This is a genomic window from Patescibacteria group bacterium (assembly GCA_041661625.1).
Classification (GTDB): domain Bacteria; phylum Patescibacteriota; class Patescibacteriia; order JAHIZJ01; family JAHIZJ01; genus JBAZUB01.
In genome coordinates, this window is sequence record JBAZUB010000002.1 from 57,672 (window position 1) to 173,014 (window position 115,343).

Here is a 115,343-nt window from a genome sequence, read left to right on the forward strand (position 1 = left end):
AATACTTCAGGGTGCACCCCCGTACGGTTATGCGCTGGCTCAAACAGGGCAGTCTTAGGGGCTACAAATTAGGCACAGGTAAAACCGCCCTACTTCGCATATCCAAGTCCGAGATTGAAAGATTTATGGAAAAATCTAAGATCACAAAATGAACTCTACTGCTGACAAACAAGTTAAGCTGATCGCCACGTACGCGCGTGTTTCAACGTCTCATCAGGAGGAACAACAAACGATACAAAACCAGTTAACCGCACTGCGTGAGTTTGCCAATAAGAATAATTACACGATAGTCGAGGAATACACAGATGATGGCTGGAGCGGCGATATGCTGGCTAGGCCATCGCTTGATAAGCTTCGTCAGGATGTAAAGAACAAGATTTGGGAAGCGGTGCTTATTTATGACCCCGATCGTCTAGCTCGTCGTTACTCATATCAGGAGCTGGTAATGGATGAGTTGCGGGAAGCTGGAATTGAGGTAATGTTCATTACCGTTACTGCTCCCAAAAACGACGAAGATAAGATATTGCACGGAGTAAGGGGTTTGTTTGCCGAATACGAGCGGGCGAAAATATCGGAGCGTTTCCGTCTCGGTAAACTTCGCAAGGTCAAAGAGGGGCATATTTTGGTGAGCGAGCCACTGTATGGCTATAACTATATTCCCAAACAAGACGACCGGCACGGCTACTATAAGATCAACCCGGAGGAAGCGCGCGTTATCAAAATGATATTTTCGTGGGTAGCAGACGAAGGTTTGACCATTAGAGCGGTAATCAGAAGGCTACAGGAAATGGGAATAAAGCCGCGCAAGAGCAAACGAGGAGTTTGGAGCACCAGCACATTGAGCACGCTGTTACGCCACCGTGCGTATATCGGCGAGGAACACTGGGGGAGTTCCTACGCGGTGGTTCCAGACAATCCGCTCAAGCACGAAAAATATAAGAAGATGAAGAAAACTAGTCGTCGGAAAAAGCCTAAAGAGGAATGGTTTACTATACCTGTACCCGCAATTATAAAAGCAGAAGTGTTTGAGAAAGTAGGGCGGCAGCTACAAGCAAACTATACTTTTTGCCAGCGTAACAAGAAGAACGAATATTTACTGTCTGGTAAAATAGAGTGTGCTTGTGGGAGAAAACGGGCAGGAGAAGGCGCTTTGCAAGGTAAGCACCTATACTATCGTTGTGCTGACAGGGTTTACAGTTTTCCACTGCCTCATAAATGTAGAGAAAAAGGCATCAATGCCAGAATAGCTGACGATCTGGTATGGCAGAAAATAACAAAGCTAATGACTTCGCCGGAGCTACTTTCTCAGCAGGTCAGTCGCTGGTTTAAGAGTAGGCAGGATAAATCTCAAGCGGCATTCGTTGACGTTGATTCGCTTAAAGGGCAGGTTGAGAAGCTCAAGGGGCAGGAGGAGCGTTATAACAAAGCCTACGGCGCGGGAGTGTTCAATCTGGAACAGCTTAAGGAGTACACGTCTCCCATTAGGGAAAAGATCGGTCAGATCGGTAAACAGATAATTGGCGCTAACCGTGAAGCCAACAGAATACAGCTAGAAGTGCCCGATCAGACCGAGATGGTATCATTCACCCAGAAAGCAAGAACGACGTTACAGGACTTGAATTTTGAGGCAAAAAGGGCGATAATATTGAACACGGTCGAAAGAGTTGTAGGTACAAAGCAGAATTTACAAGTATTCGGATATATTCCAATCACTCAAAATGTCTCATTCAACACTATCGGTCGGTATAGTCGGGCTGCCAAATGTCGGGAAATCCACCCTCTTCCAGGCGCTGACCAAAAAACAAGTCGATACTTCAAACTACCCTTTTGCCACTATCGATCCGAACGTAGGCGTGGTAGCCGTGCCCGACGCACGGTTAGACGCATTGGCCAAGTTTAGTGATTCCAAGAAAACGGTACCGACAACGATCGAATTTACCGATATTGCCGGCCTGGTGAAGGGAGCCTCTCAAGGTGAGGGTCTGGGTAATAAATTTCTCAATAACATCCGCCAGGTAGACGCCATCTGTCACGTGGTGCGTTCGTTTAGCGACCCTAATGTGGTGCACGTGGCTGGAAAAGTCGATCCCGAATCGGATCAGCAGACGATTTTGTACGAATTAGCCATGGCCGATCTCGAGCAGGTTGCCCGAGCGATAGACCAAGCCAACGGCAAGGCCCGTTCGGGCGACAAAGACGCGATCAAACTTTTGGCTGTACTAGAAAAGATTAAGGCTGTGCTGGATCAAGGTCAACCCGCTGGAACGATTGATCTGGATGAAAGCGCGATTGAATTATTGAAACCGTTCAATCTGCTGACTATGAAGCCGATTCTGACAGTTCTTAATGTTGATGAAAACGACTATCAGCAAGTTGGCCACACATTAAAAATATCCGTGAAATTAGAGGCCGAGCTGGCCGGCTTCAGCCTCGAGGAAGCTAAAGAATATCTGGCTGGATTAGGTTGGGCGGAAAGTGGTCTCGATCGGTTGATTAGGGCCAGCTATGATCTGCTCGGTCTGATCACTTTTTTTACCACCGGCGAAAAAGAGTCGCGTGCATGGACTATTACAAAAGGTAACAAAGCGCCCCAAGCCGCCGGAGTGATTCACACTGATTTCGAAAAGGGCTTTATTCGCGCCGAAGTGATCAATTGGAAGGACTTGATCGATGCCGGCTCGGAAGCCAACGCCAAGGCTGAAGGCCTAATGCGCATGGAAGGTAAAGAATACGTGTTTCAGGATGGGGATACAACAGAGTTTCATTTTTCTGCTTGAAATCATATGGGTATCAATCGCACAATAGCAGCGTATGACAAATACGCTGAAATCTACGATCAGGAGACAATTGAATTTTGGGAAAAGTTCCCACGATCTGTAATTGCGGAATTCGTTAAATTATTACCAGGCAAGAGAGTGTTAAATCTCGGTAGCGGGCCCGGGCGGGACGCTTTACTTTTGCGTGAGGCCGGTTTGGATGTTCTATGCGTTGACGCATCCACCGAAATGGTGAGGAGAACCCAAGATCTGGGCTTCGAGTCGATATCGTCTGATATTACCGCACTAGATTATCCAGATGATGAATTCGATGGCATTTGGGCATACACCTCGCTGCTTCATGTGCCGACCGATAAAATGATAACTCTATTGCATCGGACGCGAAGCTGGTTGCGAATACACGGCGTGTTATTAATAGGTATGATAGAAGGAGAATTTCAAGGAGAAATAACCCGGGACAATATGCCAAACATGAAACGATATTTTAAATATTATCAAGAATCGGAATTAATCGAACTGATATCTCAAGCCGGATATGAACTACGTTATCAGGAGCGATATCAGCCGCACCGAAAAGTCTACCTAAATCAGATTTATATGAAGTCGGCTAAAGCACCCCACATATCGTTCCATAGCATATAACCTGGTTGAATTTGCCCACTTCACTCAGATTGATGTACACTAATAATGGACAGTATCGGAATGTCCACCTTCAAAATCAGGCGGCTCTCATGAGGAGGGGCGCTGTTTTGTTTGCACAGTAGCACGGGGGTACTGATGGCATTCAAACCGACCACGGTTCGAAAGTCCCAGCGGGCATTGGGACTACGGCAACGGCAATTCCGCACCAGGAAGGATCCTGGTCGGGAAGCGAGAAAACCGGGATACCGCCTACAGTTTGTGCAACACAATATCAGGCGGATGCGCCTGTCCGGCCCGCATCCAGCCTTGCAACGTCTCTAGCGGGATTCTCAACAGTCGGTGCTCCGATCGCCGACTTTTCTATTTGTGCAGAGTCATCACATAAATCTCGCGACCGACTCGTTGGCCGGGGCGGTGATAGAGCAATGGATTCTTACCCGCCCAAGCCGGGAATGGCAGTAACTCAAAACCCAGTCGCCGCATCGGTTCGTTCAACGGCAACCGTGTTACGGTTTGATTTTGAAACCAACATGGCACCACAAGGGCGATTCGTCCGCCCGCCCGGAGTACTTTTTGAAACTGTTCCAGCGTTCGGGTAAAAAGACCGGTAAGTTCCACGCGGACTTTTTCCAATGCGGCCCGATTATGCGATAGTCGGGTAGGACCCAAATAGGGTTCGGTGACAATCACATCAATCGTGTTTGGTGCCACATATTCGGACAGCTGGGTGGCGTCGTGCATTTCTATTCGAATGCCGACCGAATCTTTGGGTGATTGTTCTTGCAGCCAATGGATATTTTTGGTCGTGGCCTGGATGGCTTTAGAACTGGTATCAAAGCCGATCAGATTTTTTATGCCCAGCAAATAAGCTTCTTGCAAAACCGTACCGGACCCGCAAAATGGATCGAGTAAGGTAGCTATGCTGGGCGCCCGTGTCAGGTTAATCATTATTTGGGCCAGTTTGGGGGGCAGCATACCCTGAAGCATGTCGCGTCCCGGCCGTCCATAATCCCGTCGGCCGTATGCCTCAAAATCTTGGACCGCTTCAGTCCGGCCAACCAAAACATTTTGTCCGCGGATAATTAACACGATCTCGCCGCCATTCTCGACCAAATTATTCTTAGTGACGCTTACGGACGATAGGGTTGGTTCGTTGTGATTCGCAAACCGGCCGGCGTAACCTGCCATGCGCAGCTCCTTCTTCACTTCCATGCCTAATCGAACCACGGCTTGGCTATTGAATCCTTTTGTCTCGCCATAGACGCTAATACCAAACGTCACCTTATCGGACAAAACCAGCAAACCAGTGTCGAATATCCCTTTGGCCAGTGTCGCGGTTAATTGCTTGATGGTGGTTTTCAAAATAATCCGGCCCACTTTTATCGTACCGCCCAGCCGGTTCATGAGGTGATCCAGCTGGATCGCTCCAGAACCAGAAATAACCAGCGCCTGGCCGCATAGAGTCGGCGGTGTGTTTGGATCGATTTGGTCGTTCAAACAAACCGCGATTTCGGCGGCAGAAAGAGCGATTTCTCGGCCCAAAATAAAGAAATAATGGTACTGAGACGGCGGGTTTGGTTGAGCGGGTTGAGGGCTTGCCATGATTGTCTTATTATGATACAGTGGTTTGGCAATACAAAGGGTCATTTCTGACACGTTTTATTGTAACATTATTTAAACTATCTGTATCCAATCTCATGGCATCGCGTTACGAACTGTTCTATCTTGTTTCCGCTCAAGTAGCCGAAAATGATTTACCCCAGATCACCGGACGGGTGACCGAATTGATTACCAAGCTTGGTGGTCAAATCGTGAAGGACGAGCTTTGGGGAAAACGAAAATTGACTTATCAAATTGGCCGCGATAATAACGCATATTTCTGGCTGACTCAATATGACACGGTTGAGCCCATCAATGCCGCCTTAACAGAACAGCTAAATTTGCAGCCTGAAATAATTCGCGTGCTCGTGACTGATGCATTGCCCGATTCCGAAACTGTCCCGATGGAACAGGCTCGTCAGGAAGCAGCGGCTCGCCAAGAAGAGCGCACGGCCAAGATTGACGCCGACAAGGCGGCTGCCGTCGAGACCGCTCAGCCAGTCGAACCCGAGTTTATAACCGAATCCGAAGCTCTAACACCAGCCGTTAACACAACCAAATCGGCCGAGCCGTCCCGTGAAGAAAAGCGGGTTGACCTGGACGAGCTGGATCGTAAGTTGGATGAATTATTGGACGACAATATCAAGGATAAATAGGCCAATCACATGATGAACCTAAACAAAGTACTGTTGATTGGAAACCTAACCCGCGATCCGGAAACTCGCACCACGCCAGGTGGGCAGAGTGTCAGTTCGTTCGGGTTGGCGACTAACCGCAGCTGGCGCGACCAGCAGACTGGCGAACGAAAGACGGCCGTTGAATACCACAATATCGTAGCTTGGGGAAAGCTGGCCGACATTTGCACGCAGTATCTTCACAAAGGTAGCCGTATTTATACCGAAGGCCGTTTGCAAACCCGCAGTTGGGACGACCAGGCCGGCAATAAAAAATATCGTACCGAAATAGTTTTAGAAAATATGATAATGCTCGACCGCAAGGAAGACGGTAATCGTGGCTCCGACCATCCGGCCGTACCAGCCGCTGAAGAACCGACAACCCCGGCCAGCGAAGAGGAGATTAGCGTTGAAGACATTCCATTCTAGTTCAAGACACTCACAATCTGAGTTGGTTCAGAAAGAAAAATCCTGTGCTTTTTGCGCGCTCGATCGAAAAGAGATCGACTATAAGGACGTGACCACGTTGCAGCGATACATTTCTTCCTACGCGAAGATATTGCCCACCAAGCGCACCGGTACTTGTGCACGACATCAGCGCAAATTGGCTACCGCTATCAAGCGGGCCCGCCAGGTATCGCTCTTACCTACCGTTGGCCGATAGACTACCATGCTTTTCATGAACGACATCAAAATCGGGACGCTGTTCAAATACGATAACGCGCCTTATGTTGTGCTGAAAGCCGACCACGTCCAAATGGGCCGGGGCAGCGCAGTGCTGCGCACCAAGATTAAGAATGTTATTACTGGCCAAGTATTGGACCTAAGTTTGAAGAATGGTGATAAATTTGATGAGGCCCAGCTCGATCGGGCGAAGGCGACCTATCTTTATGCCGATGAGGCTGGCTTGAATCTGATGGATACGCAGTCATATGAACAGTTTACCTTGCCAGTCGAGGCAGCGGGTGACGCCAAACAATTTCTATGTGAGAATATGGACGTTGAGGTAATGAGCTTCGATGGTAAGCCGGTTACGGTTCAATTGCCTAAGGTGGTCGAGCTGGAAGTGGTAGAGACAGCACCGGGCGTACGCGGTGACACGGCCCAGGGGAGTGTATCCAAGCCCGCGGTGTTGGTTTCGGGTGCCACGGTTAACGTACCGTTGTTCGTAAAACAAGGTGATAAGATTCGGGTAAATACCGAGCGCGGGGAATACCTGGATAGAGCTTAGGGCAAGTAACATGTAATAAACAAAGAAGCTCCTAATACGGGAGTTTTTGAAATTTGAGTAATAAGATACACAACAAGCACGTAGGCGGGCAAACCCCCTACCGATTCTGGTACGGGGCCGCCTACGGATGTTGTATTGCGTACGGCTAACTTTATTTTACGTCCACTGTTGTGGGAAGCACTTCCTTGGCTTTTAGAATAACCGCGTTTTGGATCTCATCCATCAGCTTTGGGTCATTCTTGATTGTCTGTCGGGCAGTTTCGTGGCCAACACCCAGCTTGGTTTCACCAAAGGCGTAGGAATTACCATTCTTGGCAATGACATTCAGTCTGATGCCGGTGTCGAGAATATCACCCGATCGTGAAATGCCCTCATTGTACATGATATCAAATTCGGTGGTACGGAATGGCGGAGCCACCTTGTTTTTTACCACCTTGGCTTTGACGCGGTTTCCGACCACCTCTTCATTTTGCTTAAGCTGGGCGGCGCGTCGAACCTCAACGCGGATTGAAGAGTAAAACTTCAATGCGTTGCCACCGGGTGTGGTTTCTGGGTTGCCAAACATGACGCCGATTTTCATCCGGATCTGATTGATGAAAATCACGATGGTATTTGACTTGCTCATGATGCCAGCCAGCTTGCGCAATGCCTGGCTCATCAGACGCGCCTGAAGACCCATGTGAGAAGCACCCATCTCCCCTTCAATTTCCGCCTTTGGAGTCAACGCAGCGACTGAATCAATCACGATGATATCGAGCGAATTGGAGCGTACCAATGTCTCGACAATTTCCAACGCCTGTTCGCCGTTGTCCGGTTGTGAAATTAACAGTTGGTCGATGTTTACACCCAAGCGCTTGGCGTAATCGGGATCTAAGGCATGTTCAGCGTCGACGAATGCCGCAACGCCCCCCAATCGCTGAGCTTCGGCGATAGCGTGCAAAGTCAGGGTGGTTTTTCCGGACGATTCCGGTCCATAAACCTCAATGACCCGGCCGCGCGGGAATCCGCCCACACCTAAAGCTAAATCGAGCGATAGACACCCGGATGAAATTGCCTCAACGTTCATCTTTTTTGCCTCGCCCAGGCGCATAATCGCGCCATCGCCGAACCGTTCCTTGATCTGGTCAACGGCTGATTGGGCTGATTTGATTTTGTTGTAGGTTTCTGTAGGCTTCTTTGGCATAGTTGTTTTTCCTTGGCTATTATATCTCCTGCCGAGCTAATTAATTTTAAGGTTATTTGGCAATTCTGTCCAGGCCATTAATTGGTATATCAAGTGACTGCCAGATCAGCCACCGCTCCCGGCGCCGTACTGTCGCACTCGGCTGATTCCACCGGCCGCCCGGCGTCGGTACCGCAATTGTTATCATCATGGCAGGAGCGGGTTTGAACCGAATCGGCGCAAACGGACCAATCGGAACAATCCCAACTGGGAGTGCAGCCGGTTGTGCCAGCGAAGGTGATGGGATAACCGGTGGTATTTACTACACCACTGGCATCAACAACATAGAGATAGGCCGGGTCGCCATTATTGAAAGTGCCTTGGTTAACCGTAAACTGGATTTGATCATCAACCCAGGTGGTGTGGGGGATTTGAATTTCACGGTGGGTGTTCGCTTCCCAGGTCGACGCGTTTCCGATTTCTATCCGAGCTTGAGTATAGTCAACATACATTTCGCTGACATACTGCCTCATTGTTGCTCCGCCATCAGTGCGAAAGAAGTGGCCGAACAGATACTCGTCAAATATTTGGCTGTCGATCAATAGTGGACCATGTCCAACAGAAGTCGAAATTGACGCGATTCTTTCAAAATCCTGGTCGATCCAACTTACCGCATCGTAACCATTAACGGAGCCGGCATCCAAATATCTTTCGATTCTAACCCAGCGTCCAAGCGCAGAACTAAATATTGCAGATGCGTCAACACTGCCATGATCGGGGGCATACGGGGGCAAACATCTACCATCTACATTACACATATAGAGATGTCCACCCCCCACATTTGGATAAATATCCACCCGGCATTGCGGAAAGAGATTTCCTTCGTTACGTGAAAAGTTTCCATACAGTTTCGCATTATCACTTAAAAGCGCATTTCCGTTATAATCGTCCCGGAATACCCACTGGCTGGCGTAGAATCGGTGGATTGGTATATTTGTCAAACCAATCGTCTGATTATAAAAACCGTCTGGAGGTAAGCCATAGCGCTGTTCGGCAACTTGTTCACCCGAGATGCGTTGTCGAAAAGTTGAATATCGGGGGTAGACGCCATTTGCTCCCACTGTTGTCCATCCTGTTTCTTCGGTTTGGCTTGCCAGCCTATCTCCTAATACCCCAGATTCAAAATCGTCGTATCGTAAGGGTTCCACCGGATCCTTTATCCCAAACCCGTTTCCATTAATCGTGATGCTTTGGCCATTCTGTATAGTGCCGGGGGCGTAGTTGATTTCTGGGATCGTATCAGCCATAGCCGGCACTGGGCGGTTAACTAAAAAAACCACACAAAATACAGCCAGAGCTTGGATAGCGATAAATACTTTATTGCGAATTATCGTACTGAAAATTTTCATAGCAAGTTGTGGAAAGAGTTCGTCTCGATGTTACCCTGCTACACGTCGTTAGTCTATTTGAGTATTCGGCGTCACTTGTTCAACAGCACCTTTCGGTATATAATCGTGGGCTTACTCCGCTTCTTGACCGCTTCCAACGTGATAATATTCAATCCCTCTTGCAAAGTTACGGTATCATGGAAAGCGCCGTTTTGGTCGCTGACCACCTCCCGGCCGTTTATCTGCAGCTGGGATTCTGGTTCGACGTGACCCGAAATATCAAGCACAGACTGGGTGGTGATTAGATTATCGGTCGGTGTATCGATCGTCAGCAAGGGCGGCGATATTGATTTATATATGACATAACCTAAATAGGCAAAACAAGCCAAGATCACCAGCGCGATAGCTAGCCGGCGTACGATTTTTGGCGTAATGGCCAAAGAGTGAGCCGAAATGCGCTGCGGTAACAAAGGGGTGTTGCTTGGCTGACGCTGGGATCGATCCACTTGGCGCTCCTTTTCATACAATCTAAAAACGGAGGCTGGGTTTAACTCCAGATACTCCGCGTAACTTTTTAAAAAATTACGGGCATACATTTCACCGGGCAGGCGGTCATAGCGGCCCTCTTCCAATGCTGCGAGATATGATTTTTGAATCCCGGTGGCGCTTGAAGCATCAGCCAGCTCGATTCCTGCCTCGGTCCGAATGGCACGCAAACGCTCACCCAGCGTCTTGATGGAACGAATATCTTTGGCCGTAAATTCAGCCATAGGCTAGGTTTCAGTTTCGTCCGCGTCTAAGCCTTCTTCGGCTGCTGATTCCGTTTCGACGTCAGCAGCCAGTGAGCGTTGCACTAATATCTCTCGAGGCTTGGCTCCATCGCCCGGACCGATGATTCCTTCTTGCTCCAAAAGATCCAGCAACCGGGCCGCTCGGGCATAGCCGATGCGCAGCCGACGCTGCAGCAACGAAGCCGATGCTTTATTGGCCTGCCAGATTACTTCTTTGGCGCTGGCCAGCAGCTCGTCATCTTCCAGCGATTCCAGACTGCCGGATATGGCACTGGTGGGTTTATCGGTTACCTCATTGACATAGTTTGGCTCGGATTGCTTCTTGAGATAATTTGTTACTCGTTCAATTTCCTCCTCGGTGACCAGCGCGCCCTGAATACGTCGAGGTTTCGATAGCTCGGAAGAGATATATAGCATATCGCCGCGACCTAATAGTTTTTCGGCGCCAGAATAGTCGAGAATGGTACGGCTGTCCATCAGCGATGCCACGCTGAAAGCGATGCGTGAAGTAATGTTAGCCTTGATCAGGCCGGTAATGACATCAACTGATGGGCGTTGCGTGGAAACAATTAAATGGATGCCTACTGCGCGAGCCATTTGAGCCAGTCGAATGATAATGCTCTCAACGTCCTGGGCGGCCAATTGCATCAAGTCGGCTAATTCATCGATGATCACCACTATATAGGGGAGCTGGTTCACCAGCACGCTGCTGTTATATTGGGCAATATTCTTTTTGCTAGATTCGGCCAGTAGCCGGTAGCGACGATCCATTTCTCCCACCAGCCATTTGAGCGCGTTGATGGTTTTGTCCACCTCGGTGATTACCGGGGTCAGCAAATGCGGAACATCATTGTAGGATATTAATTCAACTTTTTTCGGGTCGACCAGAATAAACTGCAGCGTATCAGGGCTGTTCTGGTAGAGCAAACTGACAATCACCGAGTGAATGCAGACGCTCTTACCCGAACCCGTAGCGCCGGCGATTAGCATATGAGGCATCTTGTCGAGCTGGACGACGATTGGATTTCCGGCCACGTCGCGACCCAGCACGATACTGAGATTGCTGGTGCGCTTCTTGAACTCATCTGATTCCAATATGCCGCGCAAACCGACGGTAGCGATGCGCTGATTAGGCACTTCCAGCCCGACCAGGGACTTCCCAGGGATGGGAGCCTCGATTCTGATGGGGTGCGCGGCCAAGGCTAACGCCAGATCATTGCTTAAACCCGTAATCGATGAGAGCTTGACGCCATCAGCCGGCCGCAGCGTATACTGAGTCACGGTCGGACCAACTTTCACCTCGCCCATCTCGACGTTAATACCAAAGCTTTCGAGAGTTTTTCGAATCTTTTCCAGATTGCCATTAATATCTCCACTGGTCGGCTGAGCCGTCTTAGTTTCCAGGAGGTCAAGCGGCAAGTCGGGTTTGCGTCGGCGTTTAATCTGGGGAATGGCATCAGCCGCCGGCATATTGTCACTTCCTGGCTTGGCCGGGTCATACTGTGTCTGCTTGATGGCAAACTCAGCCGGACGATCCTCTTCGGATGATTCGTCGCCGTCAATCGGCTCGGTTTGATCCGTTGTCGACTCATCGCTAGTTTGATTAAATCCAGGTATTTTGGCCAGCGCATCGGTCAATGCCGGCGGCCGTCGTCGAAGCAAGCCTTCCAGGGAGGTATTTAGCATGATTAAAACTGAAATCAGGCACAGGGCCAGGATAACGATTAGAGATGCGCCGAATCCCATCATACTTCGGAATGGGGCGCTCAATATGTAACCCAGGTAACCACCGCCCTGTCCTTGCGCGATGGCGGTGAGCGAATCCTCGGCGGAAATAAAAATATGCATCAAGGCCGAGAAAGATAGGACGAAGATTATTCCTCCCAGGTAATTAGCTGTCGAGATGACATATTTTTTGGGACGAACCAGCACATAGCCCCAGCCGAACAGAAGAACTGGCACAGCAAACCTTCCCCAGCCAAACATTTGACGTAATACAGTGTTCAATATGTGCCCGACCGATCCAGCTCGATCAAATAACCCAAAAACTGCCAAAGCGGCAAAGGCAAATACTAGGACAATGCCGATGCCGCGCTGTGTTTCGGGATGCAGACTCACGCTCGGGCCGGTCGTTGCCCGGATCTCGTCATCGGTTTGAGAGCGGCGTTTTCTACGGTATCTTTGAGCCATAAAAGTGGTAAGTAACGTATGATATTGTACCATGTTTAGGCAAAATCGTAAACCCCAATTTGATAATATGAATAGCAAAAAAAGCGCGCCATAGGAGCTAATCTGAATAGTGAGCAGCTAAAGAATAACGCACCCCAATAACCAGTCAAACAACAGAGCGGTCTATTCAAAAACTATCGTACTTAACACGGTTGTTAATAGAAATTCGCAGGTAGTTGATTCAATTTTACCGCAAAACAAACCCGGATCATTGGTCTGGGTGATCAGGGCGGTGGCGGTGTAGTAAGAATCATCTTTATTTAAATGAGCAGTAATAATATCTAACTTTTGGTCTCGATAGCTTCGTACTAGGAACATATTATTACGAGCCATTTCATCAACGGTGAAAGTTTGTTTTGTTGTTGGAGTAAAGAATTCTGGCGTAGTTCGGATTAAAAAGCGTTTTGGATTTATAGTGAATTGTTTGTTGCTGACGGAGTCATCGGCTAGCTTACTTACATTGAGGGAGAGTTTATTTTCTCCCGACACAAAAGAAATAAAACCATCAGGAGCCTCATTATTAAACGACCACGTGGTCGGCATTTGTAACGAAAAATAAGCCGGCGATGTTGTCGTGGCCGTTGAGGGATAATGATATGTTACCCAGCCGGTAGTCGGTGTGGTACCCAAAGGACCGGCATATTTGTTGTAGTATCGCATCGGATTGAGGAATATAAGCCAACCCAAGGCCGCAATAGCGCTTATTACGACAACAATTATGCTGATAGCTAACAACAATCTTTTGTGTGCTGACATGTATAGATCAAATATATATTCTATACGAAAAGATTATCACAATATAACCAATTAGACAAAACACCCCGGCGTATTTCGTCGGGGTGTTTCTATCAGAGAGAAGAGAGAGTTTTATTCTATCTTAGGAGCTTGTCTGAAAGCGGTTCCAGCCGGGATTAATTTACCGATGATGACATTTTCTTTCAAACCGCGCAGCCGGTCGACTTTTCCAGAGACAGCCGCTTCAATCAACACCCGAGCGGTTTCTTGGAATGAAGCCGCAGACAGGAAGCTGTCGGTCGAAAGCGAGGCCTTGGTGATACCGAGCAGCAGGTCTTCGCTAACAGCCCGTTTATCGCTGACCTTGAGTTTCCGATTGGCTTCGGCCAGCTCGCTCAAAGTGACAATTTCACCGGCCAGCAGATCGGTATCGCCGGCGTCTTTAATATAAACGCGGGAAAACATCTGCTTTACGATTACTTCAACGTGCTTATCGTTCAATTTTTGTCCCTGCGATGAGTAGATGAATCTAATTTCCCGGATGACATATTTTTGAGCCGCTTCTTTACCCTTCAGTTTGTATAATTGATGCAAATCAAGGCTGCCGTCGGACAATTGCTGGCCCTTAGCGACCAGATCATCATCTTTGACCCAGAGTGAGTAGCCAACCGGTACAGGATATTCCCGTTCCTGCTGGCCGGTAGTGGTTACCCGGATCTCGTCATCAACTATGTTGGCGATACCATCATCATGCGTAATCGCCTTGTCTTTTCCCATGGCCCAAAGCAGGTCGCCTTTTTTTACCGATTGGCCGTTTTTGACCATGACTTTTAGTTCTGGCGAGGTTTTGGGATCATCGGGCAAAGGATATGTTTCGGTGATCGGTTCGTTGGAGGTCAGCTTGAGAGTAATCTGTTTGGCTTGTTTAAGCAGGCTGACTTTGCCGCCGACTTCGGCAATCAGAGCCGGTTTCTTGATTGGCCGAGCCTCAAATAATTCTTCCACGCGGGGCAAACCTTGGGTAATATCCAGACCAGCGACACCGCCAGTGTGGAAGGTACGCATGGTCAGCTGGGTGCCCGGTTCACCGATGCTTTGAGCGGCAATGATACCAACGGCGGTGCCGATCGCTACGGGCTTATTATAGCCCAGATCGTGGCCGTAGCATTTTTGGCAGACGCCGCGAATAGTCTGGCAGTTCATAACCGATCGAATTTGAACCTCTGAGATTTCCAGCCCCTTCAGTTTTCCGATTAGTTCTTTGGTAACCAATGCCCCGGCGGAAATAAGCACCTTGCCGGTTTTGGGATGTTTGACATCGGAGATCGTATAGCGGCCGTAGATGCGGTCGGTCAGCTCCTCGCCCATGTCCTTGCATTCCGCTTGGGTAATGGTGAGGCCAATGTTATCGCCGCAATCTTCTTCAACCACCACCACGTCCTGTGAGACATCAACCAGGCGGCGGGTCAGGTAGCCGGCGTTAGCGGTTCTCAAGGCAGTATCTGATAAGCCTTTGCGGGCGCCGTGTGTCGAGATAAAGTATTCCAGCACGTCGAAACCTTCTTTGAAATTTCCCTTCACCGGCAGCTCGATAATATCGCCAGCCGGGTTGGTGACCAAGCCTTTCATGCCCATCATTTGGGTAGCTTGGGCCCAGGTGCCGCGAGCGCCGGATTCAATCATGGCAAATACCGGACCCTTAGGATCGAGCGCTTGGCTGCTTTCTTTGGTCACTAGCTCTTTGGCGTGATCCCAGGTTTCGATAATTTTATTATGACGCTCTTCGTCGGTCAGTAAGCCCGATTGATAATGAGATTCGATTTCGTCGGCTACTTTTTCAGCGTCTGATATGATCTCATATTTACGTTTCGGTATTGGCAAGTCATGCATACCCCAGCTCATACCAGATTGGGTGACATATTTGAAGCTAAGTGCCATGACCGCGTCCAGATATTTTACAGTCATGTCCGATCCAAACTCTTCCAGGATGTGGCTGGTCAAGATCCGCAATTCTTTTTTATCCAGTGTCTTGTTTACAAACTCCAAATCCTTGGGCAGAATCTGATTGAAAATAATCCGACCGGCGCTGGTCACGATTATCTTATTGTCTATTTTGACTCGAATCAGCTCCTGCAGTTTGATGTATTCGAGGCTATAAGATAGTATCGCTTCGTCGGAATGGCAGAACGACTTGATATGGGTCGTGTCGATATTAGCCTCATCGTGAATATAGGTCAGATAAAAACAGCCCAAAACGATATCTTGGTTTGGCATCACGATTGGCTCGCCGGTAGCAGGCTTGAGTAGGTTCTTATCGGCGCGCATTAACTCGGCCGCTTCCTCTTTAGCCTTGACGGTCAGGGGAACGTGTACGGCCATTTGGTCGCCATCAAAGTCTGCGTTGAAAGCGGTACAAACCAACGGATGAATCTGAATGGCCTTGCCTTCGATCAAGACCGGTTGAAAGGCCTGAATACCCAGCCGGTGCAAGGTGGGGGCGCGATTGAGCAGCACATTCGAATTCTTGGTGATCTCTTCCAGGATATCCCAGACCTCGGCGCGGTTGGATTCGATAAACCGGCTGGCCGAGCGGACGTTGTGAACATATTCGCGCAGAATCAACTGGCTGATCACGAAGGGCTTGAATAATTCCAAAGCCATGCGCTTGGGCAGGCCGCATTGATGCAGGTGCAAGCGGGGACCGACCACGATGACAGAACGACCGGAATAGTCAACGCGTTTACCGAGTAGGTTTTGCCGGAAACGGCCCTGTTTGCCCTTGAGAATATCGGCAATCGATTTCAGCATGCGTTTCTGGCCGGTGGAGGCGGTGACAGTCTTGCCATGACGGGCGCTGTTGTCAATTAAAGCATCGACGGCTTCCTGGAGCATGCGTTTCTCATTGCGGCAGATGACCTCGGGAGCATTCAATTCCAGCAGCCGCTTCAAACGATTGTTGCGATTGATTACGCGCCGATATAGATCGTTGAGATCGGACGCCGCAAACCGTCCGCCATCCAGTTGCACCATTGGTCGCAGGTCAGGCGGTATCACCGGTAAAGCAGTCAGAATCATCCATTCCGGTCGGATATTATTCTTCTTCAAATTGTGCACCAACTTCAATCGGCGCACCAGCTTGCGTTTGCGGTTTAAGGACGCGGTACGCATCTCGGTCTCGAGCTCGGAAATCAGCCCATCCATATCAATCACGTCGAGCAGGTGACGGACCGCTTCGGCGCCGATGCTAGCCTCGAAGACATGGCCGTACTTGAGCGATAAGTCTTGATAAGTGCTTTCCGAGATTATTTGCAATCGTTTCAGGCTGCGCAGTTCCTTGCGGGCCAATTCAACTAAGGCGTCCAACTCCTTGATCTGTTCGTCTTTGAGCTTGGCATTGGCGGCCAATTCATCGGCCAGCATCTTCTCGTCGGGTTTGCTGGCATGGCGCTGGCGGGTTTCGTTGGCCAGGCGATTGAAGTTATTCTCAATCTGTTTTTTCTTCGATTGGCCCTCGCCGTCGATTTGCTTCAGGCTTTCCTGGCGCAGGTCCTCGTCGACCTTGGTAATAATAAAATTGGCGAAGTAGATAACCTTCTCAAGCTCCTGGGCGGATAGATCAAGCACTAGGCCGATCTTGGATGGCACGCCGCGGAGAAACCAGATGTGTGAAACCGGCGCGGCCAGATCGATATGACCCATGCGCTCACGGCGGACGATACTGCGGGTCACTTCCACGCCGCATTTGTCGCAAATAATGCCCTTGTAGCGAATCCGCTTGTATTTGCCGCAGTAACATTCCCAATCCTTAGATGGGCCAAAAATCTCTTCGGCAAACAAGCCGTCTTTTTCCGGTTTCTGAGTGCGGTAGTTGATGGTTTCCGGTTTGGTTACCTCGCCGTACGACCATTTGTGGATGTCGTCAGGAGAAGCCACCTTTAACCGGATGGCCCGGAAGTCCGGACTCTTCGATTCGTCTTGGTGGGGCATATAGTATGTTACTTCTTGTTCTTGGACTCTCGTTTTTTAGGCTCAGGTTCAGGCGGCGTTTCAACCGGCGCCTCGATATCGGCCGACGTTTCAATTTTTTCCTGAATCGGCTGACCGTCGGAACCGAGCAGCTCAACGTCCAGCGCTAAACCTTTTAACTCCCGGACCAAGACATTGAAAGATTCCGGGATGTTGATTTTATTGATTGGTTCGCCTTTGATAATCGCTTCATAAGCCTTGGAACGGCCGGGGACATCGTCGGACTTGATGGTCAGCATTTCTTGCAGAGTGTGCGCGGCACCATAGGCCTCGAGCGCCCAGACTTCCATTTCACCGAACCGCTGTCCGCCGAACTGGGCTTTACCACCGAGCGGCTGCTGGGTGACTAATGAGTATGGACCGATCGAACGCTGGTGAATCTTGTCTTCCACCAAGTGATTCAGTTTGAGCATATAAATGTAGCCGACGGTAACTTTTTGATCGAACGGCCGACCGGTTCGCCCGTCGTAGACTGAAACCTTGCCATCTTCGGGCAAACCCGCTTTTTTCAATTCTTCCCGAATTTGAACGTCGGACATGCCATCGAGTGTCGGGGTGGCGACTTTATAGCCCAGCTGATGGGCGGCAAAACCGATATGCGTTTCCAAAATTTGACCCAGGTTCATACGGGAGACGACGCCCAATGGGTTGAGTATAATATCGACCGGGCGGCCATCCTCGAGGAAGGGGAGATCTTCAGTGGCAACGATGCGGGAAATAACACCCTTATTACCATGGCGGCCGGCCAGTTTGTCGCCTACCTGGACCTTGCGCAATTGAGCCACCGACACTTGGATGGTCTTAATCACGCCGGCGGGCAGTTTGTCGCCAGTTTCCTTGGAAAATATCTTAATATCAACGACTTTGCCGTGTTCGCCATGTTCGAGATAAAGCGAGCTGTCTTTGACGTCTTTGGCTTTTTCACCAAAGATGGCGCGCAATAACTTTTCTTCGGCGGACAGTTCGGTTTCACCTTTGGGAGTTATTTTACCGACTAGAATGTCGCCAGATGAAACCTCGGCGCCGATTCGAACCACGCCCTCTTCATCCAGGTCTTTTAGTTTCTCTTCGCTGACATTCGGTATGTCGCGGGTAACTACCTCCGGACCTAATTTAGTATCGCGTACGTCTACCGAGTAGTCTTCAATGTGTATGGAACTAAAGACATCGTTCTGAACCAAACGTTCCGACAGCAGAATCGCGTCCTCATAGTTGCCGCCGTCCCAGGGGATGAAGGCTACCAGCACATTTTGACCTAGTGCTAACTCGCCGTTTTCGGTCGAAGCGCCGTCGGCAATGACATCGCCAGCCTGTAATTTTTGGCCGACATCAACCAGTACGTGTTGATTCATGCAGGTGGCCGCGTTGGACCGGACAAAGTTGCCCATCGGATAGACTTGAGTCGTGCCATCATCGGCCAACACCTGGACTTCCGAGGCCTGGCACTTGATCACGCGGCCGGGCTTGGTGTTCAGCACCACATGACCGGAATCCCGGGCGGCGCGCGCTTCCACGCCGGTGCCGACGATCGGCGCCTGGGGACGGATGCAGGAAACAGCCTGACGTTGCATATTGGTACCCATCAAGGCGCGGGTAGCGTCATCATTTTCCACAAACGGGATCAGGGAAGTGGCCACGCTAATGATCTGATTCGGGGCGACGGCCATTAAATTGATTTGTTCGGTGGGGACTATGGCCGGCTCGCCGTGTTTGCGGGCTTCGGCGCGGTCAAAGGCGAGGTTGTTATATTCGTCGACCGGCGTGGTGGCGGCGGTGGAGATGTATCGCTCTTCTTCAAAAGCGTCCAGATACACCAGCTCATCGGAAACGTGCGGCCGAATAGCGATCATGGACTGGCCATTGCTGGCGATATGCTCAGCCACCTCTTTGGTAATCAGTTCGCCCGCCTTAGTAATTACCTTACCTTGGGCATCGGTAATATTTTCCCGGGCGATACGATTGACGGTTTTGGACGGTTTATTCTCAATTTCGTTGTAGATTTTGCAATACGGTGTTTCGATAAAACCAAAGTCATTCACCCGCGCGTAGGTGGTCAAGTGGCCTACCAAGCCGATATTCGGACCTTCGGGAGTGGCGATCGGACAGATACGGCCATAGTGCGTGCGATGCACATCGCGGACGTCGAAACCGGCTCGTTCGCGCGATAACCCGCCGGGACCCATGGCGGACAAGCGGCGCTTGTGTTCCAATTCCGCCAGGGGATTGGTCTGATCCATGAACTGGGACAGCTGCGAAGACATGAAGAATTCCTTGACCGAACCCATCACCGGACGGGCATTGATCAATTGGCTTGGCGTCAGGGTATTCACGTCCATCGTACTCATGCGGTCGCGGATAATGCGTTCCATGCGGGACAGTCCGACGCGGAATTTGTTCTGGACCAATTCACCGATGGCGCGGACGCGGCGGTTGCCCAAGTGGTCGATATCATCGGCTTCCCGCTGGGTATTGTTCAAATCGATGATTTCTTTGATAATTGAAACCAAATCATCAATCCGTAAGATGCGCGTCTCTTTATTATTGGGGATATCAAAACCGAAGCGCTGGTTGATCTTGTAGCGTCCCACTCGGCCGAAGTCATAGCGGTCAAAAGAGAAGAACATCTTGAAAATCAGCTCGCGGGCATTGTCGACCGTAGCTAAATCGCCCGGGCGGATGCGTTTGTAGACTTCCTTTAAGCCTTCGGCTTCCGAACGAGCCGCGTCCTTTTCGATCGTCTTCGTAATATACTGGACATCGGGGTTGGCGTCGGCGCCTTCAAACAGTTTCTTGAGCTCCTCGTCGCTCCCGACCCCAAAAGCGCGCAGCAAACTAGTGATCGGTACCTTCCGTTTGCGATCGATCTTAACAATTATTACGTTGTTGTAATCGGTCTCTAGTTCAAGCCAGGCGCCGCGGTTGGGGATGATCTTGGCGCCGTAGTAACGGCGGCCGCGATAGAGCTCCGAAGTAAAAAACACTCCGGCTGATCGGATCAGCTGGGATACTACGACGCGCTCAATGCCATTGATAATGAAGGTGCCGCGGTCAGTCATCAACGGAAAGTCGCCCAAATAGACCTCTTGTTCCTTGATTTCACCGGTTTTCTTGTTGACCAGTCGGCAATTGACCCGGAGAGCGGCCTCATAGGTCAGATTCTTGGCTTTGGCCGTATTTTCGTCGAATCTGGGCTCATCCAGGTAGTAATTCTCGAAGTATAACTCAAGATTCCGGCCAATATACTCTTGGACGGGTGAAATCTCTTCAAATAGCTCTTTTAACCCCTCACGAAAAAACCAGTCATACGACTTGCGCTGGATTTCGATCAGATTGGGTAACGATATTGCTTCGCGCAGGGGCTTAAAGTACTTGCGCTCCTGCCTTTTAGTATGCAATTGAGACATAAAACTCCACCCTCTCCCGTGTCGCCAGCCAGGAGACGGGGTATGAATCTATAAAATTGGCTCAATTTCGCCTGAAAAACCCTATATTTACGCCTAACATGTAAATTGATGATAACACAAAAAACCAAGTTGTCAACATATACGGTTCAGGGTGTCAAAAACGTACTAAAAAAACCTAATATTAGCCAATTAGTTGAAATTTTTGGCTAACGGTAAATAAAATGAACACTTTATTGTGCACAGTCAATAGACAAGTTATCCACAGTTATTATTTAGAAAATGAAACCAGGCTCATATGTGAGCCTGGAGACATATTTTCTAGCAGATATTGCAGCAAATACTAACGCAATTCGTATTTCATGTAATAGGCCGATACGATCTTCTGCTTGATCAGACGCCCCGAAAGGTTAAGACAGGGCATATATGCGTAACACGTACCCCGATATTTATCACCACTGGCGCAGATATTAACATATGTATTATCAATACAAACCTGGCTTGGCGTGTCGCTATAGGGGTAATCCGGGTCTACCAGATAGGCCGCTCCGGTGCAGGATCCATTAAGATAGTAATTGGTGCCATACGCATCAGCCGAAACCTCGGTAGAATTGGGCGGACAAATCAATCCACCGGCTGCATATGCCAAACTGCTAGAAATGGCGGAGCCGGTATCGTACCAGAATTTAACGCCGGTTGCCGTGTTGTCTCTGGTGGTGCCGGTGGTATAGATATAACGCCCGAGGCAGACATCGGTACCGATTTCGCAGACACTTATCGAAACCGGCTTATCGCGACCTTGAAGTATCAGGTGGTTAGGAATACCGACCTTGCCGGAAAAAGTCGCTGCCCATCCGGTGCCGTCCTGTTGAGCGTACAGGGCCGAGCCCGACGCATTATTGGCATATATGCCCAACCCATCATTAGCATTGCCCGTGTTTGATGATCCAGCATTGATAGTTAACTTGGCATTGGGTCCGGTTTGTCCAATGCCGACCTTGCCGGTTCCGGTTATGTTTAGATCGCTTCGACCCTGTGTTCCGAGCGACAGTATTTTATTTTCGTAGGAACCCACGTAGGCTTCTCCGGTGCCCGCTATGGAAATTTCCAGCCCGTCCCCGGCCGTTTGTCCGGTGTTCGTATTTTGCAGCAGCAGTACCGTGGGTGAGGCCGTGTCTTTGTACATATTCAGGAGAGACCTAGGAGTTGTTGTGCCCACGCCAACATTACCGCCCGTGAGAATAGTGATTCGGTCTTCGTTGCCACTACCATTTGCTAAGCGCAGGTCATTGCCGGCAGTGTACACACTGGCATAACCGGCCGCCGGCTTGAACTTCAATAAACTGCCGGTGGTGCTAAACTGTATGTTGCCGGCAACGGTAAGTTTCTCGGTCAGGGTAGCGGTGCCAATGCCTACGTTGGTTCCATTATCAAATATTTGGGAGTCGCCCAGTGTGGTGCCGGCCGTGAATTTTGGTAAATAGTTGATTGTGCCCGAACCACCAATTCCGCCGCCACCCAGGTCGTCAGTTTCGCATGTCACCGACCCGTCAGCCGCGATTGCTCTAATCGAACTGCCGGCCGCGCAATCGGAAAAATATTTGGTCGTGCCATCCAGCTTGTATATGCTGCTCGCTATCGCTAAGCCGCCGCTATTGTTCAAGCGCAGATACTCGACACCGCCCTTGTAGAATCTAATCCCCTCCTTGCCTTCGATGGTCAGCGCTTGATTTGGCGTAAGATTGCTGGCGACTCCAATTAGACCGATTCGATCAGTTGTCATGCCGCCAATGATGAGCGCGTCAGCATCAGATCGCGCGCTGACTTGGCCCGAGAAGTACCCCGCATAACCAGCCGCGTTAGTCTGCTCACCGTAGATGGCCGCGTTAGCCGAATTGTTTTTTACCGATAGTTGCGTTGAATCACCAATATTATTATGCCCAATTGCCACCTTGTCAGTCGCCTCATTGTTGGGATTGATAGTGTTGGCGCTGGCACCGGCTTCCCAGAGGCTAGACCCTCCAGCTATGGCCCAAGAGAGATTGCCCGAGCCATCGTTCTTTAAATAGGTACCTACACCACCCTGCGCATTTGGCCAAGAGTAGGTAATGTTTCGTAATTTAATGATATTGCCCGTGGAGTCGACCTGGAACTGGTGGCTGCTGCCGACCGTGAGAAGGGAAGTGGGGGCGGTATCACCAATGCCAACATTGCCGCCGGTCAAAATAGTGATACGGTCTTCGTTGCCATTACCATTAGCTAGGCGCAGATCAGTGCCGGTGGTATATATGCTGGCGAAACCGGCGGTCGGTTTAAATTTCAGTAAACCGCCGGTTGTACTTAGTTGAATGTTGCCTGCTATGGTAAGCTTTTCAGTCATCGTGGTGGTTCCAATGCCAACATTGCCATTCATCAAGGCGGTTCGCCCCGAGAAGTAACCGGCGAACCCCGCGGCGTTCAGCTGTTCAGCATAAATTGCCGAATTAACAGAATTATTATAGGTGGCGAAAGCGGTCAGATCACCCTCGGTTGCTTGACCTACCCGGACCTTGTCATCGATCTCGGCCGGATAAACACTGTTAACGCCATTATGCGTCCAGAGAGTGTTGATCTGCAATCGATGATTCCCGCCCCCGACATTAATTTCCTGAGTCCAGATGCCGGTGCCGTTAACTAATTCGCTGCCGAGATATTCTGGAGTAGCATCTGCCGCGCTAGTCATGACCATGAAAGTGTCAGAACCAGCCGCACCGAAATCGTCGAATTCACAGGTTACGGTGCCATCAGCCGCGATGGCTCGGATAGAATTGCCAGCCGCACAGTCCGCAAAAAACTTGGTTGTGCCGTTCAGCTTGTACAGTCCACCCGACATAGCCAAGTCGCCGTCGATACCCAGCTCTTGATTTGGGCTGACGGTATTGATACCCATCCGGCCTCCCATAACAACGGTTTTACCAGAAAAATATCCTGCATACCCATTGGCGTTAGCTTGTTCGAAATATCCTGCGGCATTCAATGAGCCGTTCTTCACGGATAATTGCGTCGAATCACCAATATTATTGTGCCCAATTGCCACCTTGTCGGTCGTCTCGTTAATCGGATTGATCGTGTTCGCGGTCGCGCCGGCTTCCCAGAGGCTGGCGCCCGCACCCTGATCGACGCCACAGAAAAGATTGCCATTGGCGTCGACGTCGACCGTGTTATTTCCGGTGCAGCCTGTGAGGCCGGGGATTCTGATGGTGCCATCTCCGAGTATGCGCATTCGCTCAGCAAAAGCGCCGGTGTTCGTAGTGAAGAAAATCATGTCAAAGGTGTTGGATCCGAGTTGCCGCTCGACCGCAATCCGGCCGTTCGAACCATCCGGCCCCCAGGGGAATCCCGCCGAACCGCCAAAGCGCCAGTCGATACCCATGGCGTTCGAACCGTTGTTATCCAAACTATCGATGGTAAACATAGACTTGTAGCCGACCACGCTCGCTCCAACGGCCAGTGGCGCGCTGGGATTGTTTGTGCCAATGCCGACATTCCAGCTCAAGTTGGTGGGATACAGATTCGCGCCAACCTGGGTCCAAAAACCGCCACCTCCGCCACCCCCGCAACCCAACGTTCCCTCGTTGTCCGTGCTGACACCGCCGCAACCGGCACCGCCATTGATCAGATTCTGCACGGATAGTTGGCCCACATTCGCTCCAGCCTGAGAGATTTTTACTTTACCTTGCAGTTCAATGTGATCACCTATGTCGCCGGGTGAAACATAGAGCGTGTTGGCGCCGAAGTTAATATGCGGTTTGGCCAAGTCGGCGCCATTAAACCAAAAAATACCAGTATTGTCGTACGGTATGTACAGGCTACCGGATGAAACGCTCAGGAATTCCCCCGCCACGGTCAATGAGCCATTCTTTGTTTGAGGTGAAGACGAGGTATTGATCGGCGCGGCGACATTGCCCCCCGGCGGTGCACTTTCGGGAGGAGACCAAGCCGCTAGCGCTTGGCCAACCGGTGCCGATAATGCCACGCACAAGAGCACCGGCATGACCATTAGGTACACCAGCTTTGAGCCACGGAATAGATTTGATTTCATATGGGAGTATTTTATATTAACCGGCTGATATTATACCATAAATAATCCCGCCGACACAATGTGGTGCATGCAGCCATAACAAACCAGACCCATAAATGGGTCTGGTTATTCTATTTCGGTTTTAGTTTATTTCTGATTGTTGGCCTGGATGAATCAGGCTGGTTATTTGACCTTTTGCTCCAGTCGATCGAGGCGGGCGGTGAGTTCATCGATCGTATGGCTCTGCTTATCGATAATCTGACTCTGTTCCTGGATCGCCTTGACCATTGGGGCCATCAAGTCGTTGTAACGAAGATTTCTGGTCTTTTCGGCATCGTTATCTATCAATAGCATGTTGTATTCATCGGGCGACACGAGCTTCTCAATATCCTGGGCGATGAAGCCGAAGTCAGTCTTGCCGTTGCCGTTCTTCATATTGTACTGCACCGGGCGCAAGCTGTTTATGAAACCCAGCCCGAGCGAACTATCCTTGATGTTCTCTTTCAACCTGACATCCGAAGGGGAGGAGAATGCAACCTGGATAGTGGCCGATGAAATACTGGCGTTACCAATCCGGACTGAATTAGATGCGCTCGTGGTCGCCCCATATCCGATATTGATGGTGTTCTCCAGTGCTCCCGAGGTTGGCCCAGATCCGCGTCCAATGCCCACATTGAAATTTCCGGAGGTAACATTCTCGAGCGCCAGGTAGCCAGCGGACACATTGTATCCGCCGGATACATTGTTGAGCTGACTTCGAGTTCCGATCGCGACGTTACCGGCGGCCGTCGTAAGGGCTGTTAGAGCTGATCTACCCACAGCTACGTTGGATGAACTAGTGGTAGATTTCAGTGCTTGAAAGCCAACCGCCGTGTTTTCGAATGTGTTGGTAATACTAGACAGGGCCTGATAACCGATGGCGGTTTGCTGCGTAGCAGTCGTAATGCTAGCGCCAGCGCCGTTGCCAAATATAGTGTTACCATCAACATTGCCCGAACCGCGCCCAGCCCGCAGACCATTGATTGTGATATCACCGTCGAAATATCCGGCCCACTCACCTGCGCCGGTGTTCCCGCCTACCGAGCCATAGACGCCCGCGCAGGTGCCGGTGCAATTCGACCCCGCCACTAATTCGCCATAGACACCGCTGCCATTTACTCCGGAACCACTGTTGCCTTTGTAGCCGGATACTGCGTTGTAGTTCGAACTGGAATTGTTATAGGCTGAAACGGTGTTATTTACTGTGTAACCACTCGCGCCGGTTGCGGAAACGGTTAACAACGACGCGGGACTAGTGTTGCCGATACCGACCTGACCACCGTTCAACATATACATCACATTGGTCGAAGAGTTATTCCGGATATTCCATCCACCGCTGCCGAAATTGGTATACATGACATTATCAGTCCAGCGCGGCCACATCCAGGCATTCCATGCGCCGGCGCTGTCTTTGGCTTCCATAATTTGTCCATTGCCTTGCCCGATCGTGCCGTTAACATGAAGAGTCCGCTCGGGAGTTATAGTATTAATGCCAACATTGCCGCCGGTTAAAATGGTAATACGGTCTTCGTTGCCACTGCCGTTAGCCAGTCGCAGGTCGGTGCCGGCGGTATATATACTGGCAAAACCGGCGGTTGGTTTTAGTTTCAGCTGGCCTCCCGCCGTGCTTAGTTGAACATTGCCCGCGATCGTAAGTTTTTCGGTAGGTGTTGTCATGCCGATGCCGACGCTACCCGCCCCAGTGATGCTTAGATCGTTTCGGCCCTGGGTGCCGAGAGATAAAGATCTATTTTCATATGAACCAACATAGGCGTCGCCCAACGCTGCGACCGAAACTTCCAGACCATCACCGTTGGTATTGCCAGTGGTCGCGTTTTGCACTAATAGAACCGAGCTCCCTCCAATTGGGTTATATAAATCCAGCCGGGAGGCAGGTGTGCTTGTGCCGATACCGACATTACCGGACGTATCAACAAACAAGCCTTCATTACCGCCATCATTCGAAACCCAATAGCCGCTCATTCTTAAGTTGGCTCTGGCAATATGATCGCCCAGGTTATCTCCCACGGCTCCGCCATCGTCAGTCTCGCAAGTCACAGTACCGTCAGCAGCGATAGTTTTGATCGACAGATTTGCACCGCTGCAGGTATCGGCAAAAAACTTTGTTGCGCCGTCCAGTTTATAGATGCCGCCGGACATTGCCAGGTCGCCACTTAGTCCAAGTTCCTGGTTCGGTGTGGCGGTGCCAACGCCGAGGCGGCCGCCCATTACCACGGTTTTGCCTGATAGGTAAGCGGCATATCCCGCGGCATTGGCTTGTTCAAAGTAGGCCGCGGAGTTAGCTGAATTATTTTTTACCGACAACTGGGTTAAATCGCCGATGTTGTTATGCCCAATCGCCACCTTATCCGTCGCCTCGTTTATCGGATTGATCGTGTTCGCGCTCGCGCCTACCTCCCACAAATTGGAACCGCCGGCGGGCAACCAGGTTAAATTGCCCGAGCCGTTATTGGTGAGCACAGTACCGGCTCCGCCTTGGCCAACAGGCCAAGAGTAGGTTACGTTTCTAATTCGGATGGGATTGCCATTAGAATCAACTTGAAACAGGTCGCCGCTACCGACCGTCAAAAGGGAGGCGGGGGTGGTATCGCTAATGCCAACATTGCCACCGGTTAAAATGGTAATACGGTCTTCGTTGCCATTGCCGTTAGCCAGCCGCAGGTCGGAACCAGTGGTATACAAACTGGCAAAACCAGCTGACGGTTTTAATTTCAACAAACTACCAACCGTACTGAACTGAATGTTACCAGCAATCGTTAGTTTTTCAGTCAGGGTAGTGGTCCCAATGCCGACATCGCCGTCCATCATCGCGGTTTTACCGGAAAAATAGGCGGCATAACCGGAGGCGTAGGCCTGCTCAAAGTAGGCCGCTGAGTTAACTGAACTATTTTTTACTGACAACTGCGTTGAATCGCCGATAACATTGTGTCCAATGGCCACCTTATCGCTGGCTTCATTTACTGGATTGATCGTATTCGCGGTCACACCGACTTCCCAGAGACCACTGCCACCCGAGGACGCGATTTGGATCTGTTCATTGCCGCCGGCATTTAGTTTTGTCAGAGTAATATTCGAACCGGCCGATAATTTATCCTGGAGGTAACTAGCGATCGAATCCGTGGCCGATGCCTTAACCAATTCATCGGTACCGCCCAGGCCACCCGTTAGGTCAGTGGCGCAGATTAACTGCCCGTTGTTGTCCGCTTTTACCGTGTTGGCGCCAAGACAAGCGCCGCCAGCCAAGCTAGCTATTCGGGCGCTGCCCACGACGTCGAGTTGATAACTTGGATCGGTCGTTCCAATGCCGACGAAACCGCCGAAGATAGAGAAGTCATAATTGTTCGACAGTATTAAGTCAAAATGTCGCGGGCTGTTTTTTGATCCCAAGCCAAGCTTGGCTGCGGTTAGGCCATTGTTTAGCCACCAAATATATGGATTTTCGGCTATCGTCGGGTTTTCTTCATTAAGCATCAGCGTGTTTTGGTCGAAAGTCAGCGTGCCCCAGTTTGTGTCCCAAGGTTTGTTTTCAGAGACTCTGAAACCACCAGAAAAGTAGCCGGCATAACCGAATTGGCTATTCTGTTCTGCGTAGATGGTCGAATTGATGGAATTATTAATAACCGACAACTGGGTGGAATCACCGATATTATTGTGCCCAATGGCCACCTTATCGGTCGTCTCGTTTATCGGGTTGATCGTGTTGGCACTCGCGCCAGCTTCCCACAGGCTAGAGCCACCACCCGAAGCGGCGATCTGAATCTGCTCGTTACCGCCCGGATTTATGGTGGTTAAAGTTACGTTCGCGCCGGCCGACAATTTATTAATCAGATAATCCGCCGTCGTATCGAGGTTGGATATTTTTACCAATTTATCATCGCCGCCTGGTCCGACGCCCACCTCATCTGTCGTACATACCAGTTTGCCAGCCAGGTCGGTTTTTAGAGTATTTACACCCGTGCATCCAGCCACATTCGGGAATGTTAGATCGCCCTGTAGTTCAATATGATTGTTAATCAAGTCACCCGGAGAAATATATAGCGTATTGGTTAGAAAATTTATATGCGGTTGTTCCAAATGGGGCAGGTCGGTCTCGTCGGACCAAAAAATACCCTTTTCACTACCCGGAATGTACAAATCCCCAGTTGCTAATTTCAGAAAATTGCCGGCCACGGTCAGATCGCCCTGCTTGGTCTGGGGTGTGGCTGATGTATTGATCGGCGCGGCTACGTTGCCTCCCGGCGGGATGGTTGTCGGGACGGTCCAGGACGCGAACGCCTGCCCGGCAAGTGTAAATAGTGCCACGCATAATAACACCGGCATAGCCACTGGGTACATCAGCTTGAAGCCTCTAAATAGGTTGGGTTTCATATGTAAAATATTTTATATAAACCAACTTTATTATACTAAGATTGATATAATGAAGCAAGGCGCAAAGAAACAGCGACCACAATCCGATCGCCGTTTCTTTCGTTACTATTCTGTTTGCTATCTAGGTCGATCCACTATGGATACGGGAAAGCACCCATGTCGGTGCCGGCACCAAAGGCCGGGTTGCCCGTATTAATGCACGGTGATCCAGCCAACAGGTGATAGTCATTAGCGGCTGAGTTGATAAACCTTGGATCGGCATTAATATTGTTTGACCCGAAGCCCGACCAGCCGCCTTGAATGTCGGAGTATTGAACCTTGGCACATAGCGGCCAGGGATTAGACATCTGCCCGATGCTGGGACTAATTGGCGCGGTATTGGCCCAAACGATACTGCTGTCAAATACCGGATTTTGAGCCAAGCAGGCGCCGAGGTTAGTGGAATTATTAACGAATACGCCGCCGCCTTCACCCGAGGTCGTGTTATACGCTACGGTGTTATTCCTGACATTTATCAGATTGCCCGGAGCATCGTACAATACAGTCAACAACATGCCTCCACCATAACCGTAAGTCGGTAAAATTGTGTTTCTGAACACTGCATTCTTTTCAATCAATGCGCCTCCCCCGCCGGCGAAAGCTATTCCAGCTCCCCCAGATTCGGTCGGCCCGATAGTGTTATTTGAAATAGTATTATTCGAGATATTGGCATATCCGCCCCAGTGGTTGATACCGCCGCCGGAATATTTTACAGCATTGTTGCTAATAGTATTGTTGGTAATTGTGGTCGATGTACTAGCGTTGCCACCCGACGAGATACCGCCACCATAGCTACCGCTGGTACCGGAGGTATTCTGCGTGATGGTGTTGCCGGTAATAGTGAAAGTACCGCCGTTATATGTCGCCGAAACACCAGCGCCGGCACCGTCAGTAACGTTGCTGGTGACAGTATTGCCGGAAAAAGTTACGGTTCCGCCTATGTCCGCACCACCACCACCACCGCGATTACTTACGCCAGTTCCAAGGGCGGTATTTCCAGTCAGCGTATTATTGGAAACGGTTCCACTGCCGCGGAAGTAAATACCCCCGCCAAACTTACCGTCATTACTGGTGATTGAGTTACTACTGATATTAGCCGTGCCAGCCTGACAGTTAACGCCCCCACCGTTTGATCCGCTGCCGCCACCGTGGTGGTTGATGTTGTTATTTTGAATCGTGGCCGAAACGGTACCCGCCAGACACATAATACCGGGGCCGCCAGCAGTACAGTTCATAGTGCCAGACATGCCATCTCTAATAGTGTTCCAGGTGATAGTCGCCGATCCGCCCCACACATAGACGCCGCGGCAATTGCCATAAATTAAGTTATCGTTAATCGTGGCATTGCTGCCTGTTTCAACTTTTACACCCGCGGTCACGCAATTGTATATTTCATTATTTCGGACCGTGGCGGTAGCGTTGCCATTGACGGTCACACAGTATGGTTCGACCGGATCGCCCCAGGGGTTATTGAACCCCACGATATAGAAACCCTCCAGAATCGAACCGGTGCCGCCGTTGAAAACAACATGCGGAATTTCATTATTCTGTGGAATCATGTCCTGACTTTTTAGAGTAATTGATTTGCCCTGGAAGTCGATTATACCCTCATTCCAGAAATACCAGCCACCAGTAGAGTCAGTCACAAGTACATTACCAGCGACCGTGTCAGTGTCGTTGATGGCGGCGGTAATGGTGGCATAGTTTTCCACTTCGGTCATATTGGCGGCGCTGATGTAGCGTCTGACCCGGCGCGGACAGGCGCCACAGTCGGCAGCACAGCTCGAACACGTTTCTGGCGCTATGCACTGTCCATTACCGCAACAGCTGCCGCAATCTCCCGGACAGGTCGAACAGGTTTCACCATTGTTGCACACGGTGTCACCACAGAAGCACGCGCCACAATCTCCCGGACAAGAAGTACAATTCTCGCCAAAATTACAGCTACCATCCCCACAGCAGTTGCCGCAATCAGCCGAGCAATTCGAACAATTTTCCGGTGCCACGCAGGCGCCGTTGCCGCAACAAGCACCACAATCGGCTGGACAGGTTGAACAGGTTTCACCGTTATTACATTGTGTGTCGGGACAATTGGGGACATCGGCAATAGTAATGGTAATCGATTCCGTATCGGTGGCGCTGGCCGTATCGGTAGCGGTGAAGACAATATTGGGATAACTGCCCGATTGGGTATAGCTTGGAGTCCAAGTAAAGGTAGCCTCAAACTTTCCCAGTCCGGCGTTATAGGAAGTGTTGCTTAGGTTTGAACCAGATGGTTTATTAGCTACGCTGATGGTCACCGTGTCACCCGGTGAGTCTGGGTCGGCCGCACGCACCACAAATGACATAGCGACTCCTTCAGAGCCGTTTTTATTGCCGATCGGATCCAGTACGGGAGGTTGGTTGGTGTTGGCAATAGTGATAGTAATTGATTCCGTATCGGTGGCGCTGGCCGTATCGGTAGCGGTGAAGACAATATTGGGATAACTGCCCGATTGGGTATAGCTTGGAGTCCATGTGAAGGTAGCCTCAAATTTACCGGTGCCAGCGTTGTAGGTCGTGTTGCCCAAGCTGGAGCCAGATGGCAGATTAGCGGCGGTTATTGTAACACTATCGCCGGTAGCTTGATCTGGGTCGCTCGCGCTGATCGTGAAAGACATGGCCGTGCCCTCGGCGCCGTTCTTGTTTCCGATCGGATCGAGCACGGGGGGTTGGTTCACCGGAGCGGCACCGAACTTCTTCAATGCTTTAATGCCATTATTGGTGTTTATTCTGACCCTAGTGGCGTTAGGATCGCCCGGCGGTACCAGCACTATACTGTATGTTGAGCCATTTTGTTTGACGCGTAATTCGGAAGTTGTCGGACCGGCGGGCACGCAGGCAAAATGAAGTGTTTGGATTCCGTCATATACTCGGAGGCCGCAGTCGGTTTCGCCGGGAAGTGGGGTGGTTCCCCAAGCCAAGTCAAAAGCTGCCCCATTGTTGGTAAACACGGAGCTACCCAGACCCGTCCAAGTGGTTCCGTTCGTTGAAGTCGCGAAAGTGTTGGTGACATTATTTCCAGCCGCAATCCACTTACCATCGCCCCAGGCCACAGATGTACCACCACCACCGGGGGGACTAAAAATATCAAGACCACCCAACCCAACCCAATTGATGCCATCTATGGATGTGGCAATAACGTTGATATCCGTGCCGACATTATATGTATGCGCAACCGCAACCCACCTGCTGCCATTCCAGGCCAAGTCCATACCACCATAACCATCAGCATTAGTAAATATTGAATTGCCCAAACCTGTCCAATTAATACCGTCATAAGAGTACGCGATGGTGTTGGCTCCATATCCTACCGCTACCCACATTGTTTCATTCCAGGCAATACCAACGCCGGTATTAGAAAATATTCCTTTACCCAAGCCAGTCCATGAGATGCCGTCATATGAATAGGCGATAGTATTGTTGCCTCCTCCCACCGCAACCCACATTGTTCCGTTCCAAGCAACGTCTAAACCGCTCTCGCCTGGATTAGAACCGAATATATTTACACCACCACGGCCAACCCAATTAATACCATCGGCTGATGTAGCAAAATTATTAGGAGCATTTCCTACTGCTACCCATTTGTTATCGCCCCAAGCCACGCCATATCCACCGCCTTGTTGGGTCCATTGATTATAATCAAAAATCGAATCACCTAGTCCCGTCCAGTCGACACCATTCGTAGAATGGGCAACGGTGTTTTCACCCACCCCTACTGCGACCCACATGCTTCCGTTCCAGGCTACACCTTGACCCCATTGGGAAAATATTGCTTTGCCTTGGCTGGTCCAATTAGTGCCATCCAGGGAAGTGGCCATGGTGGCGTCGTCGCCACGTCCGACTGCTATCCATCGGCCAGCGGCCACCACTGGTTGGTTCATCATTCCAATTCCTGTCAGCGAGAAAACAAATACCGCGCAGAGGCGGATCAGCCACCATTGGCGACTCTGATGTGCGAGTATAGTTGTTAGCTCGGACTTCGGGTTCATGGCCGACCTTTTGTTTTTAGTTCAATACCAGCCACATCTGTCCGACCGCGGGACTGGCGGGATCGCCTTGGGCCGCGGTGCGAACCTGAATAACTAAGCCGTCAGTGGCCTTTATCGTACCACCCTGAACTTCGAGTTTAGTGCCGGCTGCCGGGTTCTCCACCCCAATACCCACCGCGCCATTCATGATGACAGTTTTGCCGGAAAAGTATCCGGCAAAACCCTGGCCGCCGGTGATCTCGGCGTATAGAGTCTTGTCATTGGCAGCCGTGGCCGCATTGGTCACTGACAAACGAGTATTGTCACTAATGTCCAGTCGGCCAATTGCCACCTTATCAGTAGTTTCGTTAGTTGGCGCAATGGTGTCTGCAGTCGAACCAGCCTTCCAAATGCCACCGCCAGCCGCAACAACAGCCCAGGAAAGATTGCCGCTGCCGTCGTTCTTTAAGTATGCGTCATTATCCGCCCCTAGGTTATTATTCGGCCAATTGTAAGTGACGCCCTTGATCCGGATGATATTACCCGTGGCGTCGACCATGAATTTGTCGCCATTGCCGACGGTGAGAGGCGATAGAGGGGTGATATCGCCAATGCCAACATTCGCGGTTGGGTTAGTCGGGTAAAGATCGTTCACGTCCTGGGTCCAGAAGCCACCACCAGCCGCGCCGCCGCAGGTTATTGTGCCATCGGCATCGGTGCTAAGACCGCCGCAACTGACCATATTGGGATTCTGGATACTTAGCGTGGCTAGATTAGTCGGACTGGCCGCGGTGATCTTTACGGCGCCTTGCAGCTCAATATGATCGCCCGTTTCGCCAGGGGAAAGATATAGTGAGTTAGCTCCAAAGTTTATGTGGGGCTTAGCCGTGTCTGACACGTTGGACCAAAAAACACCCCGGTCCGCCGTGGAAATAAAGAGATCGCCAGTAGCTACCCGGAGATAATTACCAGCTATAGTCAGGTCGCCATTTTTGGTTTGAGGGGTGGCCGAAGTATTGATTGGCGCAGCCACATTGCCGCCCGGCGGAGCAGTGTCAGGAGCGGTCCAGGATGCCAGCGCCCGGCCGGCCAGAGTTGAAAATGCCAAGCATAAAAGCACTGGCATAACCGTAAGGTACATCAGCTTTGAGCCTCGAAATAGATTTGATTTCATATGGGATTATTTTATGTTAGCTGCCATGTATTATACTAAAAAGAGCGTCAATGCGCAAATACTTGATTATCAACAGCACAAGGAAGAATTTTATTGAATCGTTATCTAGCCAGTTGAGCAGCCAGTTCCCGAATAACTACCCGATCGTCCCAGGCGATTTTTTGACCATGTGGCCCCATAATCCATTGCTCGGAGGCCTTGCCGGTGATCACCACAAGGTCACCTGATTTAGCTAATCTAAGAGCTTTATCTATGGCAGTTCGGCGATCAAGCACCTTCTCAACCTGGGCTTTCTTCGGCACGGCGACGTTAGCACCGGCTATGATCTGATCGATAATCTGCTCCGGCGGTTCATCGTAAGGGTCTTCGTTGGTCACGATAGCAATGTCGGCTCGTTCAGCGATAAACTTTCCCAACACAGGGCGTCGGGATTTATCGCGGCCACCGCCGGCTGATCCAAACACATGGATGATTCGATTTACCTTTAATTTTGGCAAAATAGTATACAACGCCGCCATTGAGGCCGGTTCCGGGGCGTAGTCAACCAGTATTTGGAAGGGCAACCCTAGTGATAAAAATTCCATCCGCCCGGGTATGGCTTTTATTTCGGCCAGGTGGGGCAGAATGTCAGACAATTTCCAACCCAGCTGTTCAACTACGGCCACGGCTTCCAGCGCGTTCATAACGTTAAAACGGCCGATTAGTGGCAAGTGAGTCGTCTGATCGTCAATAGTAAATTCACTGCCCGACAGGTCACTTTTGGAAATTTTACCAATAAGCTGTTTGGTGTCAGTAGGGAAATCGTTTGAGGCTGGGTTGGCCAAAGAACAAGCGATACGCTGATCAGCCGCGTAGGCTAAAAATCTTGGAGCCGACTTATCATCACCATTGACAATAATAAAGGAGGGTGAGTTTTGTGCGCGACGGACTTTTTTGAACAGCCGCTCTTTAGCTAGGGTGTATTTTTCAAACGAGCCGTGGGACTCGATGTGCTCGGGGGTTAGATTTGTGAAGACAGTGCCGCGTATCGGAATGCCGTTAAGTCGGCCTTGAGCCAATCCTTCGGAAGAGGCTTCGATGATAGCGTACTTACAGCCAGCGCGAACCATACGCCTCAAAGTAGCTTGAAGGTATTTCGGACTGGCCGTAGTCAGCTTGGTTTTATTAAGCTGTTCCTCGCCCTTGATGGAAATTGTCGCGGTTGAAATCCAGCCGACCGGTTGTCCGAGTAATTGCAACAACTGTCCGATCATCGAGACAACCGTGGTCTTGCCATTCGTGCCGGTCACGCCAACGACAATCAAATGGCGTGCCGGGAAACGAAACATCCAGGCAGTCAGCCAAGCTCGGATATGGTGATAAATATTTAATAGCGACTTAGGTAACAGACGGCGGATAAACGCTTTCATTGGCTCGTCAATTAATGGCCAGGGTCATTCCACCCCGGAACGCGGTCGGGAACGCGAGTTGTTCTCGAAGCATCTTTTTACCATTACCGGAAAAGTACCGCAAGAGCGCGTTGCCTCCGCTACGAACGCCGGCGACAATTTCTTGAATGCCATCTCCGTCCAAGTCAGTCGCCGTAATCACAATTCCGCCCCGGAAATCTCCGGCAAAAGCCATAAAACCCGGATTAATCAGACCAATGATTCCATTGCTTTTACGGCCAAAAACCCTTACCTGTGGACCGCCACCACCAGCTATACCGGTTATAATTTCATCTAAGCCGTCACCGTTGATATCGCCGGTTCCCAAGGTCACTCCGCCGCGAAACGAATCCGCGTAGGCCATCAAGCCCTGAATTACGGGGCGGAACGATCCATTGCGATAACCGAACACGCGCAGCTGTGGTCCGCCGGCGCTCAACGGGGCGGTGATAATTTCAGCCTTACCATCACCGTCCAGATCGCCGGTAGTGACTGAAACACCACCGCGAAACGTAGTCGCGTAAGCCATGAAATTTTGGGTGGTCGGCTGGTAGGAGCCATTACGGTATCCGAAAATTCTTACGTTAGGTCCACCGCCACTTTCGGGAACCACGACAATCTCGTCCACATTGTCACCGTCGAGATCATCGACGGCTAGATTGACACCACCGCGAAATGTCGCGCCGTAAGTTAAAAATTCTTTTTTCAATTTACCATTTAGATCAAACACCCGGATCATAGGAGTCATGCCTGGACCGGGCGCGGTGACGATTTCTTCTTGGAGGTCTCCATCAACGTCACCGGACGCAACCTTGATACCGCCCCGAAACGAGGCGTCATAAGCCAAAAAGTTTTTCAAGTTCTTGCCAGACGAGGAAAAAAACCTGACCTGTGGGCCGCCGCCCGGACCGGCTCCGACCAACAGGGTATTTTGCGGGCGATAGTAGAGCGTGAGCGATTGGGTAGTGGCCAAACCAGCTTGGTTAACCGTGGCGAGATTGATGATGTTCTTTCCCGAATGCAGGCGGAGCGTATAGGAAAAGCGTCCGTCCGCATCCGACAAGAGCGCGTGATTATTAGCCGTGATGCCGGTTACCGGAGATATTGTATCAGTTGCCCGGCCGGTAATGGTATATTTTCGATCGGTTACGATTGTTTCTGAAGCGGGCGAAAAGTCGATCAGATCGGGGCCGGTAATATCGACTTGAATAATCAGGCTTTGGGCGATTTCGGCGTTACCAGCCTGATCGGTAGCATGATAGTACAGCGTGTGCACGCCTTCAGGCGCGGCCATAGGGCCGGCGTAGGTGGTATCGGGTTCCGCGTCCCAGTGATAGGAAATAGTTATCGGCAAGGTTCGATTATCCTGCGCGGACAAAGTGACGGCGGGCGTAGTGGTGTAATAGCCATTGGTGGTCGCGGTCGGTGATAACGAGACTGAACTAATCGGAGCGGTCGTGTCCGTAACTACGCGATATAGCGCGGCGGCGACATCCAATAATCCGAATCCGGTTTCGGTGTCATATCCGGTCGTGCCAAGATCGAGGGCGGTTTCGGTCAAAACCGTTTTGACTGTGGCTGGGTCGGCACCGGCCGCGATTAGCAAGGCGGCCGCGCCTGATACGTGAGCCGTCGCCGATGACGTGCCTTGCGCCCAAGAGTTACTGAATTGAGTATAGTTGACGGCGGTATTCGTAAAACTTTCCTGAAGAATGCCATCGATGAAGCCATCGCTGTTTTGGTCGTACCTGGTATCCCCACCCGGAGCCATGATTTGCAAACCGGTGCCATAGTTAGAAAAATATGAGCGCGTCGCGTCGTAGCGAACGGCGCCGACGCTGATCACGCCCGGATAGGCGGCTGGGTAATCAACGTTGCCCTCACCATCATTACCGGCCGCGGCTACTATTACAACGTGGCTAGCCAGGGCGGCATCAATCGATGCTTTGAAAATTGGGTCATCGGTTGTGGCCGTGAGACTAAGATTGATAACCTTGGCTCCTTGGGCGACGGCGAAGTCTATTCCTTGAGAGACGGTTTCGGTCGTACCACTGCCGGTATGATCCATGACTTTAACTGGCATGATAGTGCTGTTGAACGCGATCCCGGCTTCGTCGTGTTCATTATTGGTCGTCTGGGCGATCGTTCCGGTCATATGGGTGCCGTGACCTTGGTCATCGTTGGCGTGCGCGTCATCATTGATAAAGTCATAACCAGCGACAAAACTGGTTCCGGACAAGTCGGGCGCTTGGCCGTACACCCCATAATTTTCATAAGCCACTCCGGTGTCGACTACCGCCACAATAACACCCGGGTCGCCACCGTAAGCCGGTTCGGTCTGATCGGTGTCCCAGGCGGTTGGCATATTTATCTGAGCTAGATTCCATTGAAAAGAATACAACCCGTCATTGGGGGTAAACGCGATCTGATAGCGATAGTTGGGTTGGGCAATGGCGACTAGTGAATCACCGTAAAGCCGTTGGATGGCATCCTCAATATTGTCACCCGAACTAAGTTTCATTTTGATTATCTTAGTTGTGGGAATATTTGGCATCGACAATTCGGCGGCTTGGAAACGCGACCTCAAATTGGGTAAATCCGATTGGGCGACCGAGTCTTTGAGACGAACAATCACCTCGTCAGATGGGGGTGGAGCGATCGCATACGCGGGTTGGCTCAACCAACTAAAACAGCCGATTAGAATGCCGACGGCGAGACATCTGAGAGTAATAGATTTTAGCTGGTTTGTTTTCATGTGGGTATTAAATATAACTAGATATATTGTACCATTGTCTACCCCAAAACAGAAACGCGCCGTCAATGAAACGTTTAGGGTAGAAAATTATAGTCTTTCGAAACGTATCTTAGCGCAAATATTCCCGAACTAGCTTATTGGTCGCTTCCAGGTCGGGAATCCAGTAATATAGGTTAGCTTTATATTCGGGAGTGTAAACAGTATCTCCCTTACCGGGGATGAAATCAGTGTGGGTGTTGGCAAAATCAAATTTACCACCACGTCGTAAGGCGGCCATGGCACCGAATTGCCAGGTTGGTACCGTGTCATATTGCAATCGGGTTTGATCTTGCTGTTGAATGTAGCTGTAAAAACGTTTCAACTCGGATGGATCTTGCAGACGTTGGGCCAGGCTTAAAAATATGTTGCGTTGATCGCGGGTGCGGGCAAAATCACCACCTTCGCGGTAACGATTGCGCACGATTTTTAAGGCCTCGGTGCCGTCGACGTGTCCGTCGGGCGTTTCGACCCCGCCGGCAAAGTCCACCATGCCTTTAAAGCTCTCGAAAGTAAACTCCGCCGTGGCATGAATCGAGATACCAAGAAATTGTTCCACCGTCTTTTTGGTCAGATCAATATTGCCTAAATCCTTATCGCCCGTGCGGTCGCCGAACGCGTAGGCGTGGGTGATTTTCTGCGTCCCAAAACCGTCCACCTCGACGCGAGTGTCGCGCGGGATGGTGATTAGGCTGAGTGACTGGCTAGGTGATTTGGGTACCGAAAACACCATCAGTACATCGGAACGAGCTCGTTCGGTACCGCGCTGATCAGAGCCGACAATCAGAATATTAAAACGCGCCGGCGTCGCGGCGTACGCCATTAAGATCCCGAGCGCCGCGATCACGATTAGGCTTAGGGCGGTAATTAGAAATATTTTGATACCTTTGGGCATGATAAAACAGTATACCGAATCAGCGGCTTAATTTGTTACAGGTTGGCCGAGCTGTCATTATCTCCTGCCGAATTATCAATCAGATCCTGGGAGAACTTTTTCTTGATGATTTCAACCTTGTTCTCAATTTCAACTAACTTAGCTTTAAGCGATTGAGCCAACGCCAAGCCGTGTTGAAATTTGGCTAAACCATCTTCGAGCTGAACATCGTTTGATTCCAGTTCTTGGACCAGTTTTTCCAACTCTTTAAATTCCTGTTCGAAACTGGCGGTGCTGCGTTTGGTCATATGATTAGGGTTTAATGGTTTTAGACTTTAATTGGCCTTGAGCTAGTTTGGTGGTGATGATTTCGTCAGCCGGCACGGCTTCGGCCGAGGTAATGATCTGACCGGCGGCATTGAGAGTGACGCTATATCCGCGTTTGAGAATGCGTTCGGGATTGAGGGATGATAATAGTTCGGTTTGATGTTTAATCCGATCGCGAGACTGGCGCAGGAGAATCTCAATCCGGTTGGTCAGCTGATCGTGTCGATGCTTCAGGGTCGTTTGGGAGGAATGTATGCGCTCGAGCATAATTGAAAAGTGGCGGAGCAATGATCCGGTTAATTCTTGGTAGCGCTGTCTCTGCAAACGAAACACATCTTCGAGCCGGACGATCAAGTCGGTCACGGCCGAATTTTGGTCGCGCATTCGACGTTCCAGGCTATGACCCGCCTGTTCGGTTAAGGTAGCGATTTCAAACAACACCTGTTTGCGATTAGGCACGACTCGTTCGGCGGCGTTTGATGGCGTCGAAGCGCGCACGTCGGCCACATAGTCGGCAATAGTGACATCTCGTTCGTGGCCGACCCCGCAGACAATTGGTATTCGGGAGGCGTAAATAGCGCGTGCCACTGCTTCGGAATTGAACGCTTGGAGATCTTCCAGTGAGCCGCCGCCGCGGGTGAGTATGATCACGTCCGGTTTCACCACTCGGTTCTGATAAGCGATCGCCCCGACAATCTGACTGACCGCGTCTTGGCTCTGAACGCCGACGGGCGTAAGATGGATGGTTAATCCGCCCCAGCGGTTATTGAGAATTTGTAACACGTCGGTGTAGGCGGCGGCATCCGGTGAGGTGACTAGGCCGATGCGAGCCGGGAAGCGCGGCAGGAGTCGTTTGCGTTCGGTGGCGAACAAGCCTTCGGCGGTTAATTTCTTTTTCAAGAGCTCAAACGCCTGCTGGAGCGCGCCGGCGCCGACCGGTTCGATAGATTGAACCCGGAAATGGAAACTGCCCGCCTTCTGGAACATCGACGGATAGCCGGTCACCTTTACTTCCATGCCATCAGTGATCGGCACGGTTTGTTCAAACCGCATCATAAAACAAACAATGCGCGATTCTTTGTCTTTCAGTTCAAAAAATACCAAGGTTTCCCGATTCACTTTATAACCGGAGACTTCGCCCTGTACCGTCACGGTACCAACCGCGGTCTGGAGATGCATCCGGACGATTTTAATAAACTCGCTGACCGACAGCGCTTTAGATAGTGTAGGTTGAAGGGGTAGTCGAGTCATGTAGAGTTACTGTAACAAATATAATTCAAAATTCAAAATGTAAAATTCAAAAGAATGTTATTAAGCGCCCGTCATTGCGAGCAAGTTCGCGAGTGTGGCAATCCCATTGCTATATAGCGGATTATTGTTGTTTCCTATTTCATTGGGATTGCCACCCCTGCCGTTCGTAAACAGCGGGGTTGCAATGACGAGTAGTATATTACAGAGGCGATTAAGTTTCGCTGCAAGTTGGCTCAATGGGCGGATTTCGGGGAGGGAAAATATCTGGCATTGACAAAATTATAAAAGAGCGCATACTGGTGGCGCTTTCGAGACACTACGATGTGGTCGCATCAAACGGAGGGTCTATGCGAATCGGGAGAATCCTACGAGGCGTAGCGGCGGCGGTTGGTATTGCAGCGGCTGCCATAGTTATCTTACTTGTGGCCGTCCTCTTGCCAGGAGAAATCAGGCATCGCCACCGACTGGCCGGCGTCCCGGTGGTCGAGAAGCAAGCGGCCGAGAATGGCCGGATCGTGGCGGAGCGGTTTCGGGTGTGGATCGCCGAACATCGGGAATGTCCCAATAGCGACAGCTTGTGTCAGGCGATTGCGTTCGGGCCGGGCGAAGTAGCGAATCCGCTGCGTGGCAATCAACCGGTTCGGTATCAGAACTGGGCTTATGTTTTAGGACCCGGCGACCTGTACCGGCAAGACACGCATCAGGACAAGAAGCGCGGCCAGTCATTCACGCTGGCCTGTGATACCGGCAGTATGTGCGTCGATTACATGATCTCGGTCCGGAATCCAAGGAAGGTGCACATTCGCAGATACACGAATTCGGAAGACTGAAGCCGGATGTGGACAGGCAATCGGAATCCCCAGCTTGATACGTTCAGGCTGGTTTTTTTATGAAATTCAAAATTCACAAGTGAAAATGTAAAAGCGGTGGCCATATAATGTATTTTTTGTAACTTGTAATTTGAAACTTGTCACTATTTAGCGTAAGCTAAACATATGTACATCGGCATTGTCGGAATAATAGGAGTGGGCAAATCAGTGCTGACCCGGAAACTGTCGGAGCGCTTGGGCTATCGAGCTTATTACGAACCGGTCAAAGAAAATCCGTATTTGGATGACTACTATAACAATAAAGAACGCTACGTCTGCATTATGCAGTTTTTTATGCTGACGCATCGGTTCCGGCAGCACTTGGAAATCCAAAAACTTTACGGCCAAAACGTTGGCATCGTTCAAGACCAGATTATTTTCGGTGACATATTGTATGCTACCATGACCCACGATCTAGGATTCATGAACGATCGTGATTTCGACACCTATCTGCAGCACTTTCGAGCCCTGGAACCATTGTTACGTTTACCGGACGTGCTTATTCACCTAGACACTTCCATTGAGACAGCGCTGGAACGAATTAAACAACGCGGTCGAACCAGTGAAGCGGCGATAGATGCCGGCTATTTATCGGCTTTATACAAACGCTTTTCCGATTGGACCGATTCAGTACAGGACAGAACCAACGTCTTCCGACTCGATTGGAACTCCTTCCGATCGGTCGATGAAGTCGTTAAAGAAATTGAATCGAAACTTCAGACCCAGTTGGAGTTGCCAACTACCTAGGTAAAAAGAAAAGCCGCGATTGCTCACGGCGTGCGGTTAGTGCCTGATTTCCAGCGGTGAAATTGCTACGGCCATATCGATGGTGGACTTGAGCTCTCCTTCCAGGCGCTGTAGCCAATCTAGCTGCGCCTGGCGATGCTCAATCCACTTGTTCACAGTTCGCCACAGGCTGTCAAGGATCGACGAGGGATGAACCGCCAACGTCGATAGTAGCGTCTGGGCGGATACTTCGCCGGAACTTACCTCTGTGGCTTGACGGCGGCCGTCATATTCCGTTTGGAAATGCACCGTGATCAGCCACCAAGATCCGGATCGGCACAATCCCCAGGCGCGGGTAGAACCGCCGATCTCTCGTGGCGACAGGCCACCTCGTTGGTCGAAGTCATCGGCCTTTTCCAGCTGTGCTTCTTTGATGCCTTCGGTGCCGAAGATACCCTGGGTAGCCAGTGGGGCATTGATGTCGTTGGGGCTGTCGTCTATCAAACGACGCGAGCCCGCCAGTTCATGGAAACACACCAAACTACCCAGCGTTGCCAGCGTAGTCTTATTAAGGAACGGAACAATCCGTCGCTGGGTGTCTTCGAGCAGCGCGGCCCACTCCTCGACGGAAAGAGGCTCTTTCCGCAGAAGTGTCTGCAAACAAATGTCAGAGGGCATACCCTCCTCCTTTCGTGATGGCTAGGGCGTACCCCAAGCCAGCACCAGTTTGTCATTGTGGGCGTGGTTTGTCAATACCTAATAGGCTGTGCCTAACGTTTCTCGACCGTATATTTACCGTTGTGGTGCCCTAGGGCGTAGTTGACGTACTTGATCTCAAATTCGGCTGGGCCATGATCCCGGGCGTGGCGGAAGAGCACGTCGGCTTCTTCGTTGTCGAGCCGGATCAAATAACGCAAGGGTTCCATCTCACCTTCGACGCTGTGGCCATGGACGTCTAGTTTTGGCATTTCAATCTAATTAATATTATGTATCTTAATCGTACCACTCAAGGCTGAAAAATCAAAAAGGCTCCGAATGGGAGCCTTTTTGCTAGAAATGCTTGTGTCCTACCGATCACACTGTACGCTGCCAGAGTTATAAATACATGGATTGGTGTATAGGAATGTATAATCATACCCAGTCCCACAGCCACGCATAAATTGTGAACAGGCATCACGATACTTAAAAAAACCATACTCGACGCCGAACTTAATTAGTTCGGTTTTTAATCGAGCTGGTGCGTTTATATCGGTGGCTCCGGTTTTCCAAACCGTATCGACTTGGGTTTTATACGGGCCATCAGAATACTTCAAGGGTGCGATTTCAGGATAAGCGGCAAAGAACTCGTTTGAAAGCTGAATGTTAATCGGTTTCAAGTCTGCGCTGACAAAACCCCAGGCCATTTGAGTCGGCCAGTCGTATACTCGTTGACGTTTGCCATTGATCAAACGCCACGTTTTTGCATCGCCATAAGTTCCTTGGGCGTGTGTTTTTACGAGGCCATCATAAGTGTGATCTTTGAAGCGCTGAATCTCGACTTTGGATAGCCAGCTGCTCAGTTTAATAATAGTAGTGTTGTGTTCAATATGATACTGTACCTCGTCACACCGCGGAGCGCGGTTCCACCACTCTAGATATGCCGACTCGATCTTTCGAGCCATATCAATGTTCAGGGTGTACACGGTGGTGGCATTTTTCTGAGCGGGGTCGGGTGTCAATACACACTTTGAGAAATACAAGGAAATGGGTTCACGGGTGATCGGGTCTGTATACACCGCCTGACTGGGTTTAACTAAGCCAACCAGGCCGACCAGCACGGTGAAGAGTACAAGTAATTTTTTCATAGTGAATTATCAATGATTAGTATGTCTGCATTATACCACCCTTTTATCGTTTGGTCGCTGGCCGGTGTTACAGCGTGGTAAATGTTGACATAATACCTGATTGCTGTTATTATCTTCTAGTTAGTAGTTGCGCCTCACCGGCGTTTTTTTCGACTGGGACTTTCGCACCGCTTTCTATTGAGCCAGGCGAAGCCTGTCTCTCAAGAAAGCGTTGGTCAAATTCTTCGTTGCTGCCTCCGGAATGACCTCAACGTAACTAAAAGTACGTCTCGGCCATGTCCTCGGCAGCGCCTCGAATTTGACCAACGCTAGCAGTCCCAATAATATCTTATCCTATGGACATCAGAAATATCGCCATCATCGCTCATGTGGACCACGGCAAAACGACTCTCGTCGATGCCCTGCTTCGCCAAACCAAGACCCATCTCAACAAGGAAACCGTGGGGACAGATTTGATTATGGACTCGAATGATCTCGAGCGTGAGCGCGGCATTACGATTTTTTCCAAGAATGCTTCGGTAGTCTGGAACGATGTGAAGATTAATATTATCGATACCCCCGGTCACGCCGATTTTGGCGGCGAAGTGGAGCGGGTTTTGAACATGGCTGACGGTTGTCTGCTATTAGTAGACGCCAAAGAAGGACCCATGCCGCAGACCCGGTTTGTGCTGAAAAAAGCTTTGGCAATGGGATTGCGAATCATCGTGGTGGTTAACAAAATCGACAAGCCTGATGCCCGACCCGAGGAAGTGCTCGATCGGACCTTTGATTTGTTTGTCGAGCTGGGCGCCGATGATCGCACTTTAGACTTTTTAGTTATTTACGCTTCATCCAAGCTGGGCAAAGCCGGTTTAACAGCCGACCTGAATGCCATGACCGACATTAAGCCCATCTTTGAAGCCATACTGGACCAGGTGCCGCCGTTCACCGGCGACCCCGCCAAGCCATTGCAACTTTTGGTTACCGCGATCAGTGCCGACACATTCAAAGGCCGTCTGGTCACCGGACGAATCGCCAACGGTAAAATATTAGCCGGACAGAAAGTGATGCACATTGATCGTTCGGGCGTAATGCATCCGGCTAAAATAATTTCATTGATGACTTACGAAGGTTTGGAACGCAAGGAAGCATCGGAAGCAATCGCCGGAGACATCGTGGCGCTAGCCGGAATTCCCGAAGCCACCATCGGTGAAACGATCGCCGACCCGGAACAGCCGAGCGCTTTACCGCTGTTGGATATTGAACAGCCGACCGTCAAAATGACTTTTAGCATCAATGATTCACCTCTGGCTGGACGCGAGGGTCAATACTCGACTTCCCGTCAGATTCGAGAACGCCTGGCCAAAGAACTGGAAACGGACTTGGCATTGCGCGTGGAGGAAAATCCCAACGGCGGCTGGATCGTATCGGGTCGCGGGGAACTACACCTGGCAATTTTGATCGAACGGCTGCGCCGCGAGGGTTTCGAATTCCAGGTTTCACGACCGCAGGTTATTTTGAAAGAAATTGACGGCAAGACGCATACCCCATTTGAGCGCGTGTTTATTGAAGTACCGGAAGCGCATTCGGGTGTGGTGATCCAGAAGCTGGGTTTGCGCGGGGGCTTGATGCATGACATGCAGACGCGCGAGGGAATTTGCTTCTTAGAATTTGTGATTCCTACCCGCGGGCTATTCGGGTTTCGCACGGAATTCTTGACCGACACGCGCGGCTTAGGAATTGTTAATACATCTTTTGAAGGTTATTTTCCCGACCCAGGCAATTGGCACGAACGAGATCAGGGTTCGCTGGTGGCATACGAGAGCGGCGTTTCAAATCTGTATGGTTTGTTGAATGTTCAAAGCCGCGGCGTATTTTTTATCGGGCCGGCCGTGGAAGTCTACAAAGGCCAAGTGGTGGGACAGAACGCGCGCGGCGAAGATATCCGGGTGAATGTTTGCCGAACCAAGCAGCTGTCGAACATGCGCTCGAAAGGTGATGGTTCAGCCGAGCACTTCAACGCGCCGAAAGAAATGGGGCTCGAAGACGCACTGGAATATATCAGCGATGATGAATTGGTTGAGGTGACACCGAAGTCGATCCGCATCCGCAAGCGCGTGCTCGATGAAGCACTGGCGAAGAAGAACGCGAGGGAAGGTAAAAGTTAAATAGTTGATTGGTTGATTAGTTAATTAGAGCAGCTCGCGCTAGTTAACCAAATAGAAAAACCCGACGGGAGATATCTCATCGGGTGGTTGTGGTTCAGGTCCTGCATTTTGTGGAAGCAGGAACCATGTGTTCGTGGGGCTGACCACTAGCATCAATCGTCCAAGTGGATTGTAAGCCTATGATTTTTCGTCGCAGCGCTTTCAGGCCTTCCGCGCAAGCCGTTCCCAAGAGTACGAAACCAACGCAACTAGTCGTTGTCAGCCAGGGGAGTTCGCGAAAGCCAGTGGCTGGATGATCCCAGCGCTGTTGCCATGAGGGTGTAAGAAACAAGAATACACCAAAGGAAGTAAATCCCCACTGTATCGACAGAATGAGTATTAACATCCAGCGGGGAAGCGCTGCCTTCACAAACATCTCGCATGCGTGGCAACGCCGCTCTGGACGCGCCCAGATGGCGAAAATGTGCTCATGTGGCTGTCCCTCAGGATCCGTGAATTTACCCGTGGTCACGATCTGGCGCCAGGTGAAGTACAGAAATGACAGCACCAAAATGCCAGCGACGCACCCAACAATCGCATTCCACACAAGCACGCAAACGATGAGTCCAAAATTACCGAGCACCAACGGAACAGCCAGGTGGTTTTGGCACTGATCACACTCGGCACAAGTCTGAAGATTCATCGTCGCCTCCTTTCAGTGTCGAAGAGACCAGATGCTCGTACCCGCACACAGCTGAATCAGTACGGTCCCGCGCCGAAACTCCTCACATCGGCAATCGTGTCGTGCGCCGTGTTCTCCCCGATGGTCAAATAGGCAGGAAGGCGTGACGAGTCCATACCCAGCAATTTGGCTCACCTGGTGTATGCGATACGGGTGCGCACACTCGGAGCAATGATCATCTGGCTGAGGTTTTTGTGTTGAATCCCAACCACATGCAGTACAGCGCCAGCCCCCTTCTTGTTGTTCAACCGACAGCAAACGACATCGCGGGCACGCTTTGTGGGCGCTCCAGCCACAGCAGGCACAACGGAGGACTTTCCCATCCTGAATAACAGAAAGGAATCGACAGTACGGACAACGCTGGTTCATGAGTATTCCCTCCTCTTGTAAAACAACCATCAGATAGTGAATGGGGGAGCATATACTAGCAGGTGAGATATGTCAATAGTAATTGACAAATATTGTCGGTAACAATTTGATAATTACATAATATGCAGTTGACAAAGGTAATATAATGGTATATACTGTTGTCAGTATTTACGACAAAATATTATGACCATCGAAAATTTACTCAAACAATTTGGATTTACGGTCAAAGAAACACGGGTGTATCTCACTTCTCTTGGACTTGGTACGGCTTCGGTACAGCGAATTGCCCAAAAAGCCGGGGTAAAAAGAACTACCGTTTATGCCATTTTGGAAAACCTACTGGAACGGGGAATTATCGGTAAGGCTAAAGTTGGCAAGAAAACCCATTATTTAGCCGAACCGCCGGAAAAGCTATTCTCTATAGTAAGTAACTTGCGTGACAATATGAAAACAGCCTTGCCGCAGTTTAATGCGCTGTATAGCAAGGGGGAAACCAAACCCAAGATCACTTTCTTTGAGGGGAAAGAGGCAATTCAAAATGTGTATGACGACACACTAAGAGAAAAACCAACCGAAATATTTGAATGGAACACCAACGCGTACTTTCAACAGTTCCCGAAAGATCATGATTATCTGGCGAAGCGCGTTGCTTTGAACATCCATGCTAAACGATTGGCGGGTAGCGGTTCGGTTTGGCAAACGGTGCACAAGAGACGCGACGCTGAACAGCTTTCTGAGACTCTCATTGTACCCAAGGAATATTTCTGGCCCGAGATCGAAGTGAATATCTACAATAATAAAGTGGCGTTCATGAACTATGCCGAACAGATGTCGGTGATCATCGAGAGCCAGGCGATTGCGGACGCGATGCGACAGGTATACGACTTGTCTTGGAGGGGTGCGAAAACACTACAGGATAAATAGTAAATTGTGAAAATACAAAAAACAATGGATGAGTTCCGTGGCGAAAACCTCCCCCATACTAAGAAGTAATAACACATTTCTAGGTTAGCAAATACTACAACCGGTCCCCTCCTTAGCTAAGGAGGGGACAGTTTGGATGTATCAACGCACAGCTACATTTAAAAAAAAGCTCTAAAGAATCGGGGGGAGGTTTGGTTAAGATGCAAAAAAACACCGGATGAGCTCCGGTGGTTTTTTATTATCATCTAGCCATTATATATGGGTACAGGCATCTCGCTCTCTATCGCTGGGTTCATTACCCTTGTCTCTCATCTCGACAACGCAGAAACTTTTAAGTTCAACCTCAGGATGATCATTGCGACCGTCTATAAGGCCGAGTTGAAAGTTACTAACATTACTGTTCGTTTGGTTTGTCTGTGAGATTGTCCAACTTGGCATGGGTCCTAGATCAAATTGCAATCCAGTGCTAGCGTCTAGTACGAGTAGCTCTGCCTTTACATGCTTTATGACTCCACCCGCTGGTGAATTTATCACAAGACATGAAATAATATCCTGTTTCAAAGGTAGGAGGTTGTCTAAGCGATAACGGCCAAGATTATCGATTCGATTTATGCCATCGACCGAGGGATCTGGAGCGAGATAATCATTATTCGGGTTATCCAATATTAACTTCAGACCAATTGTGCGATTATCTCCATCACCCTGAATGATTTGAAATTTGTTGTTAACACGAAAGGAGTAATCAATTGCTTGTGTATGAGCGTAAAATTTACTGCACGCAAAAACATTTTCCGGCATAGAAACCGGAACTTGAATGTATCCTTGTGGGTCCATTCCGCGCATTCCGCGTGTTCGCTGCCTATAGGCCACTTGCTTCAAACTAAGTAGGCCATCGTTTTCCTCGAGATCGTTTACTGGATTGGGATGATCCCATTCTGTGAAAATTGCAGAGCTATATTTGTTAATGTCTTGTAATGATTGCTCCTTTTTTTGAGGTTGACGCGGAGCAAAGTATTCCAAAGCAGCAATCACCGAATTTGGTATTTGAATTATTAAAGCGATTATAGCTATTATGACGCCAAATTTTCCCCAGTTTCGTTTGCGACTTAGTGAACGATTGGATTTTGGTTTCCTGTAATCCATTTCATTAATCATGAATGCCGTGTGCGTATATCGTTAGAATATCTAGTGTGTTGGTTCATGCGAAGCTAATTCAATGACGTACAGTGTGCCAAGTGTTGGATCTTCGTAGACCTTTGCTTGATATTTGCCGCTAACCCTATTTGTGTCGATATGATTGGATTTGAAAAACGATCGCGCTGAGATGGTTGCACCCTCTGGGTTGGCGCTGTAATTAACCTTGTACGAATCAGCGACTTTTTCTTTGTGAAACCTAACCGCAATCGCATTTTTTTCATTATCAAAGAATAGTTCAGCATGAGTTAATTCTTTTACGCCATACGTCTGACAGAAAACGCGAGGGAACCCGATAAACTGCGATTTTGTGATACTTATGCGATCTTCGTATTTATTTCCAACACCCTCAAACTTAGTGAAATTGTACTCGGGCATGTATATGAGGCTAATAATAAGACGATAATATGATACCATAACGATATATATTATGCAAGAGTTATGCGTTAGCTGTAGTGTCACCATATATACCAAAGTCATATAATTGGCTAATAATAGCCATAATATATAATATAAGCATAATAACCAGATGTTTTGTATAGTATTTCATTTAGGGTATATAAAAAAACACCGGATGAGCTCCAGTGGTTTTATTCACTACTTCGTGTTTTTACTTTTGTGGTTAGCAGTCTATATTACTCGGCCAAACAAACCCATTTTAAACAAACTGTTCCGGCAAGTTGTATTATATTAGTTATTTGTACAAAGAGCGATCCTTCATCACTGTAGTTCGCCGAGGGATAGAGTTGTCCATGGGCCAACTTATTTCGCAACTGATAAATTGCCGCGATTAAAATGTGAGCATTATTTTGACAACCATTTGTGATAAAATCCGAAGGGAAAGTTAATAAATCAAAACCAGCGGCCGTTTGAAGCTGAATATAATTATTTTGAATACCTCTAAGTTCATTCTTTATTGTAGGCCACACCGCGCTACCTAGATTAACAAAAGTATTATCGAGGTTTGCGGTATGATTTTGTAATTCTCGCGTCTTCACAAAGTTTCCTGCGAATGCTTTAGCCTCAAAAATTGACCAAACTGCTAAAAACCAAACCGGGGCTTCGTTAGACTCGAGCTTGGTTTGGCAGTGTTCTATGATGTATTTGGTTGGATTCACGGAATTATTTAATGTCTGATAATATTTTAGCCATTGGTTGTATCACGCCGAGGTTTTCATACTCGCCCTCGGCAACCCACGTAGGTATTCCGACAATACAAATGCTATTATCTATTTTTGATATGGCTAATCCACCAGAATTACCCGCATCAATTTTAGCTGTCGTAAAATAGTTATCTTCACTTTTACCACTGATAATTCCTTCCGTTACAATAATATTACTCACTCCCAATACCGTTGTTTTAACATTAAAAGCTGCTGCTGGATATCCGAATATATACACCTTTTTCCCAGGTTGAACTTGGTTGCAAATGCTATAATTTGGTAATATCCTGTTTTTTAAAGGTTCCACGATCTGTTGACGACGTATGTATAATCCAAGAATAGAATAGTCAAAGCTATCATTATATTGACGATGCCAGTTTCCCAAAAAAGACTCAATAGCCAAATCATTATCCTTTAGTAATTCACGAATTGATTGATACCCATCTATATCTGGAAATTCTATCCAGCATTTGCCACTAGTTTGGTTATTGTATGAATACGTTTGTGCAACATGAGCATTTGAAATCACCGCACTAATAGCTTCACCCTGATTGGTTGGAGTATAAATACGATTCTTATCATTTACATCGGTGTCGTTGACCGGCCTCATCTTTTCTGACCACGGGAAGTTCATATAGATGCCCGATCCCCGAACAGAATAACTCGGTAATAAATCACCAGGTTGGTAGTCTGCACAATTCAGAGTCACAACAGACTTAGAAATAGTTTTAATTTCCTGATCAGTTAACTCGTCACTAATTTGAGGTAGTGAGCCAACGGCTTGTTTATCTGCCTTGTCGGGCCATCTATAAGTATGATCCACATTTTGTATAATAACCCAACCCAAAACGCACAAAACAAGTAAAACAAGAAACGTAATCCCGCCCCTTTTAGAAATCTCAAGTTGTAATTTCATAATATATTAGTTATTATATGTTGCTGTGACTCTCGGGGACGAATTAAGCACATAGGTTTCCTGTGTTGGTCGGACTCCCAGTCCCAGGCGGAGTCTTTCGCCCAAGGTGTAAAACATCGATTACTAGACACTAATGGTGTAACAAGTTTTCGAAACAGCGTCAACTATAAAATCGAGCCGAGATGCTTGGCGTCACAGAGTTATTACTTCTATTCTTGGTTAAACCGCCTCTTGCCTTTGCCCTCGGCAGCCCCGCCCCGAGTTTATCGAGGTGGTGGGTCTACGCTTCGGCTCGCTAGCAAGCCTTCGCTCCGAGAATCGAACCTATTTGCACCCGGAGGGATTCGAGGTCTGGGCAGCGACGACCTGCCACCGGCAGCTCGTCGGACGCTCGTCTGTCGCTCCGCTCCGACTCGCTCCTGCCCTTCGAATCCAGTGAAAATATTTACTCACACTAATATTTAAAAGCTTTATTTTACTTAATTGCACCCGGAGGGATTCGAACCCCCGGCCTTGTGGACCGGAACCACACGCTCTATCCAGCTGAGCTACGGGTGCACGTTGTGATGAACTGCTTCTAACCTTTAAATAATAACACTTTTTCATGCTGAGCCCAGACGTCCCGCCTGGGCGGGAGTCGGGATCCCGATCGGCTTACGCCGCATCGGGACTACGGGTGCATGTAAAAGAAACTATTAAGCCGGTGGCTGATATTCTTCCTTGATGAACTTTTCGAACACTTCGATATCTTCCGGCCGGCCGAAATCCTGCCAATAATCGCGCAGCCGGTGCAGACGGACTTTGCCCTGGGCGGCCAGTTGATTGATCGCATCGGTGATTTCGTATTCGTGCCGCGGTGAGGGCGTTAGATTTTTGACAATGGGGAAAATGTCGGGGGTGAACTTGTACAAACCGGTATTGATCAGGTTGCTGGCCGGGTCGCTGGGTTTCTCTACGATTCGCTCCACCAGGCCGTCGTCATTCTTTATAATAACACCAAACCGTTCCGGATGCTCGTGTTCCATGCCGGCTACATATATATAGCCATCATCATTGAACAGGCGTTTCAAGTCCGGCACGGAATAAAGATTGTCGCCATTAACCGAGATGAAACTTTCTTTACCGATCAATGGTTCGACGGCTTCGATCGGACAGGCGGTGCCGTATTTTTCACCCAGCGCGACGGACTGATCCACGATCGTGATTTCAAACGGCAACGAAGACAAGAATTTCGTCCAAGCCTCTTTTTTGTGCCCGACTACGAGAATAATTTGTTCAGCTCCGGCGTGCACCAGATTATCCAAAAGATAGCTGATGAACGGTCGTCCGGCCACTTCGATCAATTGTTTGGGTTGGTCGGCAGCTAGTTCGCCCATTCGCTCACCTTTGCCGCCGGCCGATATTACTACTTTGCTGATCATATTTTTGGGTAATAAAAAACGCAAAATGTTGCCATTGCACTGTAGCTTATTTCAGGATTTTTTTCAAGAGGCCGTAACCGGCATACCACACCGGCTGGTAGACAGCGTCGGCGACAGCGGCGTAGGTAACTATGCGGCCGCCGAAGCCTTTTTTGAATCGGGTGATGCCGGCCCAGGCGTGGCGTGGATCGTCATTCTCGGCGATACCCCAGAAATCGTATTGGATGGCACCGTCGCGTTTGGCGTCATGGATTGTTTGCCATTGGAGCAAGTGCGGCGCCATCAGGTTGCGGCCTTCGTTGCCGGAAGCGCCGTGCAGGTACACCACGGTCTGGTCATAACGCAGCACCAAATTGGCCGCCAATATATTTCCGTTCTGTTCGGCCAGATAGAGACGCGCCGGACACAGTTTCGAGTCCTTCAGTGTCCGCAACAGGTTGTGATAATACTTCTGAGTATGTTGGGTGATTTTATTGCGTTCGGCCGTGGCTTGCATCAAGCGCCAAAATGCTTCGAAAGATTTGTCATCGGTGGCGGTTCGAATGGTCACGCCTTTTTTCTCCGCCAGACGAATATTGTAGCGGGTCTTTGAGTGCATCCCAGTCAGTATTTCTTCTTCGCTCAACTTCAAGTCCAGTATCAATGTCACACCCGGTTGAACGGTCTTGGGTAAAACTTTGATTGGAATTCTAGTGGGCAGATCAGCCAGACTTATCGCGCCATCGTCACGCGCCCATCCGGGTTCGAGCCGAGTAAAGACTAGCCGCCGCCCGGTATGCTCGGCGTGCAGACCTTCAATAATGGTTTTTAGCACATCGGGCCACTCGGTGCGCGACAGATCACGATGCCACACTGGACCGCGCGGTATATACCAGTAGGTGCACCCGGCCGGTAGCGGCATGGCAATGGCCTGGACCGACGCAACATTATTATTTGACTCATCGGATATAAAAAAGCGGCGCACAACACGGTTGGCGGCGGATTGGAATTCACCCCAGTCCCAGCTTTGTAAAAATTGATCGGTCGACTGTTCGGCCAGGAAGGCGGTAAAGGCGGCGGCGTCTTGAGTTAGTTGAAGTTTAAACGTGGCCATTAGTGTTTGCCCAGTATTTTCAAAGCTTGTTTGAGCCGGTCTTGGGCGTTCAATGATCGATCCGTTACTTTGCGCAGCGCATTGCGCGCTTCCGGCCGCGCGTAACCCAGCTGAACTAAAGCTTCCAGCGCGTCCACGAAAGTCTGATCCATCGAGTCGCCTACCAAGCCGGTCTTCTCCAGCTTTTCACGCAGCTCGACGATAATGCGCTCGGCGGTTTTTCGGCCGATGCCGGACACGCTAATTAGCAAAGTCGGATCGTTCTGTACAATGGCTTGCTGGATGTCGCGCACCGGCGCGCTGGACAGCACGCCCAGGGCGGAACGGGGACCGACGCCGGAGATGCTCAACAGCCGTTCGAAAAAATCCATATCCTCGAGCGTCACAAAACCGTACAGCTCGGCGCTGTTTTCGGTTTGATGATGATAGGTGTGCAATTCAATCTCACTGCCCGACTCGGCCATTTCCACCACCTGCGGCAACACAAAAACTCGGTAGCCGACATCGTGCACGCGCACGACCAGATAGCGTTCAGTTTTGACCAGGACGGTTCCTTTCAGATGGGCAATCATAGGGACATTATAGTAAGAATAGTTACAAATTACAAGTTACAATTTTAGGAAGGGACTTTTAGAATTTATCAAGAATGCCGGCAAACAATTCTGATTATTGGAAATTTTGGCTTTCTCCTATTTTTGTAACTTGTCCCGCTTCAGAGCGGGATACCGCCTTCTCCGAAATAATGATTTAAAGTGGCGGGATAACTAGCTACTTGTAACTATTATGAGGGAGGTTCGGGTTGATCCGGTTATTTGTTAGCCGCGACTCATTACGACTCTCACAGCGCGCGGACGGAGGTCAACCCCGTCAGTCGCGACTGACGGGGTTGACCCAGTACCAGACTCGGTACTGGGTTGACAAATCACCCGTTTAGTATTAACATCGGCTATTAGTTCTTTGCCAATTAGCAATGCAACAATTCGTCCCGGCAGCCAGGTGCGTGGAATCATTCTGCGTAGTTGGCTGTCGAGACGATAGTCGCCTGGAAATACCTCCAAGCGCTTCCCAATACGGGAGGAATTATGTATCAGAAACTTTTCGATCTGATTCAGCCCGACACACCGGTCGCGGTGGCGGAGTGGGCGATCGCTGAAGCGCGCGAATTCTATGGTTTGGAAAGCGCAGGACTGCTTGTACTCGAAGGCGAGAACATCTTTGGTGAACAGAGCACCATTCAGTTCATTCACTTTCGGTCACGTAAGTCGGCGGCGGGAAGCCTGAGTGGACGAGTGGTGGTTCGATGGGATGATTCGGCTCAACGGTGGGTTGCTGTCGTGGTTGACATCGACTCCGACCGAGCAGTCGGGTTTGGCCACTGGTATGAGGGGAACTGTTTCTGGGTGTGTATGAAGGCCGTGACGCCCAGGAGTAAGCTGAGTCAGCCTGATTCTGCTGCGGTCGAAGCTGGGCATGAGAGGGCACTCGTATGACATTCACACTCCCGAGTGTGTCTGGTGGGATGGCAGTGGTTGGTTCGTTCATAATGCTTTACGCCCTGTACTGCCAGATTCGACTCAACCATCGTCGGGGAAAAGTCGAGGGATTGTCTCCGGTGATGATCTTCGGAGCTCTCTATACGTACACCTGCTGGACCATCCACGGCTGGTCGAAGCCAAACTGGTTTCTGGCGGTTGCTCAGACCCCCGGGGTTGTTCTCACGCTGATCTTGATGATCCAGTGGTGGCGCGATCCAGCGAGATCGAAGAGGAGGCCATGATGCCAAACATAAGTGAGGCTCTGCCAATGCTAACCTGGGCGGTTGACATGGCGGCGCCCTTTGCCCTTGGGACTTCATTCCAGTACTCCATAAAGTCCGATGCCCAGCCGATTGGCAACCCGCTGAATGGCGAGGTTTGGTTCGGGGAGTTTACAAGTCTTTCGGCTGGAAAGCTCATCACTGGCACGGCCGCTGTGATCTATAACGAAGCCGGCGGATGCTGGTTGCCGCTGAGTGTCGCTTTTCGCTACGGCGAGAACAGTTACGACGTGCAGTTCACTTGCGTTCTCAGGGTGGGGCGCATAATGCTGGTTACGCTCGAGCTGAGCGAGGAAACAAAGGAGGAGACATAATCAATACAACCGCCCCGGCTCCCTCGAGCCCCGGCGGTTTTTCTTTTTGGGTAACGCTTGACGATAACGGCTCGGTTGGGTAAGATGCGGGCGGTGTTCCGGAGGGTACTAGACACATGGCAATGGAGGCAGGATGATCAAGCGGATTCCTGATGGTTTGATGGGCTGGCCGGTGATGGGTCCCTACTCGCCAGCTCTGGAGGTGTCACCTGGACACTTCGTGTTCTCCGGTATCATCACCGATCTTGATGCAAAAAAGCAACCGATTGTGACCGATCGGAATGAGCAGATCATCCTCGTGCTGTTGAAGTGCCTGAAGGCGCTCGACGCGTGCGGATTGGGTGTTCGTGACCTGATCCGGTTCCATGCCAGGTTCGCGGGCAGCATGGAAGGCTATGCCTATCTGGGTCAACTCATGAAGAAACACTGCGGCAGTGACCTGCCGTTTCCGGCGCGGGACGCTTACGCGGTGGCCGAGCTGCCGGGCGGGAAGTACGTTCACATCGAGATCATCATGGAGGCAATCCGGCAGGAGGAGTAACCGGTCTACGCCCCAGCAGTACACACCGTCTTGGCAAAATTCGCCCCGGCGGTTTTTCTTTTTTGACATGAGTATTATAGAGAGCTAATATGTAGACAACGGCAGGACTGGAAACAATATGCCGGTTTTGTTTAATCTGCGAAATCACAAATCAAAGCGCAAGGCGTTACGAAACCGAAGCACTTTCGCAGAGTGGAGGTTATGGGAGTGTTTGCGACACAGTCAGTTTTGTGGTTATAAATTTCGTAGACAACAAGGAATCGGAAAGTATGTTGTAGACTTTTATTGTCCAAAACTTAAGTTGGTAGTTGAAGTTGATGGGGCGACACATAGTACACTGCAGGAAATAGAGTATGATGGGAAAAGACAGCGATGGCTTGAATCATTAGGTCTTCTGGTTATTCGTTTTACAAACGAAGATGTGTTCGAAGGTCTGGACAATGTGTTAATAAGATTAAAAGAGGTTTGCGTTGTGAGAGAACGGCTCCTCAACCACCCCTAAGCCCCTCCTTGGTAAAGGAGGGGAACGCCCTACAATGTTCTGAGCGAAGGCGAAGAACTTCCGTATATATCCCCTCCTCTCGGAGGAGGGGGTGGGGGTGGTCGTGTGGTTGGTGAGTTATGGTCACAACACTCAAAATCTGCTATACTCCCTCCCTATGGAACGAAAATTCGAACTAAAAGCACCATTTAAACCCACAGGGGACCAGCCACAGGCAATCGAAAAGCTGGTCAAAGGTTTGAGTTTGGGTTACCGAGACCAGACCCTTTTGGGCGTAACCGGCTCGGGCAAAACATTTACCATGGCCAACGTGATCGCCCGCACCCAGCGGCCCACGCTGGTGATTTCGCATAACAAAACTCTGGCCGCTCAAGTGGCCGCCGAGTTCCAGGAATATTTTCCCAATAACGCGGTGCACTATTTCGTCAGTTACTACGACTATTACCAGCCGGAAGCGTACATGCCGACGACCGATACTTACATTGAAAAAGAAACGGATATCAATGAAGAGATTGATCGATTGCGCCACAGTGCTACGGCCGCTCTGATGACTCGCCGCGATGTCATTATCGTGGCATCGGTGTCGTGCATCTACGGTTTGGGTTCGCCGGCGCAATACAAAGATGTTTCGATCGCGCTGCATTCCAGTCAGCGGATCAAGCGCGATCAGGTCTTGAAACAGCTGGTCCGATTGAAATACGATCGCAACGATATTGATTTTCATCGCGGCACTTTCCGGGTCAAGGGCGAGACGCTTGATATTTTCCCCAGCATGTCATCGGAAACAGCCTTGCGTTTGGAATTCTTCGGTGATGTGATTGAGCGGATTGTGGAGTTCGATCCATTGACCGGCGAAACCATCACGCTGCAATCTGACATTGTGATATTTCCAGCCAAGCACTACGTCTCTCCGCCGGAAAAAACCGAGGAAGTAATGCGCGAGATTCGCAACGATTTGAAAGCTCGTCTAGAGGTGTTGAATCGAATGAATAAATTAGTTGAAGCCCAACGATTGGAGCAGCGCGTGCGCTTTGATTTAGAAATGATAGCCAACACTGGTTATTGCACCGGTGTCGAGAATTACTCGCGTTACTTTGATGGACGGAAAGCCGGTGATCCGTCATTTACCCTAATAGATTATTTCCCGAAAGATCTACTGATGTTCATTGACGAGTCGCATATTACACTACCGCAGATCGGGGGAATGTACTTTGGCGATCGGGCGCGCAAGGATATGTTGGTCGAGTATGGTTTTCGATTGCCGGCTGCGTATGACAATCGGCCCCTGAAGGCAACGGAGTTTGAGAAGAAGATTAAGCAAGTTATATACACGTCTGCCACGCCCAAGGACGAAGAGCTTAATCGCAGCAAGCAGGTGGTGGAACAGCTGATTCGTCCGACCGGTTTGTTGGATCCGATAATAGACGTGCGTACTACTCTGCACCAGGTCGATGATTTGATCAAAGAGATCAACGAGACAGTCAAAAAAGGCGAACGGGTACTGGTGACCACATTGACCAAGCGGATGTCGGAAGATCTGACCGACTACTTGAAAGAAATCGGTATCAAGGTGCAATATCTCCATTCTGAAGTCGATACCATGGAACGGTTAGAAATACTGCGCGACCTTCGACTGGGGAAATACGACGTGGTGGTAGGTATTAACCTACTGCGTGAAGGATTGGATTTGCCCGAGGTATCCTTGGTGGCTATTTTAGACGCCGATAAAGAAGGTTTTCTACGCTCGGCGACCGCCTTGATTCAGACCATGGGTCGAGCGGCTCGGCACGAGCATGGCCGGGTGATTATGTATGCCGACAACATGACCGGTTCGATGAAGCGGGCGATCGATGAGACTACCCGCCGCCGGAAAGTCCAGGAAGCGTATAACAAAAAACATGGCATTGTGCCAAAGGGCATTAAGAAAGAGGTGCGATCGGGTCGTTTGTCAGGTCTCAAGGTGATGCCGGCCATGCCGCCCGAACAAGCCCTGAAAGCGCTGTCCAGCCAGCGCCTGGATGAGTTGATTCATGAGCTGGAAGAAAAGATGAACCTGGCTGCTCGCAATATGGAATTTGAAGACGCGGCCAATTTGCGCGACCAGATCGCGGAATTGAAGCGGGTGCGGAAGTAACCATTACTGCAGCCGGTGATATACACCCCCAGACTGAGGGCTTGACATTTTCTAATTGATATATAAGATAGTGTCAGGTCACCATTTCGCTATCTGATGATAGAGCGGCGCTCTACCGCAACGGAGGCAGAAACTATGTGGATGCAAGCCTTTAGTCACGAGCTCGCACTCGTGGTGGTGGTTCTGGTTGGTGCCACGCTCCTTTTCCGGCTCCTGCTAAAGTTCGAGGTGGCTTGGTTAGTGGCTCTCTCAGCTGAGGTGATCATCTCCGCCATCGAGAGCCTTCGCCGGGTGTCCCTGGTCGGAGACTGGTGGTCGGGTAGCCACGTTTACATCGGCCAGCGTTGGGCGACCATCGGCTTGTTCGTCGTCCTGACTATTCTGTATCCCTTCGTCAAACGGCGCGATGACGAGCCACGCAAGGCCACACGTCAGTGAGTTCTCGTTCTATTACGGGAACTCATTTCTTTTTATCCCAAGCCGTTCTTAACAGTGCGTCGTAGTTGAACCATTGCGCCACCCTTGCATATATTATCAATCTTTAGTATAGTGACAGGGATTTTCGGGGCCAAGTCATGTTGCCCCACAGAACTGAATAATTTTCCATATAACACATGCCAGTCAAGAAAGCAGCCTGGAAGGCGCTCCGACAAAGCAAAAAACGTCATGCTCGCAACATCGCTACCAAGGTGAATGTGCGCGCGGTTGTAAAAAAGACCCGACAAGCCATCGCCGGTAATGCCAAGGACGAAGCCGCCAAAGCTCTCAAAGAGGCTTTGAAAGCGCTCGATAAAGCGGTCCAAAAAGGCGTTATCAAAAAAAACACGGCGGCTCGGAAAAAATCGCGGCTGACGCTACAGTACAACAAACTGGCGAAGCAAGCCGCATAGACGCCCAGTATTGGCAACAACGATATTCAGACAATTAATGTCTGATGGTTATTGTTTTTCTGGCTGGGCTCAATTCCAAATATCAAAACACAAAACTATAAATAATATTAAAACTTAAAACCCCCCCAATGTTAAAACATTCGGGAATTGATAATTGGAATTTGTCTTGTGTTTAGATACTAATGCTTAGGATTTACTCATGGCTTCTACCGTAAAGACATCGAATAGCACCCGCGGATCAATCGCGGTGGATTTTGTGCGTTGATCGAGACGAGCCAGGCGGGAATAAATGTGTTTCAATTCCGCCAGCGAGAACCGGCGCGCCTGCTCGGCTGATTTTCGAGCCACGAACGGATGCAGCTCCAGCTCGGTAGCCAGTCGGCCAGGAGCATTACCAGCGTCAAGATAATCTTTAACCTGTAGGAGTATTCGGAATTGACGTGCCAGCATGGTGAGCAGATATGGTACTGGCAACCCGCCGCCGACCTCTTCTTCCATCAGCCACAGAGCTTCGTTGGTCTGGCGTCCGGCCAGTGCGTCGGTCAGCCGGAAGATGTCGCTATCAAATTTTGATTTGACCATCAGCTCAACGTCGGCCGTGGTGATTGGGCGGCCTTTTGTATAACTGGTCAGTTTATCGATTTCGGAATTAGCCTCCCAGAGATCATTGCCGACTAGACTGATTAGCAAACGTTCGGCTTCGGTTTCGATCATTCCACCACGCCGAGCCACCTCTTTTTTAACCCACTGGGCCGCCTGCGTACCGGACAGTAAAGGAAAATCTTCAGTTAGCACATCTTTGCCTTGACCGACATTCAAACCGGCGCTTTTTTTCTTGCGGCTCTTAGACGGTATCGTACCTTCCCAAAGCACCAACACGGTATCGTCATTGTTCCAGTGCTGCAGCAGCTTTTGGATTGCCTCTACCGTTTTGGGACTCTTGTGCTGGCTTAAGTTTTCAATGATCACCATCCGCTTGGATGATAGAAATCCCCGGGTTGACATGGCATTGTTAACTTCGTCTACGGTCAACGTCGGCCCGTCCAATCGGACAATATTAATGCCGGTGGCGTCGTGCTTAGTTTGAAAAGCGTCGCGCAGCACCTTGAGGCGTTGGCGGGAACGAAATGTATCGGGACCTTGGAGCAGTATGATCATGGTGTGGTTATTCTTGACAGCCGGTTAATTATACAGTAGGTTTGCTGTGGAGCCAAACTGTTATAATGCTTAGTTAGGGCGTTGGTCCGGAGGGACATCATGTGCTGCATTTGTTCTGACCCCGGAATCACAAGAATTCCCGTTCGGTTTGAGGGAACCGTGGTCGGCGACTGCGCGGTCCAGAGCTGTAGCGGCTCGGTGCGGCGTGCTACGTCTCTACCGATCCAGGTCTGCGATACGCCTGGTTGTGGCTGTGGTTTCACCATTGCCACCGATGGAGAGAGGCGAGCATTGGCCGAACGGGTCGGTTACTTGCTCGATAAGGGCGGTTTTCCGGAATCAGCAGCCGTGGCTGGAACATCCTAGTGATGGGCCAGCCTTTCTATTTTACCTCACTCAATTCCCCCCAGTTTGGACCGGCATCGATCTCAACCTTGATCGGGACTTTTAACGTATAGATATTCTCCATAGCATCCTGGATGTATCGCGCGACTTTCTTTGTTTCGTCTTGGGGAACCTCGAAGACCAATTCATCGTGTACCTGGAGGATCATCTTGGTCTTTGGGCTGATCGCGGGCAGCTCCCGGTGAATCTTAATCATGGCCATTTTCAATAGATCGGCGGCGGTGCCTTGAATCGGCATATTGATGGCCATGCGTTCGGCGCCGGTTCTGATTTGACGGTTGCTGGATTGAATCTCCGGCAGATAGCGGCGTCGGCCGAACAACGTTTCGACATAACCCAAGCGGCGGGCCAGCGCTTTGGTTTCCTCGATGTACTCTTTGATGCCTTGGTGATGTTCGAAATAGGTTTCAATGTAATCGGAAGCCTCGTCGACATCCAGGTTAGTACCCCGCGCCAGGCCGTACACGCCCATGCCGTAAAGGATGCCAAAGTTAATCGCTTTAGCCGCTCGGCGCATCTCGGGTGTGACATCTTCCGGTTGAACGCCGTTAATTTCAGCTGCGGTCCGGGTATGAATGTCCTCATTATTACGAAAAGCTTCCAGCATCGATCGGTCATAGGCGATAGCCGCCGCAATGCGCAGCTCAATCTGGGAATAGTCAGCCGATACAATCACCGATCCCGGAGAAGCGATAAAGGCCTTTCGAATTTGCTTGCCCAGCTCGGTGCGTATGGGGATGTTTTGCAGATTAGGATTGGAGGAGGAAAGCCGGCCAGTGGATGTAACGGCTTGATTGAAGCTGGTGTGCACCCGTCCGGTCTGGGGATTGATCAGTTCCGGTAGGGCATCGATGTAGGTGGAGATCAGCTTAGCCAGTTCGCGGTATTCGATGATCATCGGCACGATCGGATGTGCGTCGTGCAGCTTGTCCAGCTCCGAAGCGGCGGTAGAGTAGCCGGTCTTGGTTGAGCCAATGCCTTCGGTATCAAGGTCGAGCTTGTCGAAGAAGATCCGCTTGAGTTGCAAAGGCGAATTGATATTAAATTCCTCGCCAGCCGCTTTATGTATCCGTTTTTCTAGTACGGCGATCTGTTTGGTTAGCTGATCGGACATCTGGTTCAGAAATTTAGTATCAATCAACACGCCCAACGTTTCAATTTTGGCCAGTACAGGCACCAGCGGCATCTCAATTTCCAGGAAAAGATTCTCAAGCACCGCCTTTCGGAGTTTTTGCCGCAACGGTGCGACTAAACGTAAAGTATAATCGGCGTCTTCGCAGGAATAATTAGCCAGCTCTTCCAGCGGGACGTTCTCCATTGGTTTTTGCATTTTGCCTTTCCCGATCAGCTGTTCGATCGGAATCATTTCGTGGCCCAGCTCGGAAAAAACCACTGCATCCAAACCATGTTGCCGGCTCGATGGGTCGATCAGATATGACGCAATCATGGTGTCAAAACCAGGATTGGTTAGCTCAATCCCGGCCCTGGCCAAAACCATGATATCAAACTTCATATTATGACCGGCTTTTTCAATGCTGCTATCCTCGAGGAATATCTTCAGATCGTCCAGCAACTTATCGCGCTCGGCCGTACCTGGTTGAACATTGATATAATACGCGACGCCGTTTTGCCAGCTCAAACTGACGCCCAGCAAGTCGGCCGTGAGTGGATCGAGTCCGTTGGTTTCGGTATCTACGGCAACGAGCTTGCTTTGTTTGGCTTGATTGAGAATCGGCTTCAAATCTTTAACTGATTGAATCAGGTGATAGTTTTTTGACAGTCGAACCGGTTCGGCGGTTCGTGGAGCCGAATCGGAAAGCAGTGAACCTTGAGTCTGCATTTCGGGCAATCTGGCCAGCAGGCTTTTGAATTCCAGTTCTTGAAAAAGCTTTATGGCGGCCATTCGGTCGTACATGCCGTGTCGGCAATCGGCCAACTTGAAATCAATCGGGATGTCGCAAACGATGGTGGCTAATTTCTTGCTAAGAAAAGCGTCGGACTCATATTTTTTTAACAAATCAATAATACGCGGTTTAGCCTCGATTAGTTTTTCGTTTTTCTTTAACGCGGAATATAGATCTTCGACGGTATCAAATTGTTTGAGCAGGTTTATGGCGGTTACCTGTCCGACACCTTTGACGCCCGGAATGTTGTCGGACGCGTCACCAGCCAAGGCCTTATAATCCGGCACCTGAGCGGGCGTAATGTCAAACTTTTTCCGTACCGTATCGGCGTCGTAGAGCAATGTATCACTCATGCCCTTCTGTAATCGGTAAACCTTGGTATTTCCATCGACCAATTGCAGTTCATCCATATCGCCGGTCACGATGATTGACTCGACGTTGGGTTGGTCAACTTCTTGGCGAATGGTAAGCGTGCCGATCACGTCATCCGCTTCGTAGCCGGGCAGTTCGTAAATCTTAATATTGAGCGTACGCAGCACCTCTTTTACTATCGGGATTTGATCATACAGTTCTTGAGGGGCTTTGACTCGCGTAGCTTTGTATTCGGCGTACTCCTCGTGACGGAATGTCTTTTTAGCCACGTCAAAGGCGGCCGCGATGAATTGCGGTTTGAATTCTTTGATGACTTTTAACAACACGGACGTAAATCCATAGGCGGCATTCACCAAGCGGCCATCTTTTGTGGTCAGCGGCGGCAGGGCATGAAACGCCCGATGAATCAGGGCATTGGAATCGATTATGACGAACTTGGTTTTTGTGGGCATGGTTTCATTGTACACTAGACAGGCCACTCTGAAAACCGAAGTAACGGGAATATTTTCATTGACAGAGCGGAATGGTAAATGTCATAATTTGCCCATGGGCAAAACTTTTTCCGAGAAAATTAGACCACCAGAATCAACTCCCGCGACAACCGCACCGGCATCTCCAGAGACGGGGCGTCTTAAGATAATTGCCGGTCAGGATGTCGAAACAGTACTGCGCGAGGCTCAATCCGATCGCCAAGGATTATCTGATAGTGAAGTCCGGCGCCGGCAAGCGGAGTATGGTTTGAATGAAATCGCTTCGCAGCGACCGAAACAATGGTGGCAGAACCTGCTCCAAAATTTTAAAGATCCTTTGAGCCTGTTGTTACTGGCGCTGGGATTGATTTCTTATTTTACCGGTGACGCCAAGGCGACTATTATTATCGGTGTTATGCTACTGCTTAGCGTGTTCTTGCGGTTTTTCCAGGAGTTACGGGCCAATAAAGCCGCGGTTAAGTTGCAGGCAATGGTTCATACGACGGTGACTGTGTTGCGGAATAATCATCCATGCGAACTGCCGTTAAGCGCGCTGGTGCCAGGCGATATCGTTCAATTATCGGCTGGAAACATGATACCGGCCGATTTGCGTTTAATTGAATCAAAGGACCTGTTTGTCAATCAAGCCACCATGACCGGCGAAGCCATGCCGGCCGAAAAACATGCCCCGGCCGTCAGCCATACTCAGGATGGCGAGCTTGAGTTGGCTAATATGTGTTTCATGGGTACAAACGTCGAAAGCGGAATTGCCACGGCCATGGTGGTGGCCACGGGCAGCCGAACCCGGTTTGGCGCGCTGGCAAAGTCGGTCAGCCGCGATCGTGAGATCACCAGTTTTGATCTAGGGGTAGGCCGTTTTACTTGGTTGATGATTCGGTTTATCGCCGTGATGGTACCGTTGGTTTTCTTGATCAACGGTTTGAGCAAACATGATTGGCTGCAAGCTTTTCTATTTGCTATGGCGGTAGCCGTGGGTCTGACGCCGGAATTATTACCGATGATTGTGACCGTTAATTTATCCAAAGGTGCTATGGCGCTGTCCCGAAAAAAAGTCATCGTTAAACGGCTTAACTCAATTCAGAATTTAGGCGCGATGGATATTCTGTGCACGGACAAAACGGGCACCTTGACCCAGGGTCGAGTGGTGCTGTTGCGGCATGTCGATATCGCCGGTCAGGAGAATACCAAGATACGCGACTACGGCTGGCTCAATAGCTACCATCAGACCGGCTTAAAAAACCTAATGGATGAAGCAGTGCTCAAGCACGATAGCGAGCAAACCGGAGAGTTGATCCATCAGTATCGCAAGATTGATGAAATCCCGTTCGATTTCAAACGCCGCCGGATGTCAGTGGTAGTTGAAGACAATACCAGCCAGCATCTGCTGATCTGCAAAGGTGCCGTTGAGGAGGTGCTGGCCCACACTCGCTGGGTGGAGGTGGGCGGCAAAGTCATGCCGCTCAAAGAATATCATCACGCCCACAAAGATAAATTAGTCCAAGAACTTGGCACCGAGGGGTTTCGGCTGATCGCGCTAGCGTATCGTAATCTGCCTCTGACCAAACACGTTTACGGGGTGACCGACGAAGAGGAACTGACCTTGCTGGGTTTTCTGGCTTTCTTAGATCCGCCCAAAACCAGCGCGGCGACGGCTATCAAAGAGCTGGAAAGATATGGTGTTGTGGTGAAAATATTAACCGGTGATAACGAGCTAGTTACTCGCAAAATATGCCACGATGTCAATCTGACGATCCAGCGCATATTACTTGGCACGGAAATTGAACAGCTAAACGATACACAACTAGCTGAAGCGGCCGAGCAGGCGACCGTATTTGATAAGCTTGATCCTAACCAAAAAGAGCGGATCATCCAAGCCTTACAAAGCCGAGGACACGTCGTTGGCTTTCTCGGCGACGGTATTAATGACGCGCCGGCATTGAAAGCGGCTGATGTGGGCATTTCCGTCGATAGCGCGGTTGATATCGCTAAGGAATCATCCGACATTATTTTGTTGGAAAAGAGTCTGATGGTCTTGAAAGACGGCGTGCGCGAAGGCCGAAAAATATTCGGCAATATCACCAAGTATATCAAAATGACAGCCAGCTCGAATTTCGGCAATATGTTCAGCGTGGCCGGCGGTAGCGTGTTTCTGCCATTTTTGCCTATGCTGCCGCTACAGGTGATCGTGAATAATTTGATGTATGATATGTCGCAGATTACCATACCGACCGACGGGGTGGATGAAGAATATCTGATCAGGCCGCGTCAATGGAAAATCAACCTGATCCAAAAGTTTATTCTTTGGATCGGGCCAGTCAGTTCGCTGTTTGACTACGCAACTTATTTTCTAATGTTGTATGCTTTTCATGCCTGGGGGAATCCAGCCCTGTTCCACACCGGCTGGTTTGTCGAGTCACTGATGACTCAGACGCTGATCATCCATATTATTCGAACCCGCAAAATCCCATTCTTCCAAAGCCGAGCCAGTTGGCCGCTGACCCTAACTTCATTCGCGGTCGTGGCGATTGGCGCCTGGCTGCCATTTTCACCCCTAGCCGACGCTTTGGGGTTTGTGCCATTGCCACCCATGTACTGGCTCTATCTGTTGGGCTTCTTGATAATATATTTCACGCTAACCCAGTTGGTTAAGTCGTGGTTTATAAAACGCTACGGGTGGGAATAGCCCGAAGGTTAGATCTGAAATAGCAGGCAAACAAAAACGCCCCCCACCTTTCTCGACGACGGTTTGCGATAATTGATGACGTAAGGCGAAGCCGCCAAATGGCTAGCGCAACAGTTGATCAATAGACATCGCTTAGAAAGGTGGGGGGCTGTTTTGACTTTGTTTGACTTAGTAGACGTTGGCGAAAAGAGCGATGGCCAGCAAGGTGCCGGCTAATGAAATGCCGATTATTCCCATGCCCATTAAGGTGTTAACCTTTTTCATTAATGGGTTGGTTTTTTTGACGTCTGTGTCGGTCGGCGTCTCGGCGACCGGCTCGGTTGGAGCCGGTTGCGCTTCCGCTACCGGCTGGCTTGGTGCCGATGGGGGAGGCGTTTGCGGCTGGGGAGCCGCTGGTGTGTCCTCGTTCATTTTTGTTTTTTGTTTTACTGATTACTTAAATAAAATACAACACTGGTTGTGTTGCGGATTATAAATGATATAGCTTTGGGTTCATTTTGATTTGGTTGTGTTTTTGTTTTCCCCCGAACCACTCGCAAATGCTCGGGTGCGGGGATTCAACTAATGTAATTGTATCACAGTTTTGCGATGTTGTCAACTATTATTAATAAAAAAAGCTGTTTACGTTACCCGGCGGTAAAGGTAAACAGCAATGGTTGGGATCTATGCGAGCTTCGGCACCCGCTCCCAATCCTCCTGGAACTTGGCGATCCCGGCATCGGTCAGGTGGTGCCGAGTCATCTGCATTATGACTTTGAACGGCACGGTCGCCACGTGTGCGCCAGCCTGGGCAGCCTGAATGACGTGCAGTGGATTGCGTATCGAGGCTGCAATCACTTCGGTGCTCAACCCGAGGCTGCGTAGGTGTGCAACGATTACTCGTACAGCGGCAGAGCCATCCTCGCCGATGTCGTCCAATCGGCCGACAAAGGCGCTGACATAGGTCGCCCCGGCCAAGGCGGCCAGATGCGCCTGGTTAGGGTTGAACACCAGCGTCATGTTGACCTTCACCTTCCGCGCTGAAAGTACACGACACGCCGCCAGCCCCGGTGGATTCATTGGGAGCTTGATGGCGATATTCTTCTGGTCGATCGCGACCAGTTTTTCGGCTTCGGCCAGCATGCCATCGCCATCTTTGGCTAGCACTTCCGCCGAAACCGGACCATTAGCCAGGGAGCAGATCTCACGGAGCAGAGCGTGAAAATCACCTCCCTCCTGGGCCGCCAGCGAGGGGTTTGTGGTCACTCCACAAACCACACCCATTGCGACCGCTTGCCGGACTTCTTCCACGTTTGCGGTGTCGACGAACAGTTTCATCATCCCTCCTCGCCCTAAATTGGGCTCCTCTGTGGTGGCGTTATAGGGTTACCTGCCCGCCAACATTAAATTATTTATCATCTTTAGTCAAATTGGCTTAGGTAGTTCTACTTGAAGCTATCCATATTTTGTTTCAGCATTCGGCGACGCCGAAGAACCATATATATTGCCACGCCAAAGCCGAGAATTGCCATACTCGATAGTGTGATTACGCTGGAGATTGAATTTTGAGTCGGAGTTACTACGTTGTTAGTGTTACTCATATTACCATCATCAGTGCTAGCGCCCTTTACCTCGGCTGTTTTTATATCGTCACTGGTGCGGGGCAGGATCGCCACGCCATTTGTGCCATTAGTTAATAAGCCAGTGACGCTAATTGCTTGGCCGGGTTGGGAATCCGGTACCTCGAGTTTCGCGGTCTTTTTGAACAACACTGTAAATACTTGTTCGCCGCTTTTCACTACCATTCCTGTGGTTTCTTGTGATATTAGCGATCCGGTGATACTGACCAGGCGATTGTATTGATCTTCCGTTGGAGCTTGAGTCAGTTCGATCGGCTGAAGCGGCGTATCTTTTGATACTACTGTGAGCTGGTCGGCGGTCTTTATTGCCAGGCGATGTTCACCCTGGCTGATTGAGACAGTTCCGCTGGCCCGCACGCTATCACCGATCGCCAAAGAAAGATCAAACGATGTCGGCCAAGTGATTTGAATCCCACCCGAAGTGTCTTCGAGGTAAGCGGTGCGTTTTCCGAGCGTGTCGGCCGCTACGGTAATGACGCCTTCTATGGTGACGGCTGTCCGGCTGGGCAAGGTTTTGAATTCGGCTACGGTGATTGTTCGTGCAACCACCTCTTTGGAAGATTTTGTGCTGGATGAGCTTTGGGCTTTTTCAGCGGTATCGTTTTCGACTACGACAATCTCGTTTGTATCGCCGGGAGTTGATTCGGCGGACCACGCCCAGCGTACGGTCGGTCCGACCCGGCTCCATGATAAGTCTTCGGGTGCCTTACTATAAGTTACGCCGTTAACTATTTTACCGTTCGGTGCGACCAGAAATATCTGTTCAGTAGAATTGTTCAATGAGATCTTTGATTCCGGCCGATAGATCGCCAAAGAGTCAAGTGGGGCAATAACAACGGCCTTTTTCCAAACAAATGTAGTGGTTTGGTCGGTTAGCTTCCAGCCTAGTAGGTTAATTGGCCTGGTATCAAAGTTGGTTATTTCAATATATTCATTTTCGGTATCGGAGCCGGATGGGTTGGGAAGAAGTTCGGTTAGCCAGACACGATTAGAAACATCGCCCGAGGCTGTTTTTGTGGTAGAGGCTTCCTTTTTCGTGGTGATTGGAACCGTATCGCTTTTACTTGGAGTGCTCGGTGTAAGATCGGTAGCGTCTAGTTCGTCGGATCCAGCCGTCGTGTTGGCTAGGCCAGGTGTCGGCGTTGGACACCATTGCCAATCGGTATTTATCCGGCCATAGGACTGTCCCTCGGGAGCCGGGACTGGATATGTGATCTCATTAATCAGCGTGTCGTCGGGGGTAAACAATCGGACCGTTTCAGTAGTGGTATTATTAAGCGCGATGCCGGACACGCGTCGTGGCACGACGAAGTAACCATTTGGTTCAACAACGGTTGAGTCCAAGCCATTACCGATCGTGTAGCTTTTACCGGTGTCGCTTAGTTTCCAACCGGCCAAATCCACTCGATCGGCTGCATTATTATATAGCTCGATAAATTCTTCAGCCAGATCATCGCCAGTCGGATTGGGCAGCACCTCATTAATGATAATGGAACGAGAATACACTTTAATCTGGATAGGCGCGGATGATGGTGCTGGAGCAGGCGGTTCGAGTGTTGGCGCTGATGTTATCACCACGCTGATTTGCGATTCGGCTTGGTCGCGCCCATCAAAGACCGACAATTTCACGTTAAATGCGCCGGCTGAGGCAAATGAATGGGTCGGTGTTTCCAACGTGGAAGAATTGCCGTCGCCAAAATCCCAATTGAACTGCAGCGGGTCGCCATCAACATCAGACGACTCCGATCCGTCGAAGTTTAATGATTCGTTTACCACGCCGCTGGTCGGCCCGCTCAATTTTACAGTCGGTGGTGTATTAGGATCTGAATTCGGCGCCCCGGGTGTGCCCAGCTCAGGTTTGCCAGCGTCGAAGTTTATCGAAGCATCGGCCGTATGCCAGCTAGTCGAGAGAGTTCCATCCGCGACTTGGACGTCCCGCTCCATCGATTTCCACACCGAACCGCTGGTATAGGCTCCGGTCAATGGCACGCCGCTGCCGTCATCGGCGGTATCAATCAGTTCGTTCGTAGCGGTGTAGAGCTTAATTTGCAGATCGCTATTAACCAGTGACACGGCCGTGTTAACAACGTCGGGTGCTATTCCTAAAGTGGATTGGGCGGAATCACCTGAGAAATTGCTAATCAAAAAGAATCCATTGGCCGATATCGATATTCCGGTTGGTATAGCCAGCATGGCAGTGTCCTGGCCGCCACTTTTTCGAGTCAGCCGCCAGTTCGACAGATCCACCGGCTGGTCGGTCAGATTGCGCAGCTCAATCCACTCATCCGAGCTGGAAGCGGATGAGCCCATCCACATCAGTTCATTGATAACTACGCTAGGTGCGCTATCGGCTTTCACAATCCGGGGAACAAAAAGCCCAGCCTGCCCGATCAGCAGCCAGATTATGATAATGGAACATTTAACTCGTTTCATGCGGGAAGCCCTTTGGCGTCTCCCTGGTCTGATAAGAACAATATAACTGATGCACAAAATGCGTCAACTCAAAGATGTCCACACCCAACAGGTTGGGGCAAAAACACTACATCGTCGCGATGCCGTCCGGGGTGGCTTCGTGATCTCCCGAAATAACATCACCCGAACCAGCTTCGAGATTGTAGTACAAGCTATAATAGGTATACGGTTCGGAGCCAATTGGCGTGTAATCATAGGCCAGACCACCGGGGGTCGGGTTTTCTGGGATATTGGGTAAGTACTGCGGTACCAGCGAACTTAGCTCGGTGGGGTAGTTGCCCTTGTCGCCACGGTAAGCTTCCAGAGCCGATGATATAGCGCGGACGTCGCTTAGACGCTTGGCGTCGCGTGAACGGGCTAATTCCAGCATCGGGCCGGTTAGCTGGGTGCTGGGCATGATGTCGTTGTTAGCGTTTTCGTTGGTATTACTACTATTAACGTTGGCACTCCAATCGTCCGAGGCTGTTTGATCGGCGTCTTTATCCGATTGAGAGCGGGAATAGTAATACAATCCGATGCCTCCACCGATGATGATTATGGCAATAACGATGATTAAGATGATGCGTTTGGTATTCATAACTACATTATATATATGTATGTGACTTTTGACAAAAGCGTCCAGGCTAAGTAATGTGATATAGTTACGATATATCGTGAGCCCAGGTGGCTCCGAACTACTCACTTCGTTCGAATTCGGGGTAAACTCCGCTGGTATATTTTTAGGCAGGCAGACGCGTCCCGCATCTGTGGTGGGCGAGTGGCGAAATTGGTATACGCACTAGGTTTAGGACCTAGCGCCGCAAGGCATGAGGGTTCGAGTCCCTCCTCGCCCACCACTAGTGCGGGATCCTCGCAAGAGGTTGGAGGTTCGAGTCCTCTCCTGGGTACCAAATAATAGGAGTTATTATGGTCAGCATTGTTCCATCCAACATTCCCGACGCAGAATATCTCACGGACATGGTCAAGCATATGCGCCACAAGTTTGAGCGGCATAACGGCGCGCTCGAACAGCTATTGGTTTATACGGGCGCGTTACTGAATTGGGTAGGCGACTTCATGACAGATCCTAACGTAAGTTGGACAAAGGAGGACGTTGAAGTCGAGAAACTATATCTAACCGGCATGGGTCCAGATGAGAACGCTTTTATTATCGATCAAGCCAAACGTTCACCAAGACAACTCCAAGTCATATTACACAACAATCATGAAGCGCAAGCGCTCTTCGCAAAACATACTTTTGATCCGCTGCCAATATTAGTTCGTCTCGATGAAGACAAGATAAAAGTAATAGATGGCATGCACCGGGTAATTGGAGCTATCAAGGAAGACCAAATAACTATTACCGCGTACTTCGCGCGCCAAACCGGGATACCACAGCCGCATTGCGAACCGCACGTGATTTATGATTTGCTGCGGGCATACGAGCGCGGTATTAATAAGGACACAGCTGGTTTGATCACGGCGTTGCGATTCCTACGCCAGAGTTATTTCAATGTGGAGCAATTATTACGAGAAAGATTTAATGAGGGTTGGATAAACAATCCCGAGACGCGAGAGATTATTCGTCAGGTATTAAATGACTAGATAATCCTGTTATTAACCATATTAACATCAGTCGGAACGGCTCCCAATGCGTGGAGCTGTTTCAAATTAGCGCCACAGGAATAAAAACCCCACTTTAGTATTTACGAATTTAATAAACATAATTATTAACGTAGAAAATTATTCACACCAATAATATATAAAATATTATCGCATGGAATAAATATTCCGCGAATACAAAACAGTTTTCGTAATAAGTTATGCACATTATTATGTTGAATACTATTGCGTAAGCGAAAAATATGCTCTATACTTATCCACAGGAGCACATTTATAACTTCTATGCCAAATAATATTCCATAACAACAAAACAACAAAAATATTTTGTTGCAAAAAAATTCTGATGGGAGGAGGTGAAAAGAAAAATGGCAAAAAAGAAGAAAGCAAAGAAGAAGGTCGCTAAAAAGACGACCAAACGAAAAGTTGCAAAAAAAGCGAAACGCCGGAAATAGTCCGACACGCTAAAGAAAAATCCGCTCCAAAAATAAAAATAGGCGGATTTTTCATTTGATAATACGAAATGATATATGCTAATGTTGGCGTGAAAGTAAAAACAAAATTCGAATTAGCAAAATATATATATTAATTTGTAATGAGCGAATAACACGTCACATAAAAACTTTATCCGGTGTGCCACGTTGTGTTGTTCAAAAGTCCCCCAGCTTGTTCCTGCAGACATACTAGACGGGCGGTAAATAATGTTGTCTGTTGGGATAGTCCCGGTCTAGCAGCGCACTAGGTGCACAGTATTGGTTCATTCCCCTAATAATAGCTAAATTTATAATAAAAACTGCTAAATTAGCCTAGATTCGCCAAAAGATGGCATAACTATTGACACGTATAAACTATCTTGATACACTATTAGTACCAAAAACACACAGTTTATCCACAAAGCGTAAGCGTATGATGAATCAGATCCTAACTCTCAATACATCAGGCGGTTAGCCGGTATTCTTACGTTCTGCTAAACATACCGCCGCCTGAAGGCGGATTTTTTATATCAAACTAGGTCGCTCTTTCCGGAATAAAACTTTGAGCATCGAAGCTGGTTGAAAACAGTTTTTCCCTCGGCTTTGGTCCTTATATATAGAAGTCGAATGCTGATGAGGCGACCCGTGCTTGTTAGGTGCCGAGGGGTTTTCTCTGATGCGTTCGTGGACGCTCTGCCCAAAGGAATTAGCTTGGCTTGCCAGGTTGAAAGGCCGAGGCGGAGCGTCCTGCATGCACGGGCGCGGTCGTGCCTACCCCCTCGAGTCACCCGGCGACTCATGGGCACGACTCGCGCCCCCTATGTTGCGCCCCAGTGTTTGAGAGTCTTGAGGGTTGGTGACACATTCCTCCGGGGCTTCCTTCACTGCGGTGCGCTCCTTTCATCAGTACATTGACATCCGACGTTCTGGACTAAGTTCCAGCGGGGGACGATAGTTGTGAGGACTCAGCCGACACAGCCGAGATTCCTGACGCTACAGTCCGATGTCGGATGTCAACTTCTCTCTTTGAACTGATACGGGAATGAATGGCTCCTAATCGAGTCGATTTGTTCCCGCGTCCGTTCAAGATAATATCTACGGGCGTTGGGGCGCTTAGCGTTTGGTCAAGATCGAGGCGCCGCCGAGCACTCGACTGAGACGTGCTAATGTACGTCGAAGAAGAGGCGGAGGCGGTAACGATGAGATTGACCGAAAGCTTCTTAGGCGGACGGGCTTAGCCCGGCCGATAAGAAGCGGCGCAAGCGACCCTCGAACTTTGACAATTGAATACGAAGAGAAGTAAAGGGTAACAAATTGCAATTGAGCATAGTCTCAGTCAGCAAGTAAGCATAGTAGTATACGTACATTGTGCGTACGTTTGTGATTAGTCCAAGTAAATCGGGACAACACAAGAGCATATGGTGGATGCCTAGACACTAAAAGACGATGAAGGACGTCGCAGCCTGCGATAAGCCTCGGGGAGGTGGCAAGCAACCTATGATCCGGGGATTTCCGAATGGGGTAACCCGTCCGTTGTAAACAACGAGACATATCATACTGAATACATAGGTATGATAAGACGACCCAGCGAATTGAAACATCTTAGTAGCTGGAGGAAAAGAAACGAAGTTCCTTTGTTAATATTTCGACCCGCCCAGCCGCCTATTTAATAGGTAGTTGGGAAGCGGAATTTTAGCAGAGGCTATTCCCTTAGTAGTGGCGAGCGAACAGGGATGAGCCCAAACCATTAGTGCCGTTCCGCGCAAGCGGAGCAAGGGTACAAGCCTTAATGCATTAGTGGCGTTGTGAGTGATTACGTCTGGAGCTTGTGCTACCAGGATGAAGCGATACGAAAGAGATCTTTCCTAGAAGAATCCGCTGGAAAGCGGGGCCGAAGAAGGTGATAGCCCTGTAATCGAAAGGAGGTTTCTGCTTCATGGTAATTTTACTCGAGTACCACAGGACACGAGAAATCCTGTGGGAATCCGGGACGACTATAAAAGTCTTGTCGCTTATGCGTTGCGCAAGCAACGTATGGGTGGCGAGATGTCCCAAGGCTAAATACTTTTAGTGATCGATAGTGAACAAGTACCGTGAGGGAAAGGTGAAAAGCACCCCGGTGAGGGGAATGAAATAGTATCTGAAACCATATGCTTACAAGGAGTCGGAGCCCGCTTTCGCTTTCCGCTGCGCTTCAAGCTACAGCGGGCAGGCCCGTTTTCATGAATAATGAAGATGGGGCTTGCCCACCGAAGCTCAAGCGAAGCGTAGAGCGAAGGTGGGTGACGGCGTGCCTATTGAAGAATGAACCAACGAGTTAATTGGGTGCAGTCTGGTTAAGCCCGTTAGGGCGCAGCCACAGTGAAAGCGAGCATGAATAATGCGCATGAGGCTGATTCGGCGGCCGTCGGCAACGGCGACTGGCGATTCATTTCTCAAGATTGTACTCATTAGACCCGAAACCGGGTGATCTATCCATGGCCAGGTTGAAGGTGGGGTTACACCCACTGGAGGACCGAACCCACTAGCCGTGCAACACTAGGGGATGAGTTGTGGATAGCGGAGAAATTCCAATCGAACCCGGCAATAGCTGGTTCTCCTCGAAATAGCTTTAGGGCTAGCCTAGTAAACATCTAATCTGAGGTAGAGCACTGAATGAGCGTGGATGGCTTTTGCCTACTACGTTCAACCAAACTCCGAATGCGGATGATGATAATTACTGGAGTCAGACCGTGGGGTCTAAGCTTCACAGGTCGAAAGGGAAACAGCCCAGATCGCAGTCTAAGGTCCCTAAATCTCGATTCAGTGTTAAAGGTGGTGGAACGACTTATACAACTAGGAGGTTGGCTTAGAAGCAGCCATCCTTTAAAGAAAGCGTAATAGCTCACTAGTCAAGTTATTCTGCGCCGAAAATTAACGGGGCTTAAATCGAGTACCGAAGACGCGAACTCGTTCTGCTTTTGCAGGACGTTTGGTAGAGGAGCGTTTTGTATCCGCTGAAGTCGTTTCGCGAGGAACGGTGGAGGATACAGAAGTGAGAATGTTGGTATGAGTAGCACAAATCCGGGTGAGAACCCCGGACACCGAAAGCTCAAGGTTTCCTGGGCAACGCAAATCGTCTCAGGGTTAGGCGGTCCTAAGTCCAAGCCGAAAGGCGTAAGCGATGGACAGCTGGTTAATATTCCAGCCCTTCCTAGCGGTTATCTTCTTCTGACACATCTGGAACGTTCCGGCGGGCTATTGGTTATGCCCGTCCCCCCATCTTCGCTTTTCATTTCACGAAAAGCTACGATGGACAGGCTGTAATGGCTTGCCCACCGAAGCTCAAGTGGAACGCAGAGCGAAGGTGGGTGGAAAGAGAAAGCTACGGCTGACTCGATCAGAGTAGACTGGGTGTCAAGAAAAGGAAGAAGGTGTGCACCGTGAGGAATCCGTACCGCAAACCGACACAGGTGAGCAGCCACACTGGAGTGGTAAGGTGAACGAGAGAACCCTCGTTAAGGAACTCGGCAAAATAACGGCCGTAACTTCGGGATAAGGCCTCCCGGTACCAGGCGCGCAAGCGCTTCGGTACGGGGCTCAGTTAATGAACTCAAGCGACTGTTTAACAAAAACACAGGTCCCTGCAAAACCGTAAGGTGACGTATAGGGGCTGATGCCTGGCCAGTGTCAGAACGTTAAGCCAAGGGGTGAGAGCCTCGAGGCCAAGCGCTGATGAACGCCGGCGGTAACTATAACCGTCCTAAGGTTAGCCGAATCATGAAAATGGTGCGGCTAAGGACTGGGACGGTTAAAAAACCGAGTTAACAGTTATGTGCAGTAAAGAAAAGTAACTGCCTCATTCCGCAGTAATGCGGGATTGGTCCATAAACACTTGACTATATCGGTGAAACTCCGGTCGGATGACCGGACAATACCGAGGGAAGTCTTTCGAAGTTGAGAGAAGGAACACAAGAGTGGGAATGTGTAGAGCAATTAGCATCGTCAGTCGGGCGATGTGCTCTCTATAGCCAAAGTACACGGCTATTGTGCTGGCATAGACAAGCGGGATACGTGGTAAAGAGCGGATTCTTAGTCCGAAAACCTACCAACACCATCAGCGCATACGCCAGCAATGGAGGTTTCAATCCTCCCATTCCTCACTATCCTTTGGGAAGCCACTAGTGCTTCCCACTTTCTCCCAACTTCGGAATGACCCCGTAGAGACTAAACGTCGGGCATCCATTTAATAATATGGATGAAGATATAGTCCAATCTCACTGGTAACAGCGAGCGCTCTTCCAGCAAGTGTCGTCAAGGAGGACAAGCGTCGAATTAATTTCGCGCGCAGTCTGACGCCGACGACACCATAAAGGGAAAGGGGGAGCATCGGAGGGGGAAACCGTAGGTTTCCCACCCGAGTAATGAGCGAAATTCCTTGTCGGGTAAGTTCCGACCTGCACGAATGGCATAACGACTTGAGAACTCTCTCAACGAGGGACTCGGCGAAATTGCAAGACCGGTAAAGATGCCGGTTACCCACGGCTAGACGAAAAGACCCCGTGAAGCTTTACTACACCTTGATATTGACCTAAGGTTTATTCTATTTGAGCATAGGTGGGAGACTTTGAAGTATCGACGCCAGTCGGTATGGAGTCACCAGTGAGATACCACCTTGAATGAGTTTTATGTCTCACCCCTCGCCTTTACAGAGGCTGGGGGACAGTGTCTGGCGGGTAGTTTGACTGGGGCGGTCGCCTCCTAAAAGGTAACGGAGGCGTTTACAAAGGTTGGCTAAGTCCCGATGGAAACGGGACGCGTCGCGCAAAGGCACAAGCCAGCTTTACTGCAAGGGCGGCAACCCGAGCAGTTGCGAAAGCAGAACTTAGTGATCCGACCGTACGTAATAGGACGGCGGAAGCTCAACGGATAAAAGCTACTCCGGGGATAACAGGCTTATCGCGCCCAAGCGTCCACAGCGACGGCGCGGTTTGGCACCTCGATGTCGGCTCATCGCATCCTGGGGGTGAAGAAGCTCCCAAGGGTTTGGCTGTTCGCCAATTAAAGCGGTACGCGAGCTGGGTTCAGAACGTCGTGAGACAGTTCGGTCTCCTATCTGTCGTGGGCGTTGGATGTTTGAAAGAAGACTCTTCTCTAGTACGAGAGGACCGAGAAGAACGAACCTCTGGTGAGTGAGCTGTCCTACCAAGGGCATGAGCTCAGTAGCTATGTTCGGCCAGGATAAACGCTGAAAGCATCTAAGCGTGAAACCTTCTTCAAGATGAGACATCCTTTAAGATTCCAAGGAGATGACTTGGTTGATAGGCTCTAGGTGTAAGGCCCGTAAGGGTTTGAGCCGAGGAGTACTAATAGATCGTAAGTCCCGATTTACTTCGAGTAATCAGAAATACTTCTCTTCGTATTCAGTTGCCTAAGTCCCCTGCGTACGTTACTGATTGTCCGGACGAAGATCGTTCGAAACAGCAACCTACGCAGAAGACATGAAATGGTTATTGTGGTAATATCATGATCAAGAAATATAAAGTATCACTGACATTGTTGCTCCTGTTCTTTGCGGTTACTGTTTTTATCACCATGGTATTGTGGCTGACGCCTGACGCGCTCACGCTCTAACCGCCAGCCAGCTCTTTATCAAAAGCAGTCCGTTTGCCTTCCGATGATCGATGATCGAGATTATATTTCCCGGTGTCTCAAGTGATGAGGCCACACCCGATCCCATCCCGAACTCGGCCGTTAAGCTCATCAACGCTGATGATACTTGTGCCTATGCACGTGGGAAAGTAAGCCGATGCCGGGAAATATAATCTTGATCAAATTCTGCGCTGATCTATACACCCAAACCGCCGTTGGGAAAGCTGAGCTCTGCGCCATAAATGGTACAGAGCGAAGTCCCGCATTGATGAGCGAAGCGAATCAAGTGCGGGATAGGCCGACCACGCACCGCGCTGGGTGCGGGGCACGTGCCCGGAATTATGAATTTGATTGCCGAATCTTCGGAAGACAAATGGACCGCTGTCGTGTTACACGAGGCGCGCCAGTACCGAAAGACCCCCGAGGACGGGGGTTTTTCAAATGCAATTAAGAATTAATAATTCGATAAATAAGAAGGCGGAGGCTTCTCTTGGGAGCTCTATTATAATCAACTTAGTCTTACGTTTATGGGGACAGCGTTATCACTGGATTTATACCGGCTACGTGCTATAATATAAAACCGAATATTATTAGACAGTTACTATGAACAAAGTGGGCCGACAGCGGTTAACTATCACGTTACGATCAGACGTATTGGGGCAGCTGGACGCGATTATAGACGGGGAGAAAATTCGCAACCGCTCCCACGCGATTGAGTATATCCTTAGTCAAAATTTGGGTCCAAAAATTAAACGAGCGGTGATTTTGGCCGGTGGCCATGGGGTCAAGATGCGGCCTTTTACCTATGAGATGCCCAAGACGATGATCCCGGTCCGCGGTAAGCCGATTTTGCAGTATATTATCGAGTCATTGCGAGATGTTGGTCTAACCCAAATCACGATCGTGATCGGTCGCCCGCTGGGTGAAAATATTCAGAAGTATTTCCATGATGGAGCCCAGTATGGTGTATCTATTACCTACGTCACTGAATCAAAAAATGCCGGCACAGCCGGCGCTCTCCGTCCGTTGAACAAAGTAATCCATGAACCATTTCTATTGTACTATGGTGATGTATTGGCGGATATCGACATTAGAGAGTTGATGGAGTTTCACAAAGAACACGCTCCGGTAGTCAGCGCCGCACTCACCGCGACTGATCATTACTCCGATTACGGAGTCGTAAAACTCAAGGGCCACACCATCGTTGATTTTGTGGAAAAACCAACCGACAAAGAATACCTAGGGCTTGTTAGCGCGGGTATATTTGTGGTCGAGCCGACTATATTTGACTACTTGCCCGACAAACAGCCAGCCAGTCTGGAAGAAGACGTATTGCCGAAATTAATTAAAACAAAAAAACTGAACGGTTACCCATTTTCGGGACGATGGTACGATATTTCCACGCCGGAAATATATGAGCATGTATTGAAAGAGTGGACTAAATAAATTCACACTTCATGGTAGTTCAGCAATTACTACAAAAATTCGGATTTAGCGACAAAGAAATTCGTGTTTATCTGGCATTACTGAAACATGGACCTTCGCCAGTGCGCAAAATAGCTACTGCGACGGACATCAATCGCGGTACGACTTATGATATATTAAAGTCACTGAAAGAGCAGGGATTGGTTTCGTATTACCATCAGGCGACTCACCAGTATTTTGTGGCCGAGGATCCCGAACGGCTTAATGACTTATTGGGCGAAAAACAGCGGGTGCTAGAAAATGCTCGCCAGGAACTTCAGGCAGCGATACCGGAATTGCGATCCATGCGCGAAGTCAGCGGTGGGAAACCGGTGGTAAAATTCTACGAAGGCGCCAACGGTATTAGAACCATATTATTAGACGTGCTCGATACTATGGCGCAAGCGCCGGTCAAGGAATACTGCGTTTACTCATCAGCCGATATCAGAAAGTACCTATATGAAAAGTTTCCCGATTATACCAAGCAGCGGATCAAGCGTAAAATTACCGTCAAAATAATTGCGCTGGGAGAAGGCGGCCAGGAACTGGGCATGGACGAACGCCGCTGGCTGTCTCAAAAAGAAGGCGCGCCGACTTACATAATAATCTACCACCACAAAACGGCACTTATTTCGGTCACGGGCGACCAGACACCATTAGGCATTATTATCGAAGATGCCGGCTTGGCGCAGACGCAGAAATTTCTGTTTGAGAATCAGTGGCGGACGCTTTCTCGATCATCCCATAACGGTGGCATGATATGAGAAAATACTATTCGAAATTATCAAAAATAAACAAAACTATATTTCTAGTTTTGACTATACCGATATTTGTTTTGGTCGGGAGTGTGGTCGGCCTGGTGCTGGGGATGTTAGTAATTAATTTATTCCCAGATAAATGTACGACCGTGGGCATTACCACAGTTTGCGGCAATACAGGCGAGTTGTTGGGATTCAGCGGCTACTCGTTAACTGCTTTTGTGGGAGTGTTAATTGGAGCGATTGCGATGTTTTTGTGGTATGGGTATCTTGTGTTTGGGTGGAAAAAGAAACAAGGTTGAAAGCTGATATAAGCATATCGGATACTTTGCGGCACGGGTTTAATTAATCCTTGATTATTTTGGCTTAAGAGGTTACAATGCTTGCGTTCGCTGAAGTATGTTGTCTACAAAGCGGAGGCGTGCTTATAACAGAATGGTGTCAGTGCGGAGAGGTGGCCGAGTGGTTGAAGGCGCCGCTCTCGAAAAGCGGTAAGGCAGCAATGTCTTCGTGGGTTCAAATCCCACCCTCTCCGCACTGACTCGTTTCGAATCTCGCAGACCCCGCAAACGAGTCCGCGAGTTGTGCGGGGCTCCCGCCTCCGCTCTGTAGATTGTGGGCGGTCTCGTCCGGTCGTGCGACCGATCGAATGATCGCCGAAAACCGGTATACCTGCAAAGGTATCGCCCAGCTTAGCGGAGCCGCCTCCGCTTTGTTGGGCATATTAGTTCCACCAAGCCATGAGCCTTGACGCCCTCGGCGGTGTTGTTATGATGAAAATGGTGCCATGAAGGGAGGGTAGCATGGACACAAACGGTGCTTCCGATCTTCTGTCTGAGGAAGATATTGCGATTCTCGAAGAGTATCGGGAATGCAGTTCGGTCAGCGGCTGGTTGTTCATTCTGGGGTTTCTGCTGACGGCCATGTTCAGCGCTCTGATTTACTTAAGCATCTTTGGCTGGGGTAAGCAGGTCGCCGCTTATCAGTGGTTCGTGAACCACATTCACCCCCTTGTCGTAGCAATGATCATTCTCGGGGTGTCGGGCCTGGTGGCTCGGTGTGCCGCCAAACGTCTACTGCGGGAACATCTGGCTCGAAGACGTGTGCGGATGATCTTGCTTCGGGATAATCCTAGATTGCTGGCATTGGCACGCAAGGTTTACGCGCATGCCGCCGATCTGCGGGCAGACGAAGATCTTTATGACAGTGCTTATTCGGTTCTGGGCGACAGATACTTCCAGCGGTTGTTTGCCTAAGGCGCCCCATATCGGACGCCTGTTTCTTTTGCCTGAATCCGATTTTAAAGTTACAATACCACTGACAGTGTCTGACAAAACAGACCCCAACATATGACCAGCCGAGAAAACGAGTCAAAATTTAAACCTGACAAAACAGAACCATCCACCCCGTACAATCCTGAACCAGCCGAAACCGTTGATTCGGTGGAAACGGAAGTTTGGGAATCAGTGGCCAGCGCGGCTGAGAGTCCAACTAAAATATATGACCGATCCGGTCGAGAGATATTTTTCGGCACACCCGAACAGTTGGGTATATTCATTGCCAATAAAGATTATGGTACGCCAGAGAGCATCGGCAGTATCGCGGATGCATCAGGACGTACGCTGATTCGGTTCGGCGCCGAAGACGGTCGAGGTTTTGCCGGACGCCATCGGATCGAACCGATGCTCGACGCGATTAAGTTTCGAGTCGATAAACGCGAACAGGCTTCGCATGACCAGGCTCGAGCTCAGGAAATATTGGCAACGCTTGGTGTGGCTGATGTCCCGCCATCTGAGCAGGCCACCGTCGATAAAAAAGCCGCTCAACCCCTAACCCAGGAAGAACGCGCCCAACTGGTACATGAACTATGGACCATTGAGCAGGAAACCTATGAGGAATACCATGGTAGGATAACCGACGAGTTGTTTATGGTTGGTAATGGGTTCAATGTTGATGGGACACCCTACGAAAAAGTTAGCGGCGATGTTGGGCGAGATTACGATGCGCACGGTATCGCTAAATCAAACCAGCTAACCAAGTTACTGCGCTTATTGGAGCAAGGAGTTGATCCCGGTAAGGAATTTCACACCGCCCCGTTTGAATTACGCGACAATGAGCGGGAGGGGGCTGGGGGTGGCACGACTGGCGGGACGGCGTATAAAGATGGAATTGCCGTTGTCACGAGCGGATATCTCCAGAGCATCACCGAGTACGGTATCCAGCACGTGTTTCTCAACGATGTATATGCCCGTCTTCGCGAACCACTGCAGTCATTATTTCCCGACGTAAAAATTCACCTATTAAGTGAACAAAAAGAAGTGCTGGAGGGAGAAGCAAAAGCGGCCAAGTAATAATGGCTAATAATCCATCCGGCGATCTTGATTTTCGCCAATTATTGGCATAAAATATAGCTATGCCAGTGCTTGAATTTCACAATCTGGCCAAACATTTTGGCCAAACCAAAGCGATCGACGGAATCACTTATTCGGTTGAAAAAGGCGAGGTTTTCGGTTTTCTTGGCCCCAACGGTGCCGGTAAAACAACTACCATACGGTGTTTGATGGACTTCATTCGCCCGTCCAGCGGCTCGATCTCACTATTTGGCCGCGACAGCCACCAAGATGCCGTTGATTTGAAACACCAGGTCGGCTATCTGTCTGGTTACGTTCGGATGAATGACAAATGGACCGGCCGGGAGCATATTCGGTTTTACAAAAAACTTAATGGCCGACAAGATAGCTCTGATGAACTAATTAAGCGCCTTGATTTCGATCCAACCAAACACGCTGGTCAGCTTTCGTCTGGTAACAAGCAGAAGTTGGGAATTATTCTGGCCTTCATGCACAATCCCGATCTGTTGGTGTTGGATGAGCCGACCACTGGATTGGATCCGCTATTGCAGAATGACGTATACGAGCTGATCAATGAACGAGTCAAAAATGGTGCGACGATATTCTTTTCATCGCACAATCTGCCGGAAGTGGAGAAGATCTGCACTCGGGTTGGGATCATTCGCCAGGGCAAGATGGTCGCTGTCCAAAGCATCGACGAATTGAAAGTTAAGAAAGTATATCATGTCCACGCTCACACGGTGGGCGGGTTTGATCGAGCTAAATTTAATCAATCGAATGTAACCTGGCTCGAAGCACCAGCCAACGAGATAAGCCTCGAAGTGCGCGGCGATGTTACCGAAATAGTAAAAACATTAAGTAGCTACCAGCTATCGGATTTGTTGATCGAACGCGCTCCGTTAGATAAAATATTTTTGGAATATTACGAACAATAATATGGGCGCAATCATCGCACGCATGTTCAAGGATCGGCGCATATCACTACTGGTGTACTGTCTTTCGGGCGTGGCGTTCCTCGAGATGTACGTGGCGATCTATCCCAGCATTGCCGCGCAGTCCGCGAACTTTACCGAGCTGCTTAAGAATTATCCGCAGGAATTCATGAAGGCTTTCGGTATCGAAAAGCTGGATATGTCGACGCTGGAAAACTATATCGCCATGGAACACTTCAGCCTGATCTGGCCGTTGATGCTGGTGATTTTTATGATCGCGATCGCGGGCAGCGCGCTGGCCGGTGAGGTGGAGCGGGGAACCATCGAACTGCTATTGTCACGACCCCTATCCCGACTGAAAATGTTTATCGGTCGATATGTCTACGGTCTGATCGCGCTGGTCGTATTCATACTGACCACGGTGTTCACAGTTATTCCATTAGCAAGCATGCATCATGTGGCTTACCACGCCGATCGATTTGGGATTGTGGCGATTATGGGTATGTTTTTTGGGCTGGCCATATTTTCACTGGCCATGCTGGTCTCGGCGTTTTCATCGGAAAAAGGCCGGGTATCGATGGTCATGGGCGGACTGCTGGTGTTGATGTATGTTTTGAATCTAGTGGCCGCGCTCAAAGAAAATCTGTCGGATCTGAAGTATTTTTCATTCTTCCATTACTTCGACGCGCAATCCGCGCTGACCAAGGGCGAGCTGAACATGACATCGATTTGGGTTTTTGTCGTCGTGATCATCGTGAGTACGATCGTTGGGGCGGTGGTTTGGACGAAAAGAGACGTATAATTACTCTAATCGCTATATGAAAGACTCAACAAAGCATTACGAATGGCTACACTTCTCTCATTCATATCTAATGTTGGCAAAGTTAGGATGCGAGGAAATATTAGCAAACGTAGATAAACCACGTATGTTGTCAGATCCTGAAGGCGTGATTGCATATCCATATAATGCAAAAAATATATATTTCTATTATATATAACATTAAACACGGAATTGAAGTTTTTATAAAGACGGTATGTGTTCAGTTTAATGTCGACTACCCTAAGGATGGTAAGGGTCACGATATTAAGAAGGCGCTGAATACACTATATGACAAGTCCAAAAAGGACAAACAGAAAATAAGCGAGTGGCTTGAAAATGAAGATATTACTAAAAACAGTCCATTACTGGCTACCGTGAAGGACAGGTTTTTCAAAAATTGGACTAATAATTTTAGTGATATAGAACGTTTAGTAAATAAATATTACTATTGCGAATTCATAAAAGCACAAATGTTAACGGACTATACAATTCAAGATGAAAGCAATACTGGTTTTAGGTATCCAGAAAACAATCTGTTAATAAAGCCAGACTATCAAAAAATTGTAGATAGAGTTACAGCACTGGACATCAAAGGTATCGATTCAGACATTGTAGATTTGTTTAAAAACTTTGAAATAGTTAGTTTTGTAATTGAATTTTATCGACATTACAACACTAGCACAGTCTGATACCTATTGTATTATGGATCAACCCACCGAGTTAAAAAAACCAATATCCAAAAAAGCCAAAACCCGTTCCGGTCGGATTTGGGGTTACGCGGTCACGGCGGCTATTCATATCCTGTTAATTTATATCGCCAATAACCTGATCGGCTGGCACGCGCAACTGATCAACCAGAGCTGGAATGAAGTACTGGGGATTTTGAATTTCTCGTTCGCGTTGAATATCATCGTCTACGGATCATTCATTATCTACGACAAGCGGCTGTATTACTACATCGCGCGGATGATATTGGACGTGGTGGGCGTCATCGTGTCCTATCGTTTGTTCGTCGTCTTTCCGTTTGACTTCCACGGCTTCTTCGAGCTCGGTTGGCTGAACGATGTATTCCCGATATTGTTATGGGTGGGGATAGTTGGCTTGGTAATCGGTATGATCGCTCGGACGGTCAGCCTAATGTCCGGGAAGAACATTCATTATTAGAAATATTAACCAACTTAATAGTTACGAGCCCGAGGATGTCGTTAACAGCAACGGTCAGTTTTTGCGTGACAAGTTTAGTGTCTAGATGCATTAATTTGACAATAAAGCAAAAATAGTGTATAATTAACATAGCAAATACAAAAAATAACATAAAAACTAGTAAACATATGAACTCTTACACAAAGCAGGAACGAATTTTCTTCTGCTTTTATTGTATCTAGACAATGATTATTCAGGACAAAAAACCTAAAAAATACTGTAAATTGAGGACATTTTTTCTTAGCCAAATACGCGGAGCCGAGAATAAATACGCGGCTAACCGACGGCTGATTTTGTGGTTAGTGTGGGGCCATATAATGAGATTCCTGTTAGTGTTTTGTTCCTGGCCATATTACTTGAAGCATACCCAACAGCAAAGTTTTGTCACTTACGCACCACGCGACGAGCAGGGGCGGTATCTAGAAAGCTACAGCCGGCACATCACCTATTATCGTGCCACCGTCGCATCTTTTATAACAGTAATTACCATGTTTGGTTTGGGTGTTGTTGGGGCTGTTTTTGCTGGGCTGATATTATTTAAGCCTGCGCCAGCGTTAGCGGCGGTAACCTGCAACGCGCCTGGTGTTGCCATGAATTTACCGACCACCACAACATATTGCAATTCCGGCGACACGTTTGATATCACGGGTTGGTGGTATGGTACCGGGTTGTGTTTTAATACACATTTCATATATTGGCAGTCGAATGGCGCTGATATGCTGGATTCGGGATCTGGACTGACGGTATACTTAAATCCCGAGGGTGAGTTTGCGGAATATGTAGAGGTGGGCGATACCGTAACCTGTCAGACAACCGGAAAGTACTCAATACGGATTCGAACGGAAGGCAATAAGTACAGCATCGCTAAGTTAGTTTATGTTGATCCACCAACAGCGCCATCGAATCTTGCTGAAACCAGCGTCACGACCACCTCCATTGCTACGAGTTGGACGGATAATTCTAATAATGAAGAACTTTTTCGCGTACAGCGTCAGGCCGACATAACACCAACTACAGATTGCTCAACACTGGTAAATCTGACAACGACGAGTGCGGATGTGGCAACCTATACGAATAGTAGTCTCACTGCCAACACCGGCTATTGTTATCAGGTGCGAGCCGAGAATGGCAATGGCAATACCGACTACACCAGCGCCGTAAAAGTGTACACTTTGCCGGTCGCGCCAAATATTTCGGCTGATCGCGCAACTTCCACTTGGTATACCACGCCAGATTTTACATTTTCTAATAACGCCGGATGGGGTTCGGGCGGGGTGAGATACTATCGGTATGTTTGGGACACCAGCCCAACCCACACCTGGACAGATTCAGAAAGTACCTGGGGACAGACTGAAAGTGACTGCGCGCCATTTAACGGCAGTGGCGGTTCGTGTACTTCAGCCGGGAACACTTTGGCATTAGCCGCCAGTTCGGATAGTAATTCATTGTACTTGCATGTACGCAGTTATAATTACGCCGGCGCTAACAACGGTAGCCAGGATATCGGTCCATATTATGTTGACCAAGTAGCACCAAACTCTCCCGCGCCGGTTTGGGATGGCGCCGGACCGACTGAAATAAGCTGGACTAACCAGGTTCAGGGATATGCCGGGTCGTGGACGGCGGCAGATGACGATCTATCCGGATTTTCTAAATATCAATATGCCATTGGCACTACATCTGGCGGCAGCGACACGATAAGCTGGACCGACGATGGTGCCATTACCAATATTGATAATGTTGATGTCGCGCTGCAAAACGGTCAGACGTATTATTTATCGGTTCGGGCAGTTGATGTAGCGGGAAATATTGGCGCCGTGGCTACTTCGAATGGTATTACCGTGGATACGCAGGCTGCCATACCAACCGGGATTATCGATCAGCCATCATTGACCAGCGCAACTATCAGTTGGACTACGAACGAGCCGGCTACGACTCAGCTGGAGTGGGGCGCTACCGGTGCCTACGGTAATTTGACCAGTGAAAGCGCCGAACTTACCACGGATCATTCGGTGACCCTGGCGGGGCTTAATGAAAACACCACGTATTATTATCGTATTCGTGGAACGGATCGGGCTGATAATGGAACCATCGGTGATGGTAAAACCTTTATCACCACTCAGCTTGAGGCGACGCTCATTACTAATACTGCTAGTGAGGTATTGAGCACCACCTCCACCAGGATTACCTGGACCACCAACCATGCCGCCACCTCGCGGGTACGCTATGGTCTGACCACGGCCTACGGTTCGGAAGTATACTCGGATACTCCGACGATCAACCATAGCCTGACGTTAACCGGTCTGACACCAGGTACAACCTATCACTATGAAGTACTCTCCGTCGGCAATACCTCGACCAATGACGCCGATGCTACATTCGCGACCTTAGAGAACACCACCGTTACTGGCGTCTCCGTTGGCGAGATAACAAACAGTTCGGCAGCCATTGCCTGGACTACTAACCACGCCGCTACTTCCCAGGTACGCTATGGCCTGACTACGGCTTATGGTTTGGAAGTTACATCCGGCACCCTAACCACCAGCCATAGTCTGACATTGACGGGTTTAACGGCAGGCACGACTTACCACTTTGAAGTATCTTCGGTGGGAAACACTACAGCTACGAACTCTGACGCCAGTTTTTCAACTAATCAACTGGAAGCCACTGCGATTACCAACATAGCTGGCGAAGTCTTGGGCACCACTTCGGCCAGGATTACTTGGACAACGAATCATGCCGCTACTTCGACCACGCAATATGGGACAACGACTGCGTATGGGTCGGAATCAGCTAATTCGGAATTAGTCACATCACACGGCCAGACGCTGACCGGGTTGCAGGCTAACACCACCTATCACTATCGGGTGGTTTCGACCGGCAATTCAACCGCCATTAGCAGTGATCAAACATTTTCCACCGAAGCTGAGCCAACGCCCGTTCCAGCGCCCGAGCCTGAGCCAACTCCGATACCCGGGCCAATCACTGCGGTCACGCCAACATTAATAACCCCCACGGCTAATTGGTCATCCATCCAGACAAAACCAACCATTATCGGTTTGGCTAAGAGCGGCCAAACAGTGCTGGTGTATATTGATGATGTTCTGAATGGCCGCACCAAGGCCACAACACACGCATCGGGTACCGGGAGCTTTGCGTACGCTCCAGCTTCAGATCTAAAAGTGGGGTGGCATACGATTTATCTCAAGGCCGAAGACTCATCTGGCAACATTAGCGCGCCATCAAGTCCGATCAGTTTCAGAGTCGAGCAGCCATATGTCGCGCCATATGTGTTCCAGCCCGAAGTCAGTCATACGGCGCTTCCCGTGATCGTGCTAAGGGGATTGGCTATGAATAATTCGATTATCCGGGTGTTGATCGATGGGCGAGAGGTTGATGAATTCACCGTCCAAAACAATTCCTCGGGCACCGCCAATTTCTCTTATGAACTATCCACCGATGGGCAATTAGCTATCGGCCAGCACACCGTAACATTAGTTGCCGAGGATCAGAATGGCCGGCTAAGTCAGGCAACCGCACCAATCACCTTTACTAAAGTTGCCCCCTCGGCTGGGACGCAGAAGAACAGCTCGGTTCAATTTGGAGAGAAGGTTGTCTACACGGTTCAGTCGGGTGACTCATTGTGGAAAATTGCTAACAAACTGTTGGGTGACGGCAGTCGTTATGGCGAGATCGTCGCACTAAATTTGGGGACCTACCCACAGCTGCATGATTCCCCAGGTTTCATTTTACCCGGGTGGAAATTGATACTGCCAAACGCACGGTAATAAACCAATCGATAATCAGTCGGACAATTAGATTATTACGCTTCATTACCACTTTGTGATGAGGCGGCTTGAAATATATCCAATTAAATATTATAATGAATCGTTGGCTTTTTAATAATCAAGCCATATAATGAATTATCAGTATAATATAGGTAATATAGTAAAATATGTCCCCAAATAGCGTTTTAATAGTTTATCGATCATTCCTCGGTGCCACTAAGAAATACGCGCAATGGTTGGCCGAAGATCTTGCTTGCCGGTCAATCGGCTACCGACAGCTACGCGCCGAAATGATAGCACAGTCCGATGTCGTGGTAGTGATGTCCGGCACCTATGCCGGGAAGATGCCCTTAGTCGGTTTCCTGAAAAAATACTGGCCAGCGCTCAAATATAAAAGGGTGTTTATTGTCGCGGTAGGGGTGGTGCCACCCGATAGTCCAGCCAGTGAAGCCTCGTATCGTTCGATACCGGCCGAAATCCGTGAACGTGTCTGGTACATCAAAATACCTGGAAAATGGGCCAAAGGAATCCACAACAACTGGACGATGAAACGCGATAATATCCAACGCATTGTCAGCGCCATCAAAGTTGATGGTCCGCCAGTCCAGTAATTAGTCACAAATCATACGGAGTCTAGACGGGGAGTGTAGGCGGACTAGCGCTAGTTCGCCTACGTTTAATGTTGTGATACAATATTCAGGGTGTTGCAACAATACATCAAGCCCACGCCACGCGAACCGGCGATGCGCCAGGTGGGTAGCGATGCGGTGCGGGAGTTTGATAATAAAGGTATTGGGCATTAACAATCTAGTATGGCAATACTTCAGTTAGAGCCAGGCAATGGTTGACTATGTGAGTAGATTTAGTATGTAGTAACTGTGAAGGATTATTTTATGAAACGACGCCGATCGAAGAAAGACATAAGAATTGCGTTTGTCGCCCTTGGAGCCGGTTTCGTGGTGCTTATCGGTCTGATATATTTTCATCCGGTAACGTCAAAACCCGCAGCCATCAACCAGCCTATTGTAAAGAGCCGGATGATCTTACCCCAGACACAACCACGCCCCGATTCCCTGAAGACATCCGATGGTCAGTCTGGCCCCAGTGGTTATCGTATGCCCCCAAGAATGCCAACCGGCTCAACAATACGACAAGTTCGAATTCCTATAATCATGTACCATTATATTCGAATCAACGATCCAGAGGATGAAAAAGGTGTCAGTTTGTCAGTGTCACCGATGCACTTTGCTCAACAACTGGACGATCTCAAACAGCGTGGTTACCAGACAATTACGTTCCAAGATTTGATGAGTAGAAACTTGCCAAGCAAACCGATCATACTGACATTTGACGATGGTTATGAAGACTTTTATACCACGGCTTATCCGGAGTTGGCCAGGCACCAGATGACCGCGGTCGTGTATGTCATTGCCGATTTCCAGAAGCCGGAATATTTAACGCCCGGCCAGACATTATATTTAGCCAGCCGCGGTATCGAAATCGGATCGCATACCTTAGATCACGCTTCTCTCGATAAAACCTCCGCCCAAGAAACGATCAGGCAATTGACCGGCAGCAGACAATTGTTGGAACAAATGACGGGCCGGCCGGTGGTTAGCATAGCCTATCCCTTTGGTAGCTTTGATGCTGAGATTGAACGTCTGGCCATCCAAGCCGGGTATCAATTTGGGGTTACGACCGTAGGAGGGTTGGCTGATCTGGCACAACCAATGGAGCTGATGCGGTTTCGGGCTAAAGACATCGCGACTTTAGAATTTGATGATAATATTGCCAAGACTAACGCCAGCAGCAATTCAGAAATAAAATAACCACGATCCGGCCTGGCTTTTGAACAAGAATAATGATACAATAAAAACCTAGAATGGTTATTTTTGTGATATGGAAGACGTCAAAGCGATTATCGAAATTAAAGATATTGCCCGAACCTACCACGTTGGTCAGGTTAATGTTCCGGCTCTGAAAGGTGTCACGCTGACGCTCAATCGAGGCGAATTTCTGATTATCACGGGGCGAAATGGTTCCGGCAAATCAACTCTGCTGCATCAGCTGGGCCTATTGGATTACCCGGACAAGGGTACCATCCGATTGAACGGCCAAGAAGTGACCAGCCTGGCGGAATCAAAGCGGGCGGAATTGCGTCTGAACACATTAGGCTACGTATTTCAGGAATATGCCCTGATCGGAGAATTAACCGCTCTGGAGAATATAATGCTTCCCGCATTGGCCAAAGTAGGAAAATCCGCCTGCCGTCACAAAGCGTTAGAATTGCTAATACAGGTTGGTTTAAAGGGAAAGGAAAATCGTCTGCCCAGCCAATTGTCCGGTGGTGAACAACAAAAGGTGGCCATCGCTCGCGCGCTGGTGAACGATCCCGAGGTTATCTTTGCCGACGAACCAACGGCTAATCTCGATATTCGTGCCGCCGAGGACGTGCTCGAAATTTTTAAAGTACTTAATAATACCGGGCATACCATTGTGATGATCACACACGAACCGGAAGAGGTTGCATACGGAAATCGGGTGATCGAGCTGGTAGATGGGAGGCTGAAATGAATCGATTCTTTGCTTTGCCGGCATTTTTAGTCAATCGATTCATTAAGCGGGGCAGTCCGTGGACCTTTTCGTTGACGATCGTTTTGATTGCCATCGCCTTTATCAATCTAGTGTTTGTGACCTCTCTATTTCAGGGCATAATCAACGGCGCGAACGAACAGATTATCAATACTATCAGCGGGCACGTGATGATCCGGCCATCTCAAGGCCAGGACACCTTTACTAATGCACCGCAAATATTAGCAATGGCCAAAAACACTGCCGGCGTTAAGGCGGCCACGGCCGAACTCACCTTTCCGTCATCATTGCAGTATAACGGCATCAAGGGTAACTGGACTACGATCGCGATCGACCCCGATGTTGAGCGGACGGTAACGAACATTGCTGACACAATGATTGAAGGATCGTATTTGTCAGAGAATGACACCAATGGAATAGTTTTGGGGTATCAGATTTCCGGCGGGCACAATGCCGACATGGAAGCGTTTTCATTCCGGGGTGCCAAAGTGGGCGAAAAGGTAACTCTAACCGTAAATGGAATTCAGCGCGACTTCACGATCAGGGGAATCTATAATTCAAAGTTTATCAATTCGGATCAGCGGGCGTTTATTAATCGAACAGCGGTGGAGGAGATGATGCCCCAACTGAAAAACACGGCTACCACCATACTGATCCGACAGGAGTCCAGCGGGGACGAAGACGAAACGATCGCTAATCTGGCAGCGGCCGGTATCAAAGGAGAATTTATTCCTTGGGAGGACGCGGCCGGCATGATGAAGTCAATCACGGCGAGCTTCTTAAGCATAAATGTGCTGATGACCATTGTGGGCGTATTAATCGCCGCGGTGACAATATTTATCGTGGTATATATTGACATATCCAACCGTCGTCGGCAGATTGGTATTTTGCGCGCGATCGGTTTACCGGTCCAGGTGATCCGTTCGACCTATGTTTTGCAAACACTGACCTATTCGGTGTTCGGTGTCGCGCTAGGATTGATATTGTTTTTCGCGGCCATTGTACCGTACTTCCAGGCACACCCGTTCCGTCTACCAATTGTCGACGCGACATTGCAAATTAGTCCGATTGATTTTCCGATTCGCATCGGGGTGGTAATTCTCGTGGCGCTGGTGTCGGGGCTAGTGCCCACGATTATGATTACTCGGGATAAGATATTGAACGCCATCAGGGGAAGATAGGTGGTCAATTCAAAATTCAAAATGTAGAATGCAAAATGAAAGTAGTTCTCGCGACGAGAACAATAAATTATGAAAAGATGCGCGTGGCCCGGAACGGATGAATTAATGATTACTTACCATGACGCTGAATGGGGCGTGCCGGTGCACGATGATCGGACGCTGTTTGAGTATCTGGTGCTGGATTGTTTTCAAGCCGGTTTAAGTTGGCGAACGATATTACACAAACGCCGGAACTTCGAAAAAGCATTTGCCAAGTTCAATCCCCAGAAAGTCGCGCTGTTTAAAGCCGCGGACATCAAGCGCTTACTCCAAGATGCCGGCATTATTCGCAACCGGCTAAAAATCGAGGGCACAGTGCGCAATGCCCGGGCGTTTCTGGTGGTTCAAAAAGAATATGGCAGTTTTGATAAATATATATGGCAATTTACCGGCGGGCGGATGATCAACAATGAATGGAAGACAACCAAACAAATCCCGGCCAGTTCGTCGGAGTCAGACGCGATGAGCCAAGATTTGAAAAAGCGTGGATTTAGTTTTGTCGGCACAACGATATGTTACGCTTTTATGCAAGCGGCTGGGATGGTCAACGATCACACGACGGACTGTTTTCGATATCACAAAATATAATTAGATATCATGGAATTTATTGATGTAGTTAATGAACGCAATCAGGTAATTGGCCAAATAGCCAAGTCAGAGTTGTATGAAAAGAAACCACATCATCGGATTGTGCATGTATTATTATATAATGATCGCGGTGAAATGGCATTGCAGTTGCGGAGCTCTACTGTGTCATTCTGTCCCAACCATTGGGTGACGACGGTGGGCGGACACGTTCAAGCCGGCGAAACGACCGAGGCGGCCGCCAAGCGGGAAATGATGGAAGAGATTGGCGTCGACCTGCCTCTGGAACACGTATTTGACGCGGAATATCTGCCGCCGACCCTGCCGGGCGTAATTAAGTTTCTGACAATATTCAAAGCCACGTATAACGGTCCGTTCACGCCCGATCCAAACGATGTAGCTAAAGTGGAGTATTTTCCCATGTCGGAAATATATAAAATGCCGGATCGCGGCGCGCAGTTTCATCCCGAGTTATCGTTCCTAATTAGCAAACTTACATCATAAATTTAAAGAAATAAACTACTATATGCAATCTCACACCAAAACAGCAATCGTACTTGCACTAGGAACGGCAGTTATTTCAGGAGTTGCCAACTTCGTAAACAAATTTGGCCTAAGCTCCTCGGGTGATCCAGTTGTTTATACCTTGGTTAAAAATGGTGTCGCGGCTTTGTTCTGTATCAGCGTTGTGGTAGCGGTAATTCGTCGCCGTGAGCTGAAGCAATTACGACGCAGCGACTGGCTCAAGCTATTATTGATCGGCGGTGTCGGAGGCAGCATTCCATTTATACTATTTTTCACCGGTTTGGCCCAAACAACAGCGGTATCAGCCTCGTTTATTCACAAGTCACTATTTTTGTGGGTCGCTTTGTTGGCGGTGCCATTGTTAAAAGAGCGAATCGGTATGTTGCAGGGAGTGGCGCTGGCACTGTTGCTGGTGGGTAACGGTTTCATTGGTAAGGTGACCAGATTTGGACGTGGCGAGATATTAATCATGATCGCCACGCTGTTGTGGGCGGTGGAAACAGTGATTATTAAACACGTTTTGAAAAACATATCCAGCTGGACCGTGGCGGCGGCTCGGATGGGCATTGGCGCAGTGATTCTATTTGGCGTGGTAGCGTTTCAAGGCAAGCTGGATATTCTCGGTGACTATTCACTGACGCAATGGGGTTGGACAGCCCTAACCGGGCTAATATTATTCGGATATGTGGTTACTTGGACGGCCGCTCTAAAGCGAGCTCCGGTCACATTGGTGGCTAGTTTGCTGGTACCGGCCGCGTTCATTACCAGTCTATGCTCCTCGCTGTATTCCGGCCAGGCTTTAACCAGTGCCGAATGGTATGGTGCCATGTTCTTTGTCGTGGGCAGCGTTCTGTTATTCTTAAGCTATCGAACTGTAAATCACATCCGACATGATCGCACCCAACCCAGCCACTCTTGACGCAATTTCGTCCTGTTACGCCTACGGCTTCACAGGACTACGATGCGCGGGACTCGGAGGCACGTTGTTATGGTTGTAATACCTAAACTGAAGTTGAATGATGCGCACGCCGCTACTCTTGATGGCGTAGCGCGCTGCGCTCGGTATGGTTTTGGACCAAACAAACTCCATCTGTGCGGCCCGGATGCCAATCGGGAAGTTTTGTCATATATCAAGGCCGGAGCCAGCGATCCTGGCTTGGAACGATTGCTGACCGGTTTTAAAACCCTGTATCCATACTTGAAACAAATTGCCGAGGCCAATCGAATCGCGGACCCGTTTGATGATCGGGTGGTGGAAGCGTATTGGATTGGTAATAGTTTATTGGAAACGATCTCACCCAAGATATTCTTTCGCCACCTTGCCGAAACTTTGGGCTTGAAAAAACGCTACGACCCCAAGTCATTTGAGCAATTGGTAAACAAGCTGCCCAAAGGTGCCCGCATGCACCATTCGTTTCATGTCCTCAACGCCTACAAGCGCACCGGACACGACGCGATCTGGCATAATCTAGAAAGTATGGACGCGTGCCGGGTCAGCTGGGGTAAGGTAGTGCGAACCGATGGACCTAAAGTAATTCTTAAGCGCCGGCCATTGATATTGAACGGTCACCTATTAGAATTAGGTGCAGCGGTCGAATATACCACTTCTCGTCAATTAGACGCGGCGCCCGAGTTTGATGAGTTGGTGCCGGGGCAATGGGTATCGCTTCATTGGCATAAGATGTGCGAGGTAATCAACGAACCGCAGGTGCGTCAGTTGCTGTATTACACGTTGAAGCATATGGCGCTGTCGAATCAGACGCTTTAGTAACCACCCCCACCCCCTCCTCTGAGAGGAGGGGAGATATTCGGTCGTCCTTCGCCTACGTCCCGTCTCTCGCGAGTGACGGGACTGCGCTCAGGACGATAAAGAACGTTCCCCTCCTTTTAAACCACCCCTGAGGCGGATGCTGGGTGGTTGGTGGGCTTGTTAACGAATGTATTAATTTCATTATGATGATGCTATAATTATCAACATGACAAAAGAAATTTGGTTATTTGGTAACATTGATCTACCACAAGACTCTCTGCCGTTACGGCTGCAGGAGCGTTTGAGTAGCGAATTCCCCAATATAAAATTTATTGTCCAGGACCCTTTGGATGAATGGGTGATGCCCGAGCAACTATATATCATCGATACCGTCCAGGGTTTAGACAAAGTAACGGTGTTTAATTCACTCGATCAATTCCAAAAGACACCCAGTGTTACCATGCACGATTTTGACCTGGGTATGCAATTACGCATGTTGCAAAAAGTCGGCCAGCTGCCCAAACTGACGATATTTGGCGTACCATCAGGCGCTCCGGAAGATGACGTTCTTACTCAGCTGATTGAAGCTATCAGGACACTGCTGGGTAAATAAGTAATTGATCGCATAGTGAATGAATGGTACTCTATACATAGGAGGAGTCTTGGCCTACGCGGTTAGAAGGAGGCAGCCATGTTCTTTCGTTTGATGATCCATACAGAAGCTTACGGAAATCGGCATTTCCGAGGCACGATGAAGGTATTGCTGCGCGGAGAGCAGGATCAGGAATTCGTGTTGGGATTCGTGTTTCGGAGAATCGAAGGTCAATCACCTTCACATCTGGTGATTACCCAGGTCGGTCGCGCACTCTACCGCTACCACAACATCCACGACGCCAACCGGAATCTGAGTTACACCGGTATGAAGCAAGCGATTCTGATGCTGTTCATCAGGTATACGCTGCGCGGCATAATCGAGCTGCGCGTACGCCAACCAGGCGCCGGTCACCACAAGTGCGGTATTACTCGGATCGACGCGATGGCGGGTGAATGGACGGTCGGCGATGGCATACTTGACCAGGTGGTCGAGTTGGATGAAACACCAATGGTGGTGTATGCGGCCGTGATGGCTCAGCGGGCAGCGTAATTACAACGCTGTCCTTTCTATTTATTTATCCGCAGTTTCAAGAAGTGTGACGCACAGCTCATACATGGATCGTAAGCGCGAATCAGTTTTTCTAATTCCAGTTGGATTGTTTCCAGGCTGGGGTCGGATGGCAACAACTCCTCGACGCGGCGAGCCAGGTCTTGCTCGATGTTAATTTGATTTTGGCCGGTCGGTACTACAATCTCGCCTTCGGTCACTTTGCCGTCAGCCGCGATGGCGACTTTGTGGTACAGGGTACCGCGCGGGGCTTCAATCACACCGACGCCCACACCCGATGTTCGGACCGGGACAGCCGGTGCTTCTTTGACAAACTTATGTGAGCGCAATAATTCTATGCCATGGTCGATGCAGTGCAATATTTCAATCGCTTGGGCGACGTTGTTGTCAAATACATTAGTAGACGGGAAACGTTTCAACGCTTCGGCCGCGTCGCGTTTGGTATCGGGATGCAATGTCTCTCTGGAAAGGTTCAATCGAGCCAATGAGCCGACCAAATATGTCTTGCCTTTATACGTGTAGCCAGAGGCGTGGGAATAGGGCAACACCACGTGTTCTAGGTGGCTACGGAATTTATCTTCCGAAATGATCTGGCCATCATCACAAACAATTTCTCCCTCCAAGAAGCTAAATGGATTGGCCACTAGTGCCATGAAGTCAGTTTTGCGATCAAACTTGAATGGGCTGTCCAAAAATATTTTGATCGTGCGCAATACAGCTGGACGAGCGGCGCTGAGCTTCTCAATCGCGGCCGCAATCTCTTCCGGCTTGGGTACGTTCAGGAAGCCGCCGATGGTCGGGTTAATACCGTGCACACTACGACCGGCAATAATTATCGATAAATAGTTACCGGCTGCCTTGATTTCAAACGCGTCGTGCAGAATCTGATGCTCTTCCGGTATATTTTCGTCAAACTCAAAGAATGAATCTTTGCCATGCATATCCGGTAAAGCGAATAGATACAGGTGCAAAGCATGGTCCCGGATATTCAATCCATACATCGACAGATTTTTCATAATCTGAGATTGGGGGGATGGTACGATACCTAGAGCTTTTTCGCAGGCCTCAATACTACAGAGCAGGTGTGCGTTAGAGCAGGTACCGCAAATACGAGCCAGCAGCGTGGGGATGGTTCGATATGGTTTACCACGGAGAGCCTGGGTATAAAAACGCTTGAACTCGGTAATACTAAAGCGACAGTGCTCAACTTTGCCATTGGCGACTTTAACGTCCAGCGTGGCCGAACCCTCGACTTTGGTTATTTCGGTTTTGAGATTGAAATCAACCAGGTGCATAACTAAACGGTTATATTAAATTCTTTCAAAGCCGCGTCAAGCACAGCCAAGAACGTTTTTTCGACCATCGGACAACCAGGCACGGAAGCATCGACGGTAACCACGTCGGCGATCTTCAATACCTTGGGCAGGTATTTGAACTTATCCAAGATGGGCTGGATTTCAGCTTTACGTAATTCGTCAAAATCATTGCGCTGTGATGAAGGCAGGCCGATGCAGGCACAGGCGCCAATCACCACCACTTTCTTTGATTTCGCTCGGATCTCTTTGACTTTGGCCACGTGCTCGTCGGATGTTAAAGCACCCTCAATAAAGGCCACATCCAGCTCATCGAGGACGTTATGACTTTGTAAAACGCGGGCATGTCGGATATCGAGTACTTTTTTCCAAGTTTCCCAATGATCGTTCATCAATTCGGTAAAGACAATCGTGCTGTCTTCACAGCAGCTGAACGAAAACCAGCCGATGCGGAGTTTTTTAGTTGGTGTGGGTGTGCTTGCCATAAAGATATTTTATCATATTTAAAGATAATTGTCCCATTTTGTCATTCTGAATTAGACGCTAATGTGGTATACTGCCATTATGAAGATATATTTTGCCGGGTCGATCAGAAGCGGGCGGCGGGATCAGCCTTATCAAAAAAGCATAATTGAAATACTTCAAAAATATGGTCAAGTGCTGACCGTGCATATTGGCCGTGCCGATCTGCCGCAATGGGGTGAAAGCGGAATCACCGATCGGCAAATTTATCGGCGCGACAAAGCCTGGTTGACCTCGGCTTCGGTTTTAGTAGCTGAAATAAGCACGCCCAGTATTGGAGTTGGTTTCGAGATTGGTCTGGCTCAAAGTCGGAAAATACCAATTCTATGTCTCTATCGCAGTCGGCCCGGAAAACGGCTGACGCCAATGGTAGCCGGCAATCCTTCGGTGGTTGTGAAAAAATATTGGCGCAAGAACGATCTACCCGCTATTATTGATCAATTCGTAAAACGCAGTTTTCCTATAGCCAAAAGATAATACATTCTAAGTATGAAGAATCCCTGGAAGACAATCAAATCGCGGGTAGCATATAAAAATCCCTGGATGACCATTCGACATGATGACGTGATCCGGCCCGATGGGAAAAAGGGCATTTATGGAGTCGTAGTGAAACGCGATTTTGTTTTAATAATCCCGGTTTATCAGCAGAAGCTATATTTGGTAAATATATTTCGCTACCCTGTCCAAACTGAGTCATGGGAATTTCCCGAAGGCGATTGGGAGCCAAATGAGACGCATCGAGCCGGTGCGCGACGTGAATTGTTGGAAGAAACCGGCTTCAAGCCGGGTAAGTTTATCCATTTGGCCCATTTGTGGTTAGCGGTGGGTTTCTGCAATCAAGGATTTAACGTTTATCTGGCAGATGAATGCCGTAGAGTCTCAGACTTCACCGACACCGACATCACGAGAATGAAGGGTTTTACTCTAGTACAGCTTGAAAAAATGATTCAGCGCGGAAAAATCAAAGACAGCCCGACGATTACGGCGGTGTATTTGTATAAGAAGTATTTGAAACAGTAAATATATACAATGAACAAACCTACCGCAACCTTAAAGCCTATTAATCAAGTGCCCAAACCGCCCAAATTGCGGGCGGGTGACTATATCGCCACACTCTCACTAGTCGCCTTCGGAATTGGGCTAATTTCGTTCATAATTCGGGTTTGGTTTGAAATGAGCAATGGATGCGGATCGATGTTTGATGTCTCAGGAAGGTGCCCCGAGAAGCTATTCAATATATTTTTTATATTGAACTATGTTATGTTATTTATCGCTGGGGTGCTTGGTTTTATTGGAATGTTTGTATCGACAAAAAAGACTCTTGTTGTGACTATGACAATATTATCAACTGCTATTTTATTATTATCCATCATGTTATTTTTTGTGGGTGGTTAATTTCGAATGCGTGGAAACATGATTAAAGCTATCATCTTCGATCTCGACGACACGTTGGTCAATACCTGGCCATGGCACCGTCAGGCGATGGATGCGGCGTTGAAGCCGTACAATGTTCAGCTGGCCGATTTAGAGCCTTCCAAGCTTCATAATATAGTCGGACGGCGTACCCGGGATGCTTTCGAATTTATTCGCCACGATTTAGGTGTCTCTGCTCCTCGGTCTGTTTTAGAGGATGCACGTCGAACGGTGTTTGAGGCCTTGCGCGAATCGGGTCAGACATTGTTACCCGGAACCCTGGAGTTACTGGAACGTCTAAAGGCGGCAAGTTTGCGACTGGTGGTTGTTTCATCGGGAAAAGAGCCATATGTTCTGTCCGTTCTGGAAAAGTGGCAGATAAAACAATACTTTGATGACATTATTGGCGGTGACGAGGTTACCAAAGGCAAGCCGGATCCCGAGCCATATTTGAATGCTCTAAAATACTTACAGTTACCGGCGTCAGATTGTGTGGTGATTGAAGACTCTCAATCCGGTATTGAATCGGCTAAGTCGGCCGGGTGTTATTGCGTCGCTGTGCGTAATTCCAATATACCGCCACAAGACTATGCAAAGGCGGACGGTGTAGTTGATGCGTTGATAAACATTAGTATCGATACGTTACAAAAACTTCAAAATAAGTAAACTTTTTGTCACTTTTCTTTTCGAAAGATAAGTGACAGAAAAGAAAGGCCGCCCTGTCGAAAACATGGGCAGCCCAGCACCGAAACTGGTACTGGGCGCCACAAGTTTTCTCAATGGGCGGATTTTCAGAAGGTTTAAGACTGGTGGGTATCAACTAAGCAGTTTTATCATATAGGTATCTTCCATCCGGTAACCCAATTTACGGTAATAAGCCCGTACCCCGATACCGGAGATGACGGCTAGTTTATTATATCCGTTAAGTTTGGCCACACGTTCCGCCTCAAGCATTAGTCGTCTGCCAAATCCAAGGTGTTGTACGGCGGTACCTTTGCCTTTCAGCGGTATAAGCTGACCATAGGTGTGGAGTTCGCGAATGAGGGCGGCGCCTTTGAGTGAGGGAAATAATTTTCGGAGGCGAGGCTGCCTGCCCGCCGAAGCTTTGTCGCAGGCGGGGCCAACCTCGCCCACGGAGGTATTGGGTAAGCGCAATCGGCAAAACGCATAGAGCTTGGCTCTGGTTTTATCTTCAAAAGTAATAAACAGCTCACGCCCACCATTGGTTTGATATTCTTCGGTCCAAAGTTTTACTTGATGAGCCCTAACCACACTATTACGCGCTTCGCGGCATCGGATGCACTGGCAAACGACGCCACGCTCCTGTAGCATTTGTCGCAAGTTGGTAGCCAAGCTGCCAGCCTCGATTTCGTTACCGGGAATATCGCGCACCAGGCGTTCAATGCGCACCCAGCGCGGAACACGTTTCTTCAGTTCGGGGATTAGCTTGAGCAATTGCGCGGCTGTATAAGGTTTGTACTTACCGGATTTCCACCATTGGTACAGCGCGGATGATTTTATTACCAGGGTGGGATAAAGTTTGATGAAATCGGGTTTCAAGCCCGGGTGGCCAAAAACGGTGTCAAAATCCTCGATGTCTTTTTTGAAATTACTGCCAGGCAAACCCGGCATCAGGTGATAATTAATTTTGAACCCGGCATCTTTGAGCAGTCTGGTAGCCGTCATCACGTCTTCGATGGTGTGTCCACGGCGAATTAATTTCAGTACATCGTTGTGAGTCGATTGGACGCCCAGCTGAACACGGGTAACGCCGAGATCGCGCAATCGTCTTACTTCCACTGGCGTAACCCAGTCCGGGCGGGTTTCTAGGGTCAGCCCGATGACGCGGTTTGACGTACGCTCGTTCCATTTTTGCGCCAAAGACAACGTTGAAGCCGTACGTCCATTGGCCGCATCAAAACACCGTTTGATAAACCAGGTTTGGTAACGTTTTGGGTAAGCCGACCAAGTGCCGCCAAGCACGATTAGTTCAATTTTATCGGTCGGGTGGCCATTGGTCTGCAGCATGGCAATCCGGCCGGCTACTTGGCGGTAAGGATCGAATTTATAACCCAGCGCACGCTGGGCGGCCGGTTCGGAAGCGAGATAGCTTTTGGGCATTCTAGCCTCGGTGGGGCAATAGACGCAAGCACCGGGACAGCTGTGTGGTTTTGTTAATACCGTAACCACCGCTACACCAGATAGCGTTCGGATTTTACGCCGGCGTAATAAGTCTAGCAAGTTCGAATTCATGACCCGATTTGGCCTGGTTAACCATTGCCGATATGCCCGTAAAAGTGTATTATTAGATAAGATACCGATCCGGTATTGACGTGCGATTCGGCGTTTAAAATCGGTCAATTCATCAACGGTCGTGATCGATTGACCAGCCAATTCCTTGACGATAGATTGTAGCTCAATATGCGACATGCTTTTGCTCAAACAGTACTTCGTAAGGTCCGCAGCGATTACCAGCTGATCGCTCAGGATTATTCGGCCAGCCGGAGTAATATCTGGCCCGAGTTCCACGATTTTCTGACCCGGGTCAAATCGGGCGACAAGGTATTGGACATCGGATGCGGTAATGGAAGATTAACGAAGATATTCGAAGGTGTAAAGGTGGACTACACCGGATTGGATGTCAGCTCTCGGATATTGGAGCAGGGACAGCGTCTCTTTCCGCAGTATCATTTCGCCCAAGGGGACATTCTTAATATACCATTTCCCAAGCAGACATTTGATTGCGTTTTCTGTGTCGCGGTATTGCATCATATTCCTTCCAAAGAATTGCGGCGCTTGGCGGTATCAAACATGTACGATGTTCTTAAGCCCGGCGGTTGGTTACTGATTAATGTCTGGAATCTTTGGCGACAGCCGCACATAGGGAGAATCCGGCGCAACAACTGGAAACACTTTTTCGGCATGAGCCCGTATGATCGCAATGACATATTGGTACCCTGGCGCAGCTCAGGTGTTGAGCAATATTATCATGCTTTTACTGAACACGAACTAAAAAGTTTATTGCAACGTAACGGTTTTCGAATCGAGCACGCTTGGTCCAGTCGCGGTACGGCAGCTCCCGCCGCCAAACAATCAGATAACATAGTGGCAATTGCCCAAAGAATATAAAATGTTAATCAAGGCTGACTTTAGGACGCCAGCCCATTATTAAGTCTCCATATGAATAACAAACTTATGAGAAAAAAACGCTTGCCAATCTGGATTGCTGCCCTATGTCTGGCGCTAACAATCCCGCTATCGTTACACGCTGAAACAGTTTCTTCGGTGATTGCGCAGGATCAAGTGATTGATGATAATTATGTTAAATTTGGCGATACGATCACGATTGATGGGACTATTAATGGTGACGCGTTACTAACCGGCGGTCAGATCATCGTGAACGGTGATATCAAGGGTGATTTAATCGCCCTGGCTAATTCCGTGATGGTCAATGGTACTATTGGTGGCAGTGTGCGGGTTGCGTCAGGTGATATTACGATACGAGGCTCGGTAGCTAAAAATGTAACCGTAGCGGCTAACAACCTGGAGGTGACCAGCAATGGTCAGATTGGCCAAAGTTTGGCCTATGCGGCTGGCGCAGTCAATATAGCTGGGGTGGTAACGGGTAACGTAACCGGACAGTCATTTTCGGCTAACATTGGCGGGCAGGTAGAGCGCGATGTCAATATTACTATTTCCAACGGCGATCTCACAGTCGCGCCTGAAGCGAGCATAAAGGGCAATCTGAGATACGGCAGCAATGCCACCGTTACAGTTGATCCGGCGCGGGTAAGCGGTTCAGTAAGTTACCACAAGACCACTGATCCGGTGACGAGTTTCAAGGACATATTGAAAGTCAGCACACCGCTGGTAACCATATTCAATTATCTGGCATTGCTTTTGGTCGGGTTCGCAACCTTGGCGCTATTCCCACGCGGTTGCGGTCATATATACGATGCTATGTTAACCAAACCAATGGTCAAAATCGGCTGGGGGGTGGTGATATTCATTGGTATGCCGATATTATTGGCAATACTTTTTATCACCGTGGTTGGCATTCCGCTGGCTTTAATAGTTATCGGTTTGTATCTAGTCTTTCTATATACCGCACCGGTATTTGTCGGTCTGGCTATTGGGCAATACTTGTTTAAACTAATACTACCAGCCCGGCCATTATCTCCTGCGATCTGGCTGGTGGTCGGCCTGGCAATATTCACCATGGCCACATGGCTGCCGTTAATCGGTTGGCTGGTCAGTTTGCTGGGTACGATCTGGTTTTTGGGCGGGATTGTATTGCGAAAGATAGCGTCGATGAAAGAGAGCCAGATCGCAGTACCAAAACCTTAGTTGGCATCAAAGTTAAAACATTATTTAAGAGTAAATCACGAAATATGAAAATCAATCCAGAGATGTTTCGAGCCTACGATCTACGCGGCGTGGTAGATACGGACCTGACTCCAGAAATTGTGGAACATATCGGTAAAGCGCACGGCACCTACATGAAACGTAAAGGCATTACTCGGGCAGTGGTAGCGCGAGATTGCCGGGCTACCAGCGAAGCTTATTCCGAAGCATTAATCAGGGGTTATGTTTGGGCGGGAATCGACGTAGTTGACATTAGCATGAACTTGGTTGGTACCTTTTATTGGGCACAGCATTATTTGAATCGGCCCGGCGGGGCGATGGTCACCGCTTCGCACAATCCGGCTCAGTATAATGGTTTCAAATTAGCCATTGGTTTATCGGAAACACTGGTTTCAGACGGCATGAATGAAATACGACGCATGGTCGAAAAGGAGGATTATGAACCGGGCCAGACTCCTGGTCAGTCGGTTAAGCAGGACATCAGCCAGGCATATAACGAAGACATTATTAGGCGCTTGCCGCTACGTCGAAAGTTTAAAATCGTGATCGACTCGAGCTGTTCCACAGCCGGCATCATTGCGCCGGATCTCTTTCGACAAGCCGGTTGCGACGTGATCGAACAGAATACAAACATTGACCCATCGTTTCCGCTTGGTACGCCCGACCCGACCGAGCGAGCCGTGGCAGAACGGCTGAGAGAAGGCGTGCTCAAAGCTGGAGCTGATGTCGGGTTTACCTACGACCCCGATGGGGACCGAATTGGCATCATCGACGATAAAGGAACCATTATCTGGAACGATGTTTTGGTGGCGTTGTTTGCTATTGATGTTTTGAAGGCGCACCCCGGCGCTATAATAATGTTCAATACGCTATGCTCGAAAGTAGTACCGCAAACCATAGCTAAATACGGAGGCCAACCATTTATGTGGCGCACGGGACATTCGTTTTTAAAGAAAAAGAACCAGGAAGTAAAAGCGGCCTTTATCGGCGAATTGTCCGGACACTTCTTTTTCTCGGCTGATTTCTACAATCATGATGATGGCCTCTATTCCAGCATGCGTTTGTTGCATTATTTGGATCAGACCAATCAGAGTTTATCGCAAGCCCTGGCTTCTCTGCCGATATATCAATCCAGCCCGGAGATCAAACTATTCTGCGCCGATGATAAAAAAGTGGCCCTAATGGGGAAAATTGGTTTGATACTGCGCCAGGATTATCCGGACGCCGAAGTGATTGATGACGAACGGGCGGGTGATGGCGTTCGTCTAGACCTGCCCGATAGCATGCTGGTGATTCGTTACTCGCAAAACGGCCCGTATCTGACCATCAAATATGAAGCCAACCAAACCGAACAGTTTGCTAAACTACGTGCTTATCTAAGCAAGCTCTTGCATGGATTTGACGAAATTGATTGGACATCAAAGATCAGCGTCAATCTAGAAGCGCTAAGCTAATCACACATGATTGGCGTATTTGACTCCGGCATCGGGGGGCTGTCGATACTGCGAGAGATTCGAAATCTTGAGTCAGGCATGGACGTGGTTTATTTTGGCGATACCGCGCATGTTCCGTATGGTGATCGATTGGAATTGGAAGTAAAGGAATTAGTGCTAAGGGCGATAAAGCACCTGATGTCTTATCGGCCCGCGGTTGTGGTCATCGCCTGTAACACGGCTACGGCGGTGGCCATAGAAGAATTACGACGAATATATTCCGATACTCCGATAATCGGTGTTGTTCCGGTTTTGAAAACATTGGCCGAACAGACTAGAAACAATCGGGTAGCCGTAGTGGCGACACAACGGACATTATCCTCGCCGATCTATCATGATCTCAAGCAAAAGTTTGCCCCCCATTTGTCGGTATTGGAAATTGCCTGCCCGGATTTGGTGCGCCTGGTGGAAGCGGGGCAAATAACCACGCCCGCGGCGTATTCAGCGATTCGACCCGTGGTCGAAAAAATCATAGAATTTAATGCTGACGCGATAGCCTTGGGTAGCACGCACTTTCCCTGGCTTAGGCCGGTAGTTGAAGAATTACTTCCGGGTGTGCGAGTGCTCGATTCCGGCGCGGCCGTGGCGCGGCATTTAGTTAGAGTATTAAATCAGACTGGCCAGACACAAGAGTTCAGCGGCAATGGAGAGGCTAGATATTTAGTAACGGGCGAAGCAGAGCCATTTTCCGTTATCGCTAGTAAGTTATTGGGTAAAAGGGTTATGGCGCAGAAAACATGCTTATCGGATTAGGCACGATGAGATTTCCGACGCTGCTTCACAAGTAATGAAGCAAAAAGAATGCCCTCGCATGTGCAAGGGCGGTTTGGTCTAGGGCGTGTTCCGTCTGGTCCACGGGGCGGAATCAGGTGCTCTGGGTTCTTTGGATCGCATTCGTCTGATACCCGGTAACACGGTATCGTGCATCAGTATGATAAATATCACTAGCAGAAACAGACAGCCTACCAGGGTGGTCAGCGCGCCGATGATCGACCAGAAGCCGCCCATTTTCACCAGCAACCTGGTTACCATTACTCCGCCGGAGATCAGTAGTGGGGCGCCTACCCCCAGGACACAGTTGGATACCGGATCGATATACCGCTTCATATAACCTCCCAGCTTCACGCTTCCGAAGGACTGGGGCCCGTGAGTTAACCGATAATTATCTTAGGACAATAGGATAATTTATGCAAACTTGCTCAAGAGCGCTTCAATTACCCAAATAGAAAGAGGCGGTTCGGGAACGTTGTCCTGATCCGCCTGTTGATTGGCTGCAGGGCATCGGATAGAAGTACCCTCAACCCTCATTGCCGCCGCGTGCCATACCGCAGTCGCCTTCGTCAACGCGACGGTTCGTCACTCGATCCGTGATAGGCACCACGCGTTGTCGAGGGGTCGTGTCACCACCCTGGTATAGGTGGCCAGTCGTGACACCGCGACGTCTGGCGCCTACGGTGATCTCGCTCCCACCACCGCACCGGCCTTCGCCTTGAACTCCGGAGATCTTGCCCTCATCATCACCCGCTTGACGAAGCCGGGCGACCGCGTCCCGGTCCATGCACATAGTCCCGATCCTCCCATTGGGTCTGCGTATATCAGCCCGAGTCACCGACTTTCGGTGTGGTAAGCAGACTAATTAATTATATCCCGATGATGTGGTACGTCAAATGCCCCCTCAACCACCCCTGCCTACGTATGACTCCGGCAGGCAAGCTCAACTCCCTCCTTGGTAAGGAGGGGAACGGTTCTAACGCGCTTGAATATATTACTATACTAAACCCATTTTTACCTTCACATCGCGTAGAGTCTTTTGGGCAATCGGGCGGGCTCGCTTGGCGCCGTCATCGAGGATCTGCCAGATCTTTTTAGGGCTCTTAGCCAATGCCGCACGCTTAGCCTGAAACGGTTTGAGCGTGCGGATGATGGCTTCGGCCAGAGTCGATTTTAAATCGGAATAGCGGATAGATTTATCGCGATAAGCGGCGTCGAACTTCCGATACTCTTCAGTGGTTCCAAACTCTTTTAGTAATAAAAATAGGTTCTTAATGCCGGGGCTTAATTCACCTTCGTTTGATCCCGTATCAGTCACAGCCTTGCTGACTTTTTCGCGGATGATGGCGGGTGAGTCGGTCAGCGCGATAAAATGTTTCGGCCCCAGTGACTTGCTCATCTTCTTCGATGGGTCGGCCAGCGACATGATACGTTTGGATTCGGACAGCTGACTGGTTGGTTCAATGAATGTCTGGCCAAACTGATGGTTGAATTTTCTGGCAATAACTCTGGCCAGCTCAACGTGCTGCTGTTGGTCTTCACCCACCGGGACAATGTTGGTGTGATAAAGCAGAATGTCGGCGGCCATGAGTACTGGGTAGTTTAATAGTCCGGCGTCAGCTTTATTAAGAGTTTCTTCTTCATATTCTCGAACTATATTGTTCTTTATCTCAGTAAACTCTTTAGAGCGCAATAAGTTACCAGTTTCTGTCTCCCAAATCTTATTATATTCCTTATTATCATTTTCTTTACCAAGGCTCTTGTTTAGATTCATTAATAAGTAGCTTGTGTATTTGTTATATACGGTGTTTCTAAAACCTTTGAGTTGTATTTGAAAGTTTGCGCTAGAATGCAGTTTTTTATCAGGCGATGGATTATAAAAACGAATATCTTTTATGCCACTTTTTTCTTTCCATTGTGTCATTCTACGCAATTCCCCTACGGGCGTAATTGTATTCAACAGCCACGCCAGCTCGGTATGTTCGGGCACGTGTGATTGAACAAACAAAGTCGCTCGCTTCGGATCCAAACCCGCAGCTAGATAATCGAGGGCGGCATTGAGAGTCCGGTTCCGCATATCCTTAGGATCGTATTTGACCGTGATGGCGTGATAATCAACCACGCAGAATAGACAGTCATTGGTAGATTGTAAAGGAATCCATTGTTTAATGGCTCCCAAGTAATTACCGATATGCAGCTGGCCACTGGGCTGGATGCCTGAAAATACTCGTAGTTTCGTATTCATATGAGGCAATTATAGCAGAAATCGTTCAAAATTAAAAATACTAAACAAGGGATACCTCCAACGCTAAGGCGGGTATATCTATGGAAATAACGCGTCGAAATGTTTAAACATGTATACATGAGGGCGCAAAAGAAAATCCCTCGTCAGCGGGGGAGACAAGGGAAGCGCCAGTTGGCTAGGGTGGTGAAGAGCTGGTGCCCACAGTAGTAGACAAGGCCGGCCAGCATAACCAGCATAGCAGTGGTGTAGATGGCGGCGGTTAGCGAAGTGGAAGGCAGACGATGGCGGGCGGGTTTCAAATACATGTCGGTATCCTCCCTTGTGCCAAAAATAACAGATCGGATTAATTGAGCCAATGACACTATAACCAACCCAGCACCATTACGGTGCTGGGTTGGTTTAACTTTTTATTTTCCTTATTGAAGTCCCGGAGCGATCCAGAGACCACCGCGGAACGACTGCGCGAGCGGGAAGAAACTCTTCAGAGCCGTGCCGGCTTGATTGAAAGTGCGCACCTGCGGACCCATACCAGCACCGGGGGCGGTGACAATCTCGGCTAAGCCGTCGCCATTGATGTCCGCCGCGAATACGCTATATCCACCACGGAGAGTCTTGGCATAAGCCATGAATCGTTTTAAGGTTTTCCCGGTGCCACTATACACGGCTACCTCGGGTCCACCCATACTGGCTGGCGCGGTGACGATTTCATCGCTGCCATCGCCATTGGTGTCGCCAACGCTGATATTCACGCCGCCCTTGAAGTTACGGGCGTAGGCATAGAATCTTTTTACCGTACTGCCTGTGCCGGTAAATGCGGCAATCTCGGTGGTACCGCCAGCCGGCTGCGCGATTACGATCTCGGCTTTTCCATCGCCGTTAATGTCGCCGGTTTCAATGTTATAGCCACCGCGGATTCTTTTATCATAAGCCATGAATCGTTTTAAGGTCTTACCGGAGCCGTTGTATACGGCGATCTCCGGCCCACCCTTGCTGGCGGGCACGGTTATGATTTCATCGCTACCGTCGCCATTCACATCGCCAGTGACAACGTTGACACCACCGAGGAATGATTGGGCGTAAGCGTAAAACCGCTTTAACGTTTTACCCGTTCCGTTGTAGATAGCGATTTCCGGTTTTCCGCCGGCCATCAGTGAGGTGATTATTTCAGCCACACCATCGCCGGTGACATCGGCTACATTCAGATTGACGCCGAATCTATAACGCTGGTCGTAGGCGAAGAACTGCTTCTTCAGCTGACCGGACATGGTGAAGATACGGACCTGTGGGCCGGCGCCAGTGCCTGCGGCCACCACAATCTCTGTCTGGCCATCGCCGTCGACATCGCCGGTCACGGCCTGCAGGCTGACGCGCAGACTTTGGGCGTAGGCGAAGAACTTACTGACAACTTTACCCGTTTCGTCGCTGACCACGATTTGGGGGCCACCTTTTGATAACGGGGCCGCTATGATGTTGTAGTCGGCTACTTGTCCGCTGCCGCCGTTGGTACCCGAAGCCAGGGCAAAGTTGGTGAAGTGACTAACCGAGAAGCAAACTGTGTTTGCGGCCGTATCCTGGGTAACACCGTCCGGAAGTTGCCAAACTCCCGAAGTCGTGTTGTAGTATTTAGCTACTACGTCAGCCTCATCGATACCTTGGTCGCGCAACTGTGAATCGTCGTAGGGAATACAGATGGTGACATTGCTGTTGAAACTTTGAATCAAGGCATTGTTCGAATCCATGACCGAAAAGTCCCAGGCGAAATTTACCGGTTTGGTGTCGGGTGTGTAGAAGAGATTGATATTCGGACTGGCGATGAACGTCACGTTTCCGCTCGTAGCCAGCGAATTGGCTGGAATAGTCAGGGTAGTGCCATCGGGGAGCGTGACGCTCTTCTGGGTGGTTGAATCGAACACTTCGGTTAAGCCCTTCGGTAGATCCCAAGCTTGTTTGCTAAGGGTGAAGTTTTGCGTTTGAGTGCCCTTACTGGTGATTGATACGATTTTTTCATCGGAGCGATAGAAGCCGCTCGATGACTGAGAGTCGCAGCCAATGTACCAGGTGCCCAGTGTCAGTGGGATCGAAAAGCCACCGTCGTTTACTTGGCCGCCCGAGAAACCGCCCGCGCCCTTCTGGTTGGATGACGCTTTTGACGCTTCGAAAGCATGGCACCAGCCCATGCGAGGCGATGAGCCATTATCCAATGTTACCGTGCCAGTGACATACGCGTCGGCTTGGCGGTATTGCAGGGTAATGCTAGCCGGAGCGCTCGGAGAAACTTCCACCTCAACCGACTCGGGTGGCATATAGAGATTCTGTCCCGGAAGAGTGCCGGTGCCGCATTGATATTTACCGGCGATCAAAGCCACCTGTGCCGCGCCATTGCGAACCTCGTTGCCCGCCTCGATGGTTTTACCGCCCGCAAAGTCACCCTTCATCTTATCTTCCATGTACATTCTATTTGAACACCAGACATAGCCGAATGGAATTGGATTACCATTAGGATCCAGTACCTGCGCCACTACTTTACTGTCGGCACGATACGCGGTCAATATCTTAGTGATCGTGGCTCCAGTCGGCACATCAAACGGAGCGTCTTGAGAGTTGGTCTGAACGAAATCGCCTCGGTTTCGGAAGAAGAAATTTATCATATACGTTTTGCCGCCCTTGACGCGCAAAGTGTACGAACCATTCGGATTGAGTCGGGTGTTGCTCCACATGCCACCGCCATCCGTGCCGACGTTTACTTCGATATCGGCATTGGTGACGACTTGACCGTTTTGATCTTGCACCCAGCCGGTAATTCGGGCATCCGGCTCAACCAAAGTGAGCGTAACAGCTTTTTCTTCTCCCTGGCCGATCGTAACCTCTACTTCGCTATCGAGCAGGTAGTCGCTTTGATCTTGTGGCGCGTTGAAGCCGACCCGATAAGTCTTACCGCCGACCAAAGCGATGGCGGCGATACCGCGATTGACGCCCGTACCGTACTGATTACCCGGCATCATCTCGACGCCCTTTTCTTGGGCATAGGCGTAACCGTTCATATTGGTGAGGGCGTTACCGTTTCGATCAACCAGGCGGACATTCAATCTGGCATCGGCTTGTTTAACGACAAAGTTAACGCCGGTTATTGTCTGATTGGCGCTGACCTCATACTGCGTCGGGGGTCGATTTTCAGCCATGATATAAGTGGAATTACCACCGCGGTCGAGGTCGCATTGCCAGGATCCGGGAGTAACACCAACCACGAAAACACCGGCGGCGTTACTGGTACCGCGTCCCCATCCGAACGAACCCTGCTGCCAGCAGTTAATGCTAACGCCCGATGCTGGGTTGCCGTTTACTAATGTAACCGTGCCGGTCAGGCTAGCATTTTTTTGGCTAAGATAGATATCACCCACATCCAGGATTTGATTCGCGTTTACCGTGACGGTTGCTTCGGGATAGTACAGCATGGCGTAATCAGGGTTATTCTGATCGAACCATACATTCAGCTTGTATGTTCCATCGGAGACATTGATCGTGAATCGGCCCTCTTGATTCATGCCCGAGCTCATGCCCTGGCCCTGGCCCTGGCGCAATTCGATTGAGCCGTTGGACATTGGCTGCCCGTTGGGTTTCAATATGCGACCCTTGACTTGAGCGTTTGTTTTTACGAGTGAAAAATTAACTACTTTATTTTCAACTACGCTATCATTGCTGAATGATACGCTCTGCATTTGTGGCTGAGCCCAATCGACTAGTCGGGGGCCGTTTTGTCCCCAGCCGGCATTGAGCGATACGTCCCATTCTCCACCATCAAGAGAAATGCTGTAAGTTCCGCCCACTCCGAGAGTAGCGTTTTTACCGTTACCGCCGCCGCGTTTGTTCAAGAATACTTCGCCGCCCGTTGTCACTATTGAACCATCGGTATACCTGGCGGTGCCGGTCAGCATCTTGCTGGCGACGACCAATTGGGCATTGTGCGTCACTGTGGATCCGGCATATGCGATTTCAGCCGAACTGGGGGCGATATAGCCATCGATGTTCGAAACCCAGAAATCGATCATATAAGTTCCATTGCTAACCCCGGTTGAACTAACTGCGTAGAATCCCCAGTCGTCGGTGCTGGAGTTGGTTTGGAACGAGTAGTTTTGGGTGTGAAAGTTGACGCCGGCATTCTGAACCGGGGTGGTGCCATCGGGCAGTTTCAAGGTTCCTTTAACGGCGGGAGTGATAAAATAGAACGGATCGGAGGGTGTTGAGGGGGGATTTTCTCCCATTTCACCTTGAGCGCCGCGACCGGATAAGCGATAAGCGGCAGCTGGTACGGCAGGGTTACCGACATTAGCCAGTACTACTGTGTAAGTGTCAGCGACCAGTCCGGCTGGAACGTTAATGGCGAATCCTTCATCCCATGCACTAAGATCGCCCGGCATATTCTCGAGCGCGTCATTTTTAAAGCTTTGAAGTGTGGCACCGGCTAAATTAATCCGACAATTCAACCAATTGGTGTTGTTTGGGCAGCCGATTGACCGGGAGCCGAACATTAACGATCCATGAATCTCGGCGGCTGTGGTAAACGTGATTGTATATGTAGTTGTTGTCGATGGTGTAGTGCTGCTGGGTGTTACTGCCGAAATTTCAGTAATGATCGCGTCATTTGTG

Annotated in this window: 92 protein-coding genes, 3 tRNA genes and 2 rRNA genes (1 of these 97 only partly in view); 53 read left to right on the forward strand and 44 right to left on the reverse strand. The window is 49.4% G+C overall.

Translation table 11 applies throughout. The annotated features are described in order from the left end of the window. Positions 1-148 precede the first annotated feature (148 nt). The 3 genes from WC734_03825 to WC734_03835 are packed head-to-tail and all read left to right on the forward strand — an operon-like array spanning position 149 to position 3,419. Positions 149-1,900 (forward strand): recombinase family protein, encoded by a 1,752-nt coding sequence (locus WC734_03825; protein ID MFA6198252.1) that lies wholly within the window; start codon positions 149-151, stop codon positions 1,898-1,900. Further along, complete coding sequence (gene ychF, locus WC734_03830) at positions 1,791-2,777, forward strand: redox-regulated ATPase YchF (protein MFA6198253.1); 987 nt, start codon at positions 1,791-1,793, stop codon at positions 2,775-2,777. The genes WC734_03825 and ychF overlap by 110 nt, the downstream gene beginning before the upstream one ends. A gap of 6 nt (positions 2,778-2,783) precedes the next feature. Continuing rightward, positions 2,784-3,419 (forward strand): class I SAM-dependent methyltransferase, encoded by a 636-nt coding sequence (locus WC734_03835; GenBank protein ID MFA6198254.1) that lies wholly within the window; start codon positions 2,784-2,786, stop codon positions 3,417-3,419. 360 nt (positions 3,420-3,779) lie between these two features. Here the strand turns inward: WC734_03835 and WC734_03840 are convergent, their stop codons facing one another. Further along, positions 3,780-5,021 (reverse strand): methyltransferase domain-containing protein, encoded by a 1,242-nt coding sequence (locus WC734_03840; protein ID MFA6198255.1) that lies wholly within the window; start codon positions 5,019-5,021, stop codon positions 3,780-3,782. A gap of 95 nt (positions 5,022-5,116) precedes the next feature. On the opposite strand from WC734_03840, the gene rpsF reads away from it, so the two are divergent. Genes rpsF through efp form a run of 4 tightly spaced genes read left to right on the forward strand, consistent with a single transcriptional unit; the run spans position 5,117 to position 6,923 of the window. Next, complete coding sequence (rpsF, locus tag WC734_03845; GenBank protein MFA6198256.1) at positions 5,117-5,674, forward strand: 30S ribosomal protein S6; 558 nt, start codon at positions 5,117-5,119, stop codon at positions 5,672-5,674. Between the two features lie 9 nt (positions 5,675-5,683). Beyond that, positions 5,684-6,121 carry a single-stranded DNA-binding protein gene (locus WC734_03850; GenBank protein MFA6198257.1) on the forward strand — a complete coding sequence of 146 codons (438 nt, stop codon included), beginning with the start codon at positions 5,684-5,686 and terminating at the stop codon, positions 6,119-6,121. 22 nt (positions 6,122-6,143) lie between these two features. Further along, a complete protein-coding gene (gene rpsR / locus WC734_03855; protein ID MFA6198258.1) occupies positions 6,144-6,356 on the forward strand; it encodes a 30S ribosomal protein S18 in 213 nt (70 codons plus the stop codon). Between the two features lie 15 nt (positions 6,357-6,371). Further along, complete coding sequence (efp, locus tag WC734_03860) at positions 6,372-6,923, forward strand: elongation factor P (protein MFA6198259.1); 552 nt, start codon at positions 6,372-6,374, stop codon at positions 6,921-6,923. Between the two features lie 151 nt (positions 6,924-7,074). On the opposite strand, the gene recA is transcribed toward efp, so the two are convergent. From recA to xseA, 16 genes are all read right to left on the reverse strand, one after another. Further along, positions 7,075-8,106: a recombinase RecA gene (gene recA / locus WC734_03865; protein MFA6198260.1), complete on the reverse strand. Its 1,032-nt coding sequence runs from the start codon at positions 8,104-8,106 to the stop codon at positions 7,075-7,077. Positions 8,107-8,195: 89 nt separating this feature from the next. Continuing rightward, positions 8,196-9,494 (reverse strand): hypothetical protein, encoded by a 1,299-nt coding sequence (locus WC734_03870; protein MFA6198261.1) that lies wholly within the window; start codon positions 9,492-9,494, stop codon positions 8,196-8,198. Between the two features lie 71 nt (positions 9,495-9,565). After that, positions 9,566-10,243 (reverse strand): helix-turn-helix domain-containing protein, encoded by a 678-nt coding sequence (locus WC734_03875; protein ID MFA6198262.1) that lies wholly within the window; start codon positions 10,241-10,243, stop codon positions 9,566-9,568. Positions 10,244-10,246: 3 nt separating this feature from the next. Then, on the reverse strand, positions 10,247-12,454 hold the full coding sequence (locus tag WC734_03880) for a DNA translocase FtsK 4TM domain-containing protein (protein ID MFA6198263.1): 2,208 nt from the start codon (positions 12,452-12,454) through the stop codon (positions 10,247-10,249). 162 nt (positions 12,455-12,616) lie between these two features. After that, positions 12,617-13,249: a hypothetical protein gene (locus tag WC734_03885; GenBank protein MFA6198264.1), complete on the reverse strand. Its 633-nt coding sequence runs from the start codon at positions 13,247-13,249 to the stop codon at positions 12,617-12,619. A gap of 111 nt (positions 13,250-13,360) precedes the next feature. After that, positions 13,361-17,215: a DNA-directed RNA polymerase subunit beta' gene (rpoC, locus tag WC734_03890; GenBank protein ID MFA6198265.1), complete on the reverse strand. Its 3,855-nt coding sequence runs from the start codon at positions 17,213-17,215 to the stop codon at positions 13,361-13,363. A gap of 8 nt (positions 17,216-17,223) precedes the next feature. Beyond that, positions 17,224-20,658 carry a DNA-directed RNA polymerase subunit beta gene (locus WC734_03895; protein MFA6198266.1) on the reverse strand — a complete coding sequence of 1,145 codons (3,435 nt, stop codon included), beginning with the start codon at positions 20,656-20,658 and terminating at the stop codon, positions 17,224-17,226. A gap of 340 nt (positions 20,659-20,998) precedes the next feature. Further along, complete coding sequence (locus WC734_03900) at positions 20,999-24,736, reverse strand: hypothetical protein (protein ID MFA6198267.1); 3,738 nt, start codon at positions 24,734-24,736, stop codon at positions 20,999-21,001. A gap of 162 nt (positions 24,737-24,898) precedes the next feature. After that, the gene (locus tag WC734_03905) at positions 24,899-29,143 is read right to left on the reverse strand and encodes a tail fiber domain-containing protein (protein MFA6198268.1); all 4,245 of its coding nucleotides are present in this window, start codon (positions 29,141-29,143) and stop codon (positions 24,899-24,901) included. A gap of 134 nt (positions 29,144-29,277) precedes the next feature. Further along, on the reverse strand, positions 29,278-33,213 hold the full coding sequence (locus WC734_03910; GenBank protein MFA6198269.1) for a right-handed parallel beta-helix repeat-containing protein: 3,936 nt from the start codon (positions 33,211-33,213) through the stop codon (positions 29,278-29,280). A gap of 16 nt (positions 33,214-33,229) precedes the next feature. Beyond that, on the reverse strand, positions 33,230-34,366 hold the full coding sequence (locus WC734_03915) for a hypothetical protein (protein ID MFA6198270.1): 1,137 nt from the start codon (positions 34,364-34,366) through the stop codon (positions 33,230-33,232). 101 nt (positions 34,367-34,467) lie between these two features. Then, positions 34,468-35,775 carry a UDP-N-acetylmuramoyl-L-alanyl-D-glutamate--2,6-diaminopimelate ligase gene (locus WC734_03920; protein MFA6198271.1) on the reverse strand — a complete coding sequence of 436 codons (1,308 nt, stop codon included), beginning with the start codon at positions 35,773-35,775 and terminating at the stop codon, positions 34,468-34,470. 7 nt (positions 35,776-35,782) lie between these two features. Next, positions 35,783-38,548 carry a S8 family serine peptidase gene (locus tag WC734_03925; GenBank protein MFA6198272.1) on the reverse strand — a complete coding sequence of 922 codons (2,766 nt, stop codon included), beginning with the start codon at positions 38,546-38,548 and terminating at the stop codon, positions 35,783-35,785. Between the two features lie 109 nt (positions 38,549-38,657). Then, positions 38,658-39,479, reverse strand: coding sequence for an LCP family protein (locus WC734_03930; GenBank protein ID MFA6198273.1), 822 nt, complete (start codon positions 39,477-39,479; stop codon positions 38,658-38,660). 35 nt (positions 39,480-39,514) lie between these two features. Further along, a complete protein-coding gene (xseB, locus tag WC734_03935) occupies positions 39,515-39,766 on the reverse strand; it encodes an exodeoxyribonuclease VII small subunit (protein ID MFA6198274.1) in 252 nt (83 codons plus the stop codon). A 4-nt stretch (positions 39,767-39,770) separates the two neighbouring features. Further along, positions 39,771-41,036, reverse strand: coding sequence for an exodeoxyribonuclease VII large subunit (gene xseA, locus WC734_03940; GenBank protein MFA6198275.1), 1,266 nt, complete (start codon positions 41,034-41,036; stop codon positions 39,771-39,773). A 236-nt stretch (positions 41,037-41,272) separates the two neighbouring features. Between xseA and WC734_03945 the strand changes: the two genes are divergently transcribed. Continuing rightward, entirely contained in the window at positions 41,273-41,866 is a 594-nt protein-coding gene (locus WC734_03945; protein MFA6198276.1) for a hypothetical protein, read from the forward strand. 165 nt (positions 41,867-42,031) lie between these two features. After that, positions 42,032-42,652: a deoxynucleoside kinase gene (locus tag WC734_03950; GenBank protein ID MFA6198277.1), complete on the forward strand. Its 621-nt coding sequence runs from the start codon at positions 42,032-42,034 to the stop codon at positions 42,650-42,652. 36 nt (positions 42,653-42,688) lie between these two features. Here the strand turns inward: WC734_03950 and WC734_03955 are convergent, their stop codons facing one another. The 3 genes from WC734_03955 to WC734_03965 all read right to left on the reverse strand — a co-directional run bounded on the left by WC734_03955 (position 42,689) and on the right by WC734_03965 (position 44,475). Further along, positions 42,689-43,309, reverse strand: a complete 621-nt coding sequence (locus WC734_03955; GenBank protein ID MFA6198278.1) for a hypothetical protein — start codon at positions 43,307-43,309, stop codon at positions 42,689-42,691. A gap of 92 nt (positions 43,310-43,401) precedes the next feature. Next, positions 43,402-43,599 carry a hypothetical protein gene (locus WC734_03960; protein ID MFA6198279.1) on the reverse strand — a complete coding sequence of 66 codons (198 nt, stop codon included), beginning with the start codon at positions 43,597-43,599 and terminating at the stop codon, positions 43,402-43,404. A 99-nt stretch (positions 43,600-43,698) separates the two neighbouring features. Then, positions 43,699-44,475, reverse strand: a complete 777-nt coding sequence (locus WC734_03965) for a hypothetical protein (protein ID MFA6198280.1) — start codon at positions 44,473-44,475, stop codon at positions 43,699-43,701. Positions 44,476-44,810: 335 nt separating this feature from the next. Between WC734_03965 and typA the strand changes: the two genes are divergently transcribed. Then, positions 44,811-46,622: a translational GTPase TypA gene (gene typA / locus WC734_03970; GenBank protein ID MFA6198281.1), complete on the forward strand. Its 1,812-nt coding sequence runs from the start codon at positions 44,811-44,813 to the stop codon at positions 46,620-46,622. 94 nt (positions 46,623-46,716) lie between these two features. Here the strand turns inward: typA and WC734_03975 are convergent, their stop codons facing one another. Continuing rightward, positions 46,717-47,304 (reverse strand): hypothetical protein, encoded by a 588-nt coding sequence (locus WC734_03975; GenBank protein ID MFA6198282.1) that lies wholly within the window; start codon positions 47,302-47,304, stop codon positions 46,717-46,719. 591 nt (positions 47,305-47,895) lie between these two features. Between WC734_03975 and WC734_03980 the strand changes: the two genes are divergently transcribed. Further along, positions 47,896-48,636, forward strand: a complete 741-nt coding sequence (locus tag WC734_03980) for a helix-turn-helix domain-containing protein (protein ID MFA6198283.1) — start codon at positions 47,896-47,898, stop codon at positions 48,634-48,636. Positions 48,637-48,888: 252 nt separating this feature from the next. Here the strand turns inward: WC734_03980 and WC734_03985 are convergent, their stop codons facing one another. The 9 genes from WC734_03985 to WC734_04025 all read right to left on the reverse strand — a co-directional run bounded on the left by WC734_03985 (position 48,889) and on the right by WC734_04025 (position 55,433). Continuing rightward, on the reverse strand, positions 48,889-49,791 hold the full coding sequence (locus WC734_03985) for a hypothetical protein (GenBank protein ID MFA6198284.1): 903 nt from the start codon (positions 49,789-49,791) through the stop codon (positions 48,889-48,891). A gap of 30 nt (positions 49,792-49,821) precedes the next feature. Continuing rightward, a complete protein-coding gene (locus WC734_03990; GenBank protein MFA6198285.1) occupies positions 49,822-50,208 on the reverse strand; it encodes a hypothetical protein in 387 nt (128 codons plus the stop codon). Between the two features lie 257 nt (positions 50,209-50,465). Continuing rightward, a complete protein-coding gene (locus WC734_03995) occupies positions 50,466-50,948 on the reverse strand; it encodes a hypothetical protein (GenBank protein ID MFA6198286.1) in 483 nt (160 codons plus the stop codon). Between the two features lie 4 nt (positions 50,949-50,952). After that, on the reverse strand, positions 50,953-51,909 hold the full coding sequence (locus WC734_04000; GenBank protein MFA6198287.1) for a hypothetical protein: 957 nt from the start codon (positions 51,907-51,909) through the stop codon (positions 50,953-50,955). 484 nt (positions 51,910-52,393) lie between these two features. Beyond that, positions 52,394-52,467: transfer RNA gene (locus tag WC734_04005), tRNA-Arg, on the reverse strand. 137 nt (positions 52,468-52,604) lie between these two features. Then, positions 52,605-53,330 carry a sugar phosphate nucleotidyltransferase gene (locus WC734_04010; GenBank protein ID MFA6198288.1) on the reverse strand — a complete coding sequence of 242 codons (726 nt, stop codon included), beginning with the start codon at positions 53,328-53,330 and terminating at the stop codon, positions 52,605-52,607. Between the two features lie 46 nt (positions 53,331-53,376). Further along, positions 53,377-54,423, reverse strand: a complete 1,047-nt coding sequence (locus WC734_04015; GenBank protein ID MFA6198289.1) for a peptidoglycan bridge formation glycyltransferase FemA/FemB family protein — start codon at positions 54,421-54,423, stop codon at positions 53,377-53,379. Then, a complete protein-coding gene (gene ruvA / locus WC734_04020) occupies positions 54,423-54,995 on the reverse strand; it encodes a Holliday junction branch migration protein RuvA (GenBank protein MFA6198290.1) in 573 nt (190 codons plus the stop codon). The genes WC734_04015 and ruvA overlap by 1 nt, the downstream gene beginning before the upstream one ends. A 243-nt stretch (positions 54,996-55,238) precedes the next feature. Next, a complete protein-coding gene (locus tag WC734_04025) occupies positions 55,239-55,433 on the reverse strand; it encodes a hypothetical protein (protein ID MFA6198291.1) in 195 nt (64 codons plus the stop codon). Between the two features lie 72 nt (positions 55,434-55,505). Here WC734_04025 and WC734_04030 point away from each other — a divergent pair, with 72 nt between their 5' ends. From WC734_04030 to rpsT, 7 genes are all read left to right on the forward strand, one after another. Next, positions 55,506-55,913: a hypothetical protein gene (locus WC734_04030; GenBank protein MFA6198292.1), complete on the forward strand. Its 408-nt coding sequence runs from the start codon at positions 55,506-55,508 to the stop codon at positions 55,911-55,913. Next, positions 55,894-56,553 (forward strand): hypothetical protein, encoded by a 660-nt coding sequence (locus WC734_04035; protein MFA6198293.1) that lies wholly within the window; start codon positions 55,894-55,896, stop codon positions 56,551-56,553. Before WC734_04030 ends, WC734_04035 begins: the two co-directional genes overlap by 20 nt. Positions 56,554-56,686: 133 nt before the next feature. Further along, on the forward strand, positions 56,687-57,094 hold the full coding sequence (locus tag WC734_04040; protein MFA6198294.1) for a Rid family hydrolase: 408 nt from the start codon (positions 56,687-56,689) through the stop codon (positions 57,092-57,094). A 118-nt stretch (positions 57,095-57,212) separates the two neighbouring features. Beyond that, a complete protein-coding gene (locus WC734_04045; protein MFA6198295.1) occupies positions 57,213-57,596 on the forward strand; it encodes an endonuclease domain-containing protein in 384 nt (127 codons plus the stop codon). 157 nt (positions 57,597-57,753) lie between these two features. Then, entirely contained in the window at positions 57,754-59,730 is a 1,977-nt protein-coding gene (uvrB, locus tag WC734_04050) for an excinuclease ABC subunit UvrB (GenBank protein ID MFA6198296.1), read from the forward strand. A 135-nt stretch (positions 59,731-59,865) separates the two neighbouring features. Then, positions 59,866-60,168, forward strand: a complete 303-nt coding sequence (locus WC734_04055) for a hypothetical protein (GenBank protein MFA6198297.1) — start codon at positions 59,866-59,868, stop codon at positions 60,166-60,168. A gap of 176 nt (positions 60,169-60,344) precedes the next feature. Beyond that, positions 60,345-60,620, forward strand: coding sequence for a 30S ribosomal protein S20 (rpsT, locus tag WC734_04060; GenBank protein ID MFA6198298.1), 276 nt, complete (start codon positions 60,345-60,347; stop codon positions 60,618-60,620). Positions 60,621-60,806: 186 nt separating this feature from the next. Here the strand turns inward: rpsT and holA are convergent, their stop codons facing one another. Then, positions 60,807-61,778, reverse strand: a complete 972-nt coding sequence (gene holA, locus WC734_04065; protein MFA6198299.1) for a DNA polymerase III subunit delta — start codon at positions 61,776-61,778, stop codon at positions 60,807-60,809. A gap of 99 nt (positions 61,779-61,877) precedes the next feature. On the opposite strand from holA, the gene WC734_04070 reads away from it, so the two are divergent. Then, positions 61,878-62,144: a hypothetical protein gene (locus WC734_04070; protein ID MFA6198300.1), complete on the forward strand. Its 267-nt coding sequence runs from the start codon at positions 61,878-61,880 to the stop codon at positions 62,142-62,144. 16 nt (positions 62,145-62,160) lie between these two features. Here the strand turns inward: WC734_04070 and polA are convergent, their stop codons facing one another. Further along, entirely contained in the window at positions 62,161-64,911 is a 2,751-nt protein-coding gene (polA, locus tag WC734_04075) for a DNA polymerase I (protein ID MFA6198301.1), read from the reverse strand. On the opposite strand from polA, the gene mgtA reads away from it, so the two are divergent. Then, positions 64,886-67,633, forward strand: coding sequence for a magnesium-translocating P-type ATPase (gene mgtA, locus WC734_04080; GenBank protein ID MFA6198302.1), 2,748 nt, complete (start codon positions 64,886-64,888; stop codon positions 67,631-67,633). The genes polA and mgtA overlap by 26 nt on opposite strands. A gap of 168 nt (positions 67,634-67,801) precedes the next feature. Here mgtA and WC734_04085 read toward each other — a convergent pair whose 3' ends face one another. From WC734_04085 to WC734_04100, 4 genes are all read right to left on the reverse strand, one after another. Next, entirely contained in the window at positions 67,802-68,044 is a 243-nt protein-coding gene (locus WC734_04085) for a hypothetical protein (protein MFA6198303.1), read from the reverse strand. Positions 68,045-68,296: 252 nt separating this feature from the next. Further along, on the reverse strand, positions 68,297-68,950 hold the full coding sequence (fsa, locus tag WC734_04090) for a fructose-6-phosphate aldolase (GenBank protein ID MFA6198304.1): 654 nt from the start codon (positions 68,948-68,950) through the stop codon (positions 68,297-68,299). Positions 68,951-69,057: 107 nt separating this feature from the next. Beyond that, positions 69,058-71,685: a lamin tail domain-containing protein gene (locus WC734_04095; protein MFA6198305.1), complete on the reverse strand. Its 2,628-nt coding sequence runs from the start codon at positions 71,683-71,685 to the stop codon at positions 69,058-69,060. Positions 71,686-71,791: 106 nt separating this feature from the next. Next, the gene (locus WC734_04100; GenBank protein MFA6198306.1) at positions 71,792-72,301 is read right to left on the reverse strand and encodes a hypothetical protein; all 510 of its coding nucleotides are present in this window, start codon (positions 72,299-72,301) and stop codon (positions 71,792-71,794) included. Positions 72,302-72,475: 174 nt separating this feature from the next. Between WC734_04100 and WC734_04105 the strand changes: the two genes are divergently transcribed. The 25 genes from WC734_04105 to WC734_04225 all read left to right on the forward strand — a co-directional run bounded on the left by WC734_04105 (position 72,476) and on the right by WC734_04225 (position 98,559). Continuing rightward, positions 72,476-72,560 (forward strand) — tRNA-Leu (locus tag WC734_04105). Between the two features lie 70 nt (positions 72,561-72,630). Next, entirely contained in the window at positions 72,631-73,308 is a 678-nt protein-coding gene (locus WC734_04110; protein MFA6198307.1) for a hypothetical protein, read from the forward strand. A gap of 1,884 nt (positions 73,309-75,192) precedes the next feature. After that, a 23S ribosomal RNA gene (locus WC734_04115) occupies positions 75,193-79,166 on the forward strand. A 311-nt stretch (positions 79,167-79,477) separates the two neighbouring features. Further along, positions 79,478-79,593, forward strand: a 5S ribosomal RNA gene (gene rrf, locus WC734_04120). 437 nt (positions 79,594-80,030) lie between these two features. After that, positions 80,031-80,873: a sugar phosphate nucleotidyltransferase gene (locus WC734_04125; GenBank protein ID MFA6198308.1), complete on the forward strand. Its 843-nt coding sequence runs from the start codon at positions 80,031-80,033 to the stop codon at positions 80,871-80,873. Between the two features lie 11 nt (positions 80,874-80,884). Next, positions 80,885-81,655: a helix-turn-helix domain-containing protein gene (locus WC734_04130; protein MFA6198309.1), complete on the forward strand. Its 771-nt coding sequence runs from the start codon at positions 80,885-80,887 to the stop codon at positions 81,653-81,655. Further along, entirely contained in the window at positions 81,652-81,951 is a 300-nt protein-coding gene (locus WC734_04135) for a hypothetical protein (GenBank protein ID MFA6198310.1), read from the forward strand. The genes WC734_04130 and WC734_04135 overlap by 4 nt, the downstream gene beginning before the upstream one ends. Before the next feature lie 146 nt (positions 81,952-82,097). Next, positions 82,098-82,184, forward strand: a tRNA-Ser gene (locus WC734_04140). Between the two features lie 268 nt (positions 82,185-82,452). Continuing rightward, positions 82,453-82,905 carry a hypothetical protein gene (locus WC734_04145; protein ID MFA6198311.1) on the forward strand — a complete coding sequence of 151 codons (453 nt, stop codon included), beginning with the start codon at positions 82,453-82,455 and terminating at the stop codon, positions 82,903-82,905. Between the two features lie 93 nt (positions 82,906-82,998). Continuing rightward, positions 82,999-84,000, forward strand: coding sequence for a hypothetical protein (locus WC734_04150; protein MFA6198312.1), 1,002 nt, complete (start codon positions 82,999-83,001; stop codon positions 83,998-84,000). A gap of 62 nt (positions 84,001-84,062) precedes the next feature. After that, complete coding sequence (locus tag WC734_04155) at positions 84,063-84,935, forward strand: ABC transporter ATP-binding protein (GenBank protein ID MFA6198313.1); 873 nt, start codon at positions 84,063-84,065, stop codon at positions 84,933-84,935. Between the two features lies 1 nt (position 84,936). Then, positions 84,937-85,734, forward strand: coding sequence for an ABC transporter permease subunit (locus WC734_04160; GenBank protein MFA6198314.1), 798 nt, complete (start codon positions 84,937-84,939; stop codon positions 85,732-85,734). A gap of 164 nt (positions 85,735-85,898) precedes the next feature. Continuing rightward, positions 85,899-86,441 carry a hypothetical protein gene (locus WC734_04165; GenBank protein MFA6198315.1) on the forward strand — a complete coding sequence of 181 codons (543 nt, stop codon included), beginning with the start codon at positions 85,899-85,901 and terminating at the stop codon, positions 86,439-86,441. Between the two features lie 13 nt (positions 86,442-86,454). After that, positions 86,455-86,916 carry a hypothetical protein gene (locus tag WC734_04170; protein MFA6198316.1) on the forward strand — a complete coding sequence of 154 codons (462 nt, stop codon included), beginning with the start codon at positions 86,455-86,457 and terminating at the stop codon, positions 86,914-86,916. 356 nt (positions 86,917-87,272) lie between these two features. After that, a complete protein-coding gene (locus WC734_04175; GenBank protein ID MFA6198317.1) occupies positions 87,273-90,743 on the forward strand; it encodes a fibronectin type III domain-containing protein in 3,471 nt (1,156 codons plus the stop codon). A gap of 167 nt (positions 90,744-90,910) precedes the next feature. Beyond that, positions 90,911-91,354: a flavodoxin domain-containing protein gene (locus tag WC734_04180; GenBank protein ID MFA6198318.1), complete on the forward strand. Its 444-nt coding sequence runs from the start codon at positions 90,911-90,913 to the stop codon at positions 91,352-91,354. 267 nt (positions 91,355-91,621) lie between these two features. After that, positions 91,622-92,572, forward strand: a complete 951-nt coding sequence (locus tag WC734_04185) for a polysaccharide deacetylase family protein (GenBank protein MFA6198319.1) — start codon at positions 91,622-91,624, stop codon at positions 92,570-92,572. A 70-nt stretch (positions 92,573-92,642) separates the two neighbouring features. Further along, entirely contained in the window at positions 92,643-93,317 is a 675-nt protein-coding gene (locus tag WC734_04190; GenBank protein MFA6198320.1) for an ABC transporter ATP-binding protein, read from the forward strand. Further along, a complete protein-coding gene (locus WC734_04195) occupies positions 93,314-94,516 on the forward strand; it encodes an FtsX-like permease family protein (GenBank protein MFA6198321.1) in 1,203 nt (400 codons plus the stop codon). The genes WC734_04190 and WC734_04195 overlap by 4 nt, the downstream gene beginning before the upstream one ends. 69 nt (positions 94,517-94,585) lie before the next feature. Next, positions 94,586-95,143: a DNA-3-methyladenine glycosylase I gene (locus tag WC734_04200; GenBank protein MFA6198322.1), complete on the forward strand. Its 558-nt coding sequence runs from the start codon at positions 94,586-94,588 to the stop codon at positions 95,141-95,143. 9 nt (positions 95,144-95,152) lie between these two features. Beyond that, positions 95,153-95,644 (forward strand): NUDIX domain-containing protein, encoded by a 492-nt coding sequence (locus WC734_04205; GenBank protein MFA6198323.1) that lies wholly within the window; start codon positions 95,153-95,155, stop codon positions 95,642-95,644. A gap of 22 nt (positions 95,645-95,666) precedes the next feature. Further along, positions 95,667-96,584: a DMT family transporter gene (locus tag WC734_04210; GenBank protein MFA6198324.1), complete on the forward strand. Its 918-nt coding sequence runs from the start codon at positions 95,667-95,669 to the stop codon at positions 96,582-96,584. Between the two features lie 69 nt (positions 96,585-96,653). Further along, on the forward strand, positions 96,654-97,433 hold the full coding sequence (locus WC734_04215; protein ID MFA6198325.1) for a DUF6390 family protein: 780 nt from the start codon (positions 96,654-96,656) through the stop codon (positions 97,431-97,433). Positions 97,434-97,641: 208 nt separating this feature from the next. Next, entirely contained in the window at positions 97,642-98,028 is a 387-nt protein-coding gene (locus WC734_04220) for a hypothetical protein (protein MFA6198326.1), read from the forward strand. Positions 98,029-98,121: 93 nt separating this feature from the next. Beyond that, entirely contained in the window at positions 98,122-98,559 is a 438-nt protein-coding gene (locus tag WC734_04225; protein ID MFA6198327.1) for a hypothetical protein, read from the forward strand. A 17-nt stretch (positions 98,560-98,576) separates the two neighbouring features. Here WC734_04225 and WC734_04230 read toward each other — a convergent pair whose 3' ends face one another. Next, a complete protein-coding gene (locus tag WC734_04230) occupies positions 98,577-99,872 on the reverse strand; it encodes a nickel-dependent hydrogenase large subunit (protein ID MFA6198328.1) in 1,296 nt (431 codons plus the stop codon). 2 nt (positions 99,873-99,874) lie between these two features. Beyond that, complete coding sequence (locus tag WC734_04235) at positions 99,875-100,375, reverse strand: hypothetical protein (protein MFA6198329.1); 501 nt, start codon at positions 100,373-100,375, stop codon at positions 99,875-99,877. Between the two features lie 61 nt (positions 100,376-100,436). On the opposite strand from WC734_04235, the gene WC734_04240 reads away from it, so the two are divergent. From WC734_04240 to WC734_04255, 4 genes are read left to right on the forward strand one after another with little or no spacing between them, the layout of a single operon-like run. After that, positions 100,437-100,889: a nucleoside 2-deoxyribosyltransferase gene (locus tag WC734_04240; protein ID MFA6198330.1), complete on the forward strand. Its 453-nt coding sequence runs from the start codon at positions 100,437-100,439 to the stop codon at positions 100,887-100,889. Between the two features lie 12 nt (positions 100,890-100,901). Then, positions 100,902-101,432 carry an NUDIX hydrolase gene (locus tag WC734_04245; protein MFA6198331.1) on the forward strand — a complete coding sequence of 177 codons (531 nt, stop codon included), beginning with the start codon at positions 100,902-100,904 and terminating at the stop codon, positions 101,430-101,432. A 9-nt stretch (positions 101,433-101,441) separates the two neighbouring features. After that, complete coding sequence (locus WC734_04250; protein MFA6198332.1) at positions 101,442-101,807, forward strand: hypothetical protein; 366 nt, start codon at positions 101,442-101,444, stop codon at positions 101,805-101,807. An 18-nt stretch (positions 101,808-101,825) separates the two neighbouring features. Continuing rightward, positions 101,826-102,491, forward strand: a complete 666-nt coding sequence (locus WC734_04255) for an HAD family phosphatase (protein ID MFA6198333.1) — start codon at positions 101,826-101,828, stop codon at positions 102,489-102,491. A 150-nt stretch (positions 102,492-102,641) separates the two neighbouring features. Here WC734_04255 and WC734_04260 read toward each other — a convergent pair whose 3' ends face one another. Continuing rightward, the gene (locus WC734_04260) at positions 102,642-104,255 is read right to left on the reverse strand and encodes a tRNA uridine(34) 5-carboxymethylaminomethyl modification radical SAM/GNAT enzyme Elp3 (GenBank protein MFA6198334.1); all 1,614 of its coding nucleotides are present in this window, start codon (positions 104,253-104,255) and stop codon (positions 102,642-102,644) included. Between WC734_04260 and WC734_04265 the strand changes: the two genes are divergently transcribed. The 4 genes from WC734_04265 to murI are packed head-to-tail and all read left to right on the forward strand — an operon-like array spanning position 104,247 to position 108,436. Beyond that, complete coding sequence (locus WC734_04265) at positions 104,247-104,954, forward strand: class I SAM-dependent methyltransferase (GenBank protein ID MFA6198335.1); 708 nt, start codon at positions 104,247-104,249, stop codon at positions 104,952-104,954. The genes WC734_04260 and WC734_04265 overlap by 9 nt on opposite strands. Before the next feature lie 51 nt (positions 104,955-105,005). Further along, the gene (locus tag WC734_04270; protein MFA6198336.1) at positions 105,006-106,172 is read left to right on the forward strand and encodes a polymer-forming cytoskeletal protein; all 1,167 of its coding nucleotides are present in this window, start codon (positions 105,006-105,008) and stop codon (positions 106,170-106,172) included. Between the two features lie 44 nt (positions 106,173-106,216). Continuing rightward, a complete protein-coding gene (locus WC734_04275; GenBank protein MFA6198337.1) occupies positions 106,217-107,644 on the forward strand; it encodes a phosphomannomutase/phosphoglucomutase in 1,428 nt (475 codons plus the stop codon). 6 nt (positions 107,645-107,650) lie between these two features. Next, on the forward strand, positions 107,651-108,436 hold the full coding sequence (gene murI / locus WC734_04280) for a glutamate racemase (GenBank protein ID MFA6198338.1): 786 nt from the start codon (positions 107,651-107,653) through the stop codon (positions 108,434-108,436). Positions 108,437-108,514: 78 nt separating this feature from the next. On the opposite strand, the gene WC734_04285 is transcribed toward murI, so the two are convergent. The 5 genes from WC734_04285 to WC734_04305 form a co-directional block, all read right to left on the reverse strand. Continuing rightward, on the reverse strand, positions 108,515-108,790 hold the full coding sequence (locus WC734_04285; GenBank protein MFA6198339.1) for a hypothetical protein: 276 nt from the start codon (positions 108,788-108,790) through the stop codon (positions 108,515-108,517). A 190-nt stretch (positions 108,791-108,980) separates the two neighbouring features. Further along, positions 108,981-109,247 (reverse strand): hypothetical protein, encoded by a 267-nt coding sequence (locus WC734_04290; GenBank protein ID MFA6198340.1) that lies wholly within the window; start codon positions 109,245-109,247, stop codon positions 108,981-108,983. A gap of 204 nt (positions 109,248-109,451) precedes the next feature. After that, on the reverse strand, positions 109,452-110,699 hold the full coding sequence (gene trpS / locus WC734_04295; GenBank protein MFA6198341.1) for a tryptophan--tRNA ligase: 1,248 nt from the start codon (positions 110,697-110,699) through the stop codon (positions 109,452-109,454). A gap of 143 nt (positions 110,700-110,842) precedes the next feature. Continuing rightward, the gene (locus tag WC734_04300; protein MFA6198342.1) at positions 110,843-111,004 is read right to left on the reverse strand and encodes a hypothetical protein; all 162 of its coding nucleotides are present in this window, start codon (positions 111,002-111,004) and stop codon (positions 110,843-110,845) included. A 111-nt stretch (positions 111,005-111,115) separates the two neighbouring features. Next, a protein-coding gene (locus tag WC734_04305) for an FG-GAP-like repeat-containing protein (GenBank protein MFA6198343.1) crosses the window boundary here: on the reverse strand, positions 111,116-115,343 show its 3' portion. Its footprint extends 122 nt past the window's final position; 4,228 of the gene's 4,350 nt are visible here — the last part of the coding sequence; its start codon lies off the right edge, out of view — the gene reads right to left on this strand; it ends in the stop codon at positions 111,116-111,118.

What these genes read in the sequence shown, in the direction of transcription:
- WC734_03825 (MFA6198252.1), top strand. Translation starts at nt 149, where the DNA reads ATGAACTCTACTGCTGACAAACAAGTTAAGCTGATCGCCACGTACGCG.
- WC734_03835 (MFA6198254.1), top strand. Translation starts at nt 2,784, where the DNA reads ATGGGTATCAATCGCACAATAGCAGCGTATGACAAATACGCTGAAATC.
- WC734_03840 (MFA6198255.1), bottom strand. Translation starts at nt 5,021, where the DNA reads ATGGCAAGCCCTCAACCCGCTCAACCAAACCCGCCGTCTCAGTACCAT.
- rpsF (MFA6198256.1), top strand. Translation starts at nt 5,117, where the DNA reads ATGGCATCGCGTTACGAACTGTTCTATCTTGTTTCCGCTCAAGTAGCC.
- WC734_03850 (MFA6198257.1), top strand. Translation starts at nt 5,684, where the DNA reads ATGATGAACCTAAACAAAGTACTGTTGATTGGAAACCTAACCCGCGAT.
- efp (MFA6198259.1), top strand. Translation starts at nt 6,372, where the DNA reads ATGAACGACATCAAAATCGGGACGCTGTTCAAATACGATAACGCGCCT.
- recA (MFA6198260.1), bottom strand. Translation starts at nt 8,106, where the DNA reads ATGCCAAAGAAGCCTACAGAAACCTACAACAAAATCAAATCAGCCCAA.
- WC734_03870 (MFA6198261.1), bottom strand. Translation starts at nt 9,494, where the DNA reads ATGAAAATTTTCAGTACGATAATTCGCAATAAAGTATTTATCGCTATC.
- WC734_03875 (MFA6198262.1), bottom strand. Translation starts at nt 10,243, where the DNA reads ATGGCTGAATTTACGGCCAAAGATATTCGTTCCATCAAGACGCTGGGT.
- WC734_03880 (MFA6198263.1), bottom strand. Translation starts at nt 12,454, where the DNA reads ATGGCTCAAAGATACCGTAGAAAACGCCGCTCTCAAACCGATGACGAG.
- WC734_03885 (MFA6198264.1), bottom strand. Translation starts at nt 13,249, where the DNA reads ATGTCAGCACACAAAAGATTGTTGTTAGCTATCAGCATAATTGTTGTC.
- rpoC (MFA6198265.1), bottom strand. Translation starts at nt 17,215, where the DNA reads ATGCCCCACCAAGACGAATCGAAGAGTCCGGACTTCCGGGCCATCCGG.
- WC734_03895 (MFA6198266.1), bottom strand. Translation starts at nt 20,658, where the DNA reads ATGTCTCAATTGCATACTAAAAGGCAGGAGCGCAAGTACTTTAAGCCC.
- WC734_03900 (MFA6198267.1), bottom strand. Translation starts at nt 24,736, where the DNA reads ATGAAATCAAATCTATTCCGTGGCTCAAAGCTGGTGTACCTAATGGTC.
- WC734_03905 (MFA6198268.1), bottom strand. Translation starts at nt 29,143, where the DNA reads ATGAAACCCAACCTATTTAGAGGCTTCAAGCTGATGTACCCAGTGGCT.
- WC734_03910 (MFA6198269.1), bottom strand. Translation starts at nt 33,213, where the DNA reads ATGAACCCGAAGTCCGAGCTAACAACTATACTCGCACATCAGAGTCGC.
- WC734_03915 (MFA6198270.1), bottom strand. Translation starts at nt 34,366, where the DNA reads ATGAAATCAAATCTATTTCGAGGCTCAAAGCTGATGTACCTTACGGTT.
- WC734_03920 (MFA6198271.1), bottom strand. Translation starts at nt 35,775, where the DNA reads ATGAAAGCGTTTATCCGCCGTCTGTTACCTAAGTCGCTATTAAATATT.
- WC734_03925 (MFA6198272.1), bottom strand. Translation starts at nt 38,548, where the DNA reads ATGAAAACAAACCAGCTAAAATCTATTACTCTCAGATGTCTCGCCGTC.
- WC734_03930 (MFA6198273.1), bottom strand. Translation starts at nt 39,479, where the DNA reads ATGCCCAAAGGTATCAAAATATTTCTAATTACCGCCCTAAGCCTAATC.
- xseB (MFA6198274.1), bottom strand. Translation starts at nt 39,766, where the DNA reads ATGACCAAACGCAGCACCGCCAGTTTCGAACAGGAATTTAAAGAGTTG.
- xseA (MFA6198275.1), bottom strand. Translation starts at nt 41,036, where the DNA reads ATGACTCGACTACCCCTTCAACCTACACTATCTAAAGCGCTGTCGGTC.
- WC734_03945 (MFA6198276.1), top strand. Translation starts at nt 41,273, where the DNA reads ATGGGCGGATTTCGGGGAGGGAAAATATCTGGCATTGACAAAATTATA.
- WC734_03950 (MFA6198277.1), top strand. Translation starts at nt 42,032, where the DNA reads ATGTACATCGGCATTGTCGGAATAATAGGAGTGGGCAAATCAGTGCTG.
- WC734_03955 (MFA6198278.1), bottom strand. Translation starts at nt 43,309, where the DNA reads ATGCCCTCTGACATTTGTTTGCAGACACTTCTGCGGAAAGAGCCTCTT.
- WC734_03960 (MFA6198279.1), bottom strand. Translation starts at nt 43,599, where the DNA reads ATGCCAAAACTAGACGTCCATGGCCACAGCGTCGAAGGTGAGATGGAA.
- WC734_03965 (MFA6198280.1), bottom strand. Translation starts at nt 44,475, where the DNA reads ATGAAAAAATTACTTGTACTCTTCACCGTGCTGGTCGGCCTGGTTGGC.
- typA (MFA6198281.1), top strand. Translation starts at nt 44,811, where the DNA reads ATGGACATCAGAAATATCGCCATCATCGCTCATGTGGACCACGGCAAA.
- WC734_03975 (MFA6198282.1), bottom strand. Translation starts at nt 47,304, where the DNA reads ATGAATCTTCAGACTTGTGCCGAGTGTGATCAGTGCCAAAACCACCTG.
- WC734_03980 (MFA6198283.1), top strand. Translation starts at nt 47,896, where the DNA reads ATGACCATCGAAAATTTACTCAAACAATTTGGATTTACGGTCAAAGAA.
- WC734_03985 (MFA6198284.1), bottom strand. Translation starts at nt 49,791, where the DNA reads ATGATTAATGAAATGGATTACAGGAAACCAAAATCCAATCGTTCACTA.
- WC734_03990 (MFA6198285.1), bottom strand. Translation starts at nt 50,208, where the DNA reads ATGCCCGAGTACAATTTCACTAAGTTTGAGGGTGTTGGAAATAAATAC.
- WC734_04000 (MFA6198287.1), bottom strand. Translation starts at nt 51,909, where the DNA reads ATGAAATTACAACTTGAGATTTCTAAAAGGGGCGGGATTACGTTTCTT.
- WC734_04010 (MFA6198288.1), bottom strand. Translation starts at nt 53,330, where the DNA reads ATGATCAGCAAAGTAGTAATATCGGCCGGCGGCAAAGGTGAGCGAATG.
- WC734_04015 (MFA6198289.1), bottom strand. Translation starts at nt 54,423, where the DNA reads ATGGCCACGTTTAAACTTCAACTAACTCAAGACGCCGCCGCCTTTACC.
- ruvA (MFA6198290.1), bottom strand. Translation starts at nt 54,995, where the DNA reads ATGATTGCCCATCTGAAAGGAACCGTCCTGGTCAAAACTGAACGCTAT.
- WC734_04025 (MFA6198291.1), bottom strand. Translation starts at nt 55,433, where the DNA reads ATGATTCCACGCACCTGGCTGCCGGGACGAATTGTTGCATTGCTAATT.
- WC734_04030 (MFA6198292.1), top strand. Translation starts at nt 55,506, where the DNA reads ATGTATCAGAAACTTTTCGATCTGATTCAGCCCGACACACCGGTCGCG.
- WC734_04035 (MFA6198293.1), top strand. Translation starts at nt 55,894, where the DNA reads ATGAGAGGGCACTCGTATGACATTCACACTCCCGAGTGTGTCTGGTGG.
- WC734_04040 (MFA6198294.1), top strand. Translation starts at nt 56,687, where the DNA reads ATGATCAAGCGGATTCCTGATGGTTTGATGGGCTGGCCGGTGATGGGT.
- WC734_04045 (MFA6198295.1), top strand. Translation starts at nt 57,213, where the DNA reads ATGCCGGTTTTGTTTAATCTGCGAAATCACAAATCAAAGCGCAAGGCG.
- uvrB (MFA6198296.1), top strand. Translation starts at nt 57,754, where the DNA reads ATGGAACGAAAATTCGAACTAAAAGCACCATTTAAACCCACAGGGGAC.
- WC734_04055 (MFA6198297.1), top strand. Translation starts at nt 59,866, where the DNA reads ATGTGGATGCAAGCCTTTAGTCACGAGCTCGCACTCGTGGTGGTGGTT.
- rpsT (MFA6198298.1), top strand. Translation starts at nt 60,345, where the DNA reads ATGCCAGTCAAGAAAGCAGCCTGGAAGGCGCTCCGACAAAGCAAAAAA.
- holA (MFA6198299.1), bottom strand. Translation starts at nt 61,778, where the DNA reads ATGATCATACTGCTCCAAGGTCCCGATACATTTCGTTCCCGCCAACGC.
- WC734_04070 (MFA6198300.1), top strand. Translation starts at nt 61,878, where the DNA reads ATGTGCTGCATTTGTTCTGACCCCGGAATCACAAGAATTCCCGTTCGG.
- mgtA (MFA6198302.1), top strand. Translation starts at nt 64,886, where the DNA reads ATGACGAACTTGGTTTTTGTGGGCATGGTTTCATTGTACACTAGACAG.
- polA (MFA6198301.1), bottom strand. Translation starts at nt 64,911, where the DNA reads ATGCCCACAAAAACCAAGTTCGTCATAATCGATTCCAATGCCCTGATT.
- WC734_04085 (MFA6198303.1), bottom strand. Translation starts at nt 68,044, where the DNA reads ATGAACGAGGACACACCAGCGGCTCCCCAGCCGCAAACGCCTCCCCCA.
- fsa (MFA6198304.1), bottom strand. Translation starts at nt 68,950, where the DNA reads ATGAAACTGTTCGTCGACACCGCAAACGTGGAAGAAGTCCGGCAAGCG.
- WC734_04095 (MFA6198305.1), bottom strand. Translation starts at nt 71,685, where the DNA reads ATGAAACGAGTTAAATGTTCCATTATCATAATCTGGCTGCTGATCGGG.
- WC734_04100 (MFA6198306.1), bottom strand. Translation starts at nt 72,301, where the DNA reads ATGAATACCAAACGCATCATCTTAATCATCGTTATTGCCATAATCATC.
- WC734_04110 (MFA6198307.1), top strand. Translation starts at nt 72,631, where the DNA reads ATGGTCAGCATTGTTCCATCCAACATTCCCGACGCAGAATATCTCACG.
- WC734_04125 (MFA6198308.1), top strand. Translation starts at nt 80,031, where the DNA reads ATGAACAAAGTGGGCCGACAGCGGTTAACTATCACGTTACGATCAGAC.
- WC734_04130 (MFA6198309.1), top strand. Translation starts at nt 80,885, where the DNA reads ATGGTAGTTCAGCAATTACTACAAAAATTCGGATTTAGCGACAAAGAA.
- WC734_04135 (MFA6198310.1), top strand. Translation starts at nt 81,652, where the DNA reads ATGAGAAAATACTATTCGAAATTATCAAAAATAAACAAAACTATATTT.
- WC734_04145 (MFA6198311.1), top strand. Translation starts at nt 82,453, where the DNA reads ATGGACACAAACGGTGCTTCCGATCTTCTGTCTGAGGAAGATATTGCG.
- WC734_04150 (MFA6198312.1), top strand. Translation starts at nt 82,999, where the DNA reads ATGACCAGCCGAGAAAACGAGTCAAAATTTAAACCTGACAAAACAGAA.
- WC734_04155 (MFA6198313.1), top strand. Translation starts at nt 84,063, where the DNA reads ATGCCAGTGCTTGAATTTCACAATCTGGCCAAACATTTTGGCCAAACC.
- WC734_04160 (MFA6198314.1), top strand. Translation starts at nt 84,937, where the DNA reads ATGGGCGCAATCATCGCACGCATGTTCAAGGATCGGCGCATATCACTA.
- WC734_04165 (MFA6198315.1), top strand. Translation starts at nt 85,899, where the DNA reads ATGCAAAAAATATATATTTCTATTATATATAACATTAAACACGGAATT.
- WC734_04170 (MFA6198316.1), top strand. Translation starts at nt 86,455, where the DNA reads ATGGATCAACCCACCGAGTTAAAAAAACCAATATCCAAAAAAGCCAAA.
- WC734_04175 (MFA6198317.1), top strand. Translation starts at nt 87,273, where the DNA reads ATGAGATTCCTGTTAGTGTTTTGTTCCTGGCCATATTACTTGAAGCAT.
- WC734_04180 (MFA6198318.1), top strand. Translation starts at nt 90,911, where the DNA reads ATGTCCCCAAATAGCGTTTTAATAGTTTATCGATCATTCCTCGGTGCC.
- WC734_04190 (MFA6198320.1), top strand. Translation starts at nt 92,643, where the DNA reads ATGGAAGACGTCAAAGCGATTATCGAAATTAAAGATATTGCCCGAACC.
- WC734_04195 (MFA6198321.1), top strand. Translation starts at nt 93,314, where the DNA reads ATGAATCGATTCTTTGCTTTGCCGGCATTTTTAGTCAATCGATTCATT.
- WC734_04200 (MFA6198322.1), top strand. Translation starts at nt 94,586, where the DNA reads ATGAAAAGATGCGCGTGGCCCGGAACGGATGAATTAATGATTACTTAC.
- WC734_04205 (MFA6198323.1), top strand. Translation starts at nt 95,153, where the DNA reads ATGGAATTTATTGATGTAGTTAATGAACGCAATCAGGTAATTGGCCAA.
- WC734_04210 (MFA6198324.1), top strand. Translation starts at nt 95,667, where the DNA reads ATGCAATCTCACACCAAAACAGCAATCGTACTTGCACTAGGAACGGCA.
- WC734_04215 (MFA6198325.1), top strand. Translation starts at nt 96,654, where the DNA reads ATGGTTGTAATACCTAAACTGAAGTTGAATGATGCGCACGCCGCTACT.
- WC734_04220 (MFA6198326.1), top strand. Translation starts at nt 97,642, where the DNA reads ATGACAAAAGAAATTTGGTTATTTGGTAACATTGATCTACCACAAGAC.
- WC734_04225 (MFA6198327.1), top strand. Translation starts at nt 98,122, where the DNA reads ATGATCCATACAGAAGCTTACGGAAATCGGCATTTCCGAGGCACGATG.
- WC734_04230 (MFA6198328.1), bottom strand. Translation starts at nt 99,872, where the DNA reads ATGCACCTGGTTGATTTCAATCTCAAAACCGAAATAACCAAAGTCGAG.
- WC734_04235 (MFA6198329.1), bottom strand. Translation starts at nt 100,375, where the DNA reads ATGGCAAGCACACCCACACCAACTAAAAAACTCCGCATCGGCTGGTTT.
- WC734_04240 (MFA6198330.1), top strand. Translation starts at nt 100,437, where the DNA reads ATGTGGTATACTGCCATTATGAAGATATATTTTGCCGGGTCGATCAGA.
- WC734_04245 (MFA6198331.1), top strand. Translation starts at nt 100,902, where the DNA reads ATGAAGAATCCCTGGAAGACAATCAAATCGCGGGTAGCATATAAAAAT.
- WC734_04250 (MFA6198332.1), top strand. Translation starts at nt 101,442, where the DNA reads ATGAACAAACCTACCGCAACCTTAAAGCCTATTAATCAAGTGCCCAAA.
- WC734_04255 (MFA6198333.1), top strand. Translation starts at nt 101,826, where the DNA reads ATGATTAAAGCTATCATCTTCGATCTCGACGACACGTTGGTCAATACC.
- WC734_04265 (MFA6198335.1), top strand. Translation starts at nt 104,247, where the DNA reads ATGCGACATGCTTTTGCTCAAACAGTACTTCGTAAGGTCCGCAGCGAT.
- WC734_04260 (MFA6198334.1), bottom strand. Translation starts at nt 104,255, where the DNA reads ATGTCGCATATTGAGCTACAATCTATCGTCAAGGAATTGGCTGGTCAA.
- WC734_04270 (MFA6198336.1), top strand. Translation starts at nt 105,006, where the DNA reads ATGAATAACAAACTTATGAGAAAAAAACGCTTGCCAATCTGGATTGCT.
- WC734_04275 (MFA6198337.1), top strand. Translation starts at nt 106,217, where the DNA reads ATGAAAATCAATCCAGAGATGTTTCGAGCCTACGATCTACGCGGCGTG.
- murI (MFA6198338.1), top strand. Translation starts at nt 107,651, where the DNA reads ATGATTGGCGTATTTGACTCCGGCATCGGGGGGCTGTCGATACTGCGA.
- WC734_04285 (MFA6198339.1), bottom strand. Translation starts at nt 108,790, where the DNA reads ATGAAGCGGTATATCGATCCGGTATCCAACTGTGTCCTGGGGGTAGGC.
- WC734_04290 (MFA6198340.1), bottom strand. Translation starts at nt 109,247, where the DNA reads ATGTGCATGGACCGGGACGCGGTCGCCCGGCTTCGTCAAGCGGGTGAT.
- trpS (MFA6198341.1), bottom strand. Translation starts at nt 110,699, where the DNA reads ATGAATACGAAACTACGAGTATTTTCAGGCATCCAGCCCAGTGGCCAG.
- WC734_04300 (MFA6198342.1), bottom strand. Translation starts at nt 111,004, where the DNA reads ATGTATTTGAAACCCGCCCGCCATCGTCTGCCTTCCACTTCGCTAACC.